Below are 115,343 nucleotides of genomic sequence, written 5' to 3' on the forward strand. Positions count from 1 at the left end.
CCCTGACTTTCACAGCCGGCGTGTTGTGGGGAAATCGGCGCAAATTGCCAGCAATAGCAGCGGATTCTGGAAACAATACCCGAAACAATAGTTTTTCCGCCTCTGCACCAGCGTTGGAGAATGAACTGCTGTTACACAATGACAACCATCACGTTAAAACTCAAGAGGGAGAAGTCAAGAGTTTGAAGTAAACAATTGCTTAAATATAGCAATTTAATGGGCAGAAGTATGTATCTATTAACTCAAAGCTAATAAAATGTTCAGCACAATTCTTAGATGGGTAATTAACCGCCGCTGGCTAGTCGTTCTCGCTACCATTATTATTAGTCTTTGGACATTTTCTATCATTCCCCAAATGTCGCTGGATGTCTTCCCTCCTTTTGCACCCCCGCAAGTCGAAATTCAGACGGAAGCACCGGGACTCGCGCCGGAAGAAATCGAGTCTTTAGTAACACTACCGATCGAAAGTGCAATTAACGGAACTCCTGGAGTAACAGCAGTGCGATCGTCTTCCGCTGTGGGTCTTTCTGCCGTTAAGGTAATCTTTGATTGGCAAACTGACATTTATCAAGCGCGCCAGTTGATAACAGAACGGTTACAGCAAGCTCAAAGCAAACTCCCGACTGGGGTAGAAACACCGCAAATCTCTCCGACAACTTCACCTGTCGGTCTGGTGATTACCTATGCTTTTACCTCGGAAACTACTCCTTTGATGGAAGTGCGCCGTCTGGTTGACTGGCAAGTCACAAACCGCCTTTTAGGCGTGACTGGCGTTGCCCAAGTCGTGGCTTATGGCGGCGATCAGAAGCAATATCAAGTATTAGTAGAACCTGCCAAGTTAAAAGCTTTTAATGTGTCGTTGCAGCAAGTTGCCGAAGCGACAGCGGCTGCGAATGTTAACGCGCCGGGGGGGTATTTAATTACACCGGATCGAGAAACTTTAATCCGGGGGGTGGGGCGAATTGAGTCTGTGGAAGATTTGCAGCAATCTGCGATCGCCTCTCGGCAAGGAACAGTCGTCAGAATTGCTGATGTCGCTGATGTCAAGGTTGGTGCTGCAATCAAGCGGGGCGACGGCAGCTTTAACGGCAAAAAAGCTGTGATTGTGATGGTAAACAGACAGCCAGTTGCTGATACTCCAGCGGTAACGAAAGCGGTTGAGGCAGCAATGGCTGAGGTGAAGGAAGCTCTGCCAAAAGATATTAAAGTTACTGTGACTTTCCGACAGGAAGAATATATTAATTCCTCGGTGGAAAATGTGCGATCGGCTTTAGTTGAAGGCAGTATTATCGTCACCCTTATTCTCATCCCATTTTTGATGAATTGGCGCACTCTGGCGGTTGTTTTGCTGGATTTCTTTCTGACTTGGCTGTTGGCGCTTCTGGCGATGAATTGGCTGGGGCTGGGATTAAATACGATGACTTTGGGGGGTTTGTCGGTGGCGATCGGCACTGCGATCGACGATGCGATCGTCTATGCCGAAAATACCTACCGCAATTTGAGAGAAAATACGTCTTCTCTTCATCCGCGTCCTGTGATGGATGTGATTTTTGATGGCAGTCAGGAGGTGCGCGATTCGTTAATTGGAGCGACTGTTATTGGGATTGTGGTGTTTTCTCCTATTTTTACTTTACCCGGTATAGAAGGTCGAGTTTTTACGCCGATGGGGATTACTTATTTGGTAGTTGTTGTGATTTCTAGTCTGGAATCGCTGTTAATATCTCCGGCCCTTTGCGCTATTTTATTGCCCAACAAACGTATGAGTGGTAAAGAACCTTGGTTGCCGAGATTTTGCAAGCATATTTATCATTCTTGTATCAGGATATCAATGCGTTATTCGGCGATTATTTTAGCTTTTGCTGCTGCTAGTATGGTGGCGGCATTAATTATTTTGCCATCCTTTGGACGGGTGTTTTTGCCGGAGTTTCAGGAGCAAACTTTGGTAAATACTATTCAGCTTTATCCGGGTGTATCTTTGGAGACAACAGATAGCGCGGCTTTTGCTATTGAAGATGCACTTAAGGATGATAGCAGGTTTGAATACGTGCAAGTGCGATCGGGCAGAGCTCCGGGAGATGCTGATGCTGCGGGAGTCAATTTAGCTCACATCGATATCGGTTTGAGCGAGGAGGGCATGAAAAATAGACCGAAAACTTTGGAGGCGCTGCGGCAGGAATTTGCTAAATTGCCGGGAGTTGCACCAAATATCGGCGGTTTTATTTCTCACCGGATGGATGAGGTTTTATCTGGTGTCAGAAGTCAGATTGCTGTCAAAATCTTTGGCCCGGATTTGGATCAGCTTCGCAGCCTCGGTGCCCAAGTTGGAGAGCAAATGAAAACTGTTGAAGGAATTGTGGATTTGCAACTCGAACCCCAGGTGCCAGTGCAACAAATTCAAATTAAGTTTGACCGCCAAGCTGCGGGTAGATACGGTTTGAAAATCGGAGAGCTTTCTGAAATAATTGAGACAGCTTTAAACGGCAAAGTTGTTTCTCAAGTTTTGGAGGCGCAGCAAACTTTTGACTTAGTTGTTTGGTTGCAGCCTGAAGCCCGAAATAACTTAGAAACTATTCAGAATTTGTTGGTTGATACTCCAAGCGGTAATAAAATTCCCCTAGCCCAAGTTGCTACTGTAAAATACGGTACGGGGCCAAATACGATTAACCGCGAGAATGTTTCTCGCTTAATTGTAGCAGCGGCTAATGCTAAAGGTAGGGATTTGCGAGCAGTTGTGAATGAAATTCAAGCTAAAGTCAAACGAGAGGTAGAGTTGCCTTTTGGCTATTTTATCCAGTACGGCGGTCAATTTGAAGCCGAACAAAGAGCTTCGCAAAATATTATGATATTTAGTGCGATCTCTTTTCTTGTAATTACAGTATTGATGTACATTTCGGTCAAGTCAATTCCTTCAACTGCTATGATTATGATTAATTTGCCACTCGGATTAGTGGGAGGAGTAATCGCGGTAGCTTTGACTGGTGGCATCATCTCTGTAGCTTCTTTAGTTGGCTTTGTGACTTTATTTGGCGTTGCCACCCGCAACGGCTTGCTTTTAGTAGATAACTACAACACTAAATTGGCAGAGGGAATGCCTTTTAAGGAAGCAATTATTAAAGGCTCGATGGAACGGCTGAATGCTATTTTGATGACCGCTTCAACTTCAGCTTTAGGTTTAGCACCTTTAGCATTAGAAGGCGGGGCGGGAAAAGAAATCCTGCAACCTTTGTCAGTAGTAGTTTTAGGCGGATTGTTTACTTCTACAGCATTAACGCTGTTAGTGTTACCCGCGTTGTACGCCAAGTTTGGCAGATTCTTAGTGCCTAAACAAACACCGCCCGTTTCTGACAACGGAAAGGTAGTTCAAGCCGTTTTTGAGAACTGATTTTCGCGGTATATTGTTCAGATTTTCTCATTCGTTTATGTCCAAAAAAATTAAGATGAAGAAAATACTAATTAAGGCAGTTGCATTGACTTTAGCTAGTACAGTTTTAATGGCTCCTAGCTATGCAAGTTTCGAGACAGATGAGAGTAGGCTTTTCAATGTTGACGGAGACGTGTACTCTTCCCCCACTCGCTGGCGGCTTGTCAAACAAACTTTCGTATTACACTTTCCTGAAAACAGCAACCCTGTTACCCAGATAATTATTGCCACTCCACCCAATGTCGCTGTGAGTAATGATATTGAGGTGCTGGAACACAAGGGTAAGAAAATTAGCATTAATGTTTCTGTCAAGGGCAAAAATATTATATTAGACTTCCTTGAACCCGTCGCCCCTGGCAGCAGGATTAATATTAATTTTAACAAAGTTAAACAACCCATTCTTGATTCTACTTCTATGTACCGATTTTCAGCTAAAGCCGTTGGTAGTGACACAGAGATTCCCATAGGTGTAGCTGAGTTTCGCACAGATTAATTAATCTAAAGATTGGCATTAATTTTTAGTGGAGTATGGAAGATAAATATGATGTAAAGTTTGTTAGAATTACTAATCATTGAATGCAAGGAGTAAAGCACATGAATGTTTTTAAATCAGGCTTGATTGTTCTAGGAAGTGTGGGTCTGCTTTTCTTGGGAGCTTGTGGGAACAGCAACCCAAGCGCCACTTCAGATACCCAGTCCGCTGAGTCCAAGTCGTCCGATGGAGCAGCAAAAAAAGAGATATCTAACCATACCGATGCGTCTCACAAAGGCGCTCAAGTTGTCGAGTCAGCTCCCTATCACTTAGAGTTTGTCTCGGAAAATGAAGATAATGGAACTCGTTTAGATTTCCATATTCTAAAAGAAGACAATAAGGAAGAAATCTCTAATGCTAAAGTAACGGCTCAAATTCAGCTACCTGATGGTAGTCAAAAGACACTTCCCATGGCCTATGAAGCTAAAGAAAAACACTACACGGCTTTGCTTCCTGGAAAGGCAGCGGGTCAGTACCAGGTGAAAATTACTTCGGACATTGGCGGGAAAAAAGTAGACGGTCGCTTTAGTTTTAAGCAGTAAATTTTTCCTGTTGGGTAGGGCAAGAAAAACAAGCTTTAAGGGTAGTGATCATGTCTCACAATCACAGTCACGGAGGACACCGACACGACCACGGTGGTGGTAATTACAACCGTGCCTTTGCCATCAGCATCGCACTCAACACGGGGTTTGTCATCATTGAGGCATTTTATGGCATTCTTGCCAATGCCCTTGCCCTACTTGCCGATGCAGGTCACAATTTGAGTGATGTTTTAGGTCTGCTACTGGCTGGGGGAGCAACCATTCTTGCCCGTCGGCGACCGACAGCACGCCGTACCTATGGACAGCACGCCGTACCTATGGGCTGCGTCGTTCTTCCATTTTGGCAGCTCTGTTGAACGCTATTCTCCTGCTGGTAGTTTCAGGGGCGATCGCTTGGGAAGCTATTCAACGTTTTTCAGAACCAAGCTCAATATCAGGCGATACAATTATTGGCGTTGCAGCCGTAGGAATCGCTATTAATCGGGAAGTGCCTTAATGTTTATGGCCGATCGTCATAATGCCTTGAACATCAGAGGTGCGTTCCTCCACCTGATTGCTGATGCAGCAGTATCTTTGGGTGCGGTGCTGGCTAACATCGCTATTGTGGCAACTGGCTGGCTTTGGTTTGACCCTATTATAAGCTTGATTATTGTTGTTGTTATTGTTTTAGGGACTTGGCAATGGTTCCAAGAATCCCTCAACTTAACCCTCTTCTGTCACTCTGGGAAAATAAAAATAAGAGCCAAATTTTTAACTGTAGATATAGCGAGCATTTGAGCGTTTATTTTCTAACAGAATGGCTGAAATCAAGATTTTTGGTAAAAGTCTTATGCTATAAGCCTTCCAGATTATTTTTTGCCGAAAGTGACAGAAAAGGGTTAATAACAGATGCCGTACCAGCAAGCATTGAACCCCTTGCAGTCCGCACTTATTTAGCTGGACTCTCTGGCGTAACTGGTGTTCACGACCTTCATATTTGGGAAATGAGTACAACTGAGACAGCCCTCACAGCTCACTTGGTGATGCCTAAAGCTTATACCGGTGATGCTTTTTTAGTGCAGGTAAATCAAGAGCTGCACGACCTTTTTGGTATTGAGTACACTACGCTCCAAGTAGAAACTGGCAATCCGAGTTATCCTGATCCTCTTGCTCAAGAAAATGTTGTGTTGTGAGTATAAAAAATATCTTGATACACATTATTCTCGATCTTATCCTATCGCACCCTCGGCAGTAGCAACTTACCACAACAAGAATGAATAGTTTCTTTAAAAAATCTGATTTCTGGATAAATGTGCTTAAAAGGTCAAAAATTTCATCCTGATTTCATTTTAATATGTCAATTTAGATACTAACAGAGTCTTTTACTAAGGAGTCTGAGGCTTGATTAACGAAATCAATCGGTTGTCATACAGGAGTGAAATAATGAAAAGACTAATCTGTTTGTCTGCTGTAGCTTTGGCTCTCACAGTTCCCATTGCTGCTGACTATGCCAGTGCCAACATAGGATCTACTCCTCATATCCATGGAGCTGTACAATTTCCTCAAACTCGGGCAAGGATTGTTCGGCATACGATTAGGTTGCATATTCCTCAAAGCCGTAGTCCTGTTTCTCATCTGATTATTGATGTTCCACAGGGGTTAATAGCCAGTAACAATATCACTTTAACAGACGACGTGAAAGGAAAAGTTAATGCTGATTTTTCTATGGGAGACAATCAAATTATAATAAAAATTTCTCAACCTCTTACGTCAGAATCCAAGCTTAAACTTGTTTTGAACAATGTAAAAATAAGAGGTGTTTCTAACGCTTGGCTATACCGAATTTCTGCTAAATCTGTTGGGGTTAATGGAGAATTTCCAATGGGTCTAGCTCGAATTCCTGTCTATTAAGAGGAATATTTTTGTGGCAGACACACTATCATACTGTCCTTGATTATGAAAGTTCTGCTAGTTGAATATGAGCTAGTTTGAGGTGGAGCGATTAAGCCAACATTGAACCCGGAAAATATATTGTTGATTGGGTTTTAGATAGCACCCAGGTTGAGAATTATCTAGAGAACCAAAACAACCATATACACTGGCAATCTTCGACTGGTTACTGCCTGGAAAATCGGGTTTAGAACTGCTGCGTAAATTGCGGACTTGCAATAGTAATTTGCCTGTGTTGATGCTAACGGCAAAAGACCTCGTAGAAAACAAAGTAGCTGGACTGGATGCGGGAGCTGATAATTATTTAGTGAAGCTGTTCGGAATGGCAGAACTGTTAACCAAATTTGGGGCTTTGCAAAGGCGATCGCCCCAAATTCACTCGTACAAGCTACAGGTAGAAAATCTGGTTGTGAACTGCGGAAATCGAACTGTATGTCATTTCGCCATAAGTAGCAAAAGCCAGATAATTGCTCTAATAAACAAAGAGTTTCTACTGAGCGAATACTTTATAAAACATCCGAACCAAATTGTCAACACTGACCTAATTTGGAATCAGCTATTGAAGGTTAGTGCAAATACCTTTAGCAATGTGGTAGCAGCTCAAGTGCGCTTGCTGCGGCGCAAACTTGAGTCGGTTGGCGGCGCGAATTTAATTGAAACTTTACAGGGCGTAATATACCGGATGAGAAATTAAAGTAGGGTGGGTATTGTTCAGAACCCCTGTTATTTACCAATAGTCCTACAGGAAGCTATTGTGTCTGTCATGAGTCAAAGGCAAGGCAGTGTAGGAAGAACTTGTGAGATTCTTCGCTAGACTTAAAATGACAGAATTACGTTGAAATATCTAAGGTCTGACCAATTACCTATTATTAAGTTATGAAAAATGAATCAAAATAAACTATTTAACCGGACTCGCTGGAAATTAGCCATTTCCTATGCAGCAGTAATAGGTTTGATTTTAAGCTTGTTGGGATTTGGCGTATATAGGGCGATCGCCCACGCTTACTGGGTAGCCCTAGACCGCGAATTAAAATCGGTCGCGGGGACGCTACACGACAGCCTAGACCTCGAATTGCAGCAGGCTGGACGTTTAGAGCCAATAGTAAACGAACTTTTGCCCAACCTCCGCCTAATTGGAGTTAACAGCATTAAAAAACAGTTGCCACCCCACAATATTGTAAGCGGTATTAACCAAGGCTACTACTATATTCGTTTATTTGATTATTCCGGAAAATTAATTGCTACAGCAGGCGCTTATCCAGCCGAATTATCACCATTATTTAGCTCCAAACACTGCCAAACAATAACTGATACTAAAGGCAACGTTTATCACCAAATTTCTGTAGAACTGCACACTAAAAGCCAGCAAACTTGGGGATATTTTCAAGTGGGGCGAAGCCTACAAGACTTTAATGATTATCTCCGTACAGTAAAATGGGTTTTGAAATTAGGATTGCCTACAGCATTGATTTGTGTCGGCTTTTCTAGTTGGTTAATGGCAGGATTGGCAATGAAACCGATTTATGCTTCCTACCGACGAATTCAACAGTTTACAGCGGATGCCGCTCACGAATTACGAACGCCTTTAGCTGCTTCGCAGGCTACAGTAGAATCAGCGCTGTTGACGCCTCAATTGGATGAAAAAGAGGCGCGGGAAACTTTGCGGACGATCGATCGCCAAAACCGACGACTGACTCAGTTAGTTGCTGATTTGCTGCTGCTGGCTCGCATGGATAATCAACCGATAGCCTATCGCCCTCAATTGTGTTGTTTGAATGACCTGGTTAGCGATTTAGTAGAGGAATTAGCAGCAATGGCGATCGCAAGAGAGGTAGCGCTAACATCGGAGTTGCGGGTGCATCAGCCATTGAGTGTTATTGGTGATTCTAACCAGCTTTATCGCTTAGTTTCTAATTTAATTGTCAATGCGATTCAATACACTTCACCTAGTGGCAACGTAAATGTTATTTTAGAGAAAAGTGACCATTTAGTTGTGATTCATGTTCAAGATACAGGGTGTGGGATTGCAGCAGAAGATCAAAGGCAAATTTTTGACCGTTTCTATCGAGTTAACAGTTCACGCGATCGCGTTACTGGCGGCTCGGGATTGGGATTAGCGATAGCGCAAGCTATAGCCTTAGCACATGGCGGTAGCCTGACTGTGCAGAGCAAATTAGGTACAGGTAGCATTTTCACATTGCGATTTCGAGAAAGAAATGTGCCGTTGGTGAATGATGCCATGAATCATTGAGGAATCGGCACATCTCATGAGCGATCGCTTCTCGGATGTAGTGTTGCAACGCGCGCAACCCCATCCCATTCGTCGGCCACGCCGCAAATATATCATTGCTGCGGAATGTAGCAGTCAGCGACAGTTCACCATCCACGACGCGCGCCCAGATGTGATTGAGACATGGGCTACCAACTGTGCTGATGGTCGGAGGAACCATCAGCGCGTCTGCTGAAGTTGCCGCCACAATCCCAGAGGTTGATAACAGCGCTGGCAGTGTCAATCTCGTTAATCAGTTTGGCGATAACTTCTTCGATCTGGTCACGCCCAAACCATGACCGCACCCGTTGACCGTAAATGTACTTGATTCCCTCGTGGTATGGGGCATCTTCCAGAATCTGCGGGATGTAGTCTTCCAGGGGGCGATCCATCGGCAAATAGTTGGGCTCCGGGAAAAAGAACTCCGGCGGTTCCTCTGTGACCACAGCCATCAAATCGATCAGCTCTTGCCACTGTCCGTCGTAGCCTGTCGGTCGCAGCACACCCGTCGTCTTGATGCGGTGGATGATTTTTATCCAAGTTTCGGCGATCGTTTTGCCTTCTCTCCGGTGGCCGTACCGCTGACCTGGGAACACCGTGGGCAAGTTCTCCACCAGCGGGAATATTGTCGGCGTTGCCCACTCCGCCTTCTGGGCAAGGTTGGCTAATTTTTTGGCTAGAGTGACTGCTTCAGAAATGCTGTGGACTTCATAACATTCGATTGATTCCCGTAGCAATTGCAGATTCTCAAACGGAATTTCGATGTCGATGTATCCAATCACGTCTGATGATACTTTCCAACTGTAAAAATTATCCTCATTTTTCTCAGATTCAAATCCTTCTCTAAAGAAATCTAATAAACACTACACTCCACCAGAATTCTTATCTTCCTTCGTTGCATTCAGCACTATCAGAAATCTGACATGAGGATTCCAAAGTAAGTTTCGCACCAAGAAATTGATACCGCGTGTTGGAGAGTAGAGTTGTCCGATCGCCCCATACTCATGCTCTTCCAGTTTCTTTTAAGGATGGCGGCGGGTGCCTTGAAGCAGGAAGTAACAGTCGTGAGGCTGTAAAAACTCGGAAGCGATCCAAAAGTTCCGAGGAATCCCCACCCTCAAAGACCTTGGCACGCAGTGCTAAGTATACGGGTGGGGAGGATGTCAAGGGTGAAATGACAGTAATGTCCGATTAATTTTTGATTTACTTTTATCTCCGCGCCTACCGTCGCGGAGTGGAAGACAGCTGAACTAACAATTCCCGCACCCGGCCTACTTTCAAAGCGAGCTACTGAAACCACTCTCCGCAGAAAGTGCTAATTGTGGCGACTGAACGCTCACCCGCCACTGTCCCCTCGCATTGGCGCCCGTCACGCGCGAGGCGATCGCGAAGAAAGAAAACACAACTTTTCGCTTTCCTGAAACCGCTTAGATCCTCGTACAGCAGGTCGGAGCCTTTGAATTAATTATCAGAGGAGGTGGATTTCTCCTCAGTTAATCATCCAAAAGGATGAAGTTAATTATCCGGTTCTTCAGCCCGTGTAGCCATGCTGCACCATGTTGTCAACTGTTGCAATCTAAAAAAGGTTAGCAATGCTTACCGCGAAAAATTTGATTGGGAGTTTTTTGTTCAGATGACTATCCAAACTATCAACGATGTACTATTTCCCCCTTTCCTTTTTACCACTCTCTTTTGCTTAGCCTCAGTATTCCTGCACAAACCTGAAGCAGCCCAAGAAGAACTCACAGACAATCGAACCCAAGTAAATGTGTCAACAGTCGCAACACCATCCGATGGTATTGGCAGTGCCGTAAATGGAGCAACAATTGAAATTGAGAAACCAGCCAGCTCCCATCACACTCGCCATCAGACCACAGGCAAAAAAACACCAAACAAACCAGCAAAACCAATTGATTTTGCCGCACATTCAGGCGCAAGCACAACCTCAGTTCCTGCCGTTAATACTTCACTAATTTCACTTAGGCAAGCTCGCAAAATTGCTAGCGCCATCAAAGCTGCTGCGCCAGAACTGGGGTTCAAGCAAAAAGTTAACGGCTCTGATTCCTCTATTGAATGGTTGCAGGCTCAAATCAAAAATCGGCTGGAAAATTCTCCCCTAATTGTGATGCCTATCATCCTCAAGCTTGCTCCCAAAGCGGTGATTGCAAATACTCTAGCATCTGCTACTTCCGAACTAGGTGAAAGTGCGCGTTCAGTGTCCTAGCAGCGAACGAAAAGTTTCTCAACCAACCAGCGTACTCGTTTACCCTCCGAAACTTATAACAATGCCCAAGCCTTCGTAAGGCTTGGGCAGTTCTTTTGACCAGAATAAGCGATTTTCCAATAAAATCCTAATTTTTTATTAAAGGGGAACAAAACTAGCAAAACAACTTGCAAAGTGAATCAAAAAATAGTATAATCAAATTATTACAAGCGCCACTTCTATTTGAGCGTACTGTTATGGCGGCAATTAAACCTGTTACCTTCCTAGACCTCATAGATGCGATCGCCACCTTGCCAATTATCAACTTTCCTGATAATTTAAGTCAGTTGAGTAGCAATAAAAGCCAATCTAACTGCAATAAAGGACGCGGGCGGAGGCATCCTCGGCGCAGCGCCCCGCAAGTGGCCCATCAAGCGATAAAAGCTTTTCGGCAGACTTGACGAAAAGACACTTTCGTCCAATAATAAGGGAGCTTCCATTTTGGAGGGCTGCGCCGTGAAGGTTCAAGGCAACGGGCGTGCTAAGATTTTGACGCCCGCCGAAATATCTAGGCTGTTCGACCGGGGTTTTGTTACAGCAAGGGATAGGCTTTTGTTTGCTGTGACTTTTTATTGTGCCTGTCGTATTTCAGAGGCGTTAGCTTTAACAACTCAGGACATTGTTGGCGGTGTGGTGACGCTGCGGAAAGCGACAACTAAGGGCAAGTCAGCAACGCGAACGCTGCCACTACATCCCATGTTGGCTAAGTTTTTATTGGCTTACAATCCAGATGCGGGTTTTTTGTTTCCTGGGCGAGAGGGTACGAAGCCTTTGACACGCTCTCAGGCAGACTTGATTTTTAAAGAAGCTTGCAAACGGGTAAGAATTAAGGGAGCTTCCACACATTCGATGAGGCGGACAGCACTGACGAACTTGAGCAATGCTGGGGTGCCACTGCGGGTAATTATGGAGATATCAGGTCACAAAAATTTGTCAAGCCTCCAGCGCTATTTAGAAGTGCAGCCGGAACAGCTTGTCAAGGCACTCGGGATTCTGAAGTGAAGCTATCGCGACTTTGGTTCGCCAGATTGTTTCAACAGTTGAAGGGCTCTCCCGTAAGTCTTCTTTGAATTCAGGCGATATTTGGACGCAAGGCTCGCGATGGCTACCCATTTCTTCCCGGATGTATTTGAGCTAAAACAAAGGCAACTGCTATCCGCGACAATCCTGACTGGTTTGAGCCGCCTGCTCAAGAGTGAGGTGTGAATAAGCTTTCCTGACTCTTGAGCTGTAATTGACGTAATCCCCATAACTCCATAAAAACTATCTTACGGAACCAGTAAAAGGGCAGATATATACTTACTGCTGCAAATGCTAGGAAATGCCCAAATCATTAAAAATGACTCCACCAATCAAGAAGCCGAAGGTACTTATCAGTGCGACACCAGCAGTAAATACACCGGAATCCTGATTGTCATTACACCCACAAACCGCCAATATTTACCCCTTAAAAGTTAGATATTTGGGGTAATTTTGGTTGGTAGCGACTACTATATCACTAAAAAAAAGCTCAAATAATTAAGTTATTTTCGGGCGAAAAGCCCTTGTGAAAATTTAGGGATATTCATTGATAGTCAGAAGATTGAACTGACAAATTTGTCAGTACAAGACAGGTTTGGCCTTGTCAAAGAGCGGCAGCCCTGTCACGCGCGCGTGAAGAAGGCTCTCAAACACCTTCCATTTGGTTGACGACGTTAGCGCAGCTCTCGAAGAGGATCGCTCGATCTGATTTTTTTCAACCGCGATCGACAATAAATCTTGTTGATTATCGATCGCGAGCACCTAGGATGACGTAAATACGTCGTTAGCGCAGCTCTCGAAGAGGATCGCACTCAGCCAGCGGGCTGGTCAAAGAGCGGCTATCGCCGCTATTGGGAGTGACCTGCTCATTTAAGTTTCATCCATTTTTAACAATAGCGAACGCATTCACCTAGGAAAGCCTTCATCACGGGCGATCGCCCTCAAAAAAGCCAGTTAGCTGTTAAGAATTAGGATTGACTTCTATTTCAGTTAACTGGCTCCCTTTCAATTAACCACACAAAATTCAAAGAGGGATGCTATCTCGCCTTGACATCCTCACCGGGAATTGAGCCACGGTGATTCCAAGAATCACTTCTTAGACCTTTCTGCTTCATCGCAACTGCCATCAGACTGATGCCTATCCGGTCTTACGTTCGCTCCACAGACTTTCACCGCAAGCCCTGCGGCAAGAATATTTTTTGCTGCATTGATATCTCGGTCGTGGTGCGCCCCGCAGATTGGGCAATCCCATTCCCGAACATTCAATAGCATTTTTTCCACGATGTGACCGCAATTGCCACACCGCTTAGAACTCGGAAACCATCGGTCAATCTTGATTAAAGTACGACCGTACCAGTCACACTTGTATTCAAGCTGTCTTACCAACTCGCCCCAACTCGCATCACTGATGGAGAGGGCAAGTTTGGGGTTCTTCACCATATTCTTCACGGCCAAATCCTCGACGGCGATCGTTTGGTTTTCGCGCACCAATCGAGTGGTCAGCTTGTGAAGAAAATCCTTTCTCGCGTCAGCGATGGACTGATGCACCTTTGCCACTTTGAGTCGTGCCTTGTGGCGATTGTTCGATCCATGAAGCTTGCGACTCAACGCCTTCTGAGCTTTCCTGAGCTTGCGGCGTTTCGCATTGAAGCCTTTGGGGTTGGCAATCTTCTCGCCATCGCTCAAGGCAACCAGGCTGGTCACACCCAAATCTACCCCAATTTCACTGGAGCATTTTGGCAATGGCTCAATCTCGACATCCACCAGCAAGGAAACTGTCCAGCGTCCAGCAGGCGAGAGCTTCACCGTAATGGTCGATGGAGTTGCACCTGGTGGCAATTCTCGACTCCAGCGAATCGACAGGGGTTCAGAACACTTGGCAAGAAAGACTTGCCCGTCTCTGAACTTGAAGGCAGACTTGGTAAACTCTGCGCTGCCGCCGTTGCGTTTCTTCTTGAAGGTGGGGTATTTCGCCCGCCCGTCGAAGAAGTTCGAGAATGCTTTCTGAAGGTGTCTCAATCCTTGCTGCAATGGGACACAGCTAACCTCGTTGAGGAATTGCAGATCTTCCTGCTTTTTCCATTCGGTCAACATTGCCGAAGTATCGCTGTAACCGACTCGCTTCTTCTGTTCGTACCAAGCCTGTGTTCTCACAGCAAGGGCGCGATTGTAGACCAAACGAGTACAGCCCATCGTGCGTCTCAACAAGGTTTCTTGTTCAGGCGTGGGATAGAAGCGGTACTTAAAGGCTTTTTGCGTTATGTCTCACATTATAGCAATTATCCTGTGAGATGCGTAAGTTCTAATGTAAAGCCGTGCTAGAAGCACGGGGTTTCTAACCCATTTTAGCAGGAGCTAGTGGAATTAACGCATTGGCTTGACCAACAACTAACTGAAGATTCGATCCGGCGATATCTCGAAGCTGCTAATAAAGGTAATTGGACAGCGATTTCTGTACTGCAAAGATTTTTGCAACGCATCCATAAAAATTTTTGACAACAGAATCATTACCATTAAGCGAACGCAATCTTTCCTTGTAACTATGAGAGAGATTGGTATTAGTGCCAATTCCTAGCAACACTAATTAATGGCCAAAAACTCTGCCTATTTCCCTAACAAAACTAAAACACAGAATCAAGTAGTAGCCATTGGAGAAAGAGCGCTTGTACAATGCGTTAAAAGCTGGTGTCCTCCCAGTTTGGAATCAAGATTTCCAGGGAAAATCCTCCCTTTCTGGATTCCTATACTTCCTGAGCGACCGCACTCTGATGCAGAAATTCTCAAGTTTGAACCGCTCCACTATCACTTTGACTTTCGCTTTTGGCATGACCGACTTATCAACTTATTCTTCACAGATGGGGAAACTGCTGAAGATTGGCAAGCACGAGTTCAATTAGCTTGTGAAGTTATCGAATTGACACTCCCCGGTCTAAAGACACGGGGATTCTTAAGACATTTCGATCTTAATATCCCTATTACTAGGGTTCCCAAACTCACCACAAAAGCTATTTGAGTGTGGTGATACATTTTGGGCGTTTAGGTGTTCTTGCACCAGGTTTCGTGGAGTCCCCACGTACCGCGAGCAATGCTCGGTCTCTAATCGTTTTTGCAGCTCCGATATCAGCGTGCTCGTAATAGCCGCATTCCACACAGATGAACTTTTCTCCATCTCTACTCGAGCGCTCTATATGACCGCAATTTCTGCATTCTGTGCTGGAGTGTTTGGGATTGACTTTAATGGTGACTTTTCCTTGCTTTGCAGCCAGATACTCAATCTTTAAAATCAATTCACCCCAACTTGCGTCTGATATCGAACGATTTAAACCTTTCTTTCTCGATTGTCCGTTTTTGAGGAACCTCCCTGTCTTTTCGTCAATTTTTACGCGACAGCGACGCCTCATCCCTGAAATATTTAAGTTTTCTAGGGCGATCGCATCTACGTTGCGAGATACTATCTTGTTAGCTACTTTCCATTGATAAGCCTGACGCCGTTCACTAATCTTTTGATGCAGTCTACCTAATCTTTTAGCTGCTTTTTGGCGGTTTTTGCTACCTTTAACTTTACGGCTGACCCTTCTTTGTCTGATTTTTAGAGTGCGTTTAGTTTTTTTGTTAGTTGCAAATTTCGGGTTGTCTATGTGGCAGCCATCTGATAAATGAACTAATTTAGTAATTCCCATGTCGCAGCCAATTATTTTGACAATTTCTGACTTTTGTTTAGCTTTGTAGTCGGGAACTGACTTATCTTCAATTCTGATGGATGCGTACCAACCATTTTGCCGTTTTCTCACAGTACAGGCTTTGATTGTAAAACCGTCAGGGATGGGACGTGAGTTGTGGAATCGCATCCATCCTAATTTAGGGAGATAGATCTTGTTGCCTTGTACTTTTACACCCATGACAAAAGTGAAAGATGTAAAATTACTGCGATTTTTGAATTTAGGAAATCCTCGGCCTTCAAAGAAGTTTTTGTAGGCAGTGTCTAGCCGTTTAACATTCTGTTGTAAAACTGTTGAGTCGAGCTCTTTGTACCAAGGGCGAGCTTTTTTTAAATCTGGTAATGCCACGATCTGAATCTCGCCTGCACTACGACGAGGATTTTTGATTTGGGATTCTAGATCAGACTCACGTGAGTTTAACTTAGAATCTTTCCACGGGTTGCCCGTTGCACCATTTTTACTGACACAGCAGGTTAAGGGAGCAGCTTCACTGTGAGTTCTTATATCGCAGTAATTGCCGAGTATGAACTGTTGATTGTATTGGGCGATTCGATCGTTGAGACACCAATTATAGTGGTTGCGAAGCATATCGACCCAGTTCGACATTTTTGCATCTTGCGTTTGATTGGGGCGTAGCTTGTAAACGTAGTTGGAAAACATCGTTTAAATCACCTCCTAATTGGTTGAACTGTCTTTATTTTAAAATTTTTGACGGCAGCAAGTCAAGTAACCTATTATGTTACTTATTATCCGCTTTATCCGCTGCACTTCGTTGAAGTGTTTGTGTGCCTGCCTCGATAAAAGCCGTCGGAGAACGACGGGGTTTTCCACCCAAATTTTTGATAAAACAAGTGGTGCGCTTGTGCTACCGCAATATACCAATCCTTTCAGCAGACTACAACTTCTTGCCACGCTTGGAGGAAGCTTACTCGAATTGCTCCTTGCTGCCTGGTAATATTTGCCCCCACAAAGGTTATAAACTTTTGCCAAATACCAAGCACCCTAATTTAGGAACCTGCCCGGGTCACGGGTTAGCATTTAACTTCAAAACAGGGCAATTATGCCGGAGAAAGGAATTTACACAGCTTGATTTGAGTTGATTGATTTAGGGGAATATCGCGCTGCAATTTCTTTATCAAGAAATTTGCCGGAAAACCTGTCAAAAAAAGTCAGGTGCAATCGATTCACAGCTATGAACTTATGTCAATCTTAAAAGGAAGTCGAGATTTGATTTCGGCGCTGTTGCTAAGAGATTTGAAGGGGATGCCACCTTCAATCGAATTGCCTGCTAATTTTGCCAAAATTCACACGCCGCGCTTTGAGTGCGGCGAGATGGTGCGCTGGGCTGATGTTGGCGAAGAAGCCGATTGGGGAATAGTTATCGGCAAATTTTACAACTACGAACCGCGCCGTTGCTGCTGGATGTGGTGCTACATAATTTGGCTGGCTGCTAATTCCAAGAGCGCAGCTTGGTGTCAGTTTGATACGGCGCGGGAGGAAGATTTGGAGGGGTTTGAGGATGAAAAAGCCGCAGACTTTGACAGATAGAGAGCGCAATTTAATTGCAGCTTACAGCCAATGCCAATTGGGAATGACGCCGAAGCAGTTTTATGGCAAGTGGGCGGTGAGTTACGAGGAAATCGCTTTTATTTGTTCCCGTTCTAATTCTACAGTGCGGGGTTGGTTTAAAAAGGGAAAAAATCGAAGATTTCCTACTCCTGTCGATTTGCGTCATCTGGCAGTAATGGATTTTCTGCTGGAACATTTTGAGGAAATTCCCGAGGCACTGGCAACCTTGCTATGTCGGCTTTCTGAAGATAATAGCGTGCATTAGTAGTGGCGCGTCTGCTTGAAATTAGTGCATTCAACAATTGCCCGTGTTTTCTCAAATTGATAAACTTCAAAGCGTTTCACGGAGGCCCAGCACCCGTTATGAATCAAAGAAACTCTTTCTCCCCTGCTCCCCCTGCTCCCCCTCTCCCCTTCTCCCCTACTCCCCTGCGAGTTTCTGAGGAGATTTCTAATGCCTCATTCCCAAATAGACGCGCCACTATTGTTTTTGATTTTATATACATCAAGCCTTTTCAGCATCAAAAAATAATTTGAGCTGGTTTCAGCACAAATATAGTCAATTGTCAATATCACCGTGACCTGTCTTTGACAATATTGTTTCAATTAAGGTAATGGCAGGTAATCAAACACAAACACAATTTGTTACTGTTATCAGGAGGTTAAAATGACCTATTTTGAGAAGTTGCACCCGTGGTGCTTAATTCGCTTACTTCCTAATTGCCAGCGTATTGTTGTGGCGCGATTTCGCAAGAGAAACGATGCAGATGAGCATCTGCGGGTTTTGCACCGGTTGGTTAAACATCGCACCTTTGTGATTATTTTTGATAGTCAAGAACAGCCTGTTTTGCCTCAAGATTGATGGGCAAAACTTATTTTGAAGTCGAATTAGTCAAAGTACCTGCATTAGATTAATAACTCCGCTTCTCCACAATTTCTCCTAGTTATCAATCCAACTGATAACTGGGAGAGTTTTTGATGGGTGCATAAGTCCTAACTATGGAAAATTTGAGTAGCAGTCAAATCAACAGAACAAATTATACAAGACTTACGCCCCAAGTGTTTAGATACACTATTGGTAGCGGTAAAGTGCTTATGGCTCACCCCTACATATAGAGGTTATGCGTAAGTCCTGTTAGAGTTATTATTATCGTCTCCATCAATTAATGATTGTGTAAATTTCAGCTACCGCTGATTAGTGTTTGAAAGATAGTAGAAGAAACCCACCCTATGATTCAAACACTGGTCAAACCGAATTTTCAATTAACTTCTCAACAAAACAACGCCCTCCAACTCCTCGAACAATTTGTAGCAAGTTCTAAACGGGTATTCGGGCTATTTGGATATGCAGGTACGGGAAAATCAACCCTTGTCAACCTGGTAGCAGAACAATTAGTCAGCGCCGGAAAGAGAGTCGCTTTCACCGCTCCCACCAATAAAGCTGTAGGCGTATTGCGACGGATGGCTGCTGAAAAAGGACTGAGAGGAGTAGACTTTATGACCATCCACCAGCTATTGGGGTTAGCTCCAGTCAAACAGGGGCAAAATAAAATCCTCAAACAAGTTTCTCCTTCTTTCCTTCACCTGTACGACACCATTTTTCTCGATGAGTGCAGTATGGTTACAGCAGAACTGTGGAATATTATTCAAGAAAGAATTGCTAGCGCTTTACTCATCGGCAGCAATCGGCAGCTTATTGTTATGGGCGACCCCGCACAATTGCCTCCTGTTAATAATGGCTTCATAGAAGAGAAAAAATCTCAATCCTTCAGCGTGCCTGAAAAAGCCGTTTTAACAGAGGTCGTCAGGCAAGGTGCGGGCAGCCCCCTGCTAGAATTCGTAACAGCTTGCCGCACGGCTGTCAAGAGCAAAGAAGCGTTCAAACCCTTCTCCAAATTCAGCCTTGATAAAAAAAACGGAGCCTTCTTAGTCAGAGAAAAAACGCTGCTGAAATACGCCTTAAAAAAGTTTTCTTCTACTTTCCCTCAAGACCCTGATTGCTTTCGCATCCTCTGCTACACTAACGAGCGCGTCGCCTACTGGAATAGCAAAATCAGAGCCAAAATCTACGGAAAAAATGCTCCCAGATTTATTATTGGAGAGAGGTTGATTGCTAAAGCTCCCGTTATTGCTCCCGACGGCAAAACCGTCATCCTGCCCACATCAGCAGAAGTGGAAATTGCCGAATTTCAAGAGGATAGGTACTCTGGCTATAAAGCCTGGAATCTCCAGGTTAAAACCGATGCAGGCGACCGACGCCAAATTTACATCCTCCACGAAAGTGACGCTTGCCGATTCCAACAGGACAATGCTAGGTTGCTGCAAAATGCTAAAAGCAATCCGAGCTTATGGAAGGCATGGTACGACCATTGTGAAATCTTTGCAGATCTGAGAAATTGTTGGGCAATTACTGTACACAATTCTCAAGGCTCTACTTTCACGGAGGTGGGAATTGATAGCAGTGATATCGGCAGAAAAGTCGCTAGTAAATTGCTGTATCTCGCTCAACTTTTTCCTAGTCAAAAAGCTCAATTTGTCAAAGAATACCGCGACAGTATTCGAGCGCACAATCAGCTTATGTACGTGAGTTGTAGTCGTGCGAAGCACCGGGTTTTTGTTACTAAGTGAACCCATTTTATATTTGGTGAATGGCACTTTTAGAGTTTAAGGGCGATGCCTGTGGCTGGCTACGCCTACTCGCTTGCGATCTGACAAGACGATCGCCCACCCCCGGCTGGGGGGTTGACTTGTACGGCGTTTTGGCGTAGAATTAAAACAGATATTTAGGTATTAACCTGTAAATTTATCGTTTTTAATTGCTTTTAATTGCCATATTATTTACCAAATTATTTACCAAATAGTTGATAATTGTAGCACAAATTCGGGTAAAATAGATTCGCCGCTGAGAGTAGCGGGGTTATCTAAACATTCTACTTCTGAGTTAGGACGATAAATGTAAACTTTACGGTTTTTCCGGTCAATTAACCAACCGAGAGAAACACCGTTATCGATATATTCTTGCAATTTGTCTTTCAAGGGTTGCAGGTTGTCGCTGGGAGAACGCAACTCGATGATAAAATCAGGACAAATAGGAGCGAATTTTTGCTGCTGTTCGGGAGTGAGACTGTGCCATTTTTCCAGTTTTATCCAAGCAGCATCAGAGGATTTCATCGCGCCGTTGGGGAGGGTGAAACCCGCAGAAGAATCAAAACCGATTCCTGTTCCGTTTTGTCTTGTCCAGATTCCCAGTTGTACAATTAAATCAAAGTTGCGATTTCCTGTTTCGGAACCTGTGGGTGGCATAATGGTAATTTCTCCGGTGGCGTTGCGTTCAATTCGATAATCCCGGTTTTGCTGGCAGAAGGCAAAAAATTGCTCGTCTGTCATGTCTATGGCAGGTGACATTTGCAGCTTCAGGGGGATGTTTTCTGTGAGTGAGATGGTTTGAGTCATTTTTTTAGCGAGATTTTAGTGTAACTTGTAGGGTGCGTCAGATTGAACGGTAAGGGGTTGAAATTTCTGGTTGATTATCTGACTCACCCTACTTTTTTTACTATGGCGGGAGACACTTGCAATATTTAGAGATTGCATTTGAATTCAGATTTTATCTAAAAATAGTCTCAATCTGGACTGCTAGCTGTACGGCTTTTGGCCACCCAACCTTCAAGTAAGATTCTAGTATTTGAATCAAGTCCGAACGTAGAACATTTTCGTCTAATAGAGACTTTTTGTGGTCGGCTAAAATTCTACTGAGTATTTCAATAGTGCGATCTGCTGCCAACGGTTCATTGACAAGTCCTGCCGATGCGCTAGCTAATGTTGCTTTTCTGAGCCAATAAAGGCTACGCTGAAGATCCAGGTCTATAAAATGCTCCAATCCCTCGATTAATTTAAACACGATACTTGGGTGAGGTATGGCAAGCAAGGCTTCAAGAATAGGCTCTACAGTCTGCCACCATGCGCTTATTTTTGCTTCTTTATCATCTGTTTGAGCGCTAGTCCATTGTTTAGCGTGTCCTTCGGCTGAAAAGTCAAATTCAGTTGCCACATCATCAAAAAAGTCAGAAACCTTTTTAACCCAGGGCGCTGGCTCGTTTGCTCCATCAGAAGGTGTTATATTTGTTACCTCTGCACGGTAGACTCGAAGTGCTTCGTTAGCTCCCTTTAACAGTTGCAAAAGGAAATCCTGAACTCGTTGGTGTTTTTCGACTGGAATAGGAGGTTCTTTTGGCGATCGCGGCAGAAGTTCGTGAACTGCATACTCTTGAGCACCCTTTAATTCGTCAGCGTTGTCTGTAATAGAGTCAAGAGCATTTCTGAGAGCTTCACCTACCCATGTTTCTCCTTCAGAGAACCACAAAGCAGTTAACAATGCACCGCAATGACTCCGAAGCTCCGCTGAATTACACAAGCGAGCAGCCGTTAGAAGTTTGTTAAAAAATTGCTCAGCACGAGCAGCATCACTGTTGCGGAGCCACCCATACCAAGATGGATGTAGAGTCTTACGGAGTACACCAATAGTTCCTGCACGGTTGGGAAGCTCGTTTAACCAACGATCCAAGGTTTCCCAGACGAATTCTGGCCACTTGTTGAGAAATTGCCAAATTTGTTGGCCCAGACAGGAACGTACTTGCGGATCTGGGTCATCCGCGAGACGGCGGAGTAAGTCTTTCCATTCAATCTGAAGCGAGTCTGTTTTAATCGCCAGGCATAAAAATCCGTCTACGGCAAATATAGGTGGTTGTTGCCAGACAGATGGATCGCGATCGAAGTCTTCTAAACTCTGTGGAGATGGAGGGGCTGAAGGGGTCTCTATAATTATTTTTAATTGTTCAAAAAGATCTGATTCTGCTTGGTTGTTTAAGGGAGTTGACTCGGAAGCACGTTGATATAAAATTTTTGCCTCTTCTAGTTCTTGCAAAAATACATTAGGATTACCAAATAAGTCAACTGGTAGCTGCTCGTTTGGGGTATATTCTGGATTACCTAATGAGTCAACTGGTAGCTGCTCAACAGGAGTATATGTAAGCTGATAGGTAGGTCTACTATATAAATTTTCATTCCCCAGATATTTGCTTAAAAATTCTTGGGTTTCTGAACTCCGCTTTTCTTCGGGGATGCTACTCAAAATCCGAGCTATTTTTGCTAATAAATAGTTATTGGGGTTTTCTGTTTGGCAATCAAGCGCTCTATTTAATAGCAGCGATTCAATTTGGGAAAAGTTTTCATCAGTTAATTCGGAAGCAAAAGCTTCGAGACAATTTTGGGCTAATTCTTGAGTTTCTAAACTCAGAAGTATTCCTGGGTTTAGTAATAGCGTCCAAATCCGCTGGGCGTAAAAATCAGGAGCAGAAATAGCAGCAATTAACAACCTCCTCCAAACTGCTGCTAGATCATTTTCAGCAATAACAACATCCAAAATAGGCTGCCATTTTTCATCTGGTTGGTCGGTTTTTGGTAAGTCTGTCAGATATTTTGACCAACAACGTAACATTTCTACTTCATCATCTACCAACAAGCTGTTTTCTGCATCCCAAATATGGCTCCAGTCGGTTTGCAAGCGTCCCTCCTGACCATTCAGAGTAATTTTCTCAATTTGTAGGTTATTTTCTTTCGGTTGCATTTTCTTGTATCTCAACTTGCTCATTATATTGTTAGCTATCTTCATCCATTAAATTTTGCTCTTCTAACCTTTTAAGAGCTTTTGCTACAAGAGGGTATTTACCAAGCTGAAGATCCTCCTTTTCTTTTCGATTATAAAAATGTTTGATAATTCGGATGAGCGCACGGGTTGCTTCTGTGGGGTGGTTTGACAAAAATTGAGGGAATTTTTCAGTAAGGATATGACGGGCTAAGCCATAGTCTTGTTGGCGAGTGCTTGTTAATGAAAATATCTGACTAGGAGTTACCGCAGTTGAAGACTCGCTAGTTTCATTATAACCAAAAACAGCATCATATACCTCGCGTGCTAAAACCGGATCTGCTTTCCAAATATCTTCGATGTGGCTCACTATCTCATAAATTTGAATATAGCCCGCCCGTTGAAGCTCATCATAACTAATAATTTTACGAATTATATTAGATGAGGCAGAAATATCAGAAGAGATAGTTCGACATATGCACTCTATAGGAAGTCTAAGAAAAGGGCTGGGTGGAACACCTTGACTCCAAGAAAATTGTAAAAGGACAGTAGCTGCTTGATTGAGCAGTAGTTTAGCCGGTTCGGACAGAGTTTCTAAAGCATTAGATGCAGAAAATAAAATTGGTTGATTGACGTAGACCAATTGGGAATTACCTGTTTTGATAAGATCGCGAGCCAACTCAATCCACCAGTCACCTAATGTTGATTTAAAGAGTCTAGGTAAAGAGGAATATTGGGCAGCAGTAATAACGCCCTGTATTATCTGCTTCCAGTGCTTGTTATCCTTATCATTCCGAATAGTACCATCTAGTAAGGGTTGCAAATCCTCACGGTTGATAGCCTCTTCAGCTATTACTAAATATCCAGGTAGTTTTTGAAGAACTGAAACTGAGTTCCGTTCCAAATCGAGTAGCGTATCCCAAAAATTAAGTCTTCCTTGGTTCCAAGCATAACGATGAAATAGCACGAGGCTTGGTCGCAGAAATAAGCCCCAAGTATCGGGTCGAGTGAGTTCATTAGCTAAATTTTTGTGTCGCGATCGCACAAAAAGTCGTTCGGCCAGATAATCGAAAAGAAGGTGATGATTAAATTCAATAAGTTCTGGTTCAGGTAAACGACCAGGTAGTGAATGGGGGTGACGAATAAACTCTGTACTAAAGAGATATTCCTTTAGATCCGTTGTCCATGTTTGCTCGGGAACAACTTGTAGAGTTTGTTGCTTTACCATTTGCTCAATTAGAAGTTTTAAAGCTTTTGTTATTTCCTCGCGATGCTTGGATTTAACTCGTTTCTCCCAATAACGATCGAATAGTTCTGCTTGAGTAGAAATCCCAGAAAGTTGAACTGCTGATTCACCTTCTGCAATCAGTTTACATAAAAGATCGAGGCTAAACAAATTGCGGATAATTTCGCGAAGCTGAGGAATTACCGCTAAAACGGTTTGAATCTCTGGAAAATAATTGACTACTTCGTTTAACTCATTGTTATCTAAATCGGCAATAAAAAAATGATTTACTTTATTTAAATCTTTATTGCGAAACTCTAAGAATAGAGGTGCTGGCACAGCAGGGAAAATTTCCGTTAGGTTTGTGGAATATTTTAGGTCAAAATAACGAACTGATGCAATTACTTTTATACCCCTTTGAATAGCTAGTGAAAATAATTTTTGGTATGCGTTAGCACGAGTGTCACGCAAACCATCAAGCCCATCTACGATTAGAGTAGCTCCTATGCCTGACGCTGCCTCAGCGAACAATCCCATCCAAGAATGTTGTAAGTTTAGATAAGTTTGTATTTCTTGGGGAGAATGATATGGCAAAGAGTCTGCCGCCCAATACCAAACTCGTTCGCCAGAATCTCGGAGTCGATTAGCCAGAGTTAACAAACAACCTGTCTTACCTGTTCCCGCTCCTCCTACAACCAAAAATGATTGTGTCTTTGCTGCTTCAAGCATTACCTCAACTACTGGTCGAGTAATAGGAAGTTGTTTTCCACCAATAATCAGTTTTGATCTCCCCTGGCTTTCTTGATATTTTATTTCTGTAGCAGACCATTCCTGTAACTGCTCGAAATCAAGACGATAGTTGTGACTGTCTTGCAGAGTGACTCCTTCACCTTGTAACCTTTGTCGCAGTGCTAATCTGTCTTGTGAACCTCGTTCAGCCAGCAAATCATCAGCTAATGTATGTAAGGAATTTAGCACTTGAACTATTTGAGCAGAGTTAGTTAATAAACCATGATGAAGTGCATCCACAACTCCCAAATAATCTGATTCGTTCTTTCCCAAACGAAGTTGCTTGATATAAGTATGACGTAATAGGACTTCTTTGTAATTAACTAAGTTTTGAAGCTGAGGATTGTTTTTTTTAGCATCCTCTGAATGTAAAGTTTGTAGTAAAGTATCTAAGTTGTTAGCTAATTTTTTTTCATCCTTGTTATGAGCTGCATCGATTAAGGCACTTCCCGTAGGCAGTTGGCGATATCTTTTTAGAAAACTGTTTAATTCCTCTAGCTTGCCATTAGTTTTTTCATAAAAGAGAACAAAACGCCGTTCTACTCCTGCAATCGGTGTTTTTTCCAATTCTTTATAGAATTGAATTAAAACAGGTGCCCATTGACTGTTAGTCTTCGTAGACAAGCTCATGCTGGTTTTACATTGTCCATAAATTTTACCGTTACCAGTAAGTTCAACACGGAGATCGTCGATACTATCTTTTGTTTCACAGTAAATTCGCTCTGCTATTGAGGTAGCAGGAAGGTCAAAGTCTTGTCCAATAGCTGGAGTTTGAAGAAGGATGCGAGCACAGTACCAAGCACTAACCCTGGCTTGGAAGCGTGCTCCGCCAGCCATTGCTGCTCCACCAGCGTTAGATTTTTTACTCGTCATTGGTTATTTCCTCGTTTTGCGGGGTTTTTCTTCGAGAACATTGCTTAAAAAATAGATATCTAAGGCATTGCCTAATAAATCAGTGGTGGGTTGATATTTGGGTCACTTGCCAATAATTCTGGATTAGGCGATCGCCTGCTCGATGTTACAGGTGGCGAAGCGAATATGCCCAGCATTTGCTATTTACCAAATAATTGATAAGTCTAACACAAAACTGGGTAAAATAGATTCACGGCTCAAAGTTACGGGGTTATCTAAACATTCTACTTCTGAGTTAGGATGAGAAATATAGGCTTGGCGATTTTTCCTATCAATTAACCATTAATGTCTTGTAAATCAATAAATCGACGCTGAAAAGCCGCATCAAAGACTTCCCGTCTCGATCCTAATTTTTCATGAATTATATCGACTTTACTGATAACGTGCGCTAAAAATTTCAAATTAGCATCATTTTCACTGGTAAAGTGAAAAAAAAATCACATTCCGCGCCTGTCCGTGCCACTCTCAACTTCGTTTTTTTGGTCAAGGTGGGCGGGATTCCTTGGAATATCGTAATCAAATCTTATATCTAAAGTTGAGTGACAAGCTGAATCGTGCAAGCTATTCTCCGGGCAGCTAGCGCTGCCCCCGCTTAGCAGCTATTTTAACGCACAAAGATGCAAACCAAATCCCGCACCGCGACAGCTAAAAGCCGAAAAAAAGAAAGCGGATTTTCCAAAATAAAACCCAAGGCAAGTGTTCCCTTAGAACAAACCGAACCTTTGGTCGAAGATGAACCAAAACTTGAAGAAAAATCCGAGCGCAATTCCTCCAATAGCGCAGGCGATTCTCCCCAGCTTTTGCCAGCAGAAATTAAGCTCGTCTGCACGCAAGACAATTTAGCCAACCATCTCGAACTTGTCAGCAAAGCTGTCCCAGCCAAACCCACCCACCCCGTGTTAGGAAATGTCCTCTTGGTCGCTTGCAAAAAAACGCAGCGAGTCCAACTCAGCGTTTTCGACATGAGATTGGCTATTCAAACCTCCTTTGAGGCCAACGTTCAATCTCCCGGCGACATGACCATTCCTGTCGGGCTACTTAGCGATATTGTCGGGAAATTCTCGCCCGGAGATATCACTTTGGTCAGTCGCGAAGCCTTGAATCGCGAAGGTGAAGATAGCGAAGACAGCGGGAATAGCGCTACCTTGCCAGAGGCTGTTAGCAACAGTCCAGTTGCTACCCTAATTGCTGCTTGCGGTCGCTATCAAGTTCGAGGGCTTTCGAGTGAAGAATTCCCGGCCATTCCTGAAGTAAAAACAGCGCAAACAATTTGCATCCCCGCTGAAACGTTGAAAGAAGGGCTGAAAGGGTCACTGTTTGCCACCGCTACCGATGAAGGCAAGCACATCCTGACAGGTGTTTACTTCAAAATCGGCCAAGATAGCCTCGAATTTGCTGCCACAGACGGCCACCGTTTGGTTGTCCTCAATACTTCAATTCAAGGTTTTTCTAAGAAGAAACAAGCGGAAATTGCACAGCCTCTAGAGCTTACAGTCCCAGCTAAATCGCTCGCCGAACTGGAGCGAATTTTATCGAGCAGGACATCCGCTGACCCAGTAGAGCTTTCTTACAGCACTCTCGACGCTTTGGTAGAATTCCGGTGGGGAGCGCAGCGCTTAGTAACGCGCTGTTTAGAAGGCGCATACCCAGCTTATCACGAGTTCTTGCAGCAGGATTTCCAACATCAGGTAACGCTGGAAAAAGCACCTTTCATCAAAGCTATAGAGAGAATTGCTGTGCTGGCAGACAAGAAAGAAAAAACGCTCAGCATCCGCATTAATAGCGAAACACAACAAGTGTCACTGTCGCTTTTCAGAGAATTTGGAAACGGCTTGGAACAGATGGCAGCGCACGTTAATTCAGACGGCAATTGGTCAATTTCATTCAATATAAAATACCTGTTGGAAGGTGCAAAAGCGATCGCTAGTTCCCAACTCCAAATGCACCTCACTCAGCGCGACGGCCCCGCCATCTTAGTTCCTGCTGGCAACCGCTCCAAGCCCAACATCCTAATGGACGCCAAATACTTGTTAATGCCGATTTTCAAAGAATGAAGGGGAAGAAAGGAGAAATTTTGGCTTTTCTTTATTCAATAAAAGCTAACAATAATCTTGATTAAGACTTACGCAACTGTCACACTCAAATTGACTTATAGGGTGCGTCAGACAAAGTTTTACAAGGACTATCGATGGTTTCAGCTTCTGACGCACCCTACGATATGTGCCAGTTGCATAAATAAAGCCTGTGAATTTTTCCTTTCCCTTCCCCTTCTTCTCAGTCCAAAATTACACCTAACCATTCAATCATGTACTCCGCATTGCCTCAAAAATACCGCCCTCGTAGCTTGTCTGAACTGGCCGGACAGGAGTACATCCAAAGGACACTTTCCAATGCGGTCAAAACTCATAAAATTGCTCCGGCTTACTTGTTCGCCGGCGAACGGGGAACGGGCAAAACTTCAACGGCCCGCATTTTAGCTAAATCTCTCAACTGCACCAGTGCAGACAAACCCACAGTAAAGCCGTGTGGCAAGTGCCAATCCTGCCGCTCGATTGAAAAAGGCAGCAGCTTAGACGTTGCTGAAATTGACGCGGCTTCCCACAACGGTGTGGATGACGCTCGCGCCCTGATTGAGCGATCGCACTTCGCACCAGTTATCAGCCGCTACCGAGTGTTTATTTTAGATGAAGTTCACTGCCTAAGTTCCCAAGCTTTTAACGCTCTTCTAAAATGTTTGGAAGAACCTCCGCATCATGTAGTGTTCATCTTGTGTACGACAGAGCAACACAAAGTGCTGCCAACAATTAACAGCCGCTGCCAAACGTTTCTGTTTCGATCGCTGCCAATCCCAGCCATTGTCAAACAGCTAACAATGGTAGCCCAGAAAGAGTCAATTGCAATTGCCGAAGCAGCTAAAATTGCGATCGCCCGCGCCGCGAATGGCGGGATGAGGGACGCCTTGCAGTTGCTCGACCAGTTGAGCTTATTAGGAGAGGAAATTACTAGCTCTCACGTATTGGAACTGTCGGGGCGGATACCGGAACCCGATTTAGTTGCAATTTTGAAATCGACCCGCGCCGGCGACGCGCTGAAGCTGCTGCAACTGTCCCGCGAACTCATTGACAGCGGGAAAAGCCCTAAAATGCTGCTGGCGTCGCTGCTAGCCTGCTACCGGGACTTGTTGCTTGCAACGAGCGTGCCGGACTGTTCGCTGATGCTAGTTAGCGGCATTTCGCACTCGGCCCTGCTGGAAATTGCCTCTGCTTGGGACTGCAATGCGATCGCTGCTGGCCTCGAACAGTTGCAGGCTTCGGAATGGCAGCTCAGCAAGAGCGCTCACCCAACGCTGTGGCTGGAACTCTGCTTGCTGGGATTGGCTCATGTGCCACAATTAAAACCCCACGCCGCAGAGAACGCGAGTGGCAACTCTTGGCAGCCCGATCGCACCCAGAAGCTGCCCACCTCCTCCAAGTTGCGCCCGCCTCGTTCCAAAGAGCGAGCCATTTGGGAAAAAGTGCTCTCAGCAACTTCTGAGAAGAACCGCGCTTTACTCTGTGCTGCTTCCCTGGTAGCACTGACGGAAAAGAAAGCGGTGCTGGCCGTGCCCGCCCAATACCTGGACAAGTTCAACCGGAACGCGGCTAAGGTGCAGAAGATATTTCTGGCTGCAACGGGCGTCCGCTATCTTGTGTCGTTCGAGGAGAAGAACCCATGATTAGCTTGCTGATAGGGGATGACCTCCACGCGATTCACAAAAAGCTTTCTGCCTTTAAAAAGAACCTCGACCCCGCTTGGATTGGCTTCAATTATCACCGTTTTGATGCTTCGGCATTGAATGAGGCGGTTGACTGCGCTCTGACTCCCGCCTTGGCAACGGAAAAAGCAAAGTTAGTGGTGATAGAAGGGTGTAATTTCAAACAGTTTACTGAAGAGACGCTGGAGGTTCTCCAGTTGCTCCCGCAGATACCGCAAAAGACGCACCTGGTTTTTGTAGCGCCTTCTATTGACAAACGCCTGAAGGTGGCAAAATTCCTGCTTTCTCAAGCTAAGCTGTTCGAGTTCGACCTTATTCCCCCCTGGCGGACGGATCTCATTGCCCGATCGATCCGAACTCAAGCTTTGGCAATAGGGCTGTCGCTGAACTCAAATGCTATTGATTACTTGGCGGTTGCGATCGGCAACAATCCTGCTCGCGCCGAATCAGAACTGCACAAGTTGGCGACTTACAGCAGTGGCGCTTCCCTCACTTTAAACTCTGTGCGATCGCTGGTTCCTTCAAGCACTCAAAATAGCCTCCAGCTTGCCGAAGCACTGAGGGAAAATAACTCTAACAGAGCAGTCTGTTTGCTGCTTGAACTTTTGGCAATAGGAACTTTCCCGCTGGCGATTTGTGCGACGCTGATTGCTCAATTTAGAACTTGGTTGTGGGTAAAAGCGGCGATAGTTGGAGGAGTTAAGCAAGACGCTGAAATTGCCCGAATTTGCCAAATTGCCAACCCGAAGCGAGTGTACTTTCTGAGAAAAGAAGTAGCTGCTGTTTCTCTAACATCCCTTTTGTCTGCGGTGTCTCTGCTGCTTGACTTAGAGGGTTCGCTGAAGCTTGGGCGTAAAGGGGATTCCATGTTGCCTGCAATTCTGGCGATCGCCCAACTGTTTCCTTCTAAGAAAGCAAGGAAGCGCTCAGTAGAAGCTCAGTAGAAGTGATGTAGGGGCGATATAGGGGCGATGTAGGGGCGATATAGGGGCGAGCGCGAGTGTTCATTCCCCTTGTTTAACTAATGCAAGAAGTTAAACGGGGGAATCTTTTATTTTTTTACCCAAACACATTATAAAACTTATTAATTAAACTAAAGTCACTCCAATGTTAATGCTTGCTAGTCAAAAAATAAAACCCTCACAGAGATGCCAGAAATCTGGAAAGATTCGTAACAAATGGGCTAAAGTCTCCAACAGACATTATGTTTGTAGTAAGGGTAATTTTGAAATACAAGGTGATAAAGGATCTGTTATAATTAATTTTAATTACTTCTCCACATTTTATCATAAGCGCTATCATAATAATCAATAATCATTTAAAAATATTTCAAAGATAATAGTCTTTTCTTATACCATAATGTAGCGCATTGCTAGTTTAAGAAATATGCTATTCTAAGAATGTAAAAGCAGCGAACCTTTTGACAGTGAAGGCGACCTGCCGATACAGCCCGCGCCGCCCCGACAGAGAATAACCCCAGCTTTCTGTTAGGAAACCTTATTGGGTTTAGCAGGCCTTCGGTACAAAGCCCCAATCCCCAAATAAACAACCAGGGCTATCCAAATGAATAAAAATGAAACTGTGTCGCTCTCAGTCAGCGACGCGATTCAGCATATTGGTCTTGACCAACTCAAGCCTCACCCTCGCAATGAGGAAATTTACGGGTGCACCGCTCGTATTGCTGACCTGGTAGAGTTGATCCAACTCAAAGGCTACGTCCAACCGCTGACCGTCAAAACAGATGGCACGATCGTTAGCGGCCATCGGCGGTGGAGGGCGCTATCCGCGCTGGGCTGGAAGTTTGTCCCAGTTATTGTCCGCCCCTTCCAGACTGAAGATGACGAGCTCTTCGTCTTGGTGGCAGAAAACCGCCACCGCCACCAAAGTCCAGTACAGAGAATTCGGGAAGGAATTGTTGTGGAGCCTATAGCTAGAGAGCTGAGGAACAGACACGCTGCTAAGAAAGCTCGCCACCAAGCTGCTGGCTCAGCAGAGCTGCCGTCGGACAACCAGCAACCGCTGATGGAAAATTTTCCATTGAACCCGATCGACTTGGGCCTGAGTCCAAGGGAAATGGAACTGACGGAAAATATTGTGGCGGCTATAGTCGGCTTGGGGTGCGGCAGGAACTACAGGAAAGGGCGCATTGCCGTCAAAGCTGCCGACGAGCTCAAGAAAGCTCGCCCCGAATTGGCTGCAAAGTGGTTGGACATTATCAACGACCACAGCATAGATGTGGGGTATCAACTTGCGAAGATACAAGAGGACAAGCGAGTAGTGGCGTTGGCTGCGATCTCGTCGGGAGCAGCGAAAACCCCGAAACAAGCTAAAGCTCTGATTAAGGCTGCTTTGAGAAAATCTTCCGCCTCGAAGAAAACCGAGGGCAGCAGTAGTAGCGAGCCGGTTCAAGAAAGCGATTGCGGTGGAGGATGTAAAACTTGCACTCCTTGCGAACCAATTACGGGTGAGGGAGTCAAAACGCACTTTGGTCCAGACAGCGCGGGGGCATGGGTTATTGTCAAAATTCCTTTTATTCCTACTGAAAAAATAGCGGAAAGGAAGTGGAATGGATTTTGGGGCCGGATTGTGGAAGTTGGAGCGACTTTGAAAGTCGATATGGGTTCAGAGGTGGTGTCGCTCCTTCAATCGGATGTGGTGGCGATATTGAACCCAACGCCGAGTTTTTGCTCAATAGCTGAGCGAATTCTTAGGCTGCAAAGCTTCGGCACGGTGTACGAGTTTGGGAAAATCGTCTTGAACAGGATGCAGAGAAAAGTGGTTTGGGATGCAGCAGCGCTAGCTTATCTGGATGCTGTGGAACAGGTGGAATTGGCGCGGCGGGCGATCGAGCAGGCTTTGTAGTAAGGTTCGTTTTTACTGAAACTAACCGATGATCTGTTTGCCAATGAGTTTGAATGTGTGATCGCACAGTATTGAGTGCTGCTGCGTCGCAGTTTAACTCGTCGCTACCATAGCCGAGCAATGCAACCTATAACTGTTTGGCTCGTTTTTTCGCTTCCGGGTCTGACGCGGGTGACAACGCCTCTGAAACCTTGATAGGTCAATCGTTGAGGCTCCTTAACCTCGACAAGCATGATGACTGCTTGAGAGGGTTATTAACAATGTTCCTGGGCAGCAATGGCGTAGTCGCAGGCATTGAGACATCGCCCTTAAACTGAAGTTCCCTGTACTCGAAACCCTCTCAAGTGACGATCGCCCGTGAGCATTTTTCTTGAGGTCGCTCAAGTCTTATTTATAAATATTTGATAACCCAAATGTTCATTATCAATAAATAGCATGCAGGCGACTAGCGTCGCGCCCTCTGGGTAGGCTGTAACTGTCTTACCCACCTATGCAATTAATCACCCTCACTGATTTAAATTTTTTAGCCAATCCGACACAACTAACAGTTCCCATTGAATTGAAACAAGAGGAATTTCAACTAATAATGAAACAAACTTTCTTGAAACTCCCCACTGAACCCCTGCTACTTGCGAATCCCAAAGTGGATAAGTGGATTATGGAAGTTAGTTTGCTATTTCCAGAGGTATTTGAATGGGAACCTCCTACATTCTTAGTCGATACTCAGTTTAGCGCTAGGCTTAATAAAGATATATGCGTACAAATCAACGCCAATGCAGCTTTTCTTGAACGTCAATCCGTCCATTTAATTGAATGGGCAATCCGCCATCCTGGATTAAATTGGTCTGACCGAGTAAAATTGTGGACAGCAGCCGAATCTCTCTCGCTGTCGCCAGAAAATATCAAGCTAACCGTGTTAGCACTGCACCCCGCCCATCCGGGGACGAGGCATGAAATCAGTTGGGACAGCCGGCAACACACACAGACAAGAGATTGGCTCGCGTCCGCGCTGGCAGGAAAGGCGAGATCGCCTGTTGCTGCTCGAAGAACATCACCGCCTGCTTGCGCGTCCCTAACTCATTTCGACATCGAGGGAATTCCAGAGGTAGAGATTTAGAGACTATTGTCGCAGCCGCTCAGAATGCGATCGCGGCTGTTGCTATCCGAATTGATCCCAACTTCCAGGTCAATGCCAATGGAAAATTTTCCATTGGCTGCCACACGCCCGCTAGCGCTTGCCAATGCTGCCAGTGGCAAAAACCCGCTTGGAACGCCCAGTTTTACTGACAACTGAGTCTAGCGGGTCAGAGCCAAATTTCTTGCCTGAAGCTGGCGGCGTCGGCGATTGGGATGGAACGTTACCTCCGGCGTCTGGCAGAGGCAGCATCCGTTCTGCTTCCTCAATGCGATCGTACAAAGCGGCTGTAAGCTGGTCTTGGCTGGCAAGTTGCACCCGACTCTCCAGCCGGAACCTGACCTCTGTATCCCAGAGAGCCTCACTCTCGCTTTGCCGCTGCAAGTCTGCTTTGGGAATAGGTATAGTCAGCGCGTAAGGAATTGACCCCTCGCCGCCGGAACTGTAGCCGGGGTTCGTAATTACACACCGTCCCTGGGGGAACCGCAAAATTTCGTCCACCGAAAACAGCGGCATTTTTTGAAGCGACTCGTTCCAACTAATAGATTGATTGCTTTGAGATTGGCAGCCCATTGAACGGCTGGTGGACTTGCTTTTGAGCAAAACTTCTTTTTCTCCGTAGCGTTCGGAGTATTTTTTTGCAGTATCAGTGTTACCCGGATTGAATAAAATATGAGTGCTGCAAGCAGAGGCGATCGCCGCCCCCATTTTCTCTCCGTACCCTTCGTACAGTTGCTCCAAACTCTGAATTCCTAGAATGAAACAAGCTCCATTTGAGCGATATTCGTTAATCCACTGCGGCATCCGATCCAATCGAATGGAGGGAAATTCATCGAGTGAAATAACCAGTGGGTCTTTCCGAGGGCGACTTAAGTTGGACACAACGAGGAGGTGAATCGCGGCTGCTAGCAGAGGCCCCACGACGGAGCGCCGCTCGTCATCTAATTTGAAAATAATCATCTGTCGGCCTTCTATTTTCGTTGGGATGTCCGACTTTCCCAAAAATGCTCGCAACAGGTCAGCTTGGATAAAACTGCTGAACGTTCCGGCCGCTGTCGTCAGAATTCCTGAAATAGTTTTTTCTGCTTCCTTAGCGCTCAAAAATTGGTTGAAGCTGGTGGCAACCCACTCATCAATTTGACGAGATTGAACCGCATAGTCAATCCGTTTTACCAAATTTGGCAACCTCAAAATTGCATAGAGCATTGCCATGTCTGGATACCTAGAACCCTTGACTAATTGAAGGAGTGCTTTAGCCAATAAGTCTCCGGCTTTAGAGAAAAACTCATCACTTTTTCCATTGCCAGAACTCGCATTTCTATTAATAACCTGACCGATTTCCCCAGCCATGACCGAATCTTGAGGGGACTTCATAAAGTCGAGGGGATTAATGATGCCTGAATAAGGTTCTCCCGGTGCAAATACCGACACTTGGTAGCCATACCGCGCTGCCAGAGGTGCGTGGAGTTTGAGCTGATCGCCTTTCTTATCGTATAGAATAATCGGAAATCCTTGCACCATTGCACTTTCTAGCGCCCTATCAATTGTAGAAAAAGTTTTACCCGACCCAGGTGCTCCAATTACTAAAGTTGACCGTTCTGCATGAGGGAGCCAAACAGTGGGAGGAGAACCAAAAGCTGTCTGAATATTGGTAACAAAACCTCTAAGTTTTTTTCCTTTCCACCAATAGCGAGGGCTGCCACACCATAGCGTGACTTTATTATGCTTGCGCTCCTTAATTTGTTTCAAGGCAAGCTGAGTGGCTGCCATCTTTTCGGAAGTTCCGCACACTTTGCCAGTGGTAATTTTGCCCTTTCCATTTCCCAGAAACCGAGATAGTAAGAGGAGGAATATCAGCGCTCCTATTGTTAGATATCCATCCGGGTTATTGTATTGTTGGAAGAGACCGCCTAAGTCGATTGATGATAGGGGTGTAGGTTGCTGGGTTCTCCTCTGGGTTTGAGCGAGAACTGGAGTAGAGTTAGCCTGTGCTATCAAAAATTTAATCTCAAAATTCATAAGTATCTATCTGAATTCAATATTTTGTCTATCGCTCAATTAACTATGACCTCAGTTGTAGCTACAACTTAGTGTTTGCAGACAAGTAAGCTTAAATCAAAATTACTCAGTGTTAGTTCAGTCTTGGGAACGAGCAATTACAGCCAACAGTTCTAACTTTCGGTAGAAAACAACCAGCACTTGATATTATCCCTGCTAACGCAGTCAACAGGATAGGAAGCAAAATTATTGAAAGATATTTTTAGCGTGAACAAGAAACAAAAAGAGTGGCTGTCAGAGCTTTTGAAGAGACACCCGGACTATGAAATTTTAAAACGCAGTACCATCAAACTAGGAAGAGGCGACATTTCGCTAACTTTAGAACGTACAGAATGGCTCTACATGGGAGCCGTTGAAGTAAAATATTCAGGAGCCTATCTACCTGGATTAAAGTGGCATTATCTTAACGCCAGACTATCCAGAACGGGCAAATTGCTTTCCGACTTAACCTACAACTCTAAAGTCGTGTCTTACCCTCACTGTCCGCTGGCGCCTGACTGGTTGACAAAATCTAAATTAGAAGAGGTGAAAATTCAGGAAGGAGAACAGATGAATTTCCCCTTTCACGAAGCTGTACTGATGGTAAGCCAGCCCCCATTATTGAAAGGGAGTTTTTACCGAGCGAAGCGGTGGCATAGGCGCAAATCAGAACGATCGCCTGTAGCAAACAGTCGCCCCACTCCAAAACCTTTCCAGCGCGAACTGCCATTTTTGAAGCCAAAAGCCCTAGCTCCCGATACTAAATTTGTCCCCCTTGCTTGTATTGATGGCGCTCTCGTACAGGTTCCTGAATATCTAATAAAGTTGTTAGAAGAAGCCAATGCTAGTCTATCTGAACGAGCAGATGCAGCTTCTTTGTATGCGATCGCGGGTTTGAAAGGAGCCATCAATTTTGTTGAAGGGCTACCTCTACTGCGGACAATAGGAATAAACGCTTTACCGAGCGTCTATCGCGCCCAATATTGGCAGCAAGGAAATTAAAAGCATTGTGAGTGCTTGATTCTGATAATAGCGCAACTTCAGAAATTGCTGAAGCTGCGCGAGCGCTTTCACAAGCGTTCTTTTTTTTTGCACACTTAATTAGTCTTCCTCACCATTCGGTAGTTCTGTACTACCAGTTAATTTATTTATGAATTTTTAATTTTTTTGACCAAATTACTAGGCTTAACTGTGCTACCTCTTACCCTTTTTAAAGGTAAGGCTACCGCCTTGCAGGAACTGCAATGTCACAAACTTTTAGAATGGTTAAAACCAATAGTAAAGCTAAAGCAAAAAGCTCAAATAACGCAGGAATGACTGAAGGCACAATCCCACATCAGTCAGAAGACCTTGATTTTGAAATTGACCCCGAACTCCTAGAACCCGGTCACAATCAAGTAAGGCGACCAATTCTGCCCTATGGCATCGTCATCAACGAACAAGTGGCGGGAATATTAATTCCAGAGGATCAGCTAGAAAAAGCCAATTGGTTTGTCATGCCAACAGAAGAGGAAATGACTACAATTGGACTAACAGAAGATGTTACAGGCTTGCTGTTCTCTAAATGCCGCTTATGCGTGCTGGGATTCGTCCCTGAATACATTCGTTACAAGAATGACGTCCCCGATCTAGGCGGTAGTGTTGTCGGGCTGTACGAAGAGTATAAAGCTCAACTCGATAAAAAGATAATGGATGTTGTTAGCGAACACGCCATTGTCTTCTTGGATGAAAACAATCGTCCCAGACACAGCACGCCTATTGTCGTCAGATTTAAAAATGTTGCGCTTTGGAGCTTTAAAGCAGCCAGAGACGAATTCTACCGTCTGTTGGAAAAAGCATTTGCCGATTATTTCCAAATTCCTTTCAGCGGGAAAACCGATAAATGGCGGAGCCTCGGTATCCTAGAGGTGGAATTCAAAGGAGTTAAAGAAGGTGAAGGCTCTAATAAGAGCTACTGCTGTAAAACTGTCAGCTATACCAAGCCAACTGCTAATAATTTCCCCTTTCTATATCTGGGACGCCCGCAGCATAAAAATGCGATTTGGGGGCTGCACGATATCATTGCCGGATTCACTGAAACTCCTGCATTACCAGGTACAGCCGAACCGCAAATTCAAGTGCTGCCACCCGCTGCTCGTAAAATAGAAAATGGAAAAAAGCAGACCGCCAATCATAAATCCCCTCGTAAAATTGCCGCTGAAGTAATAGAAGAAGAGGATGATTTCGACTATTTAGATGAAGAAGAGGAGTTCGATGATGATTTTGATGCGGAAGCAGATGACTAACAGCCTCGGTTAGTTACTTTTGAAAAAGTGCCTCATATCCAGTTAGGGAGCGAGGCATTTTTTTATTGGTGCGGAACAGGCGATCGCTAACGAAGAGCCAAGCTCAAATACTTTAAAGTCGCTTATTCCATTTTATTGGGAAGATTAATCAAGGAACTGTTAGCTAACTGGTACTGGCGGCCGTTGAAGCAAAGAAACAACTGCCGAATACCATTTTGTGACGGTTGCTGTACTTGCAAGCAAGGCAAATCAGAGGTTTCTGAGGGGTCACTTACTACTTGAAGTAGCGGTTTATTAGGTGGCAAGTTTTCGTTTAAATAACTAGCAAATACACGACGATGAGGAGGAACATTCTTTCTGAATAAATACCCAGCATATAAGCAACCTCCCGCCCCACAAACTCCAGGGCTGTTAAAATTAAAAATAACTAACCTGCCTGCTTGTCCGTTTACAGCCCAAGCCAACACATTTGATGCTGAATTCTGGGGGTTCAGGTCAGAATTTTCGGCAACTATGCCTTGAACAGTTTCAACAGGGATGAGTCTAGTAGCAGGTGTCCAAGAAATCGTTGTAGCACTCGCGGTGCAACCAGCAGTTCCTAACAACACCGATAACAGCAAGAACAAGACCACTCCAAAGCGGAACCACCGCCCAATAAATAAAAACGATGATACTCTGGACTGAGAATTATTTAGGGAATTAGAAGCGGGGTTTGGGAGTTCCTTATGAGAAGGTTGAGAAAACAGTAATAAATTTTTCTTTGCAGCTATGATTTGTGGCTCCCCTATGTGTTCTGAACCTGAAGTTACTTGTTGCTTTTTGCTAAACATTGCTTTAACCTCCGTGAATTATTTCTATGTAGATGTCATACCAAATCCGGTGATGAAAGACACCCGGCAGATTTACTAAATCCGGTGATGAAAGACACCCGGCAGATTTACTAAATCCGGTGATGAAAGACACCCGGCAAATTTACTAAATCCGGTTTTAGCAAAAGTTAAACTTTTGCTTGTAGGAGTCTTATTAAAGCGAACATATCTCACTTATCTTTGCTGGTTTTACTAAGTGAAGGAACAGTAATCCCAACCTGCTTAAATGCCCAAAGCTCTTCTTCCGAAAATTGCCAAATGGGTTCTCCCAATTTGGGCTGCAAGGTAGAGCGGAACTTATCAATACTCCCTGCCTTGTTGATGGAGTAACGCAATTCTCCCAGAGCGATTTGCCTTGCTATCGGCAGCTTGACAGTGTGGCTGTAAGGATAAAAATCGTTTGTCGGGTTGGAATAAAGCAAGCTACACTGCTTCCCTTGGAGAGAAACCAATACAGAAAAAGGCACGGCATCTCCCTGCAAATAGGCATCGAACAAGCGATATTGAGTGCTGCCATCTGTTACTTCAGTTACAAACTCTGTCCTGAGAGTCCCTAGACCAACTGGAAGGCAAGCTGAAGGGAAATCAGCGTTCCGAGTCGGCTGGCTAAAAGCTGGGGGATGGGTGAATAAACTGCTCAACAAATAAACCAAAAAAGCTGTTAGCAAGCCCCAGGTAAATTTCAACATAATTGTCCGTTTTTTCAAGGAAATCATGGTGCAGAACATCTCCGTTTAATTCAAATTCCTTCTTGAGATGGGTTAACAGCCGTTCCATTAATGCGGATTTCAAAGTGCAAGCGAGGGTCTGCCGTTGTCCCAGTGCTGCCTAGTCCGCCTATGACCTGACCTTGAGAAACACGATCGCCAACTTTGAGTTTCACTGAACCCTCGTGCAGGTGAGCATACCGAGTTGTGCGACCGTTGCCGTGCTCGATTTCGATCCAGTTGCCGTAGCCACCGCCGCAGTTCTTTAACCCTTCCTGGCAGTTAGACACCGCTGTCTTGACAACGCCGCCGCCAACAGCTTTTACCGGACTTCCTATTGAGCCGGCAATTCCAATGCCGTTATAGATTTTCCGCACCCCGGAAACCGGACGAGTTCGCATCCCAAAGCGGCTGGTTACTGGCCCATTCGCAGGCTTGATATACTGACTCGTGGATTGACCGCCGCCGGGGGCAGCACTCGCAGAATTAGAGGATTGCGCCGCACTGGAAGTCGGAACGCAAGCAGCAGCATTCGACTCCGCGATCGCGCTACCTCTCTCTCGATACCGCCTCAAAACGTCCTGTCCGTAACTTGAGAGAGTTAAACGACCGAATGTATCGGTTGAAGAGCCGTCAACTTTGGAATAGTCGCCCCCGAAATGCTTTTGAGCTACTCGCTCAATCAGGCGATCGCCACTAAAAAAACTTCCAGTAGTAGGGTCTTTTTCTTGAGAGGTGGCATTCAGCTTAGAAGCGAGACTTTGAGCAAAAACAGCTTCTCGATCGGCAGGCGGAAAAAATTGAAAAAGTTCTGCTTGAGTGGGTTGATAACCGCCTCGCAGTTTGGCTAAAAATTGCGTACCCCCTGGTTTAGATGAAATTGAACTAGCAGCGTACTCGTCGTAGTTTATAAACTGGTACTTGCCCAACGGAACCCCGCAATTATTTCCGCCATCAACGCAAGCATTAACGCCGGTATTCTCGTAAGAACCGCTGCTTTCAATACTGGCGATCGCTTCCGACAAAGCGGGAACATTGACTCCTTGAACATTGCCAACTGACACTGGCGCTGCTGCAGTGCTACCCGGAGGACAAGGAACATTAATATTAGCTGCTGTAGCTACGCCTTTTGTAACAGGAGAAGATACTCCGCCGCGAACTGCCCCAGTTGGTACAGAGGAAGAGCCGCCAGAGGACGATTCCAGCGCCCCAACGAAAATGGGAGAATTAACCCGATAGGTGAAGAAAGGTACTGGGCCAATGAAATAAGGAGAGCAACCGCAAGGCGAACAAAATCGGAAGAATAGAGCCGTATCAACGGTATCGGTTTGCTCGTCCGGTTCCATGACCACTACCTTAAAAGCACTGCCAAAAGGCAATCTTCCCGTCGGTTCCTTGCCGCCGTTGACAACTTTAAGACAGCCCGATCCGCCCTCCACTTCCTGGTACTTACCGCTAATCCATTGCTTGCCTTCGAGCGAACCGCGAGCGTTCCGACCCGAATTCTCCAGATCGTCTAGTTCGATGTAAGCACAATCATTTTCTTGGCAGGTAACTGAGAATCCCTGAACGTCGGAGCCTGATATCGTCTTAGTTCGCCGTCGCTCGGCGGGGCCATAAATCGCATCAATTCTCATTACTAAATTGCCGAATTCTGCTATTGGATTGGGAAAGCTAGACAGAGGTAAAGCATTCAGCCCAGGTACGTCTTTAATTAAGGTCGTTTGCCAATCTGAAAACGCGCCAAGTTGAGCGCTGCTTAAGTTCGGAATCGAAGACATAGAATACTGAGACAGGTCAATTTCTCCCAGTTTCAACTGACCTAATTGTGGATTGGAACTGAGAACCCGATCTAGAGTGCGATCGGCTACATCAATGCCAGCAGCTTTTGTTGCTAGAAGTCCCGCCACCGGCGCAATCTCTGCGATTTTAAATTGACCGAGAAGAGGGATAGCCTGAACTAACTGATTTAAGGACTGCTTGGCAACTAAAGTAAATGCGCTTAAAGCTACGCTATCTAAATTCAGACCAGCTTGCTGCGCGACAAAACCGAACGATAGCAATTCTGGTTGCAAAGCTTGGCTGATATCGCCCAACATGATGTACTGGTCAGGAGTTTGGCCTGCTGTCCAACTTCGGCTCAAATCATACCCAACTGCCTGCTTGTACTCTCCCGCTGAAAGGCTTCCAGATTGACTAATGGGTGGCATTTGAGAAAAAGAAATTTGTGTCCAATCTGGCAAGAGGGCATTAACTGAAGTAGGATTTCCTTGCCTGTCCATCCCTGGTATTTCTAAAATTTTGGTTGGCATTTCAGTTGTATCAGCAGGAATTCGGACCGTAGCAAATATTGGTTGCTCAAACAAAATGGAAACTATTAAGACTAGAGAGAATAACCATATTGATAATTGCCAGGAGCTTGTTGATAATATTCTTCTCATGTTTGTGCAAAAAACTTTGGTTATTGGTTGAGGATACTGTACAAAAGTTAAGCAATTAAGTGGGAAAAAGGAACCCACCGAACTTAATGAGGCTGCAATTGCGCTTCTTAAAATAAATAAAGCACTCAACCGAGGCTTTACATGGAGCAGCCTCGGCGTAAAGCACTGCAGCTCTAAGTTATCGTCGCCGAAATGAGAAGTTTCATAGAGGCGATTTGTAGCCTGCCATCTGAAGCACTACAGCTCTAAGTCACCGCCGTAGAAATGAGAAGTAGCTGTTTGATTTTGATAGGAATTAGCGTCATTTACGCCTCTCTTAAAATAGGGGTTAGGGTTAGCAGCCGTCTCCGTCCACGGAGTATCTGCTAAATTCAAATCGCCTTCAAAAACGTTTTCTCGATAGCCATCAGCAAAGTAGTCTGGAACCCCGTATCCCTCTGTTTGCTGACTGCTATAACCGTTGCTTCGATATCCGTTAAGGGAAGATTCGCACGGGTTACTTTCACAGCCGCTAACAGCATAGCCATCAGCGCTGTAACCTGGTTCATTGCCATAGATATTGTTTGGCTCGTTCATAAATTATGTAGCTACAAAGTCGTAACAATCAACAATTCAGCGTAGCTAGGGATAACGAGTAAGGGTTTCATCCGATAGTCGTAATTAAACTACCGCCTATCGGCGGATAGACTACGGCGATCGACGTAGCCTATCTGCAAACAACCAAGACCTACTGCTATTGCACGAAACAAAATATAGTGCTGCCATTGCTCTTAATTTCGCCCGCCTTCCATCCAGCAAGGTGGGTAAAAATTACTCAGAAATATAGAGGCGCGTATCTCTGCCGAATTGTTTGCCCAACAGACGGCGCAAATCCCTGTAACTGAATTCGCTACGCGATTTTTCTGATCTTCATTCGTCACACAATTATCCTTCAAAAAGATATGACTCAGCTAAATCTGTTAACGCCCGAATTACTTGAATAAATTACCACTCACCCTGTAAAACCTCAGTCCGGCATTTTGGAAAAGCTGAAGCTATTAGCCCAGATGGGTATGCACCGCGACTTAATAGCCGTGCTACTGGAATTGACCGGAATTCCCCTTCCCCTTTTACGTTACTATGCAGGCCCATTAGTTTTACACAAAACTCCCTGGTCAGAAAGCATACCTGACTGGTTGAAAACGGCTTGCCTATCCGATAGGCTCGATTTGATTGTAGAGGAGTACAGCAACAGAATTGTAGGGAATTACTGCACTTCCACAGAAGTCGTGGCGTATATGATGGGAGCCACATTTGAAGCTCCTCTGCACCACAGTTATTACAACGTCTATATGTGGGCAGCACAAGACACCTTGACAAGACATAATCGGCTACCAAATGGTTACAACTTGTCCGAATTAGCTGAATTTTTTGTCGTGAACTTTGACAGCATCCAAAATGATTATCACCATCTAGCTAGAGCAATTAGGAAAAGCGTTGTCCGCCATGCAGCGTCCCAAGGCTGGGGCAAACGTAAATTGTCCCAAGATAAAAGCGATGATGCAGACGTACCGACAGAAATGGAAACAGCTAAGTCACCAAAAGATAAGTCAAAAGTTGAAGGGCAATTGACTTTATTTTAACACGGAAAAAAAGGCAATCTTCGCCAATTATAGCCCGAATAGCAGCAAAAATAAAATGAAAGATACTTCATCGCTTGCAGAAATGCTATATGAGCGAATCCGAGAAGCTCCACCTTATTCCTGGTTTCCGTCTCCCCCAGAGCTAATTGAGCTTATGGTTGAAGAAGCTCAAATTATTTCAGGAATCTACGCCTTAGAACCAACAGCAGGAGACGGCTTATTGGCGCAGGCTATGGTTAGAGCGGGTGCGATCGTTGATGTAATTGAAATAAACCCGCTGCTACAACAACTTCTGTTTCAAAAAGGGTTCAATCTAGTTGGGAGTGATTTTTTAACAACTGAACCGCAGAGGCGATATAACAGAATTTTGGCAAATCCCCCATTTTCTACGCCCCACATCAAAGGAGTTGATTTAGATATCATACAACGTGCCTATAACCTTTTTCTAGGCAATTCTGGACGCCTGGTAAGTGTTGTTAGCAATTCCATGAATGTCCGAGGCGATCCGCGATCGCAAGCATTTCGAGCCTTTCTTAAGCGCACGTCAGCCAAGTTAATCGAACTTCCCTTAGAAATCTTTTGGGGGAGCGATCGCCCGGTTACTGTTGAGAGCTACCTAGTCGTAATAGATAAAAAGTAGACGATTGCTTCCCCACTATACCGTTTTATTAGTGGGGACAGCACAACTTACCTTTCAACAAATCACTATTACTTTCGGTAGAAATAAATATTAAGAATGTAACTTAGCCTTCTCTACCGAATATCTGCCCCAATATCTCCGCTAGTTCTATCAATTTTACGACTAAAACTATTACATTAAAACCCCTCTACTCCCATGAATAATTCCCCACACTACGCCCCAAATTCTATTGTGGAATACGAGCTGATTACAAACTTTTCCAGACTAAATGATGTCCTCTTGCCTTTAATAAAAGCTCGTGTTATAGCCATAGACACAGAAACCACCGGCCTAGATCTACTTACAGAACGCATCCGACTCATCCAAATAGCTGTTCCCCAACGCCCAGTGATAATTGTCGATCTAGCTGCTTTTGCCGATCGCGAATTATCGCCTTTAAAAGCCCTTCTAAACAGCCGTGCGCTCAAAATATTTCAAAATGGTAAGTTCGACTGGCAGGTACTAGAAATAGCTGGACTTAGACCGTCTGGCCCATTTTTTGATGTCATGCTAGCGAGTCAGGTGTTGCGATCTGGACTCAAGAAAGACCACGATCTACAATCCCTCGCTCTTGAATTTTTAGGAATCAAACTTGACAAAAGCCTACAGTCGAGCAATTTCGGAGGTAAGTTATCAGCTTCTCAGTTAGAATACGCCGCTTTAGATGCTGCTGTCCTGCTGAAACTTAGAGCGCGACTCATCTCAAAACTTCAGAATGCTGGGTTACTCGAAACCGCCGAAATTGAATTTGAAGCGATGCCTGCTGTAGCCCAAATGGAACTAAATGGAATGTTACTGGATGCAAAACACTGGCATTTGGTGGGCGAGCAACTGGAAGCTCAAAAGCAGACTACGCTGGTGGAATTAGTGAAAGCCGGTCTTAAACCAGCCCCTAGCGCACAACTTTCGCTATTTCCAGAGATGGTGGAAACCATAAACCCCCGTTCGTCTGTACAAGTTTTAAGTGCTCTCCATGCTCTAAACATTCCAATTAAGTCAACAAGTAAGAGCGAACTTATTCCTCTAGCTCGTCAATACCCGATTATCCAGTTGCTACTGAATTATCGGAAATTAGCATCTTTGTGTTCCAACTTTGCTGAGGCATTGCCCAAACACATTCACCCGATAACGGGGAGAATTCACCCCAGCTATCGGCAATGTGGTGCGCGTTCTGGACGCTTTAGTTGCAATAAGCCAAACTTGCAAAACGTTCCCAGGAATTGTACGGCAAAGGGGATGCGTGCGTGCTTCATTGCTGCTCCCGGATATCAAATTATTAAAGCAGATTACAGCCAAATCGAGCTAAGGATTGTCGCTGAAATATCTGGCGATCGCCGAATGCTGAATGCCTACGCTAAACGCGAAGATTTGCATACTTTAACGGCATCTTTGATTACAGGTAAGGCATTAGAGGAGGTAACGGCAGAGGATAGACAGATAGCTAAATCAGTTAATTTCGGATTAATTTATGGCATGGGTGCTGCCAAACTCCAAGCTTATGCTGAGGAAAAGTATGATGTTTTTTTAACCTTGGATGAAGCTAAAGAATTCAGAAGACGATTTTTCCAAGCTTATTCTGGAGTCAGAAGATGGCACGACAGCATCAGGAAAACGGTGTACGTCAAAGACATCAAGCAAATCCGTACAATTGGCGGACGTAGAAGACGGTGGGCAAAGAAACCCAGGCTTTCTGAGTTGCTAAATCACCCCGTTCAAGGAACTTCTGCTGATATGTTGAAAGTGGCGATCGCTCGTCTGTTTAAGCTCTTACCCAAGACGGGAGCGAAGTTGATTGGTGTGGTACATGACGAAATTTTGTTAGAGTGTCCAAAGGCAACTTTAAAAAGAACTACACATCTGCTCAAAAAAGTGATGATAGCTGCCGGAAAACTATATCTACAGCAAGTTCCTGTTGAAGTGGAAGTAATAATTTCTTCTTCTTGGAGTTGAATACAGTCATTAGCGATCACACTCAGTCAACAGATTCTCAACTTCTTGCTTTTCCCAATTAACATACATTGAGGGATTCTGCCAAAACTTTTGCCATGCCTGATTTAACAAATTATGGATAGGATCTTGAGTCATAGGGGTTGCGATTCGAGCTTGAATCTCTTGTACAGCATCCCAAGCCTTATTTGCGACTGTCTCAATGAGAGTAGTAGGATAGCAGCGATGGTATTCAGGTTCTGGTTGGGCTACAATTTGCTCGAGAAACTTACTCCATTTCTGCTGAATCTGTTCAGCCATTTCTGGGAATCCTGATAAGTGCAGTGCATACAGCATAGCAGTCATCCTTGCATGGTCACACGGATGGGAGGTACGTCGCATAAATACCTCATAAGGATCGCCTCCGCGTTTAATCACTAGATGAAGATGCGACCAAACAAATGCAGGCCCCAAGGTATACACACCATACAAGTCACAAAAGAACTCCTCTATCCAAAACTGAACCCACGATCTTTGCCAAACATGAAGCAAATCGTACAAATGCTTTGGACCGCGACGATACTCCGCTTTATTTTTCTCCTCGTTAAAGTGATTAATAACCTCAACTATTGCATCTTCAAATCGATGCTGAAATGGTTCTATGAGGGGATCATTTCTCTCGGTAAAAAAAGGATGTGCCAACTCATGATACAAATCTGGTAAATGTAATAAAAACTTGCCTTCTATTAAGGGAATACAAAGCAGATTGAATGTAGGATAGATACAAAAATAACTTTGTGACAGAGTTGTAATTACTGGAGTTAGACGAGGATATTTAATCTCCCGCGTAATTTTACTAATTAATGAATTTATTTTGTGATCTTCATTGGAAGCTCGACTCAATGCAGCAATTCCTACTGTTTCAAGCGCATCCATTTCTGACACGATGCGCTTAAATGCTCGTAAGTGTTCTGAGCCAAAGGCAGTATTTATAGATGACTGCAATGTTTGTAGCAACCGAATTGATTCATCAACTCGTTGTTTGCACGTCGTTCTCAAGGCATCATAATCCCTAGGAAGATCGCGCGGGATGCTAGCTGTTAATACCCGCCCGCGCTCAATCATTTGTGGAATTGTACCTGCCAGATAGTGATTAAGCATTGCCACCTCGCATCCGAGCAAATGCGTTTGCCCTTTCATACTCTAGCATTTTTGCTAGTTTTTCTAGTTTTGCCATATCGAGCGGCGTAATTTGATTTGACAAAAGTGCCTGACCAAGTTGATTCCATTCAGAAAGACTTTTTCTTGGGGTATCTTCCAACAAAACGGCTAATAATTGAGCATCCAAACTCCTTGGTGATTGCGTCAAGCTAATTAGAAGTTGCCCCAACTGTCTCTGCTGGTCAGAGATTGCTGTCTGCTGTTGTTGTTTGAGTTGAATCAAGGTTTGATCCAGTAGTTCAGCGCATTCTGCAAGCCGATTATAAAGAGTGGAATATAAACCGATCGTACTCATGCTATTGCCTCCTCGCTGTCTTGCCCACTATCAGTGAATTCATCGGAGATAGCTTCGGAATCTATATCTTCCGATAAATCAAATCGAAGTGCATCTTCATCATATTCACTAGCGTCTTCACTCAGCCTCCGATCGTTGAGCTTTGTAGTGATTGGATAACGGCTACAATCATCAGGTTTTGTCCAGGTTAAAGCCGTTAAATAGTAAATATCTTCTAAACATAACTTAAAAGACAGATTGCCTTCGATATATTTGATATGCAGCGGCTTAACTGTTCCTTGCCTTAAAAAGGGTCGTCCCGTTGAGCAGAGATATCCATCATTGTTGATGATACGGTAACAGCCGATTTTAGGATTTTGCACAAATTGTGGCTGCCCCCCTTGATCGATGACATCAAATAACCGCAGGGATACTGGGGCTGATTTCGAGATTTCTAAAATTGTCAAAGTACCACCTTCAGGTAAAGTTCCTTGTACCTTAAGTGTTGCGATCGCTTGTTTTGCACCTTCAATTTCACAATCATAGATCCGCCCGTCACGATGAATAACAATGTTTAGAAGCAGCTCTGTTGTTTGCTGTGCTTCTTTTGTCAAAATCTCAATTAAACAAGCTTTAACCCGCTCGCTAGATAACTGTTCTTTCTGTTTGGATGTAATTGGCGGCAGCGTCCAAATTCGACTTCCGTCCTTATTGACAACAATGTAGCCTGCTGTGTGATGTTTAACATCAATGCCAATAGTAATATCCGCGTGCAAAGGGGTATCCAAGACAAACGGCCATCGCTCATTGGTGAGTAGTACCTTATTCAAGGCAACAGCGCGAAGATAGCCTTGCAATTTTCCCTGCTGTTGGCTTCGGGCAGCATAGAAAGGTTGTCCACGTTCGTTGTAACGTAATTCGTAGCACTCTTGCCCCATTGCTGAGTGAATTGTAGCTGCGTATAAATCATAGTCTTTCAGTTCCCTGACAACTAGAGCTGCAAGGGGATCGTGCAGGTGCGGTAAACGGTTAAAAGTATGCGGCAGCATCACAACGCCGTAACCTGGTTGAAGTTGAAGATCGTCAACCGTTTTCAGAATGGCTCTACCCTGCTCAATGTAGGTTCGGAAACCACGATCGGGGTAGTAGATTACTTGAGGTTTGTAGCCTCCTCCTGCTGGATAGAGTTGATCGACAGCCTTTTTTATATCCTGAACAAACTTAGATCCAAAACTATCTCCGACGGTTTGAGGAAGCAAGAGATACTGACGATCGAATTGTTCTCGCACATACACTCCAGCATTTGAGCTGCGAAGTAGTTCTAATCTCGTCCGCCCAACTCGATCTAGAGTTACTTGGGTCGTTCCTTCGGTGCCGCGAACCGACAACCGATGGTTATTTCCAAAACGGTAATCCGGCAGTGTGAACATTTCCTCTGAAACCTGTTCAGGGATATCGGCAACTTTGAGCGTAATATTGCCAAATTTTATCTCTCGCAGGTACTTCTCAACTAACTGACAAATCGCTGAATGTCGAATATGGGGTTTCAAAATGGTGTGCGAATGATACCTCTGAATAGTAGGATCTGTAGTGTCATACACTAAGTGACATAACGCTGCGATCGCTGCCCGATCTTTATCCTGATTATTGAAATAATGAACCACTGCCGCGTCTTGAGCTATAGATGCTAAATCTTGTGGAATTGGCTTGCGCGAATGTTTAATGCTGTAGTCAAGCAAAGGAAGCAAATTATTATTTTCTGGAATCATTTCTTCCATTGCATTTAAGTCGGAAAGCTCGCTCAGTTGAATTTCATACCACTGATGTCCGTAATGATAAATGCAATGCTTGGCTTTATATTGCTGAAATCCTTGTTCGGTTAAATAAGTCGGTAAAGGGTCTCGACTGATAAACTTATGTTGCACATCAACGCATAATCCAATCCCCCCTTTCTCAGTGAACGCTGGACGAACAGAAAATCCGCGAAATAGTAAGATTGAATCAAATTCTTGATAAGGAGTCTTCTCAAAAAAAGGTTTTCCAGCAGATGGTTGCCACAACTGTGCATTGTCAAATAGAGCAGACTGCACCATGAAACGAAGGAATCGCTGGCAAATTTCATCATTTTGTGGAGTACGCAGTGAGTAATCCAGGGTTAAGGTATCGCCTGTTGATTTGAAATACACAGCCCCTCGGACAATCTGACAACGCTCAGGTGGCTCTGGTGCATTAGCAGAAACGACAAGGTAGGGTTTTTCGTCACGTTCGATAATAGTAACTGGATGTTTTAGCTGATAACTTAACCGATGAATCAAACTCTGCCGATTCTGGTAGTAATCAGAATGCCGCTTAAGACCCTTTATTTCATACAGTCGATATCGCGTCGCAAGTTCAGCAAGGTTTAAAAATAGAAAAACGTTACTTTGTATGCCCATTACGCGGACTCCCAACAAATTGATTGATAGTTACAAAACTGGCAGGTTTCAGGGGAAAAAGCTGTCAAAAAGTCCATTGGATCAAGTGTTGATTTTTTTGAATCTCCTACGATTAGTTGCATTGCGCTGATGCTTTCAGCCATGAAGTTATCAATTTCAGAAATGCGCGCTTCGTCTAATTGATAAGGTCGGATCTGATTTGTCAGTAATTGAACTTCCCAAAGTTGAAGGTCACTAACTTCCCACTGTGACAATTTGGGAAAATCTCTGTGCGGTTTTCCTCGGGTTAGAGCGAGTGCATAGATCCCAAGTTGCTTCCAAGCTCTGTAAATTCCGGAGAAGTGTACCTTCCAATCAATAATCAATGGAGGCTGGTTGGAATAGAAAGCAATAATATCTGGTACAGCTCGAACTGTTTCACCAGTATGTGAAAATGACAATGGGCGTTGAGCTACAAGATACTGAGCTTTTCTCAGTTCTGCCCAAACTTCAGGCATGGCAAATAAATTTGTTAAGGCTTGCTCAATTTCTGCTTTTGCCTTTTTTATCTCTATCTCAGGAATTTCACCGCCATATTCCATGCAATGAAATACAGCAAAGTCAGATTCCAATTGGGAAGGTGAAAGTCCTGGTTGATGCAGAGGGTGTTGTCGAGCAAACTTGAGTTGTCGGTCAAATAGCTCTTTCGCCTTCTCTTGAGCAACTATGAATGAAGGAGTTCGTTTTGCTTTTAACGTCGGAACAATAACCTCACTAATCACAGAATCTACAATCTTGCCACGCCAAGAACTGATACTATCCAGTTTACTTAGCAAATAGGCTTTACGACGGACAGGATCTTTTGCCTTCCAATTTCCTAGACAGTTTTTGTAGTACCACTGCCGTTGACATTTTTTGAACGTTTTTGCCGCAGATAAAGACCACATAATCAACGTTTCCGTTTGTTTTGTTTTGAGCGCAGATACTTGAGATAATCGGCTAATTCATCGGCTTCGTCAGGGCTAACTGGTCCTAACCTGGCAGCGATATCTGTGAGCGATGTATCTAGCTTTCCGCTTTGCGGGACTGGATAACCGGCTAGTTCCAAGAGGGTTGTATATGGAATGTTATACAGATCGCTAAGCTTACGCAGGATGACTGGAGAAGGTGAACGAATTTTGCCCCTCTCTAATTGGCTGATATAGGCATTAGAGATACCTGTTTCTGTTTCCACTGCACGCAGCGTCAATTTTTGATACTGACGAGCAGAAGCGAGAAATGAACCTAAATTGTTTGATTCTGGACTCATGTGCTAATTATATCAAGCTTGCTAAGTCTGTCAAGCAGATTTTTCTTTATTGTCAGTCAAGCAAGCTCATGCTGGTTCGACAGAACTCGTTTTAACCCAAAACCTAGAAGCTCTCGCTACCACAGATAGCCAGCTCGACAGATTCCTTCAATAACTGCGGCGCAATCGCAGGCATTTCAAAAAACTCAACCGGAAGCGATTGCACAATTCAACTAACCAAACAATTCCTGTAGCGGAATAGAAAATCGCGATCGATCCTGCCCAATAGCCGATCTAGCATAAGTGGCTTGATTGCGAATCGCTAGAATTTGCTCCTCATCCCGCAGCATCGACGGCGTAAACTGGTAACGCTGTTGCCGGAGGTCGTTCAAAGTCACTTTCAATTCATCCGGCTGTTTACCTTGTACCCGATCGCGATAATATATCTCCTCAGCACATTTTCTCACGGCATTGCCTATTTCTGCTGGCGTACAAAGCCTGTAATCCCTCAATAAAATCCGCCACTCATCATCCGTCCAAGGCGAAATACAAGCATTGCGGAACTCAGGAAAATATTTTTTGAGATGAAGATTGAAAATCTCATACATCGCCCCTTCATGAGGCAAATCCACAAAGAAAATATCATCAAAGCGACGAATTAATTCCGGCGGTAACATCCCCAAACGGTTAACTGTCGCCACGATATAAATTGGGTATTGATGCTCTTGCATCCACGTTAAAAGCTTCCCCGATAAGCGCCTAGAAACTCCGCCATCTGAATTGGAATCCCATCCTGCAAACCCTTTATCAAAATCATCCCAATAGAGAATTGTAGGACTTAAAGCCTGAGTCAGTTCCAGCAATTCGCGCAAAGCTAAATCTGGTCTGGAAGAACCAACAATCGAACCCCAATCAGCCGCCAACAGCGGTACTCCCATCTTCTTAGCCGCAAGTTTAGCACTCAGACTTTTGCCCGTACCCGGCGGCCCCCAGAGAATCATTCCCTTGGGAAATTTGAGTCCGTATTTCTCTGCTTCTGGACTCAACAGAGAAGCCACCTTTGACAGCGATTCGTCTAGCAAGTCTAAACCACCTGCATCCGGCACATCTGCCTCGGCAATAAACTCTAAGCCTCGCCCCCGCAGCTTGTTAACCTTGTGGTCGAGCACCAACTGCGCTATTTCCTCTACAGTCGAAGCAAAAGCTAGCGATCGCTCCAAAATCAACTCGATCTCACCTTGGGGCAACCCCTGGCAAGCTCGAACCAAAGCAGTTTGCAACACCTCGTCGCCTTTGTCGCCAAGCCAAGGATTGCGATCGCAAAACAACTCCACCACCTTTTGCGCTGCAACTCGCGACGGTAATGGAGTCGTCAGTACGGGAATCAACGGCTGCAAGTTCACCGGCAATTGTATGTAGTTTTCCAGCATCACCCAAAACTGAGGAACCGCAGACCAAGATGAGTGATAGTAAGCATTTGCCAGTTGAAACCCCAGACGCGAACTCACCTGACCGGATTCGTCAAAATCTAGCACTCCCTCAAGAATGTAAATTCCCTCTCTCTTACTCTCTAATAGAAACTCAAGCACGTCAGAATCTGGGTGCAAGTCAGTATTTTGCAAGATACACTGACCGTCCCCACTCACAATTTCCTGCAAGCAACTGTACCCTGAGTTCCAAAAGAAAACAGGCAAATGCAGTTCCTGCCCCCAATTGTGAAACTGTGTTAAAACTCTGATTCTGTCAGGCGTGTAATACTCCAGGCCGACAATCTTAATGCCTTTTTGGGCCAAAGCGAGCCAGTCATTGATGGTACGCATAAATTCAACGGTAAGAAATATTCAAAGGTACTCTTCTCATTGATAGGCTACGGTCTAGCGTTGCCATCAGCCAACAGTTCTACAGCAGCCAAACCTCCGCTTAATTCTTAGGAATTATTTACCTAATTTCTTAAATATACATAATTATGTATTTCGGCTGCTCTCAAAAAAACACACCGAATTATTACATAAATTTATTTTAAAGTAACAATTTTATAAATAATTATTAATAACAATAAAAAAAACTAATTATAAATTTGATGAAATTTGAGAGCGCCTAACGGCGCTGTTAGCCGTGAAGTAGTTTAATTAAATCAAACTTCATGGCTACAACAACAGCTAAAAACCATAACTCTCGCCCATCCAATGGAGCGGTGGCTTTGAATGGCAAAAGCAATGGTGCTGCTAAGTCAAAAAGCCCAGCGACAGCTACCCAATCGCAGGTCAGTCGCCGTTCGACACTCACTGTAGAAGAGCAAGCAGACGCACTTCTAGACCGCGTGCGAACTACCATCCTGAAAAAGTTTGGAGTCAAAATTCAACTGCGCGAAAAACGCCTCCAAACTAAGGTAGGTCACGCTACCAAGGAAAAACTAGGTTTGGATATTGCTGCACAGTTGAAAAAACGCGGCAAAACGATGAACTGGCAGCGTTGGAATAACGAAGTGTTTCCAGCTCTATTTGGTCAACCCGATGCACTGCGCCACGATATGGAAGTCATTGCGCTTGTGATGGCAAAACTATACGACGTTTTCGAGCTTGACCCGCAAGAAGCAATTAAAGGTCTTGTCAAATTCAATCAAGAATCGCTTGCTAAGCGCAATAGCTATAACAAGCAGGATGAATCCGATGATGAAGATGATGATGATGTGGATGACTTAGAAGATGAACTTGATGCTGATGAAGATGATGAAACAGATGAATCCGAAGAAGACTTGGATGAGGACAGCGAGGAAGACTTCGATACCGAAGACGAAGAAGATGAGGACGAAGATGAGGACGAAGATGAAGATTTAGAATAGTCTTTCACCGTCGCTCAAATTTTACAGCTTCCTTCACCGTCGCTCTTGTTGAATATGTAAAACTCTGCTCTACCTAAAAACGGTAGAGTAGAGTTTTTTATTTTATTCATCTTATTAGTATTTTAATAGTTTTCAACTTTCAGGGAAATGTTTAAAGTATTAATTGCTTTCAATTTAATTATTTTTAAACACAGTTATTAATATTTTATGTGAAAGTTAAGCCCAATAGTTAAACTTAAAGACGCAGCGATTGCTGCTGTGTATATGAACAAACTTGAATTCAGGAATATTGAGAAATGAGAGTCACTGAAAAAGTTCAAAAAACTAATGCAACCCATACCGCTAAAGCTCATAAGACTCAGATAAAAGCCCTAGACAAGTGCATTAGTTACAACGATAAACTTCGCCTAATGGTACTAGAAGTTTTGAGAGAAGAATCAGGTCGGGAACTGGCAAGTGTTGCTCGCTTTAACGGTGGCGAATTTGATTGGGAGACACATAATGCCCAATTTCGCGCTGACTACAGCGAGACACCTTTAAAAGAGTTGATGCGTGCTAGTCGCATACTATACGGATTGACCGATATGGATGCAATCCGCGATCGCCGCGCCAAGCATCGGGGCATTCGCAATCAACGGCTCGCCCGTCAGAGCAGCCCAGTTGCTTCCAGCTCGCAAAGTGTGTATGAAGAAGTGGATGTTGCTGACGACGACATCGATGATTTGGATTAAGTCGCTTGAGCAACTAAAAATGTCAAAAATAGCCTGTTAAGGGCGGCTTCCCCACTCCTAGAATGAATGAGGAGTGGGGAAGCTTATTGCCACCCACCCTTTAATTCAGAGCTATTTTACTTTGTAAAAACCGTATTTGACCTGGATGCGGATTTTAGAAGGCTAAAAAAGGAGGAAAAAAGAGGAGACAACAGCACAGTTTTTCCTTTTTATACCTCCTTTTTCCTACTTTTTTGCTCGCAATCAGTATAAATGCTTATTGGTTTTTGTAAAGAATTGTTGCTTTTGGCGTGATTTTTTGTATTTTAGACCCTTGTAAATCCTCCTCAATCCTCGTAATTAGTACGGTAGTCGCATAGCAAGCCATGTCAAATGTACGTACAAAAGTCGAATTTGAGCACTTTTTGCCAATTTAGGGTTTTTGCAAGACTGCAATAGGAATTGTTGGTAGCTGCGAGTTGCGCTCACGCTCACTCTGGAAGCCTTGGCAAGAAAGTTTGATGGGGCAGTTTGGACTTTGACGCTCGCTGTATCCTCACTCGCGTGAGTCGATATTGAAGCCAGGAGCGAGCCAGTTGGTGTACAGGACAGCCGCCTTTACGATGGAGCCTCGCCGGGTACGACACAAGCCCGAGGGTGCAGTTCGGCATTAGCGGCGGATGCCCGACGCGATCGCGCCTTGCCCTCCTGTTTGCGATTTTGCAGCCGGCTGATGTCAATGATGGCGAGGGAATCGTTCGTCCGATAGCCAGCAAGAGCGCGATCGCCTTGCACTTAGGATTACCGCATTCATGAGGTGCATTGTTTTTATTTAAAAGTAATAAATAAAGCTTTGTACGGACAAAACCATTGCTTGCTACTAACAAAGAACAGCCATAACCTGTTGGGATTGGTTATGGCACGAACAGCACAAAAAAGCAGCAATTTGGCAGGAAAGTGCAGGCGGAAAGCAGGATATTTTCGGATAAAAGCAGGTAGAGTGCAGTCCCTGCAAATACCTGTATCTCACTGATTTTGTACTGCTTTCCGCCTGACTTCATACTGCAAATGCCTGACTTTAGGGCATACGAAAATTAGCTAATTTTTTTGGTGGCGGCTTCGATCGACAGTGCGAGTCGCTCACAGATAAGTCTGCTGGAATTCGACAAATGTTTTCATGGGAGTAACTCAAATTTTTTGGGGTGAATTTGCGGATACGGAGGCCATCCGCGCGCGGTATGTGGTTTGCGGGCGATGGTGTAAGTTCGTTCCAGATTGCAGCGCGATGAGCGTACCCGGGCTGGCAAACATCGGCTAGCACATTCTGAAGGTCGATCGCTGGAAGTCGATCGACCGCAGCGATTGCCAATCGCACGAACGCGAAACACTCGCCTTGGGTAGCCTGGTCTATGCTTATGCTTCCTCCGTCAAGCCCAATTTTCAGAATCAGGCGCGAATCTGTTTTCGGAATTTGAAGGTGGCTCAAAATCTGGTAGCAAATTAAGCTGATGGGATTGAGCGTCTACTGTTTCGGTTGGCGACGGAGGTTCCGGCGCTAACTCCGATGGGGCGATCGGCACAAATGACTAATGCTCTAAGGCGAAACGAAATCAGTCAGTTGAACGTTCAAGATTTTGACCCAGCCAGTAAGACGCAAGCGGATTCTTGGCAAGGGACGCGGTACGCAAGCTGAGACGATCGATTTGGGTTTTGCGACTTGTGGTCGAGCGCCATGACGGCTTTTTGGGCTGATGGCAATAAGCAATCAAGCCGCCGAGAATATTGACAAAGCCATTGACTGGAGAACGATGGCGTGAATGCTCGATTTGCGAGATGTTCTTTAATAACTGGTCGATGATCGTTTCGATAATACTGCGAGGTCGGTTCCGAAGCTGAAGTCCACTGCCTAAAAGTTGCTGTTTCCATTGTGGCTCAAAGCCTCGACAGAAATTATCGACGGAGCAGAACAGTTCTTCTAGACTAAACATGAGGGCAAACTGGGCTGGAGGTTTTAGCATTTTCAGCCTATCGGGTTTGCCCCCTTCTTGTCTCCATCCTTATCCCGAACTCAGGTTAGCTTATTTGAATCTCTAGCTTATTTGAATGTTGAGGCAGAATAGGAAAAGAAGCTGTGAGGGTTTGAACAATGAACTGGCTCCATAAATCTACTGTCATCAGTGGCATCCTGCTCTTAATCACCACGACAACCTTTTTACTCTCTAAAAAGACAATCGCTGCCGAGGTTCCAGAAACTAGAGCGATTGAATTACTGAATCAAGGACAAACCCGTGCAAGACAAGGTGACTTATCGGGGGCGATCGCTGCCTATACCCAAGCCATTGCGGCTAATCCAAGATACACCGAAGCTTATATTGATCGAGGACTGGCACACCATGACTTAGGAGACTTTAGACGAGCAATCGCAGATTTTGAACAGGCGGTTCAACTTAATCCTGACAGCGCTAGAGCCATTTACAATCGCGGGGAAGCCAAAGCCGATACAGGGGATTTGTCCAGTGCCTTGAAAGATATGACACAGGCGATCCGTCTCAACCCTAACTATGCAGAGGCATATAATAATCGAGGTGTTATTCAAGTGCAGATGGGCAATTTACAGGCTGCCGTTCGTGATTTAGATCAGGCGGTTCAAGCAAAGCCAAACTACGCTGATGCTTACTATAACCGAGGAAAAGCGAAAACGACTTTAGGAGATGCAACAGGTGCCATCTCTGATTTTACTCGCGCCATTCAGCTTAACCCTAAGCTCCCAGATGCTTATGGTAATAGGGGCATTCTTTATGCTGAAACTGGAGATCAGCAAGCGGCACTACAAGATTTACAAACGGCTGCCCGATTATTCCAGCAAGCAGGCGACCAAGATAGCTACAATCTAACGCTGGGGTATATTCAGCAAATCCAGCAGGCTCCCAATCGTTCTCAATGATAGAGAGATTGGGTAGCTTTAGACAACTCGATCAGGAGCTAAAGCACAGGAACGCTGAGAATTTCCGACTTCAATTTGAATCGTAGGGTGTTCAACTCCAAAATGCTCATGAAGTTCATGACACAGATCCAGTAGAAAATCATCACCAGGATGACCGTCTGGCATCACTAGATGAACCGTAAGAGCAGTCTGAGTGGTACTCATTGCCCAGATATGGAGATCGTGAATTTCAGCGACACCGGGACGCTCTGTTAGAAAAGTACGAACGGCTAAGGGTTCAATCCCTTCTGGAACAGCATCTAAGGCTAAATTTACTGAGTCTTTCAGCAATTGCCAGGTGCCAACTACAACCACAGCAACAATCATCAGGCTGACCACTGGATCGACCCATTGCCAGCCTGTTAAAACAATTGCGACTCCTGCCACGACAACTCCAGCCGACACGCCTGCGTCGGCTGCCATGTGTAAAAAAGCTCCACGAATATTCAAATCTCCATGCCGTCCTGACATAAATAGCAGAGCGGTGATAGTGTTGATGGCAATTCCAACTATCGCGACCCAAATGACGGTTCCACCTGTGATCGGCTCAGGATGACCAAACCGTTGAATCGCTTCCCAAGCGATCGCTCCCATTGCCAGCAGCAGGAGAATCGCATTGAGTAGAGAAACTAGAATAGAGGAACCCCGGAGTCCATAGGTGTAGCGATGAGTGGGCTGCTTGCGACCCAGAAAACTCGCTCCCCAAGCCAGCACTAAACTTAAAACATCGCTAGAGTTATGCCCAGCATCAGCCAGCAAAGCGATGGAGTGTGACAAGACACCATAAACTGCTTCAACAATGACAAAAATGATGTTGAGTGCAATGCCGATCGCGAAGGCTCGGTTGTAATTGTTGATTCCATGTTCATGTCCATGATGATGACTATGTATCATTGCTTACCCCTACATACCTAGTTCTAAATAGTCAAGATCAAAATTCTCAAGAACACTGGATATCAATTTCTTTACCAAAAGGGTTCTTTAATTACAATCAGGAGCAAGAATTCCACATTGATCGCTTCTGCAAGTCATTCCCATAGCCTTAAACTGGACTTCCCCCGTACAAATGCAATAAAATATCTAAAACATTTACCAATTATAGGTTTCAATTGTTGAGTGAAAAAACTGTACCCAAGTTAAAGGAATAGCCGTTTTGGCGATCGCGCAGAACGCAATAGATTCAATATAATTGGTGTAAGCTTGCAGGCGTGAATAACCTACATGGCTACAGAAATTTTACTCAACAATTGAAACTTTTGCAATCATAGGCTTTTGAGCCTATGTAAGTATATTTGCAGGGGGAAGTCCAGTTTGAACGAGCCTATGCCGCTTATGGTGGAATTTTCATCATCCTGTCCATTATTTGGGGATGGAAAGTAGATCAGATGATGCCCGAGCGCATGGACTGGCTTGGAGCCACAATTGCTTTGGTTGGTGTCTTGGTCATCATGTACGCCCCTAGAACTTAATTCCATTCATTAATTCTGATTTAAGCTTGAGAAGTTGTCCTTCTCAGGCTCAGTTCCCATTGAATCGCTTCCTGGAAGCATGAACTTTTCTAAAGGCTTTCTGAGCGTAGAAGGTGGTACGGTTAATTATGAAATAATTATGAAAATACTCTAACAATGGCGATCCCAGATCATCCTCCTAGTTTGCCAGAAGTTCACCGCAGTATCTCGATTCCTGCTGCTAAAGGCTTTTGGCGTAAGATGTTGGCATTTGCAGGACCGGGCTACCTCGTTTCTGTAGGGTATATGGACCCTGGAAACTGGGCAACTGATATTGCTGGGGGTTCACGGTTTGGCTACACCCTGTTGAGCGTGATTCTGCTCTCAAACCTGATGGCAATTTTGCTGCAATCGCTTTGTGTGCGACTGGGGGTTGCTACAGGAAAAGATTTAGCGCAGGCTTGTCGAGACTACTTCAGTCCGCGTATCAGCTTCGTGTTGTGGGTATTGTGTGAGATTGCCATTGCTGCCTGTGATTTAGCAGAATTATTGGGAAGTGCGATCGCCCTGCAACTGCTGTTTGGCATTCCGTTACTGTGGGGCGTGTGCATCACGGCGCTGGATGTGTTGGTATTGCTATTCCTGCAAGGCAAAGGCTTTCGCTATGTGGAAGCGCTCGTTATTACGCTGGTAGCAACCGTTGGCGTGTGTTTTGGTGCAGAAATTTTATTCTCTCGTCCTGATGTGGGCGGAATTTTACAGGGCTACTTGCCGAATCGGGAAATTTTGCGAAACCCAGAAAAGCTTTACATTGCGATCGGGATTTTGGGCGCAACCGTGATGCCGCACAACCTGTATCTGCATTCGTCGATCATTCAAACTCGTGCTTGGCAACCTACACCCGAAAAGAAATGGGAAGCGATTAAGTTTGGCACGATTGATTCGACGGTTGCTTTGTCTTTTGCCCTGTTCATCAACTCTGCCATTCTAATTGTTGCTGCTGCGACCTTTCATTTCTCTGGTTATCACGAAGTCGCTGAGATTCAGGATGCTTATAAGCTGCTATCTCCTCTGCTGGGTGTGAGTGCTGCCAGTGCCATTTTTGGATTGGCTCTGCTGGCTTCTGGTCAAAGCTCGACACTGACAGCAACTTTGGCAGGACAGATTGTGATGGAAGGCTTTTTGAGATTTCGCCTTCCAGCCTGGTTGCGGCGGTTAGTCACTCGCTTGCTGGCAATTATTCCGGCTTTGATTGCGATCGTGTTTTTTGGCGAGCAAAGTACTGGGCAACTGCTGGTTTTCAGCCAGGTGATATTGAGTTTACAGCTTTCATTTGCAGTGATTCCATTGGTGATGTTTACCAGCGATCGCCGCTTGATGGGTGAGTTTGTCAATCCAAAGTGGTTGAAAGTTTTGGCTTGGGCAGTTGCGACCATCATTGTTGCGCTAAACGTTTGGCTACTTGTACAAACGGTTATTGGTTGGCTTAACTTTTAGAGCACTGCTCCATTGACTCCATTGAATTACTTGATGAAGATAAACCTTTCCATAGGGTAGCGATTGCTTCGGAAACGGCGGATTCTGTATGGGCTGATTGATGTAATTCGATCGTCTCCGACAACGCTAAATTATGTAAATGAGAAAGTAAGATCGTTGCTACTCCAACGCTATCTTTTTGGACTCGTCCTAAAATGGGAGTACATTTTATCAGCTTTGGCTACTGTTGCATAACTTTGGAGAACTGGTATTATCTTAGTCTTTAATTTTAGAGGGTTGGGCGGGGTACACTCTTCTTAGAAGCCGTTGAGCCGATTTCTTCAAGCTGCTGTTTCCATCTATAAAGTGTTGGGCGACTAATTTTCAGGAGTCGGCTTACTTGACTGATTAATACTCCATTCCCAATCAGGTCAAGCGCACGTACTCGTAAATCTTCACGCTCTGGCGATCGCCATAAAATATTACATTTTATCTTTCTCCTTGTTTTCTCTATTTTAACCTATAACTAGACCAGCGCGAAGCGCTATAAGCTCAATCTTTGTTTCATCAGGCTAATGATTAAGAGGCTGGCAGCTTCTCCTTAGAGATGTCAAATGGGTTCTATAGATAGGTTACTCTACTTTCACTATGCCAGACAAACTCCTTACCTGTCAAAACTATTGCTAAGCACATTGCCAAGATTGTGCTTAACCTGTAGAGAGCGATTTTTTTTTGGGAGAGATCGCTCTCAATATCTTTGGTCTTAAATCTCTATTCTCGCGCTTGACTAATTAGATCATAATTTTATATGTGACGTGTCAGCGCTGAAAACCACTTGCACTATCTGGTTCCGATCGCTTATAATCCCTACTCCTTGCCTCTATCCAATCTAGCTGCTCTGCAACCACTGCCCAAAAATCAATATCTTCAGAGGAAATATCCTGAGCTGAAATCAAATCTTCTCCGCGAACCTTGATTAACTCCCCTCGGACAGAAACAGTCAGAGAAGACACCGAAACCCCTTCCGACTCTCTCACGATAAGATCGTACAAATCTCCTACCCGAACGCGGGTGTACTCATCAGTCTCTTCCACGCGATCGGGAGCATGATTAAGTAAATACTCAAAAGCTCTTTGAGCTGTTGGCAGGATATACTCAGCCATTTTTACCTGCTGAATATCCATTGTCGGTGCTGGCGGTACTGAATCAGGATTCAAATCGCCTGCTGGCGGGTTCGGAATTATCGGCTCTAACCAATTAGAGAATATAGCCAAATCCTCTGATTTTTCTTTTACAATTGCACCCAATACCTCTGCATCGCCATAAGATAGAGCGCTTTGCACTTCACCCTCTAAAGTAATCCGCAGGACGATGTGGCTGTCTCGATCTGAAATCACCCTGATTGTTTCACCCTCCCCTAAAAATGCTGTCCAATCTTCTATAACTTTGCGTTTCCCTAGCTTCAACTGTTGGCAGCCATCTAATAAAGTCCTACATAGCAGATTCTCTAGCTCTAAACGCTCTTCTTCTGGCAGCTTTACTACCTCTTCTGTAAACTGTTCTCGTACTCCCTCTTGACTTTCATTCTGGTATTTCAAAATAGCCGGATTGCTTAAAGCAAGAGGTACGATTAGTTCGCTAGAATCAGAGCGATCGCTCTTCAACTCTTGCTCCTGTATATCAGCTTCTAAAGTTCCTGTTTCTGTCGATCGCGCATCAGCTTCATCGCTCTCTCCTTCACTGCCCAACGTCCCAACTTGATTGTCGCCATCGACTTGTGACAGCCCAACCAGCAAATTTTGTTTTGGTTGCTTATCTTGCCTCAAAGAGGAGGATAAGCCTTTAAGCTCAAGAACTCGGCGTTCGCAATCTTTGTTTAATTCGATGAAGTTGGCGGCATTAGTTTTTACCAGACTGATTTGAGCATAGGCATATTTCTCACCTGCTAAGGACAGAGCAAAATCAATAGCAGCGAGGCAGCCGTGATAGAAATCTTGAGTCTCGCCGATGCAGACACAATCTTCTATATCTGGTTCGCAATCGGTTTCTCTTCCAATTTGTCTAAGTTGAGAAATGGATCTAACAGGCAACCTAGAAATGGATAGCTTAAAGTCGCCTTCTACTGAACTTGAACTTAAACTTTGTGGGGATGAATTATCTTCTTCATCATTGATAAAAGTTGCTATTTTAGCTTCTAAAAGGCTAAGCGTTTGTACTCCGCTTTCTTCGTCTATTAATTTAACTGCCCCATCCAATCCCGCCAGCAATCCCTGGTAAAAATCTTGAGTTTCTCCAGCTATTGCTCGGTCTGTTGCTATCTTCTCAAAAAAAGCCAGCCCTATTTGTTTTAGCCTGAAGATATAGTCAGGGGGAAATCTCTGTATGGTGTTTAAAAGCATAAGTGTTCTGCCATCTAAAAGCGCGTCGATCTTTTAGCAACCAACCTATCATGCGCTCTTGTCGCTCTCAGTACGCCTTCAGTTGTAACTAACTTTAGTTCTCAAGGCATAGAACATTGAACCAGTAATTGTTTTATCAAAAAGTATTGTCCGGAAATAAGCCATTGAACAAATGCCTTTTCCCTATTGCTATAACTAGCTGGAATTACAAGAAACAACAGCCACTCGGACGATAGTTTTGCCTCTCGATCGCGTTTTAATAGTCCGCAAGATTAATTTTGCCGATGACTTTTAAGGTGGGAAATTAGGAGGGACGGCGGATTGAGTTTACAGCCTTTAGCTTTTAGCTTTAAGCAATAACTTTACTGTTAATAGGAGAACGGCGTTTCCATGCATTTTGACCATCAACACAGCTCTCGACAGCCTGCACCCGCCGCCGATCCGCTGCGGCACAGCAGGAGGCACATACTCGCATCCGTCCTATTGCTACTGGACAGCGATCGCGCTCTTGCCGACTGGTCTCTCCCCCAACTGCCCCACGTATCAGGGTTTACCTACAAAGGAAATCGCTTTTTGGTAGCAACTGAGAAAGAGGCTGAGCAGATAGTTTGGGGGTGGATCGAGAATAATTTATGGGCAGTAACCAATACTGATAAAGATATTGAGTTGCTACTTCAGCACTTGCAAATTTCCCCATCTCTAGTTGAAGCATTTAATGGACAAGCTGCTATCCATTACCTTCGGACAGTTGATCCTAAAAAATTTTGCAAGCTTCTGTCTCCTGCTATAGCCAATCCCACGCAGTTTGTGCAAGCTCTGTTTGAGAACCGCAGCAGATCGCGACTCATTAAACGCGCCATTTGTGAATCAGCCCTGTTCTCGCCTCTGGCTTGGACAGAAGTGGAACGGGCTGGATATCTCATTTACTGCATTATTAATCAACCAGAGGTACTTCCTGGCTCGCTCAAAGTAACAATCAACTATCCTTATCCTTACAAGTCAATGAAAGAGCGAGCTTAGAAGTATTTAGCGGCACCTGCTAGCATTCATGCACCCGACCGCATTGCCGTTGTCTTTCACAGCAACGGTATGGTCACTGTTGGCAATTACCTTTCCGAATGGGAAAAAATAAAAAAATTCCTAATGCGCCTTCAGAGACATCACCTTGATATGAGAGTATAACTATAGTTTTTCTACAAAACGGTCTGGGGATAGTGAGGGTTCATGCCTAAAATGCAGACATTCCCAAACTTCAACAAAAGTGTAAATATGCTTACAGTTTTAACCGCCGCCTCCTTTTGCACTCCGTATTGGAACTATGGTGGCACGCTACCGGAGGGCAATTCATGACAAAGATAATTTCACTGTTCAACCAAGCCGGGGGTGTGGGCAAAACCACGATCGCGCTCAATCTCGGCTACCACCTCTCCTTACGAGGCCGCAAGGTTCTTCTCATCGATATCGATCCTCAAGGTTCTCTGACGCTCTTCATGGGAGTTGACTCTCAGAATTTGGATAAAACTGTGTTTGATGCCATTGTCAATGAGGAACCTCTTTCCATCCACACGGGCATTCACGGTATGGATTTGGCTCCTACCAACATCAACCTCAGCGCGGCTGAAATTCAACTGGTTAACATGGATTTTCGGGAAGTTCGCCTCAAAGATGCGATCGCCCCTATTCAAGACAACTACGATTTCATCCTCATAGATTGCCCTCCCAGTTTAGGGTTGCTCAGCTACATCAGCCTGGTAGCGGCTACTCACGTTTTAGTCCCCGTTGAGACTCACTACAAAGCCTTTGAGGGCACCAACCTCCTGTTGCAAACAGTAGCGAGAATCAGAAAGAAAGGAAACCGCTCTTTGCAGATAGCTGGTTTTGTTCCCTCCCGCTATGCTGCTACCAACTCTCAGGACAAGCGGACTCTCAAGGCTATGAGCGAGCAGTTTACGACCTTCGGTCCCGTTTACACTCCCATCCCGCGCATAACTGCTTTCGCAGATGCTTCCGAGAAACAAGTCCCGCTTGCTGTTTACGAACCTAAAAATCCCGTCGTCAAAATATTAGACCAGCTAGCCGCCAAGATGGAGAAACTCAATGTCAAGTAAGAATGACCAGCCCTATAAAGGTAAGGCCTCTTTGAGCATTTTGTTTGGAGATGATGAAGTAGCAGAACCGACGGCCGAAAAACTGCTCTCGATTGAGTTGATAAAGCTTCCATCCTCTCAACCTCGCCGATACTTCGACTCCCAAGCTATGCAGGCTTTGGTTCAGTCAGTAAAAACTGATGGAATTCTTCAACCTCTATTAGTCCGCCCTTTAGGGGAAAAAGAATACGAGCTGGTAGCAGGCGAAAGGCGGTATAGAGCTGCAAAAGAAGTGGGATTGGTCGAAGTCCCTGTTATCATTCGGGACTTGACACAACAGCAAGCTCTGCGCGTTGCATTAGTTGAGAACCTCCAGCGGGAAGATCTCAACCCAGTCGAAGAAACCGAGGGTATCTTGCAACTGCTCTCCCATCACCTTGAATACGATATAGAAGAGGTGGTGCGACTACTCTACCGGATGCAAAATGACTTACAGAGAATGAATGATAACGTTATCATTCATCATGAAATGCAAATAGTCGTCAAGGTTTTTAGCGAATTGGGGCGGATGTCATGGGAGTCTTTCGTCAGCAATAGACTGGGACTGCTGAAGCTGCCGTCAGACATCCAAGAAGCCCTCCGCCGAGGTCAGATAGAGTATACCAAGGCGCGAGCGATCGCCAAAGTAAAAGACGAGCAGGCAAGAAAGTCGCTTCTAGAGGCGGCGATCGCTGAAGGTCTATCTTTAACTCAGATTAAAGAACGCATCGCGGAGTTAAAGGCAGGTACTTCGGAAGAAGAACCGGAAGAAAATCTGAAAACAAAAATCAAGGGAGCTTTAACAAAAGCGAACAAGTCCAAAGCTTGGAGCGATCCCAAGAAGCAGAAGCGCCTCCAAAAAATTCTAAGAGAGCTAGAATCCCTCTTAGTAGATTAGAAAAAACAAAGGCAATGCCGCATTCTGCCTAATCCATGCAACCGGATTCTAGAGAAGAAGTTCCGGCATTGAAGGGATGGTCGTACCCATTCAAAGACAGAAACGTTCGGACACTTCTGAGGAATTAAATATGCGACTTCTAGCGGACGCTTTCATACAGCAAACGACAAGGCGGTTAGGATATTCCAAGTTCCTGAAACCATTGGTTCTAGTTCGTTTTTTCCCTACTCCCTAGTAAGAGCTCCCCTAGTCCCTAGCTATACTTTGGGCGAGCGGCGCGATTGCGCGGAGTACAGGGCTTGATATTATTTCTACCCTGGCTGTTGAGAGACAAAGTTTAAGTTTTTGTGAAGGATACTGTGTTAATCGAGAGAATATTTTTTTTTGCGATCGGTGTGATACAGGCGATCGCGAACGGGACGGCACAACTATTTATGTAAAAAGAAAAGTCGAGCTAACAATTCTAACCAAGAGTGGCAGTGAAAGAAAAATTATTAGCTTTGCAACAGTGAATGAAAAATCAGCTTTTAGGTAGAATTCGATCTAGCTTGGCAGTTGATAGGTTAGAGACATAGAGATGAAACCGAAAAAAGCAAACTCAAACCCTGTTTGGCTTATGTTGACAGTTATGCCACAAAGTCACACTCTCTCAAACTACAGCCGACTTTCACCGCCGGCAAAGTATCAAAACCTGTTAGACTGTTTTTTGGCAGATTTTCAAAAGTCGCTAAATGCTTTAGCGCGCGCTTGGAACAAGTATCAGCCTAACGATTCACTCTCAAACGACAGAAAACAAGACTTAGATTGGCTTGAAACGACGCTGCAAGAGTACAAGATTTCCATCCATACTTCAACTAGCAGCCAAGAGTTTTGGAAAGGTTGCAGGGATGGAAAAAAAAGCAGGAGAACAATTTCTGACGAAGGCTCGCCAAACGTCGCACAAACCTTACTCAACGCGACCGCGAATCCGAAAATCCCTCAAATCTACGATCTGGGGTTCCATGTTGGATGGCGGTACGCTCGCCTCAAAGACTACTTGCTGCGAATCAGAAAGCAGCGAAAGTTGGAAGAATCCAAGCAGCTTCAAGATTATCAACAGTTTTTAAGTTTTATCCGCCAAAAGGCTGACTCAGAAGATATGGACTCGTTCGTAAGCTTTGGATGGAGGCGGGAGAGAAATCCAGGGCAATGAGAGATAAACGCAGTAAAATCTTGGCGGTTGATGATACAACTGACAACTTATTTATTATGCAGGCTATTCTCTCTGAAGAAGGCTACTGCGTCAGCACGAGTTCCAGCGGGCTTGATGCTTTAGCTAAGGTCAAGGAGTCGCCACCTGATTTACTCCTGTTGGATGTAATCATGCCAGAAGTAGACGGTTACGAAGTAACTTACAGAATTCGCTCAAATCCTCAACTTCCCTTTATCCCCATCCTGTTAATGGCGGCTGACAACTCAACAACCATAGCAGATGGACTAGACTTGGGCGCTGACGATTTCGTTTGCAAGCCCATCCAGGTAAATGAGTTGCTGGCTCGCGTCCGCAGCCTCCTCCGGCTCAAACACAGTATAGATGCGATGCAGGAAGTGACAAAGGCGCGAGAGGATTTTGTGGCTCGTCTTACCCACGACTTGCGGATTCCCCTAGTTGCCGCTGATAGAATGCTGACCCTACTCAAACGAGGGAAATTCGGTGAACTGCCGGTTCAAGCGGTAGAGGCGATCGCAACCATCGGCAACAGTAACCAAAATTTGCTTTCGTTAGTCAATACTTTACTAGAGGTTCACCGGTTTGAATCTGGTTGCAAAAATCTGGCGATCGCACCCTTTGACCTCAAAAAACTGGTCAAAGAAGTCGTTAAGGAACAGGAGGCTGTGGCTATTGATAAAGGACTTGTCCTAACTTTCGACGACTCTGACCCGCAACCACTACGGATTGAAGGCGATCGCCTCGAACTCCGCCGAGTCATCACCAACTTAGTCGGAAATGCCATTAAATTCACCGATTTTGGTTGTGTGAAAATCGTTGTTCGTCCAGATGCCAAGTGGGTAAATATTACCGTAGAAGACACCGGCCCCGGCATCAGAGCCTCAGAACAAGTTTCGTTGTTTGAACGATTCCGCCCCGGAAACCATGCTAGAGCAGGTTGCGGCCTGGGGCTGCACTTGTCAAGCCGGATTGTAGAAGCCCACTCTGGCAGCATTGACGTGATATCAGCGGTGGGCCAAGGCAGCACATTTACTGTACGGCTTCCCATCTCGCTCTAAAAGTTTTGTTTGGATACAAAAGAACGCATACGTTCTACCTTGGACACACCCCTGTCCATGAAGTACAATTGTCCCTTTTTTAAACAAACCAACCATGAATAAAATTAGCGTTGCCTTAATTGAAGACCACCACCTGACAAGGGCTGGAATCAAAGCAGCTTTAGAAGACTGCGAAGAACTCGAATTTATCGGAGAAGCAGCTAACGGTCTACAAGGGATAACTTTACTGGAGAAAACCCGGCCTGATGTAGCGATAGTTGATATCGGACTACCGGGGTTGGTAGATGGGATTGAATTGACAAAAAGATTCAAAGAATACGTACAAACTTCCAAAGCTCCAAGCGTAGATAACCAACCGAAAGTGTTGATTTTGACGATGCAGGATAACGAGGAATCAGTGCTGGCAGCTTTTGCAGCGGGAGCCGACTCTTACTGCATGAAAGATGTAAGTTTTGAAAAGTTAGTGGAAGCTGTTGTTGAGACAAATGCTGGCGAAAACTGGATCGATTCTTCAATTGCTAGAATCGTTTTGGCTCGCATGAATAACCCCTTCAAGGAAGCTGTTAACAAAGCCCCCACTTCCACTGTGTCAATCAATGGAGTTGAGCCAGAGTACAGTCAGTTGTTAATGGCAAACCCTTTAACAGAACGAGAAAAAGAGGTTATAGCGCTGATTGTCGAAGGTTGCAGCAATGAGGAAATCTGCAAGCAGCTATACATTTCCCTTGGTACTGTGAAAACTCATGTACGTAACATCCTCAACAAATTGTCTTGTGACGATCGCACTCAAGCTGCTGTCAGAGCCCTTCGCGCAGGTTTAGTTAACTAAATCCGCTTCAAGAGCAACCGCTTGGTGGATAATACAACAGAGACGTTCCAGCAATCTAAGCTATTTAGGCGAGGGTCGCTATTAGAGGAGGTGCAGTGCCAGTTAATGCCGACAAACCACACTTGTGGAAACCCGATATTGCCCTGTCGGTAGACTTCTATAACAATTGGTTCATGCAGTTCGCTCCAAAAGCCTACCGCGACACTCGCATTGCTACAACTCAACAAGTTGAATCCGCCTTAGCAGAGACAGCCAATCTGACCAACATCACGTCCGCATTACTGCGACAGCATCCAGAGGTTTTGCCCATTTTACGCATGGCGGCAGCGCCGCCAATTGCGCGCGATCGCCTGATCGGTTTAGCAGGAGTCTCGCAAAACCTGGTCAAAAATATGGAAGAGAAACAACGAATTCCGCCGCGGGCAGACATTGCAACTCTGGATGCTGAACTAACAAAAATCAGTCAAATTATTGCACGGCTACTTGACAAAGATATTTTTCCTTGGCTAGAAAGCGGACAGCAGCCAACGGAGGCTGAAGTTCAAAGAGCAGCGACAATTGTTGCCGATCGCCTTTGCGGTGCTATTTCTGACCCGATTGTTCGTAACGCTCAAGAACGAAGGCAGCTTGCTATGATTAAGCAATGGTTGGAACAGCGCGATTATTCCTATGTTAGAGGAGGAGCCGGATTAAGTTTTGAAACCATGCAGCCTGGGACTTTCTCGTTTCGGCTCAATATCCCGGTACTTTTACAGTCCGGCAGCAAACAAATTAATATCCCTATTGACGTTGCGATCGCGCCAATTAATTCGAGTCCTGGTGAATTCCCGTTACTGATTGAAGCGAAATCTGCCGGTGACTATACTAATCCCAATAAGCGACGCAAGGAAGAAGCTATTAAAATGACTCAATTGAGGAGTAGCTACGGCAATAACGTGCGTTTTATTTTGTTTCTTTGCGGTTACTTTGACAGTGGCTATTTGGGTTACGAAGCGGCCGAAGGAATTGATTGGGTTTGGGAACATCGGATTGAGGATTTGGGGCTGTTCGGGATATGAATGTAACTGCGAAAACTGAATTGGCACGAATGTTGCGGCAATCGCAACTGGATGGAGCTAGAACTCAGGCTCAGCGAAATAAGCTAGGTCAGTTTGCTACGCCTCCTGTATTGGCAGCAGATATCCTCAAATATGCTTCAATGCTGTTGCCGTCAGACATTAAGATTCGTTTTCTCGACCCGGCTTTTGGTACAGGTTCTTTTTACTCGGCATTATTGCAGCAATTTCCGCGATCGCAGATTGTTAAAGCAGTCGGCTATGAAATTGACCCCCATTACGGGAACGAAGCGATTAAGCTTTGGAGTGACACTTCGCTACATCTAAATATCGCTGACTTTACCCAGGCAACACCCCCTGACTCTGACGACGCAAAAGCTAACTTAGTAATTTGCAATCCCCCCTATGTCCGGCACCATCATTTGAACCGAATTGAAAAGCTGCGGCTGCAACAGCTAGCACAGCAAATAGCGGGAGTCAAACTCAGTCAGTTGGCTAGTCTTTACTGCCATTTCTTGTGCATTGCGGATGCGAGTATGGCTGTTGGCGGCTTAGCGGGGTGGCTGATTCCCAGTGGATTTATGGATGTGAATTACGGACAGCAAATTAAAGATTACTTGCTAAATCGCGTTACCCTGCTGCGAATTCACTGTTTCGATGCTGCTGACGCGCAGTTTGAAGATGCACTCTGTACGTCAGCAGTGGTTTGGTTTAAGAAAGCTTTGCCACCTGCTAATCATGCTGTTGAGTTTACCTATGGAGGGAGTTTGACAGCATCTAAAATGTCGCTGATCGTGTCGGTGGAGTCGCTACGCAGTGCAGCTAAGTGGACTAAGTTTGGACTGATGTCTGGTAGTGTGAATTCTCAAGAACAGCCCTTGAAACTTAAGGACTTATTCACTATCAAACGGGGGCTGGCGACGGGAGCAAACAATTTTTTTGTGTTGACACCAGAGCAAGTTTCTGCTTACCAATTGCCTCTTGAATTTCTCAAGCCAGTTTTGCCTAGTCCCCGGCTGTTATCAGTTGATGAGATTGAGGGCGATCGCTTGGGAAATCCGATTCTCGATTGTCGGTTATTCTTACTATCGTGCGATTCGCCCCCTTTGGAGGTGAAAGCTAAGTATCCGTCGCTTTGGGAATATTTGCAGATGGGAGTAAGGCAGGGAATTTGCGATCGCTACCTGTGCAAGCATCGCTCTCCCTGGTATTCGCAAGAAAAGCGTCCTCCTTCGCCCTTCCTCTGTACTTATATGGGTCGTCAGGATACTGGTAGAGGTAAACCTTTTCGATTTATTCTGAATCATTCAATGGCTACGGCTACCAATGTATATTTGATGTTGTATCCTAAACCTGCTCTTGCCAAAGTGCTTTTGAATAAGCCAGAATTGCTCAAAAAGGTGTGGCAGGCGCTCGATCGCATTTCTGATGAGGCGCTAATGGGCGAGGGGCGCGTGTATGGGGGCGGGCTGCATAAGCTGGAACCGAGAGAATTGGGTAATGCTTTAGCAGTAAACATTCTCGAATTTTTACCCAAAAGAAGCGTACCTGAGTTATAAGTAAGAACTGAGACAAATCGTGACGTAAAGCTATGTACGCAAAAGATATCTTTCATGCGGCTCGCGATCGCTATCTGATGTTTCATGTCGGGTGGCGTGGAGAAAGACGAATGTTTGGATATTTATTAATATTGAAATGAGGATCATTGAGTTATCAAATTGAATATGCTGACGCTGCTATTGAGCATCTAAAATTTTTAACAACTCGGCAGCAACGAACTGTATTAGATACTGTAGACGAACAGCTAAAATATGAACCCCTAGTTGAGACAAGAAATCGCAAACCGATGGAACCTAACAGTTTGGCGACCTGGGAATTGCGGATCGGAAATTTACGAGTGTACTATGATGTAGAAGAAAACACAGTTTCTGTAGTTTACATTCAAGCAGTTGGAGTCAAGAATCGCAACCGAGTTCGGATCGGTCAGGAGGAAATTGAACTATGAAATCAGTAGAACTCGCACAAGCAACTGAATCGTTGGGTAAACATATTCAAGTTTTGGGAAAAGAGCCATTGCTTGTTACCATCAAGGGAACTCCTGTAGCTGTCCTAACACCAATCGCGGAATTAGAAAATTTACCCTTAGCAACAAATCCAGATTCGCTAATATTAATCAAAAAATCTTTGCAGCAACAACCATCAGATTGTGCAGCATCATTAGCCGATTATGTCCGTAGTTTGGGAAGAGAACCGATGATCGCAGCATTTGAAAGTAAACCTGTAGCTGTTTTAGTAGCTATAGCTGATATTGAAAGGGTTTCTTTAAGTAGCAATCCTCGGTTTTTGGAGATTATCGATCGCTCTAAACAACAGCAAAAAGCAGGTAAAGTTGTTAGTAGTGAGGAGGTGCGAAAGAAGTTAGGGTTAGAGTGAAGAAAGGAGGGCGATCGCTACCTGTGCAAGCAATGCTCTCTACTGGCTGACTTAAACCTGTTTACATAATAATTTTTAAAATCGTTTAGTGCGTATTTTCTCGCTCTTTTAGCGTCTATCACTAAACCTACGCTTCTCCACAGGCTCCACCCAAATCGTACAAAATCCTTCTCTAGCTGGCCTACCCGCAACTTCCAGAGTCACCCCCAAACGCTTGACATCTTTTTTACATTCTAAATTAGTCAGACTATCCGAATTCCACTTCATCAAATTCCGAGCCAACTTTCCCTCAGCGCTAGTCGCCCATCGCAAAGTCTCCGCCTGCTCCTGAGTTAAAGAAACTGCTTCCCCCGGTGCCAACCCTCCTTGCGACCAAAGTAAACCCATCCATCCCATCACAGCACCAGCACCTAACGCTACCAAAAGGATACCCGCAGCCGGTATCAAAGCAAGAGCCGATGTCCTCCACCGAGTCAATTCCGTCTGATGCACCAGAGAATTGACTGCTTCAGCAATTTTTCCCTCTTGCTTCTCAACCGCCACCCGTTCGTAACTCGCCAAAGTCTTGTTAATCCGCCCCACCCACCGATCGAACGCTAACTCAAAATCCTCCGGTTTCGGACTCTCTTGAATCAGCACCTCCAATCGGCCAGCAGCCAACAAAATCAGAAAAATCGGGTCAGTTGGCTCAATTTTCCCCTTAAAAGCCAACTCCAAAACTTTGCGCCTGTACTCCTCAGATTGCCCCTCTAAAGCAATATCCAGCAAAGATTTAGTATCAACAGCACCATAACTCACGGCAACATCCCCGTAGTTTCAAACGCCTCATAAGCTGACAACATAAACGACTTAATCCGCTGTCGGCCCAGCACTCCGAGTTCCTGGCTATTCCTTGCCAAATCAAAAGTTATCCCCCGAGCATCTATCGCATTCCTTTCCCGCGAATAAAACTTAGGAAAATCAATCACCTTCACCTCATACTTTTTAATCGCATTCTGCACCTCCTCCATCTCTTCCACAGAACTCCAATCATCCTCCAATCCCAAATTGCGGACGAGGACGTGAGCAATCTTATTGTCAAAATGCTTAACTGACTTCAAAAAGAGCTGCACACTATCGTAGCCCCCCGTGCAAATAAACCACTTGCAAAAACTAATGCGAGACTGCTTCCCCAACTCAATTAAATTGTTTCTTCCCATCCACTTAGTTACCAAAGGATAAACCTGAGCTGGTAAATTGACAATTACGCTTTTCTCAAACGCCAATTCAAAAATTCGATCCGCTTCGTAAAACTTCTTCTCATCCTCGCTAAACAGAGCTTCACGGCATACGCTCTCATAGATTCGAGATACATCAGGATTAGAGCGATCGGTATCTACGGCAAAAAATGGGAAATTCTTGTCCAAGAAATACTGAATCAGAACCCTAGCAAATAAGCTCTTGCCAACCCCGCCTTTCTCTCCATCAATCAGATGAATTTTAGTAGCCTGTTTTTCAACCTTCTCTAACCCGCACTCTTTGAAACCATTCGAGTTTTCTATCGCTGTATCCATACCTGAATCTCCTCCTTCCTCTACCTGTTTAACCACAGAATCTGTTAGTTGCACTTGATATTTCGAGTTTCTACTTCTACTTGCCATGTCGAACTGTCCTATTTCAGGTTGATTTCCTAACACAAATACAGTTATTTCTGCTTTTTATGGAGAGCTAATAACTGCCCAACCAGCAAAAAAATTTGCCTAACATCTAAATTCGCAAATCCAATACAATGGTTAGCATACCTGTATTTGCAGAGGTAATTAGGGTAAAAAGTCGCTCAATAATTGAAATTCATTCATGCGAATCCTGAATCATCGAAATCCTCGCCACCCTCTAATTCAAAGAAGTCATCCGCAGTCAATCCGCTACGAGTGGAAGGGTTAGGAGGCGTCAAGCTTTCCACACCGTAAAGCAGAGAACGGTCTGCCTCCTCAATGCCAGCAGGTACTTCTTGCGAAGATGGTATTTGAGAAATAGGCATTCCTCCTATATTAGTAGGAGGATATTCAATCCCGCCTCGCTCGCGCAAATAGAGAGCGTGCTTTTCCAGAGCATAGACGGCATTTCTAAATAACCGCCCTAAAATAACTGGATCGATATTCTCTTTTTCCAGATATGCTAGCGGCAGCCAGTAAGGTCGCAGAGATTGGAGAATCATTTCTCTCGAAGGCAGCAATAAATTGCCTTTAATATAGGACATCAAAACTCCATCATCAGTAGATTTTAAAGGCTGATAGCGCCACAAAAAATCAACCCTTTCTTTTTCCTTAGCCACGACTAACTATCTCCTGTAAAACGGAACCTTTTGACCCACAAACAGCGGATTCTGTGACCTGAGAATTGAACTGCTTTTTCAAATTTGCCTTGAAATACGAAAACATCCCATAGACATCATTGAGCCGATTTTCAAACCCTTTCTTTTCCAAAATAGGTGGCATAGCAATTTCGGCATTCCAAATAATTGGGAAGCGATCGTAATGTTCGTTTAACTCTTTGCGGAGATAATCAGCCGTCCCACCGCAGAACACCAACTCATCGCAATCCGGCGGCAAATTCTCATCCAACCAACTGGTGAGACTCCGCACATATTCAGGCCGCGCCTCTTTAATTGCTGCTATCATCTGTTGCACTTCTTCCGCTCGCCCTTGCTTAGTCGTGCTGCGAGCCAACCGCATTAAAGGGGCTGCCTTGAACTCAGCCCCCGCTGCTACAATCGCCGGAGTCAATCGCTCAGCAGTTTGCCCTGAAGTCCTAGCTACCACCCTCTCCACCATGCGGATGAAGCCCAAATCACTCGTTTTTCCCGGTCTAACATCCCCCCGTTGCACCACCAGCAGACTGGCATTACGGTAGCCAATCATGGCGATAGCGCACACCCATTCTTTCAAAACAGAGCCGACTTTCTTGTTGTGCATCAGGTAAATGCCACCGCCCTCTGGCTTGCAGTTAAACGCCAACAATTCCACGCTCATCTGACCCGTAGGAGTTTGGTAATCCGCTAAAGCCTCCCGCAGCACCCGCTCAAACCTCCCCCGGTCTTCATATTCGCCTGGGGGTAGCAGCGCGGCGATCGCCGCCGTAAAATTAGGAGGCAAATTCAGCTTTTCCTTAATCGCCCACATCGCCGCCAGAGTTTTGTGCAGCGCCCTCTCGTATTTGAGCTCCGAAAGGCCGGCATTGGCGTGAAACCTCTCTTTTGCCAAATACCCTACTGCCCTGTAATCGTTCCTAAAGGCAACCCAAGCCGTATTCTCAGGCTCGGCTGACCCCAACTGGTCTCTGCCATAAGCCAAAATTGATTCGTGCGGTACAGATACGACCTCCGGTTCCATGCACAGCAGTCGAATTTGATTCTTTGGCCCTGCGTAAAGAATTTTGGTAGCTGACCCTCCGTAATCGCAGGCCGCGATCGCTTGAGGCCAGATGGTTTCGATAGTAGTTTCGCTCATATCGCAGGTCTTCCTAATTGAAGTTTCAAGAGTGGTAAACAACAGCCCTGTACGTTTGGACGTGCAGAAATAACCCTTACGCTTCAGCCAAGTGCACCTCAAAAGAACGCTGCAAAACAACAGCTATTAAGGGTTTAAAACGCACTTACTACTTATTAAGCCCTCCTAAAACCTCCCCTCCCTCAGCCAGTTGTCTGAATCCCAGCATCTACAAAAATCGGACTCACGGCTTAGGCTGGGACAAAGCTTTTGGTAGCAAGCTGTGTCAGAGGTGCGTGCAAACTGCTTTCTCTAACGGGGTAGCACCCCTATGAGGAGAGCGCTGCTGTCAGCCTTTCGCTGTTCAATGGAAAATTTTCCATCAGACAGACCTCTCGAAAAAAGATGTAGAGGCAAGGGCGATCACGTATGCAAGCAAAAGTGGAAGAGCACGCATCATTGATTTTCGGAGATGCCTATTGGAAATTCCCACGCCTGTTAAGTTCAGCCAAATCTGGCTCTGGGCCACAGTGACAATGGAAAATTTTCCATTGGAAATTTCCACGGCTGTTGAATTCAGCCAAACCTGAGTCTGAGGCCCAGTGGCAATGGAAAATTTTCCGTTGGAAAGACTGACATCGAGTTGCCATGCCTTAAAGCCCCTCCAGGCAACAAGCGATCTGCACGTGGCTGAGGCGCGATTGCCCTCCGTGCACGCTACCCGATCGCAGGCGAAGGATAAAGTTCGTTACCTCAACATCGAATCGCGAGCAAACTAGCCATGTCGAGATCCAAACGAATCAAAAGAATAGAGATACGCCTGACGCCAGAAGAACTTCAGCTTGCTGAGACAATGGCTAAAAATCTGCAGGTGAGCGTCAGCAGTCTGTTCCGATACCACACTTTTAAACAACAACATCAACCAGCTTTGTGCCAAAAATTAGCCGAACTTAACCTCCGCCTCAAACCGATTGCCCTTGCTACAGAACAAGCATTATGGATGGGGGAAAGAATTACACAGCCAGCCAACTTTGAGGATCTGATTGAGCAAACTTTGGCACTGCTCAAGCAAGTACAGCAACAGCAAATGAACGTCCCAGTTCTAATGAATTTAAGCGATATTGAGTAAGATTTAGAAGCTGCTAGCGAAAAGTTTTTATAAAAACATCCAAAAATCATCACTTTTTTACTACACAACTTTTAAGTTTAGTAAATAATGATTGGCAAGCAGAAAATCGGTAAAAATTTTACCCCATTGCTCAATTACCTCTTCTCCAAAGAAGGAGCTTCATTGATTGGAGGAAATATGGTAGGAGAAAATGCCCAGGAATTAGCTGCTGAGTTTCTGTTCTCCAAACAACTCAACCCTAGAGTTAAAAAACCAGTTTATCATGCGACCTTAAGCGTGCCGGATGGCGAGTATATCCCCGATGCCAAATGGCGGGCGATCGCTCTTGATTATCTAGAAGGAATGGGACTGGATAAAAACCTATTTGCTATCATCCGCCATACCGACCGCGAACACGACCACATTCATATTGCAGCCAGCCGCATCAAATGGGATGAACGAGGAACTTGCGTATCAGATAGCTGGAACTATCTACGCAGCGAAAAATTGATTCAAGAATTGGAAAAAAAGTACGACTTGACACCAGCTTCCCGCAGTTTTGATAAAGAACGCCGTTCTCCCACGACTGGCGAACACCGACGGTTAGCAAGAACGGGGGAAATCAGCACGCGGGAACAACTGCAAACCGCACTAGATAGAGCAACCACTGACAGTCCCGCGATCGCTCTTTTGATTGACCGACTCGTTGAACAAGGCATTAGTGTAAAAATAGCACCTACCCCCGCAGGCGAATTAGGCATTAGCTACAAATTAGGCAATATTGCTTTTAGCGGCACTCATTTAGGCAAAGCTTACACCTTCAAGGGGCTGCAAAAATACAGAGGAGTCACTTACTCTGCTAATACTGACAGAAATGTGGAAGCCATTCCCCCATTGCAAGAACGAGAATTGAACGAAATTTTGGAAACAGAAAACTCTAAACCAAATAGCGACGCGAACAATGATAGTGATGCTGATGACTGTGGCGAAATGAGGAACAGCAGCATCGAGAGCAATTCTTCACCAATATACTGGCAAAGCTACTCTAACATTGACAGGCCAGAGCGAGAAGGAAGCAGCACAGGGACTTCCTCAGAAACCGACAAAGATTCTCTAATCGCTGAGTCAGAAGATGTAGGCAAACCCGACTCGCCCAACGATCGCGAAACATCGGGGTTCGACTCACTTAACTGGGAGTCTGTACGAAGCAATTTAATAGAAAATGCTTGTCTGCCAGTCGAATTAATCGACCTCCTACACGACAGGGGATGGATAGACGCAGACAGCCTGAACCGCCCTGTATTCCAACTCCGCACTCTTGCAGGAGAGTACAGAGGAACCTGCACCTTAGACGCCAATGGAAAATTTTCCATTGACAGTCATGGGGAAGGCTCATATCAAGGAGGCGACAACAGTGAAAAGGGAGTTTTCTGGATAGCGGTTCAAAACAATATTGAAAGAGCTATTATTGCCAGCAACCCGGTAGAAATCCTGTCTGTAATTGCCTTAGATCCAGATTTCAATAAGAGGCCCACTTTATACTTAAGCATTGATGCGGTTTCTTCGCTGCCAACCGACTTTCTTAAGGAAGTAGAAACTATAGTAGTCGGCTTCAAAGGAGATCGAGACGGCGAGCAACTATCAAAAGAAATTATTGAAACATTCCCTCAATCAAAGCGAATCAATCCAGGATTTGCCGGCTGGAACGCAATCTTAGCATCTCAAGAGCCAGAAAACGAAAATGGTTTTAACGCTCGTGATGAAGCAATCGAGCGCAATTTTGGCGTAATTTTGGATTAATCAAAGCTCGTTATTAGTATTTTACGCAGCTTTCATCGGACTAGGAAATGATGACTGAAGTTTGGCGATAAACAAATTGCTTATTTTTACGACTTTTTCGACTTGTTTGAGCAGTAAAGCCGTGGCTGCAACCCACCTAAAAACCAAACAATATGCTATTTAGAAAAGAGCTTTTTGCAAACCGGCTTGTCCAAGCCGTGACTCAGACTCTATTATCAGTAGTGTGAAAGAGTGGAAGCGCCACCTTAAAATTATGAATCTACGTCACTTACTTCTCTCGACTGCGCCCTAAATCTTCGTGCAACCAGCGAGAATGGAACTCTGCTTTGTTAGAAGTAATGGAAGGACTAAAAGCAGTGTATCTCCCAATTAAATTCAGCGATTTGCCATTGGTGAAGTGGCTGCTAGCGCAGCATTATGAATGGCTTGCTAAAAAAAATTTGAATTTGATAAATTTCCAACTATCATCATGAAACTGCATTCACCCATTTGCGATCTGCCAGGGTTAAATCCAAGCAATTACAAAATGCTAGAAAGGCTGGGTCTTACAACTGTACGAGACTTACTGCTCTACTTTCCCCGTGATTACATTAAGTATCGGCGAGTAAAAATTTATCAGTTGAAAGTAGGCGATTCAGTCACGGTTGTAGGTAAAATTCAATATCAGGAAGTAGTCAGTCCGCCTAAAAATTATCGGCTAACAATTCAGACTATTATTGTCAAGGACAAAACCGGTAAAATAGCCTGCAAGCGTTTCTTCAACCACCCGTACTACCAATCTAAAAAGTGGAGGAACGAGCAAGCCGCCACCTATGTTGCTGGAGGCATTGTTGCTATATCTGGGATAGTCAAGACCGATCGCTATTGCGGAATGACATTAACTTCCCCTGAAATCCGATTAATCGGTCTAGACGAAGCCAAGGATACGAAAAATTCAATTATCCCAATTTATCCTTTGACAAAGGGAGTTAGCAACGAAATTGTCCAAAATGCAGTAACCTCAGTTTTGGAATCTGCCAAGCTGCTAAATGACCCCCTGCCGCAGGAGTTCAGACGACAACACGGTTTGATGGAATTACAGAAGGCGATCGCAAACATCCACCAGCCCCCAGACGAAACCCAACTAGAAGCTGCCCGCCGTCGCCTTGTATTTGATGAGTTTTTCTATCTCCAGCTATCGTTTCTCGTGCGTCGCCATCGGCTTTTGGCGCGATCGGCTCTTACAAAAATAACTCCTGCTGGCCCTCTAATCCAACAGTTTTACTCTCAACTTCCCTTCTCGCTTACCTCAGCTCAACGTAGGGTCATTAACGACCTTCTCAATGACATGACTTCCAAAACGCCGATGAACCGACTGGTACAGGGGGATGTCGGTTCTGGTAAAACAGTTGTTGCTGTCGTTGCTATCCTCGCTGCCATCCAGTCTGGCTACCAAGTGGCACTTATGGCACCTACAGAAGTGCTAGCCCAACAGCATCACAGGAAGATTGCGACGTGGTTTGAACGCCTTGGCGTTTCTGTTCAATTGCTGACAGGTTCTACCAAAACCGCCAAGCGCAGAGAAATCCACACCCAATTAGAGACGGGTGAACTTTTACTATTGGTAGGAACTCATGCGCTTCTGCAAGAGAAGGTCAACTTCAACAAACTCGGTCTGGTAGTCATCGATGAACAGCACAGATTCGGGGTGCAACAGCGGCAGGATTTACTGAACAAGGGAAATAGGCCTCATGTACTAACGATGACCGCGACTCCTATTCCGCGTACTTTAGCACTGACCTTGCACGGGGATTTGGATGTCAGTCAGATTGACGAGTTACCGCCCGGTCGTCAGAAAATTCACACGAAAGTGCTTAATAAAAGCGCTTCAGCATACGATTTAATCCGCCTTGAGGTACTTCGAGGTCGTCAAGCGTACATCATCCTTCCCCTGATCGAAGAATCGGAAAAGCTAGATTTAAGAGCAGCGGTAGCAGAATACGATCGACTGTCAACTGAAATCTTTCCCGAATTTAGAGTTGGTTTGCTGCACGGTCGGATGACATCAGCAGAAAAAGATGAAGCCCTCAACTCATTCCGCGATAACAAAACCAAAATACTGGTTTCCACGACTGTTGTGGAAGTGGGCGTGGATGTTCCAAACGCTACTGTCATGCTGATTGACCATGCCGAGCGCTTTGGTTTAGCTCAACTGCACCAGTTAAGAGGTCGCGTCGGTCGCGGGTCTTACCGTTCTTACTGTCTGCTGCTCAATACCAGTAAAACAGCAGAAGCCAAGGCACGTCTTGAGGTGTTGGAAAAATCCACTGACGGGTTCTTTATTTCGGAGATGGATTTGCGGTTGCGGGGGCCGGGAGTTGTCATGGGCTACCGTCAGTCAGGAATTTCGGAATTTGCTTTGGCGAATATACTCGATGATGAGAATTTGCTGAATTTAGCTCGTTATATGGCAGTAGCGATCGTCAAAAGTAACCCAAATTTAGAGCAACATCCTTTGATGGTTGCAGAACTCAAAAGACGGGGGCTGACGAGTTGGAATGGCTCTTTCAATTAAGAACGAAAAAGCATCCGATTAGCGAGAGGCTGGATTAATCTAGTCAGCTCTACTTTTAAAGATCAGTAGATGTGAGCATTCTCATGTGTTTAACTTTACCTTATACATAATTTGCTCCTCTTGCTAAATTACGGTAACTCATGCGCCAACCTTTTGCAAAGTTCAATAGCAGATAAGCAAAAGGCAACAGCCGTTTCTAGAGAAACTTTTTGCCCTTCACTATGTTGGCCGAAGTCTCCTATAGCTTTGATGTGTTCTACAAGGAGAGCTGTTGGTTTTGAAATGAAATGAGCTTTTGAGCTTCTGGTTTTGATAGTGCCGCCAGTCATGATTATAAGAAGTCTACACTGACCACCTAAACTGCTTGGAACGTTTGGTAAATTCTCCTCCTCGGGTATTCGTTCACCTTTGACGCGCCAAAAATCGATCCAATCTTGCGGAACTTGGTGACTAGGAGTAAGCTCTGCACTCCAGATTAATTTAAGTGCTATATCAGTAATAGTGCGAAACCGCATTATAGCATCATTTGGTTCTGGATTTAGGTCTCTAATGGCACATTTGATCAAACGTTTCAAGTCTTCATCTACGGATACTTGTGCTAACCTCAATTCAAGTAAATTGCGAATGTTTCTTTCATAATTATTAATATCGCCAAATAAGCGTTGCAAATCAGTAACAGGAGCTTCTCGTTTTTTAGCGTACTTCTGCATTAAACGGCAATTAGCTGTTAATTTGCTGCCTGATGCCTTAGCATAGCCACGAGCTTCCAAAAAGTTGCGGCGATGCTCAGAAATTTTAGATAAAAGAATGTCATTTTTCGCAAGTTCGATTAAATCGCTTTGAATTTCTACCCCACATTCATCCCAAAGTTCGTCCAAAATAATTTCCGACTGGTTAAATACTTCTGTAGCTGCCTTGTCAATTTGCGTTTTAGAAATGGTTGTTCCCAGTTCAATTTGTTCCCAAAGGTAAGAGCAGAGGGTAGCAGCTAAAATTGGTACTCCTCCACTCCAATTACTCAGTTCTTTTTGAGCGCTCCTGTCAAATAAGATATTTCTATCAGTAAAAGGTGTTAATATTTCAGACCAGGTATTATCCTGAAAACAGTCTATTTTAAAGGGATTGGGGTTGAAGATATTCCAAAAATCTGATGTTTGTGATGCCTCAGTTTTACAAAGTTCACGAAGTGGACGGCAGCTTCCTGTAACAAATCGCAAACTTTCTTGCTCAGCAAGATATCTAAGCCTATCCCAGAGGTTGCGGGTTAGACTCGTAATCCCCAGCACTCTATCAAATCCGTCTAGCACTACTAAAAGTCGCTGATTTTCCTCATGCAAAAGTGCTAGCACTTCAGGGAGAATATCCCATAAATCCTCAGAGTTTGGCTCTATTTCATCAGCCAATTCCTTTTTTACTAGCAGGAGAGCAGACTTAATTTCTTCAGCAAAACGGCGCATAAACTCCCTATCAGAACTTGGAGTTTGATGACCGAGATCCAAGTATAGTGCTGAAATATAGGGTGCTTTACCAGCTTTGAAAGTAAGAGCAACCTCTTGAAGAAAAACTGTTTTACCAATAAACTTGTGTCCCACAATCTGCACATGGTCAGGAGATGGTTTGGTAAGCTGACGGTTTAGTTGCTCAAATAGGCTTTGCCGGCCACGACAAATTACTGGCGCTGTCCCCAATACTTGATACGGATTAATGGCCATTAAAATTTCTCCTCTCCTTCCTGCACTGCTTTTTTGCGCTGGTCTTCATGATCAACATTCCTTTTAATCCAGTCTCCCATAAGTGGAATCGCCAGTTTGTAGATATCTAAACCTCCGGTAGAGTCTAGTTCCAAAAGTTCAAGCTCTCGCAGAAACTCGATATCCTCTCCGAGGCGCTCCCCAGACGGTATAAGAACTTCTGCTTCTTCTAACTTAATCTCCAACAGAGCCAACGTTACTGGGTCTGGCTCTGGTTCAAGCTTATGACATAGTGACAGAATAAACCGTCGGCGCTCTGTGCCTGCGTAGTCCCATAATGTGCGGAAATGCTCATTGTCACGCACCATCTCATCAGCAGCAGTTTGCACAGCATCTAGGGTTATGGTTTGTTGATTAGTCTGAACGGCACGTTCAAAAATGCGGTTGCATAGAGACTGAATTAAGAAAGGTTGGCGGGCGCACAGCTCAACAGCGAGGTCTCGCGCTTGCTGAACGTAAACAAGACGACTTTCCACAGGCTCGGTAACAAGTTGGCGGGCGTAGTCTAATTCAAGGGGGTCAAGTCCTATACGGTAGCCCAAACCAAATAGTACAGACCAATATTCCTCACGCAAGCGCTTCAGACGGCGGGAACCCGTGATAATGCCGGACAATTGAGAATAGGTTTGGAACAAATAGCGGATGTTTTCTGGAACTTGGGGGTTAGTGACACCTGAATCGATGCCTTCTTGGAGTTTGTCAAATTCATCAAGCATGAACAAAATCCGCCGAGGATGTGCGACATCAAGAAGCAATTGCAGGAAAATTTCAAAGTCTTCAAAAGGATACTCGTTCGATAGATATTGGCGGAGCGAGCGTACAAACTGTAATTGAAAAGGACGGTTGGGGTCATAGGGTGGAGCATCAGGAAGCTGCACAGTAAGTCCTGCCTTGTGCGCTGCTATCCCAAGTTGCTTTGCCATCAGGCGAAACACCGCTGCGGTTGTCAGCCCCACTTTATCTGTATCGGCTTCTCCTCCCTGAAAAGAGCAGTTGACAACAATCCATCCGGGGAGTTTCTCGTCTCGCTCGAAGTGCTTCAAAATTGATGTTTTTCCAGTTCGTCGGTTTCCTTCCAAGAGAATCACATTTGCTTGGTATGGCGTTGCCAGTTGCCGTTTGATAGCCTCAATAACTTTGCTGCGGCCAAAAAACATTTCTTCGCGGTCAACAGGATTTCCCACAATGTATGGGCTTGCTCCCAAATCTACTTTTCTGGCAGATGACTCAAAAGCCTTGATACTAAGGGTTAGTGGACTTTCATGTTCTATTCTTTCACCAGTTAAAAGTTTGCCTGACCATAAAACTACAAAGTTAAGCATTCCCTCAACCTCTTGAGGTGGAATCACCAAACGCACATTTATTCTTTGCCCTTCACAAAGGTAGGGTATTTTTGCGATGCCCAATTCTGGGTGAGTCGAAACGTGGAATTGCCGAATTGGAATAACTCCTATGTTGTGCAGCGTCAAAATGACTTCAACCTGAGTTGCTGTAGGGATAACTGATGGATTTAAAGAAGCTTCAACACGGACATCTGTAACTTGTTCCTGTATTTGTCTATCCACAAGTTCGAGCAATCCCCTAGTCAATTCTCTAGCACGCTTAACTAATAGAATGTCGGATCTGGTTAATATCTGGAGCGTTTTAGTAAGGGAAAGTTTTGTATTAGTTAATACAGTTAATCGTGCCGTACCCGGAGGAATGTCCTCGAATCCTCCCATTTCTCGCAGTCCAGATGCTAACTCTAACAGCCAAGATGTAAGAATCGGGTCAGTTGACGATGAAGAATGAGCAATTTTATTTCGCAGCGACTCAACTACCTCACTGATTCTCAATAGCAAGGCAAGATTCGCTTCTTTATTAGCTGACAGTGAGCTATTTAGAACATCTTGAATGATCGGATCTGCTTCAAGCCAATCTGCAACTTGATCTAAATCTTCTTGGGTTAGACAAGCAATAAGTAACCTTGTAGCATTAAGCGCACCCTCCCAATTTCGTTTAGCAACACTTTCCTGAACTAGCAATGATGGAACAGGAACAGCAAGTTGTTGAAGTTCTTGGACAGGTAATCTGACAGAACCCTGAAGCATAGATGCATAATTTTTAATCCAGTTCTGGTAAATAGGCGCTCCAAGTAAAACTGACAAATAAGTAGCCAAGACTGGGATATCCGGTCGAATCCGAATAACTACTAAACTATTTGCTGCTACAGTACCGACAAGCTTTTGAGTAACTATTCCTACCTTGATTGGACTTTTAAAACTCTGTATCCTTGGGATGAGCAGGTCATTAGCTTGAAGTTGGTAACATTGTTGTTTTTGCGTTAACTGCTCGATATCTATAAATACTGAAGGTAAAAGGATTTTTCCGTCAGAAGTGATGTCAGATCCTCGAATCACTCTTGCTAAATTTTTAGATTGAGCTTCTTCAGGGGTGGAAGTAATAGAAGACGGATTTATAGGAATTCCAGTAAAAACTTCGGCAACTTCTTTTAGTTGGTTAATCGGAATATTTGGAGCAACAGAGCGAACTGTTTGGAGAAAATTTTCAAATTCATTATTTCCTTCCTCTTGGCTCACTAGCTGCCACTTTTGTTCAGACAGCTTTTTTACCTCTGTTTCCCAGAGATACTCGCTCAATTCTCCTTTGCGGAATTCCTGTGCTACTTCGTGCGATAACAATAATTCTGATTCTAATCTATTCTCCGTTAGGAAGGTTCCAAAATTAGAAGATTGACTCAAACGTATTGGTAACAACTTTGAAAATTGATGAACCTGGAAAAACCGCACTTTTCCCTGCGGTTTTATGCGAGAAAAAATGAGAATACTTGTTTTAATACCTGTATAGGGCAAAAAAGATTTTGAGGGAAGCGATAAGACTCCTTCAACGTTGTACTGCTCAAGAATTTCCTGACGAACCCGTTCTTCTGAGGTATTAAACAAAATACTCTCAGGTAATGCAACTATAGCACGCCCTCCAGGCCGAAGAACTCTCATAATATGTTGTAAAAAAAGTGCTGTATAAGAGGAGCCTTTAATAGGAAAATGGCTTGATACTTCTCGATTAACCATTCTGCTGAATGGTGGTACAGCTAAAATGCAGTCAAATCCTTCACCTAAAAAATTAAGTGAATGTTGGCTAATTGCTGTGTTTATGTGTCGAGAACCTTGAGGGCGTTGAAGTGCTTTAGAAATACTACCAGAAGCTCTTTGCTTCTGTATTTCCTGGGATGCTAAGTTAATGCCTGAACTAATATGCTTGATAGCATATTCAAGGGTGTCCCCTAACTCAAGCGCTGGATTATCTATACCAGCTAGCATCAATCGAACCATACCAATTACATATAGGAAAGGGTTAATCTCAATACCATAGATACTCTTATTTTGTAACTCCCACCAATTCCCTAATGATTGATTCTTAATCCTATCCTGTAAATAGTTTACACAACTAACCAAAAGACCTCCTGTTCCAAAACAAGGATCGTAGATGCGCTCTCCCGGCTGAGGTGAAGCTAACTCCACCATAAGCTCAACAACACTTGGTGGTGTGAAAAATTGTCCAGAATATTTCTGATTTTTTATCAAATTTTGTAGAATTCGCGTAAAAATCTCCCCAATAATCTGCCTATCTTGCAAAGTTTCTAAAGGAAGTCGATCTATTTGTTCAACTAAAGTATTAATACTTCTATCTGTTAAGTAATTGATTTGGATGTGGTTGCCCATAGTATGCAGAAAAGATCCCCAACCAGCTTTTGGAAGAGCTCTCAATTTTGGACTAAGTTCCTCTTGTATAAAATTCCGTAAATCCCTTCCTTGAAGTTGACTCCAGCTTTTCCAATTGAATTTACCGGGCAAGAAACGCCCGTAGTCCGAACCTCCCAGAGACTCCTGCTGAGATTCATAGAGGGATGCCCAACGTAGAAAAATGAGCGAAGCAAGCGGTGCAAGTAAATCACGAATTGGGTCAACCAGCTTTCCAGACCGACGAACCTCATTACTTGCTTGCCAAAGTGCTGTTTCAAGTTCTTTTAAATGCTCAAATCTATCTAGTTGCAAAATGTTGTTCCTATCGTTACATATAAAGCTTTTATCCAAGATACCCTTCAAACTAACCTAATTTTCGGTAATATCTGTAGTATAACTCAAGTTTGGACTATCGCACCTGCGGTGCGATAGTCCAAACTCGAGTAGTATAATCGCTCTACACCGAATTATGCTAGTTCATGGGGAGCGCACAAAATCATCGCTATTTAAAATTTTTCCATCTAGAACAGCTTCTTTTTTTTAATATATTAAAATTAAGTATTTAAATAAGATTTACGGAATTTAGTTTTAGCCATATAAATAGCTTGCTTAGTTGTCCATTGCTTATGTGGAATTAAATTCACAACTTTTTTTAATTTAACTAATCCTCTATAATCACCGGTGATTTGAAAAACGACTCTAGCGATCGCATTACAGCAAGCATCAGGATATTTGACAACTTGCAACTCAGAAAACCGAATCACCACCCAATTTCTTTCTAAAAAAAACCGATTGCGCTGACTGTCTTTATTCCTATCCACGCAATGATGAGGTTTTCCTGTCCGCCCATCATAAGGTTCATCAATCTCGATATCTATAGCTAAACCAGTCGGTTTATGAACCAAAATAAAGTCAGCGGTATAACGAAAAGATGTACCGGGTATAGGAAACTCACAACCCATACAGAAGTCATAAAAACTAGAGAAATAACGACATAAGTAAATAAAAAATTGCTTTTCACTTACCCCTTGCTGTACTCCTCCCTTACCCTGAGTTGCTGGCGGTTGAACAATCTTTTTCAACAAATTCTTAAGCAGCTTATATCGCTCCTGCAAAAGAGAATTATATTGCTCAGTTTCCTTGCCTTTTGACTGCCAATGACGCAATTGATAACTCTCGTATTCAGATAACTGTTGTTGATACTCAGCCAGTCGTTGCTTGTAGCGATCGCGCACTTGAAAATCAACAAACCGCAGATAGGAAAAAGTCGCCACTACACTCACTGACGAACACGTCAGCGATGACCAGAAAGCCATAACATTCATGCCAAACAGCCAGTTAACCAACATTACTACCGCAACACTAGCTATCCAAAGTTGAATTACCAGAAAATAACGAGAATTATTGGAAACTGGCTGTCGCGGCGGAAAAGGCATTTTTTTTGTAGAAGAAGCACTTTCTTCCAAAATAGGTATCGGGTTATCCGCGCAGAACTGACGAATGGAATCCGGGATAAGAATAACTGGGTAGAAGCCTCTTATTTGGCTCATGGCAATGCTTTTTGTAGGCTATCTATAAGCTCAAGATATGTGTATTTTCAGCCTTTAACCTATTAAATATGTGCGTCGGATCACATCATGCCAAGGAATTACAAACTTCTCTACCTAATTTCCGATGTCATCCACTTATAAATGGGCTAACGCCCAGACATTGGGGTGAAAATAATAATTTGGTGCGCCACTACTTATGCCTACAAATCAGCCAAATAATACACAAAAAATTGCCACAGACCGTCTCAAATCCACGCGGGACAAACTGACAAGAAAAATCAAATTGGCATTGAAGACTGCAACGCCTGAAGAAACTCTGGAAGTGTGGATGTTGATGAAACGGCAGGAACTCAAAAGAACGACTCCTGGGTTATCGGAACAGCAGATGGAAAGCGTCGTGCGATCGCTAATCCTAGAACTCGGCTATGACATCATCGCTACCTCAACTGCCTCACCTGCTGCTGCATCGCCAGAACCAGAAGTTCAGACAGATGAAAGCGAAGTGAATGACGCGGATGAGGATAACGATGCTGATTTCACTAACGACGATCTTGAAGGCGACGAAGATAACTTTTCAGAAGAATTATCAGATGTATCTGAAGAAAAACTTCCTTCTCGCAAGCAGCGGGTTCCTGCTTTGAAAAAAGTTGAAAGCTTAAGGGCTTCTACGCGAAATGGAAAGCACTATTAAGGTTTGTTGACTTTGAAATTCTAGATGAGGTTTTACACAACCGTGCCCATACAACAATGTGAAGCTGACGACACAACAAATACACTCATTTCGTACACTAATACTTCTTTGCTGGGAAGAGTGAATTTCAAATCCGACTCCCTAGAACTTATCCCAAAAACGGAAATTTTGGAAGTAGGCGATGATGATATTGACTCTAAGAGTTTGGAACACGAACTCACGCCAGAAACGCTAGCCATACTCGCTAGCATTGAAACTTTTGATGAGTATTTTCATTGTTGCGGAAGGTGGTAACTAATGTATTTAGCCAAAGATTCGTTAGCCAGATATTCGATACAAGCAGTCGAACTCTGGAATCAATTGGAAACTGCTGAAACTCCCGAAAAAGAGGAAACTATCCTCAAACAACTCTGGGAAATTCAGACAGACCAGGAAATTGTTGTTGACACTCAAGCCGAACTAGCAGACCAACTAGATGCTGAAATTTGTGCCGTCAAAGCACGCTTAAAACACTTAGTAGAACTGCATAATAAGGCAATTGAACGACTGGAACGGTGGCGCAACAGTCTAGATAAAACCCTACTACAATTTCATTCAATGGGAGTAATTCCCACAGAGATTGTGGGGATCTCGCGTCACATCCGACTCAAGGAAAATCCGCCGAGTTGCGAAGTATTAATCAATCCTTGTGAATTGCCAACAGAGTACCGCACGGAAAAGCTAGTTATTACACCCAACAAACGCAAAATCGTAGCTGATTGGAAACAAGGCATTCCCGTTGATGGCACTCGAATTGAGCGTAAACTCAGAGTTGAATACGGAATAGTACCATCAAATCTGACCTCTGCAACTGAGGTAATTTCAAATCGTGCTGCTGCACCAAATACTCAGGAGAATCATTCAACTATAACACAAAATAGTAGGCGAAAAGAAAAGGCGATCGCTAAAAGCGTTGATGGTTCTAACAAGAAGATGAAAGCACGAGCCGGCTAGGGGTAAATCTTCAAACAAGCGTGGGAGGTTTAACTAACAGCAGATAGTTGTTATCTCGCTATCTGCTAAACCTTTTTTTTGAAGTAATTTAGGACAGCTTAATCCATGAATAAACAAAACAACCATTCCTTTGACATTTCAACATTTGACACAATTACCTACCGGATTTATCGAGGAAAACTTGCCATCTTAATTGAGGATGGAGACAATCGCCTCGACATATCGTTTCCCATAAAAGATGGGAGATTATTCGTCCTCCTTGGTTCTATAAGAGCCGCTGTAGCTGAAGCAATGACCGATTACTTGGAAGTAGAAGCCTACGGGGATGAGCCGCTACTATTATTAAGTGGATCTTTGAATAAAAATAAGTTTAATTAATACCAATAAGGGGGGCTAACGCCCATAAGTAGTATGACAAGCTATTAAATAGCATAGCAAAAATGAAATGGTTGACACCAGAAGAGGCTGTCGCGGCTGCTAATTTATCGGTAACGAGCGAAGAGTTAATTGAGTATACAATTCAAGCCGAAGATGAAGAAACAATAGAGGAAAAATTCCAAAAAATTGGACTGATATTTGACCGCGATCGCTGGCAAGCCAAAAAACATTATCTAGGTCTCCTCTCGCCAGCTAAAGTTAAAAAACCAGTCGCTACTGAATCATCAACCTCTGCAAGCGATTTAGAATCAATAGATGATGATAATTTGGCAGAGGAAGATGAAGAAAATACTGTCTCTGAAACTGAAGAATCCCACAATTTACAATCCGAACATCAAGAAGAACCTTATATCTTAGAGAAATGTACTGTCGAACTGCACCTGACATTTAAACCAGATGACGGCCATCCAGACGGACGAATTGTAATTATTTCCGCAAGTAGTCACAGGGACTTTCCAGTTAGCGAAAAGATAAGAGAGTCATCATTGGGAGAATTACCGCCACCTCTCAAAGAACTGCTGAAGGAACTTGTAGCAGATTTTCCTAATTGCCAAGTGCGGCGACAGATTGCTAATGCTCGCAACCAAAAGAAAAGAAGCACTAACCAAAAGCAACCTGGAAGCGAAGCAAGTAGCACCACTACGTCTACAACTTCTACAGAGTCTAAAACTACTGGCACGCAACTGACCTTATTTGGGATTTGAACAACATACCTACTTGTGGAATAAAAAAATGACTTCAAAAAAGAAAGTGCTAATTTCCTTCGAGGGACAACAACATCCTGTTGATGAGGAAATAGCAAATGATGATAACGAGCTCCGCAAATTGCTCACAACTTATTACCCCGATTGCGCCAACGCCGACATCATTAGAAAACCTGGAGAATTGATTACAGTAGCCAAACGCAACGGCTCTAAAGGAGTAAAATACCCATGAAAATGACTCCTTTAGAATTCCTCATCAATGCACCAGAAGAAGTCAATCCTGCACTATCTATGTGCCGGAAACTACAACGGTTAGAGCTTTCTGGCGAACTCGATAGCGCGACAATGAAAGAAATGGTAAAAGCTATTGAGTTCGCTATTTCAAAAGGGACAGACGACGTGAGAGCAGTTGAGCAAACCAAGAAACGACTGTTAAATAGTCGCTCTGTAGCTGGTGCAGTTCCAATGGGGTTTTAATATGGCTGCAATTTGGAATGCTAAATCCGCTCTGCAAATATTACAGCAATGCCAACCAATCATCGACTTTAAATCAGCAACCGATTATTTGTTAGATAAACTGAACACCTGTAGTTTAGACTAAATAAAGATGAGAACGGTGGCTTTCAGAAGAACTAAAGCCACCGCGCCGGGAGAGAATAAGGGTGAAAAAGAAAACCTATCCACTCCCTAAATGAACAGTGAACGATTAAAGGACTTTCGTCAAGCAGCATACGAGTTATTGGTCAAAGCCAAGGATGCCACATTCGAGCTCATGGATGCAGTGATGACGACCAGGAATGCAGCCTGTTTGGCGGAATTTTCGCTCAATCCATTATTCCATCGTCAATGGCCAAGCGTCTACGAGGCATTGCAAGACTGTAGACCAGACCGGAAAAAACTGATGCTGCTGTATCTCCAGCAATTACAGGAGGAAGCACCCTCAACGGAACACGTTTTAGTGGCAATCGATCATACTGGATGGGGCCGACCAGATGCCAAAACATTACAAGACAGAACCCATGAATATCACCAAGGCGTAATTCTTGGGCAGGGGTACAGTACCATTGCGTGGATACCCGAAGCGCAAGGAAGTTGGGCATTACCCCTGCTCCATGAAAGAATTAGTAGTGGGTCTTCACCCATACTTCAAGCAGCTTCCCAACTCAAACTTGTCTGTCAACAGAGCATCAATCCAGTCTTAGCAGTTTTAGATAGAGAATATGGGAATGCAAATTGGGTACTGGCGCAAGCAGATATTCAAGCTGATTGCTTAATGCGAGTCCGAAAGAATGCCTGCTTGTGGTCGGCACCACCAGCCTATAGTGGTCGCGGTAGACCACGGAAACATGGGCCCAAAATGAGGCTCTCTGACCCAACCACATGGCTCGAAGCGGATACTGTGATTGAAATTGACGAACACCCTGATTTGGGACAAGTCCGAGTCAGTCAATGGCCAGACTTACATTTTTATCGTGCGGCCGAACAAAGAGTCAATTTAATCCTCGTCCAAAGAATGAAGCCCATGTCAAATGGTCAGCCGTTTCCACCCTTGTGGTTGGCTTGGGTGGGAGAACGAACTCTACCCTTAGAAACAGTCTGGTTTAAGTATTTACGACGTTTTGGGGTGGATCATTGGTATAGGTTTGCTAAGCAAAGATTGCATTGGACATTGCCTAACTTGAGAACTCCCGAACAATCAGAGCGGTGGAGTGATTTAATGCCATTGATAAGTTGGCAACTCTGGCTAGCTAGGGATTTAGTGGTCGAGAATGTATTACCTTGGCAATCGGCTACAAGCAATTTAACTCCTGGACGTGTTGCCCAATCAATGTTGTCGGTTTTAATTGACATTGGTACTCCCACGAAAATGCCTCAACAGAGGGGAAAATCCCCTGGCTGGGAAAAAGGAAGGGTACGGACCAAGGCACCGTGCTATCCCACTGTGAAAAAACGGGTTTCTCGACGCAAAAATTCTTAAAGATTAGTTATTTAATCTTCTTCCTCTTGAGTTTTTGAGTAACAGCTTGCCGGATATTTAAAGACGGCTACTTTTGGCTGCAATCATTTTTTAGTCTAAACTACAGTGAACACCTATCAGCTACTCAGTCTTTATCAACAATTGTTTCCTTTGGAATGGGAAAAAAGCCAATCGGAACTCTACTCGGAAGATGAAAATCACAGTCCGAAGGAATTGGAGTTTATTTCGCTAGTTAACGAACATTTATTTCCCATTGACGACATAATTTTAGAGGGCGCTTATGAAGAGCGCCTCTATCAAATTCCTGTCTCACCCAAAGGAATAGATTGGCAAGACCATGAAGAAGGAATTGACGCATTGCGAAGCGGATGGCAGATATTACTGCCACTTTCGCAGTCAGGTCGGTGGTGGTTGGAATCGGTAGCAGGCGATGAAGGAGAATCGTGGTACGAATGTACGTTTGGATACAGCTTGAAAGACATTGCACATCCCGAAAAAACTAACTTCAAACTTCTCAAGAGATTAGCCCGTCGCGTTGCACCTCCTATCAGCGATTTGCCTACAGCCTTAACACTCCTTGACTTAGAAACAGGAAATATTTGGCTAGACCAAAGTGTTTGCTGTGAAAGTTACTGGCATCGCAATTTTAAATCAAGACCCTGGACGATTCAAGAGATTAAGTTCCTAGCAAGTGAATGGAAGAAAGCCACTCAGCTACTAGATAAAGCCGGCGACTTGATTGACTGGATTGAATCTGAGCCTAACACCAATTTCTCACACCTCTTAGCATTATGGAATCTGACATTACATCTGAAATAATTCGAGAGGTACTGGAAATAGCCCCCCGAAAATTGTCCACAATTCAAGCCGAACTTCTCTTTATTGAGGGCGGTACTTACATTTTTCACTATCAATCGGGGGACAGTTCCAAGTACAAATGCCTGTCTCCAGCAACTCTGCGAGCAGCTTTTGCCAATACACCCATTGATTCGGGTTGGATAAACCCTGAATCGGGGATAGTACGTTGGGGAACTGGCAGCGCCGGGGAATGGACAATCAAATTCGTGCTACCTCAGAAACACGAAATAAATTTGTTGGAATCAAAGCACTTAGTTTCTTTACCAGCATTGGTCTTCTTGGGGTTGAAATCTGATTACTGGGTTTGGGCAATTAAAGGCTCTAAATTTGACCCGGAAGCAGATGCTTTTCACGTTCCGCTGCCCAACGTCTATTTGCATTCCTATCAACCCTGTGGACGCATCTGCTGGGGAGATAATAAACCGCCTGTAGCTTCGCCCAATACTATTAAAAAAGCTTGGGAATTGTTCATCTCTAGTCCCTTCAACGGACATTTGAGTGACGGCAAATCTAGGGCGCAACCCAGTGACGTGCGCTTGCAGCTCGAAAAAGCAGTTAAACGTTCATCTTACCCAGTTAAAGATTTAGTCAGCACGAACCAAATAATTGCCAAATTAGTTTCAGCAATAACTGATGATTGAACCACCTAAAGTGAATCACTACAACTTAGAATTTGTCGCTTATAAGATTGTCAAACTCGGAGACAATCTGCCGTTTCACTCTAGCAGTATGTTCGAGTATCTGATTGGCAGCAATGGCATCTTTGTTAGAGCGGTTAGACTGGGGTTAGAAGTGATAATTCCGGTGGAAAATTTTACCGCGTCAATCAGAGGATTAGAACCGATTGAGCCTTTAGTCCGATTAACTCCCGGACGAATCCCTCAGCAGATACTCATCCAAATGTGGAAAGAAAGTTGTATCGCCGCGCTTGCAGAACCACCGTTAGAAATCACTTTCCACATTCATCAGGAACAAGGACAATGGCGGCTCGTAATTCCAGAGCAAACGCAAAGTTCTGCTAAATGTAGAGCAATTGAATACGGTTTAGATTCTTCGTACATTAACGCCACTGTAGAGGTACATTCGCACAATCGGATGGCGGCTTTCTTCTCGGGTGCAGATGATGCCGATGAAGGGGGTTTCCGCATTTTCGTAGTTTTAGGGAGAGTGACTGAATCGAGCGCTGAAATTATTTGCCGCGTGGGAGTTTATCGGCAATTCTGGCACATTCCTGCTGACTGGATATTTGAATTGCCGAGTTTCATTGCAGATGTTACTACAGGCGACAGGAAAAAAGACGATTCGATTTCTAAATTTTACTCCAGTTCTGTCGCGCCATCTTTGTTAGATGACCCCATCGAATTGTAAACAACATTTGGAGATTTACCTCATGTTTAATTAGGATTATTTGTCAGCTTCGCCTTTGATTGTCAGACAAGCTGATTCGATTGATTTTTGGCTAATTGGGGCGGGAGGAACGGGTTCTTGGCTGTCTTACCATATTGCACGGCTGGCACGGAGTTTGGGTAAGTCGGGGAAAAAGGTGCAATTTGCGATCGCAGATCCCGATCGAGTTGAATTCGCCAACATCAGCAGGCAAGCTTTCTGCGATAAGGAAATCGGACTGCCCAAGGCGCAAGCTCTAGCGTTGAGATACTCTATCGCTTGGGGAGTTGACACGACGGCTTTCGTGCAGGAATTTGACCCCAAGCTAATCCGCTACGCCTACGACAAACTGACCATCCTGGTGGGGTGCGTGGATACAGCAGCCGGGAGAGCGGCAATTAATCAGGCTCTGGAGTTAAACCAATTTTACAGCCGTTCTGAAATTCCCCGCGTGTGGTATCTGGATTGCGGAAATCATGCAGCAGCCGGACAAATTTTGCTGGGCAGTTCTTTGGAAACTGACCCGGAGTTCTATAATTTTGGGGGGCTGGGATGTGCTAGGCTGCCATCTCCGGTGCTCCAGGCTCCTGACCTTTTGAAACCGAAACCTGAAGAGTTGACAAATAATCTATCTTGTGCTGAGATGGCAGTGCTGAATGTGCAGAGCGAGAGCGTGAATGTTCGAGTGGCGGCTGAGGCGGCGGATTATTTGTACCGGATGGCTGCGGGCAATCTCAAGCGGTTTGCGACCTATTTTGATTTGGAGAGTGGGACGGCGCGATCGCTCTACATTACCCAGCAGTCGGTATGTGCTGTGTTGAAATCTAAAGCTTGATATCAAGACTTTGGAAAAGATAGAGGGAATACTAGAGTTGGTTCCTATTTATGATTTATTTATGTTTACAAAGCCATTTTCAGAGATTTTCTCAAATAGCGAAGAGGCCAAGAAAGCATTTAAATTCTTAAAAAACACTCTAAACCTCTTAGGTGTTAATGATGCTAAAGACTCAGAGTTCCGTTTGAGCATAAAACTGGGTCTCTCTCACCCAGATCATCTTCTGGAACTATTGAAGGTAATAGGGGTCGAGAGCTTTGAAGATTTTCGCTATCAAGAGATAGTGGCATTAGTAGATCCTGTGACATTAGTCAACTACTTTTGTTTCAGTAAGTGGATTTTGACTCTTGACTTCAAGGGGTGGCGAGTATGCACATTTTCACGTCCGCCTGAATGGAAACTCATTGTTCCATTCGTTGGAAACCCGAAGATAACTACAAAAAAAGCACCAGAACATCAAAGAATACCCGAGCAACTAAAAGGATCTAATTATCGAGTGTTGAATACATACTTAATGAAGTTTCCTTGGACTGGAACTGCAAAAGAAACGTATGAAAAGGCGCTGGAGACCTATAGAAATTCAGAGGAGAATCGTTCGCCGATGGAAGAGAGTCCTTATCACCACACGCTTGCAGAAGCGGTATTTGACTCCCAGAAACTAGAAGACCTGTTATGTAAAAAGTTGCCAGGGTGGACAGAGGATGAGGATGAGGATGAGGATAAGCCAGCAGCCCAGGTGCTGGCGTTAGTGAACCAAAAACCGTCTGGGCTAGATTTAACTACTCCATCTTTGAAGGACATTCAACAGCAAGTTGTTAAACAGGGATTGCGAATAGATGAGCGTTCGCTACGACTTTATCACCTGGCACTACAGCAAGTTGTTAAACAGGGATTGCGAATAGATGAGCGTTCGCTACGACGTTATCACCTGGCACTACAGACTCGAAAGTTCGTCATCTTGTCCGGGGTTAGCGGGATAGGAAAAACCTGGTTGACCCGGGCATATGCAGAAGCCATAAGTGCAGAGTACCTGTTAATGCCAGTAGCTCCAAACTGGACAACTAATGAAGACTTATTAGGATATTTCAACCCGATCGCTCAGAAATATCATGATACGGAGTTCAGCAGCTTTTTGAGAAAAGCAGCGGCAGAATACAACCAGGCAGAATCGAAAAAGCAACAGGCAAAGCCTTATCACTTTGTTTTGGATGAAATGAATTTAGCGAGGGTCGAGTACTACTTTGCAAAGTTTCTGTCTGCAATGGAAGTGCGAATGCGAGAGGGAACCGCACGGATTGAGTTAGGGTCAGGCGAAGAAATACCACAGAGCGAGCTATTATTGACACCAAACCTTTATTTTATTGGTACGGTCAACGTGGATGAGACAACTCATGGATTTGCTGATAAGGTTTACGACCGCGCCCAACTAATTGAATTGACTATTAATGAGCAGCAGTTGAGGGATTATCTGGTAAAAACAGCTTGTAATAGTGACTGTGCTAAGGTACTAATGGAAGTCTGGAAGGATGTTCACCCTGTTGCGCCGTTTGCATTCCGGGTCATGGATGAGATAGTAACATACGTAAAAGAAGCTGAAAAACTGAGCGTGCCGTGGAATGAAGCCTTAGATGAACAGTTGCTCCAAAAAGTATTGCCTAAGTTTAAAGGAGTAGATAGTCGTGTTGGAGAAGCATTAAAAAAGTTTTTAAAGATTGCAAATAACAATAACTTAGAACTGAGCCTTAAAAAAACCGAAGATATGCTGAATAAATTTAATGAACATGGATTTACCTCATACTTCTAGTAAGTTAGGGTTTTGCACCGACAAAGGCGAGAGTTTGGATAGGCCAAAGGAGTGGCAACGAGCGCTGATCGAGGTGCGTTTGCCATTTGACCAGTGGTCACAGGTAAAGTTGTTTCGGCAAGGTCGTCAGCTAGATGTGCAACGGCGCATTATCCACGGTCAGGATTGCATAGTTGCAGAGTGGGAACGGTCAGACCCTGGCTATTATCAGTTGCGCTTAGAGTGTGGAAGTACAGTTGAAGAGCGGATCGTCACGGTTCTACCGGAGAAGATTACACTGGATGCCTTTACTCAATTACTAACCGATTTATCAATGGAGTTGCCAGCAGCAGTGGCAGTGGCACTACAACGGGTTGGAGCATTTGGCAATTTAGTGTTCCGAATGCCACAGGAAACGACGGTAGCAGAGGAACTTAACCGCCTACGACGAACGATTTTGGGTACAAAGGAACGACCCGGATTGCAAAGTCTTTTACCAAAGTTAGCACTTGACCCGCATCAAGTCCTGCGATCGCAGGAGGTATGGGTTCCGCAGGCTCAGGCACGGCGGCTTTCCATCAGCGGATTACCCCAGGCAATGCGGGGTCACAATCTGGACAAATTTGGTAAACCAGTGCGTGTCCTCGACTGTCGGGTGGAGCATACGTTGGATGTGTATGAAAACCGTCTGGTGAAGTTGTACGTGCATCAAGTTGAGCGGCGATTGCTGCGACTAGAGCGGTGGCTGAATGAGCTAATGTTGCTGCCATCCCGCAATGATTACAGCGACTGTATCCAAGAGCTACAGAGGTTGGTAAAGAGTCTAAGCGATGCTAAGAGACAGGCACATTTTCTCTCGGAAGTCAGCTTACCGCAGTCTTTGAGCAACCAGTTGACAATGGTGTTCCTAAAGCGTCCTGCTTACCGGGCAGCCCTAGAGGGCTTTTTGGAGTTTTGCAGACAGATGGAAGTCCGATTGGAGCAATCGGCGCTGGATGTGCCGTTGCAAAATCTACCATACCTGTATCAACTATGGGGAACACTTCAAGTAATCCAGGTATTGCTGAAAGTTGCAGCAGAGCAAGGATATCGGTTAAAGCACAATCGGTTGACATACCCGATTGAAAACGAGTTGGTGGTGGTGCTACCAAACGGAGAAATAGCCGTAGAACTGGTGCATCCACAGACCGAAGTATCGGTGACGCTTACCCCGGAGCGTACCTTTGCAACCGACCCAAGTGCAGCCACCTACAGCATTAGCTTTGACCAGCGCCCAGATATTGTCGTCGAGGTAAGACATCCGTCTAGCCAAGTTCCTAGAATTTATCTATTCGATCCGAAGTACAAGGTAGATTCGCGAGGAGGTTGTAAAGTTCCTCTCAAACAGGACATTGACAAGATGCACAGCTATCGAGATGCCATTCGTGGAGTCGGTGGGGTGCAAGTAGTTCAATATGCAGCTATCTTGTACCCTGGGAATTATGTGCAATATGATGAGGGGTTACAAGCACTACCCACAGACCCTTTGTTAGTTGGGGAACTGCACAAACATCTCCGCCGAGTCTTTGAATCAGCGATGAATTCCTAATTAAGGAAATAGTGCTGTAATTAGGAAAGTAAAAAACTCCTACCCTATTAAGCCAATACCTACCTAATCGAACTGCTTCATATTTCCTACGCCTACAACGCGAATTTGTTGTAAAAATTCACGATGAGCAGGAACCTAAACAATCAAACCTGCATGAAAACTCTCCAAAGAACGTTTTGTCGCAAACTGTCCCACCGCAATTGCTTACTCAATGGAAAATTTTCCATTGAATAAGCCAAGCTCAAAGATCGTATAAGGGCGACTACCGCCGCCCCCTCGAAGCAAACACCCCATGCCTCTGCTATGTGTCCCCCTACGCCTAAACCCTATCTATATATGTAGGGTCAGCCTGAACTCGCTCATCAAAGTCCATATTCTCCCATTCTGTAATAACTCTCCCCGGTCTGTCCATCAAATCCGCAGGAGCGCTGCTGGGACGCACGAAGGGATATTTATCCTCATCTTCAGGAGCGATCGCCAATTCCACCAGCTCAGTATCTTCATCTTCAAACAGAGCCGGATTAACAATTGTATCAACCTTTAGTTCCATTTCAATCACCTCAAAAACACTTCCAACGGTCAACACTTGACTGAGTTTCAACCTGTTAAGGCTTAGATAGACTTTTCTTACCTGCCTTACCAACTGTTTCAACAATTCCTATTCTAACACCTCAATTCTAGGGAGAAATCAACTCATGGTCGCCACAGTTGTTACCGAACAAGGACTCAAGATTCCCGTTTTTGATGCTGCTTACACTGATGCCAAAGGTCGAAATGCAGGCAAATTTTTCAACAACCCAGAAATCCTGCGCCACTCAATTTTGCAAGCAATGTTTCAACCAGAGGAACTGAAGACATTAATGATTGTCAAACTTGACAAATCCAATCCAGATCCTCGCCAATTACGCGCCAGCATCCACGACCCAGAAGATGGCATCAAGCGACGCATGATATTTCAATCTGGAAATAGCTATTACTTTGGTGACGAAACCCTAGCCAAAAAGATAGGAGACTTATTCGTAACCGAAAAAGACACTGCTTGTCGCTACGGTTCCCTTCTCGTCAGCACTTGTATGTCCGGCGTATCAGAATGCGACAACCTGCGAGTAAAAATTGTTGATTTCACCGACCCGCAATATTCTAAATATCGAACCGGAGACTGTCACGGTGCCATCAGTTCCGAATTACTCAAAAGCATCGGCGGCGAGAAAAATCGAGCCAGCCAATTCCGTTTCGCTTGGCTACGCAGTTGGAATTCAGAAAATACAGAATCCACACCCCAAGTCAGCTTTCTGGCTAAAGGAACCCTCCGTCCCGATGACAATTTACTCGACTCCGACGCCGACTCTAAAGGGAACAAACCTCAACTTATTTTAGACCGTTCCAGCATCAAAGGCATCAATAAAAAACAACTCAAAGAACTCATTCCTTGTGGGGATTACGAATTACCTAAAGCCATCCTTGGAAACCGCAAAAACAGTCAAATCGGCATCACCCAAACAAGCTGGCAGTCTACTGGAGTTTGGTTCGACGAAGAAGCCCAAAGGCAAGACTTAGTACCAACAACTAAAGCCGAAGCCCAAAGACTGGCAGCACTGCAACGCGACCCCATGAAATTGCGCCAAGCGATGATTGAAGATTATGACAAGCGCGAAGCATTTTTAGCGCGTTTGAACGAAAGAAAACTTAAAGAACAGCCGGAAAAGTTATCAACTACAAGTGACGACGAAATTAACGGTGATAGCGAGGAAAGTACCGAGGATAAAAAGCGGGAAAGACAGGACATCCAGATGCTCAAAGCCGATAAATTCGGACTGATGATAGGCAGTCCCGAATTCACCAATATGGCAGAAAGGTGGCTGGCATCCAAATGGCGAAATCTGGCAACCAGGGGAGCTTTATCAATGACTTCGGGAATGGCTCTACCCTGCGAAGATTTACCCAAAGGCACGGTTTGCGCTAACCATTTAGAAGAAGGAGAATGCGTTCAAGGTCGATTCCCAATTCTCAACAAAGATGGTCTGAGGATATATCAAAATGTACACGCAAAAACCCTGGAAAATATTCCAGAGGAAACCCGTGCTGTCATGTCGAAAATCAAAGGGGTAATTTGGTTCAATCCCAAAGACTTAGAAAAGTTCCATCAAGGAGACTTTGACGGTGACGAACCGTTTGGCATCGAATCTCGAAAAATCCCTCAAATTGCCCAACAAATCTTACCAGCACAAGACGGATTATTTGACTTCGGAGAAGTGGTACAAGCGGAGAAAGTTCCCTATACTAAAGCTCGGTATCGAGAAGACGACCCCGAAGTCAGAGAAGGTAAAGTTAAAGCAGGTCAACGCAAATTTACCACCCTAGAACAAATTGGAGTTGCCAGCTCTCAAAATGAAGTCGGAATCGTCGCCTTAGCCATTGGCAAAGTAGCAGCAGCACTCCCCAACCCCGGGGAAGATGAAAAGCTATTTCTCAAGCAGCAAAAGCGATTTATCGCTGCTCTCAGCATCATGGAACAGTACGAAGTTGACTACCAGAAAAACTCGCTGCGGGGTAAAGATGCCAAAGAAGTGAAAGAGAAAACAGGTTTAAATCCCGACACTTTACTAGAAAAAGTAGATGAATGGTGCGAGAAACACAAAAGCTGCACTTACTTTTTCCAGTACAAAGGAGACGATCGACTGTACAAACAATTTCCCATGCCTGCTGACTTCCCCAATCCTGTTTACGTCCTAGCCAAAGAAGCCGTTAACCCTTATTGGGAACTGACGCGGCTCATCCACCGGAACCGAGATGAATTTCAGCACATTCTTCCCCCGATTCCGGCTCATCTAATCGTGTCGAAAGACAATCGCAAGCAACTGGATGCAGCAGGCATTGAGTATGAAAAAGAAGGGAAGGAATTGCACGTTCCCTATGAGTACAAAAATGCCTTGGTAGAGAGAGGAATCGAGTACCGACACAGCAAAGAAAATGACCTACCTTGGGAAGAAAACGAGTTACAATGGGCGAAAGACCTGGTGCAGCGCTTTCAAGAGGACAAAAGCATTATCTACGATCGCACTGGCAGCGATATCAAAGCTCGAAAAGAGGAAATGGGCAAACTTTATGACAGTTATCGAGCGGAGATTGACGAAATTTGGGATACTCCTGAAAGAAAAACCAGGGCTGCTCATGCCTTATTCCAAGCTACCCACACTTCCGATAACCTGAGCAAACACCGGACAATCTGCCAGAAGGTGGCAGAGAAATTGGAAATTACCTTTTCCCTCCAAGAAGACTACGAATTGCTCCACGAAGCCTTACCGCGAGATGTCTACGTCCTGCAAGTTCCTTTCCAGAAAGTGAAAACTAAAGACGGCAGAACCATTGACCTTCCTAACCAATGGAAAGACGCACTCGATAGCAAAGGTATTGAATACGAAGCCACTGCTCATCCCGAATTGCCGTTAGTTGAATTCGCCTTCAAAAACTTACCCCAGAGCATGGTGGCGAAACTAGATGGCAAATATGGAGATAATTCCAACGACCATATCGACACCGACTCTTTGAAAGTAACCAACTACTCCGGTAATGAAACCAGACTCCTCATCGTCCCTCCCGTCGATTGTCGGTGGATTGAGTCTCAAGATAAAGCAGGTAGAGGCGCACTTGTCTACAAATTATTCATGGATGAAATCTCCGATGCTTTGTCAAATTATCGGGTAAATCAAATAGAAGTAGTCAATGTCAAACATCCCGATAACGATTACTCAGAGGAAGATTTCTCCAAGTCAAAATGGAAGGATCGGAAAGTAACTCTGCAAGTGGGAACGATAGACTTACCTCCCACTCACGAGAAATATTACCGATTTCAAGGCACTCCCATTATCCAGTTGGACGGGAAAAACTTGGGTACATTTTCCCCCGAAAGTCCTAAGTTGCCCCCTGGAACCACTTTTGAGGCGACGCTTTCCCCCGACAAAGGCGGCAGGTCAGTTATGCTGAAAGTCGATCGCGAATCAATTCGGTTGCCTGAAATTCAATTGCCCGCGATCGATTCACCTGAAGTAGCTCAGAGTTCTGAGTTGGCGAAGCCTGCAGGAAACGCGATTCGCTCAGCGATCCGCCCAAACGGAATCGCTCAAAACAGTAGCACGTACCAACCGCCAAAATTCCAACAAGAACCTGCTTCAAAACCAGAAACGGCAGTTAATAACGGAAAGGGCGACACCACTAACGCTAAAGCTGACAACTGGCGGCTTTCTCTGCAAGACACGCTCTTTAGCGTCGTGTCGGAAACATACAAGCAACGGCGATGCCCACAGGCGGCGACGGAGCGATCGCACCTTCCTTCCGATAGCACTCAGCACTTTAAGTTTGGCGACAACCAATGGACAGCTTACGTGCAGCCTAATGGGGATTGCTTTGTCAGAAACGAGTCCAAGCGCACCGTGTTTAAAGCCAACGTTAACACCGGGGAGGTTCAAATTCCCCTGACAGAGCAAGCAGCGGCTTGTTTTCAAGAGATGATTGTAGAACGGGAAAAAGCTTTGTCCCAGTCCCGAATTACTTTCACGCCTGCACCTGAATCGAAACCGAGGGAATTGGAAATGGTTTAGTCGAGAGGGGTGGTTGGGTTTTAGGGGGCGATCGCATAGAAGTTCAGTGGGAAATTTTCCATTGCCTTTTGTCACTCGCTTGCTACACATTAGCCTACATTTAGTCCCCCCTGGCTGCTTGTACCGACACGAGACTGAAAAAACGGGTTGAAAAAGAAGGATAAGGCAATCGCCAGAGTGGATGTGATAACTGAGGAGCGCATCGGGGTTGACTGCATCACATTCCTTCCAAACGCAGAAAATGCACTCTTCCTGATTCTTCACCCGCAAAAATCGTCACTCCATCTGGTGTGACAGCGCAAGCATCAAGCGGACTATCGCCAACAAAACTAGCGATAATATCACCGCTTTCCAGATTCCACAGTTTTAAAGTACCATCCCATGAGGTTGAGATAGCGCCTAGACCGTTTGGTAGTACCGCTACTGAACTGACAACGTGAGTATGACCAAACAGAGTCCGCAAGGTCTTACCAGTATTGAGATCCCAAAGTTTCAAGGTTTTGTCAGCCCCGGCAGAGATGGTCTGCCGCTTTCTAGGAATCAATGCTACTCCAAAAACTGGGCCATTGTGACCGGATAAGGTACGCAATGGCTTGCCGCTGCTAAGGCTCCACAGTGTTAGAATGCCGTCCCATGAAGCAGAAACTGCTTGCCGTCCATCTGGCAATACTGCGACTGCCATGACTGCGCTAGCATAACCAGTAAGGGTGCGTAATACCTTGCCGTTGTTGAGATTCCAGAGTTTCAGGGTGGCGTCGATTGAAGCTGAAAGTGCCTGTTGACCATCTGGCAACGCAGCTACTCCGGTGATTCCGCTGACGTGGCCAGACAGGGTACGCAATACCAAACCATTGTCTAAATTCCATAGTTTCAGCGTGAAGTCATCGGAAGTAGAAACTGCTCGCCGCGCATCTGCCAAGACCGCCACCGCACAGACTCCGTTAGTATGACCCAACAAGGTGCGAATTTCTGCCCCTCTGTCCAAATCCCACAGCTTTAAAGTCTTGTCCTCTGAAGCAGAAATCGCTCGTTTTCCGTCGGGCAGGACTGTTACTGCTTTGACCTTTTTAGTATGGCCAGACAAGTTTAGCCATGCTGTGTCAATCTTTAGATTCCACAATTTCAGGGTGCCGTCATCTGAAGCTGAGATGACCATTTTCCCATCGGGCAGCACTGCCACTGTTCTGATTCCTTGGGCATTATTCGATAGGGTAGACACTTCTGCTGCACTATCTAAATCCCAGACTTTTATGCTGTTGTCCCAAGAGGCTGAGATGACTCGTTTCCCATCGGGCAGTACCGCCACAGCTCTGACTCCGGCAATATGACTAGATATGGTGCGTAATGCTGTACCACTGTTTAGCTCCCATAATTTCATAATGCCGTCCCCGGCACCAGAAACCGCACGCTGACCGTCCGGTAGTAACGCAACTGTCGCAACCCCTCTGTTGTGACCTAATAGAGTGTGTAATGTTTTACCACTACTAAGCTCCCACAATTTCAAAGTGCCGTCATTTGCGGCTGAAACCACCTGCTGACCCTTTGGTAACGCTGCTACTGCCATCACCCCATATTCTGGGTTATGCCCGGACAGGGTACGCAACAACTCACCGCTGTTGAGATTCCACAATTTCAGAGTCCCGTCTTTTGAAGCTGAGACTGCCTGACGTTTTTCTGGCAATACCGCTACTGCCATCACCCCACAAGCATGACCCGACAGAGTGAGCAATTCCTTCCCAGTGTTGAGATTCCACAATTTCAAAGTGCCATCGTCTGACGCTGAGACTGCCTGCAACTCATCTGGCAGCACTGCTACAGACATAACTGGTTCAGTATGTCCCGACAGGGTACGCACTACTTCTCCAGTTTTGAGATTCCACAATTTCAAAGTGCCATCATCTGATGCTGAAACTGCTTGCAGCCCGTCTGGAAACACTGCCACTGCGTTGACCCCGCCAGTATGTCCTACCAGGGTACGCAGCAATCGTTCGCTCGGTTGCGTTAGGCTGGGCGTTAATGGGCGGAACCAGGGGGCTGCTTTCCACTGTTTCGCTTGCTCCAGCAGCACCTGGATTTCTGGTGCTTTGTATGAAAGCAAGCGACCCAGCAGTTGTCCAACTAGTTGCGTTTTATCTTGCTCCAGGATGTGCGCTGACAGCCGGAGTGCGCCTTGAATTAATCTCAGATTGTCTGCATTGCGGTTCACCTGTTCCCCAGAGGTTGAGAGGTCGAGTGTGAAGGCAAGGTCGTAATCTTCAATTAGTGGCTGCGGCTCCAAAGCTGAAACCTTGGCTTCTATAGAACCCATTTGACATCTAGCTATGCGCTAAACGCTTGAGCATTAGTCGAATGAAACAAAGGTTAAGCTTGGCAGTGGCATGGCTGAGCGTCCTCTCAAAGTTCTTGACTAAACTTTTACAACGTTCCATCCAAGCATTTGAGCGCTCAATGACCCATCGAGTTGCGACTACGACAAATCCCGTTTTTCCAAGTGCTGCTTTTTCGGCTTTTGTCGGTTTGGGTGCCAGTTCAAATCGGATCTTGGTCATGATTTGGGGGTAGAGGTCTTGCAAAGCTGCCGTTATCATCTCTGGATGATAGCCATTGTCCAGCAGAATGGTGATCTTCGGGATATTGACTGGTTTGGCGCGAAAGTAGTCGAGATGCTGGCTCAACATCTCGATTAAGCCTTGATCATCGGAGACATTGGCTTTCGTGCAGTGAGTAAAAAACGGAAAGCCGAGTGTATCGACGGCGAGATGTCGTTTGATGCCGTTGGTACATTTGTAAAAGCAAAAGCCTTTGGACTCAACACTGGCATTGCAGGTATTCTTCACCGCTTGCGAGTCAATCATCAGCAACGTTGTCCACTTGGCTTTTTTTTGACTTGTTCACGCACTTGTCCATGTAAGATGGTCATCAGTGCCAGGAAAGCTCCTGCATCCCGCCACTGCTTGTAGTGCCAATATACGGTTGAGTAGGGTGGCAGATCTTTGGGTAAATCTTGCCAATTACAGCCATTCTTAAGTTGGTAGAACATGCCATCCAACAGTTCTCGTTTCGTCCAATCACAGGGTCTTGTCTGCTTCTTCAGCGGCAAGATCTGGGGCAGGAGGGGTTCAAGAATTTCCCATTCTTCGTCGGTGAGACTGCTGGAGTACGTCATGGTGAGTAGGATATGGCTTTTGCGCTACTTTAAGTCAACGGAATCAGAGATGTCAAATGGGTTCTATAAAATCGAAGTCGAGCAGCAAAGTGTGCAGACGGTCTAGTTGAGAAGACTCTACCAAGAGCTTTGGTAGATCCCGCAATCTATAAATCCGCGTTCCCTGTGGTAGTTGCTTTAAACGTTCTGCTAACTTACCCATCGTCAAACATCCCTTGCCACAGCCTATTTATTTCAAAATCTGCTTGTTATTTTGGATGCCAGGTGAACTGAAAGGATAAGGTGATCGCTTTCGTAAATGTGGGATCTAACGAGTGTATCCTTGTTGACTACATCACATCCCTTCCAAACGCAGGAAATGCACCCGCCCTGATAGCTCGCCTACAGCAATAATTCTCCCATCTGATGTCATGGCGCAGGACCATAGCGGAGCATCACCAATGAAATAATCGATAACTCTCCCACTTTTCACCTCCCAGACTTTGAGAACATCTTCTGAAACCGAGATAGCCCTCTGTCCATCCAGTGTTACTGCTACTGCCCTAACATCAGTATGACCCTGTAGAGTATGCAGTTTGACTCCAATTTTTAAATTCCAGACTTCAATAATGGCTTGCGAAGCACAGATCGCCCATTCCCCATCTGGTGTTACTGCAACCGCTCTAACCCAGTCCGTAGACCCTTTGAAAGTAGATGGGTTACCTTCACCGTTCAGTGTCCAAACTTCAAGAGTATTGTCGGATGAAGCAAAGATAACTTGCTTTTTATCCGTCGTAGTTACTGTTACGGACAAAACGTTAGTATTATCCCTATTAAAGGTGTGATGTACTTCTCCAGTTTCTAAATCCCAGATTTTTAGGGCATCTCGCGAAGTTGAGAATACCTGCCGATTATCCCGTGTCACTGTTGCTGAAAAGACGGTATCGGTATGATCTGTGAAGGTGCGACATATTTTTACACTCTTCAGATCCCACACTTCCAAAATATTTTTTTCAGCATAGATTGCCTGTTGATTATCTGGTGTTACTGCTAAGACGGTACCAGTATGACCCTTACAAGCGTGCTGTACCTTTCCAGTTTCTAACGCCCAAATTCTAAAAGTGCTGTCAGTTGAAGTCGAGATGGCTTGCTTCCCATCCGGTGTCGCTATCACCGCAGTAATTTCTCCAGGATGACTTATTGGAGGGAATCGTTCAGTTCCAGTTTCCAGATCCCAAACTTTAAGTGTATTATCGAGTGATGTTGAGATAGCTTGCTTTCCATCCGGCGTTATCACTATGTCCTTAACCCAGGCAGTGTGCCCTTGTGAAGTCAGTTGTTCTGCTTCATAAGCTAAGTTCCACACCTTGAGCGTTTTATCCGTTGAAGCTGAGATCATCTGTTTTCCATCCAGCGTTACAGCTATCGCTGTAACTCGGTTGGTCAGATCTTTAAAGCTACACAGTTCGGTTCCACACTCTACATCCCAGACTTTGAAAACTGTATCGGCTATTATCCCAGATGAATCTGAAGCAGAAATCACCTGCTTACCATTCGGTGTCACTGCTACTGCTGTAACTTCTCCTGTATGACCTTTGAGAGTGCGTAGTATTCTCCCAGTCTGCAAGCCCCAAATTTTAAGAGTACAATCAGCCGAAGCAGAAATTACTTTTTCCCCATCCGGCGTCACTGCTACTGCTGTGACTTCTCCCGTATGACCTTCGAGAGTGTGTAATATTTTCCCAGTCTGCAAGTCCCAAATTTTAAGAGTACAATCAGCCGAAGTGGAAATCACCTTTTGCCCATCTGGTGTTAATACTATTCGTCTGATCCAGAGAGTATGACCTTGCAGGATACAAAATACTTCTCCAGTTTCGCAATTCCAAATTTTGAGAGCATAGGCACCAAAAGCCGAGATAACCAACTGCCCATCTGGGGTAATTGCTACTGACCAGCCATTACTTGTTAGGTCTTTGAAGGTTCGCTCTTTGGTCGTATTTTTTAAGTTCCAGACACTGACAGTATCAGCCGAGGCAGAAATAGCGCGACATCCCTTTGGCGTTATTGCAATTGCCATTGCAGATTTAGCTACTATTGCCGTCATCTCTCTTGTATGGTCTTCAAGAGTTTGTAACATTTCCCCAGTCTTCAGATTCCAGATTCTAAGAGTTCGATCGACTGAAGCGGATATAGCGTGTTGTCCGTCTGGTGTTACTACTACATCTGTAACGGTTCTGGTATGACCTACCAGAGTTCGTACCAATCGGTTGCTAGGTTGCGTTAGGCTGGGGGTCAAGGGGCGCAACTTGGTATCTAATTGACACTGCTTTGCTGCCTGTTCCAATAGTAGTTTAATCTCAGATGCCTCCAATGGCGACAAGCGTCCCAGCAGTTGTGCCGTTAATCGCGTCTTATCCTGCTCCAGGATATGCGCGGACAACCGCAGCGCACTTTGAATTATTCTCAGATTCTCATCCTTACTCTTAACCCACTCTTCAGAATTTAAGATGTCAGGAATGAAAGCCAAATCATAATCTTCAATCAACGGTTGTGGCCCTAATTCAGAAACCTTGGCTTCAATGAAATCAAAATCTGTTAGCAGGATTTGCAGCCGATCTATTTGAGAAGACTCGGCCAGAAGTGTTGGTAGCTCCTTCAATTTATAAATTCGGCTGCCTTGTGGTAGTTGCTTTAAACGTTCTGCTAACTTACCCATCGCCGTACAAATCCTGCCATAAACTATCTGCCATCATAGTTTTTATCCCCTTAATTGTTATCCCCGCTTTCTCTACAATGTCCTTGCGGTTGAGAAAACGGCGGTAACTATCGTGATAAAGCCTGTAAAAGATTTGCTCGTATCGATCTAGTTTGTGTAAAAATTGTTTCCATTTATTCAGTACATATTGCACGGTAAATTCAGCTTCTTGTTCTCCCGTATGCTTGATGATTTCAACAATATCCTCATAGGGAATAGGGCTAAGTGTTTCCGACAGGATGTAGACAATTCTAAGCTTAGTGAGCGGCGGCGGGTCAGTGGTCATGCCCATGAGTTGCCAGTGATTCTCGTAATATGCTTCTAAACCCTGCGGTAAGCTTTCAATGCTTGCATCTTGGTAAATTCCATCCTCAATTTCTACTAGCACGCAGCGTAGATACATAAAGTTGTTTTCGCTCTTGTCGGCTAGTTGGGTGATGAAATCTTCGACTGTCAAGCCGCTACCCTCAATCCACTGGCGCAGTCGCTCATGCTCATTAACGTGCTGCCGAATATAGGCCCGGACATCTTGTAAGCTAAGGTCAGCGTATTCCTCTGCCATCAGGTCAAACAGGTGCTTCGGGGGGTCAACCACAAACAGAAGATCGACTCCCCGCCGCCGTGACATCACGAAGTAAACATTTTTAGGCAAGTAGCGGGGCAGGTAGAGGATGTTTGCGCTCTTTTCCTGGCTGTCTGGGTCAACTTCATCCAGCGCATCAATAACGATTACCAGTCGCTCTCCTGGCTTGAGTTGTTCGCTGACTTCAAACAGCAGTTTTCCCAAAAAAGTATTGTTTTGGTTCGCATCGGGCGGCAACTCCGAGTAGGGCAAGCGGTATTTGGCGATCAGTTGCGTGCAGACACTCTCTAGGAATTGGCTAGTACGATTGATACCTCCCAGGCGATCGTTGAAATGGGCTACGCATTCATGTCGTCGGACGTACTCGGCAAGTATTGTACTTTTTCCCATGCCGGGGTCGCCTTCGATGGTGAAATAACCCTTGGGCTTGTTGCTCAGGAAATCCTCAATCTTATCGAAAACGTATTTACGACCTACGAAACCTTCTGTCTTAATGTCAATCAGCGATCGGAACTGTCTGCGCCAGTCTGTAGCTGTTGCACCCACAACGGTTGCGGTGGAAGAATGGGAGTCTGATTCCTCTATCACTGGCTGCTCGTGGTACTTGCTTTCTAGCCATTCTCGTAATTTTTCTGCTTTGTGTGGGCCAGCGTTAATGAGTTCACGACAACCTTTTGGTTTTTGTTTGCCCCAAGTAAACTTGCCATAGATGCCTTTCCTTCGTTTTACATAAGCTGGCTTATCTAAGCCTCGATTTTCAAAAAGTTTTTCAATCTCCTTCTCAGCCTTTTGTTTATTTTTATCATCAAAGCGAATTAGAAAAACTTCTGTCTGCTCTGGAGATAAATCAAAATCATCAGCCATTTCTCTCAAAAAATTAATCCATGACATAAATAATCTCATTAACAGTAGGAAATATTTTTAGATTAGGATAAGTTTCCATTTCTAAGTGTAACTAACCTTACACTTAGTTTGCTTCTAAGTGTAAGCAATCGGTAACTGACTTTGAGAAAAATCAAGTTTATTGTGGATTTAAAGGTAAATTCAATAACCCCTCCCAGTGAATTTGAGGCATTCAAATTATGGAAACACGACAACTTTCTCTTTTTCCCGAAGAATCAGGACAAGGTTTCTCAAACACTTCCCCTCGAAAATCAAAGACCACTCACCAATCAACGTCTACCAAATTCCCCAAGGAAACCAAAATGACTCAACCCGCTGCTAAAAAACGTTCAAAACCTTATATCTGGGTGACTTGGCTTTCTGGCTTAATGGCTCAAGAAAAGCAGTGCCAGTTCACAGCATGGTCGTTGGCTCACTACCAGTTCCCCAAACTACCCAGTGATTTTGACTCCTCTGCACATGACAAGATGGTAATCCAACAGAAAATGCAATATCAAGCCCAAAAGTCTGCTGTCTATGTTGAGGATGACAATTCCTTCACAATTAACGGGAAGACTTGCGACATCGGTGGCAAGCCGGACATTGTAGTGAATGATTTTGGTCAGATCATCATAGAAGATTGTAAATCCGGCAAGCAGAAAATTGCACACAAGTATCAAGTGCTAATTTATATGCTGCTTTTTCCTCTCTCGCCTAAAGGCAAACTTCTCTGCCAAGGTCAGACTCCCGCAGGACGGCTGGTGTATCCCGATGAAATAGTAGAAATTTCTCCATTAGATGTTGATAGTGAATTCAAGGATTTCTTCCTCCAAACTGTTGCCATAATTAGTGGCTCAACTCCTCCACCTCAAGCGCCGAGTCACTGGGAATGTCGCTATTGCAACGTTCCCGCAACCTATTGTCCAGCACGCATTGAGTTAGGTGCGAACATAGGCGAACACGCCCTCTTTTAAGACTAGATAGTTGCGACCCTCTGCCTGCCCAGACAGTCGGAGGGTTTTTACCGTCGCGTTGCTGATTCAGGTACTAACCCCGCTGATGTTACGACTGCGACAAAGGTCAGGTTCTAAGAGGTAATACCCGCCAGCAATAAGCGGAAGCTGCATCCTCCACACAGAGGGTGCAACTTTTTGTGAGAAGGAACGCACCACGATAGTTAGTGAAAGCCACAAAAAGCTTGATATTTTAACCCTTCTATTTCCTCTTATTCCCTCTTATTTCCTAATATCTCCTACTTGTCCCTCAAAAATCTTAAATTTTTCTCCAATTTTTACAAAAATTAATTAAGTTAAATTAACTTTCGCTGCTTTTTAATTGATTTTTTGTACTCCGACACCTCTTAAATCCTCCTAGTTAGTGTGCTAGTCGCATAGCAAGCCATGTCAAATGTACGTACAAGAAGGGTAAAAACGAGTAAATCGCCCAAATTGTCCACTTGTCAGAATTTGTGCAAAAGGCAAGGACATATTTTCGCTTCGGCAAAAGTGGCTAACGAATACCTCTCCTCTGGCTACCGCCAGTCAGCAGAGCGATCGCTTACCCTTAAAATTGACCAAATGCCACAAAAACACTACGCGCCCCCTGAAATGGCGCATCCAACCCATGCAATCGGCCCTGAAGCGAATACGATCGCCCTGCCTGACCATTGGGTGCAACCGGATTTTAACTTTGGGGATACGGTGAAAACCAACGACGAATCTTATATCGTCATGGGCTTAGTAATGGACACAGACTTGGACATTTGGAAATACCTGTGTCGCAGCCGGGATAACACAGAGCGATTCTTCTGGGAATATCAACTCAGACTTGCTTAAACCCCCAGCACGAAATATTAAGACTTTGTTGAGCGACGGCGATCGCAAACTAATAACCGTCCTCAACAAATAAGCGCTATTGGCTGTAAACCATGCTCAACAATGATGTAATTTGCAGGCTTCCATACAACAATGTCCGACTTTGACAATTTCATTGGCTACAAGCAATCCAGGCAGCAGTATCCACCCTCGAATCAGCCATTTGGATGATAAAAAATACTCTGGTAGCTTCTCACTAATGCGACCTGTGACCGAACAAAACATAAACCGAAAGAAACAGCCTCATCTCCAACAGAATTGCTGAAAATTGAATCAATAAAAGCAATGGATGAATTACGGCGCAAGCCTTGCCATCAAGGTTCAGGAAATTGTAGCGAGCATCGGTTGCTCAGCATTAAGTTAACTTGTGATGCCAACAATCGCTCTGACCTAACCCATTGCTGTTTAACTTGGCCTTAATAAACCATTAGTTAGCCCGAGAAAATTGATGTGCTTACAACTGCAACTTTCCCCAAAAACAAACTTTCCCAACCCAACGGAAAGACTGAAGTAGTCCGAGTGCGCCTAACCACCTTTGAAAAGGCAGATTTAGTGAAGCGTGCCGCAGAATCAGGTGAAAAAAGCCTGTCTGACTACTTGCGTAAACGCGCTTTTAGCCTTGACCGCACAGTTCCCGCTATCAATGAAGGAACTTGTGCCCAACTGCGAATAATGAGTACGCACATTTGCCAAATGACCAGGGGTATAGAGACAGCAGTAAAAGCAGGAAACTTACCCAAACAAAGTCTAGAACTTCTGCAAAAATTCAGCAGAATGCTAGGCGAGTATCACCAAGAACTAAGAGGCAAAGTCAGGAGAGAACTTTTGAGCGAAACCTGCGAACAAAGACCCCCGCTTGGGGATTACCAATAAAGCGAGCGCTCAACTAGCCAATAGTCCTGTTTGACAATCTCAAGCGCTGCTGAAAATTCAAGCTCAAACCTAATGATAACCTCGATTTTTCTCGTAGGAGGTGAGAAAAAATGGCGGCAAAACTCTCAACTAAGCCCAACTCCAAAAGACAATTTTCTGCCCCAAAGCGTACTTGGTCTGTCCTAACAGCCACAGATCCCAAACACGTCAAAAAACTGGAACACATTCAGGAAACCCTCGATGCTGCCATAGAAACAATCCAAGAAGAAGGTGGCATTGAGGACTGGGAAGATTTCAAAAACTTCGTTGAATCCTTCAACAAACGACCCGACAGAATCAATGATTCTGGCAATCAGAAAGCTAGTGTCAGCATGGATTTAGTTACTGAAGGAAAAGGAGGCGAGGTATCTGGCTTTGTTTTCTATTTAACTAAAGACCCCAGCCAGAGAACCAGCGGTGTCTATTTAGTTAAAAATTTGAAACAGGCTGGCGTCGAAACGAAAGACAATAACAATTACTATACTCCATCCCAAATTATGGACTTAATCGGGCTGGATGCCAGTGATGAATTAGAGGAGGACGGCATTTCCGAAG

At 44.7% G+C, this 115,343-nt stretch carries 102 protein-coding genes and 1 pseudogene (1 of these 103 running past the window's edge); 67 read left to right on the forward strand and 36 right to left on the reverse strand.

Going from position 1 to position 115,343, the window contains the following annotated elements; genetic code table 11:
* The 11 genes from QUA23_RS08935 to rppB form a co-directional block, all read left to right on the forward strand.
* On the forward strand, positions 1-191 hold a 191-nt coding region (locus QUA23_RS08935; protein WP_333110347.1), incomplete at its 5' end, for a hypothetical protein.
* Between the two features lie 65 nt (positions 192-256).
* Positions 257-3,382, forward strand: a complete 3,126-nt coding sequence (locus QUA23_RS08940; protein ID WP_333075479.1) for an efflux RND transporter permease subunit — start codon at positions 257-259, stop codon at positions 3,380-3,382.
* A 55-nt stretch (positions 3,383-3,437) separates the two neighbouring features.
* Positions 3,438-3,914 carry a DUF2808 domain-containing protein gene (locus tag QUA23_RS08945; protein ID WP_333075481.1) on the forward strand — a complete coding sequence of 159 codons (477 nt, stop codon included), beginning with the start codon at positions 3,438-3,440 and terminating at the stop codon, positions 3,912-3,914.
* 101 nt (positions 3,915-4,015) lie between these two features.
* Complete coding sequence (locus QUA23_RS08950) at positions 4,016-4,495, forward strand: hypothetical protein (RefSeq protein ID WP_333075482.1); 480 nt, start codon at positions 4,016-4,018, stop codon at positions 4,493-4,495.
* A gap of 50 nt (positions 4,496-4,545) precedes the next feature.
* The gene (locus QUA23_RS08955) at positions 4,546-4,851 is read left to right on the forward strand and encodes a cation transporter (protein ID WP_333075483.1); all 306 of its coding nucleotides are present in this window, start codon (positions 4,546-4,548) and stop codon (positions 4,849-4,851) included.
* Positions 4,848-4,991, forward strand: coding sequence for a hypothetical protein (locus QUA23_RS08960; RefSeq protein WP_333075485.1), 144 nt, complete (start codon positions 4,848-4,850; stop codon positions 4,989-4,991). Before QUA23_RS08955 ends, QUA23_RS08960 begins: the two co-directional genes overlap by 4 nt.
* On the forward strand, positions 4,991-5,272 hold the full coding sequence (locus QUA23_RS08965; RefSeq protein ID WP_333075487.1) for a cation transporter: 282 nt from the start codon (positions 4,991-4,993) through the stop codon (positions 5,270-5,272). Before QUA23_RS08960 ends, QUA23_RS08965 begins: the two co-directional genes overlap by 1 nt.
* 38 nt (positions 5,273-5,310) lie before the next feature.
* Complete coding sequence (locus tag QUA23_RS08970; RefSeq protein ID WP_333093855.1) at positions 5,311-5,667, forward strand: cation transporter dimerization domain-containing protein; 357 nt, start codon at positions 5,311-5,313, stop codon at positions 5,665-5,667.
* A gap of 250 nt (positions 5,668-5,917) precedes the next feature.
* A complete protein-coding gene (locus tag QUA23_RS08975) occupies positions 5,918-6,385 on the forward strand; it encodes a hypothetical protein (protein ID WP_333075325.1) in 468 nt (155 codons plus the stop codon).
* Positions 6,386-6,617: 232 nt separating this feature from the next.
* Complete coding sequence (locus QUA23_RS08980) at positions 6,618-7,118, forward strand: response regulator transcription factor (protein WP_333075488.1); 501 nt, start codon at positions 6,618-6,620, stop codon at positions 7,116-7,118.
* 189 nt (positions 7,119-7,307) lie between these two features.
* On the forward strand, positions 7,308-8,675 hold the full coding sequence (rppB, locus tag QUA23_RS08985) for a two-component system sensor histidine kinase RppB (protein ID WP_333075326.1): 1,368 nt from the start codon (positions 7,308-7,310) through the stop codon (positions 8,673-8,675).
* A gap of 167 nt (positions 8,676-8,842) precedes the next feature.
* On the opposite strand, the gene QUA23_RS08990 is transcribed toward rppB, so the two are convergent.
* Positions 8,843-9,475 carry a hypothetical protein gene (locus tag QUA23_RS08990; protein WP_333075328.1) on the reverse strand — a complete coding sequence of 211 codons (633 nt, stop codon included), beginning with the start codon at positions 9,473-9,475 and terminating at the stop codon, positions 8,843-8,845.
* An 851-nt stretch (positions 9,476-10,326) separates the two neighbouring features.
* Between QUA23_RS08990 and QUA23_RS08995 the strand changes: the two genes are divergently transcribed.
* From QUA23_RS08995 to QUA23_RS09010, 4 genes are all read left to right on the forward strand, one after another.
* On the forward strand, positions 10,327-10,917 hold the full coding sequence (locus QUA23_RS08995; protein ID WP_333075329.1) for a hypothetical protein: 591 nt from the start codon (positions 10,327-10,329) through the stop codon (positions 10,915-10,917).
* A 236-nt stretch (positions 10,918-11,153) separates the two neighbouring features.
* On the forward strand, positions 11,154-11,357 hold the full coding sequence (locus QUA23_RS09000; protein ID WP_333075331.1) for a hypothetical protein: 204 nt from the start codon (positions 11,154-11,156) through the stop codon (positions 11,355-11,357).
* A 55-nt stretch (positions 11,358-11,412) separates the two neighbouring features.
* On the forward strand, positions 11,413-11,958 hold the full coding sequence (locus tag QUA23_RS09005) for a tyrosine-type recombinase/integrase (protein ID WP_015211723.1): 546 nt from the start codon (positions 11,413-11,415) through the stop codon (positions 11,956-11,958).
* A gap of 309 nt (positions 11,959-12,267) precedes the next feature.
* A complete protein-coding gene (locus tag QUA23_RS09010) occupies positions 12,268-12,414 on the forward strand; it encodes a hypothetical protein (protein ID WP_333110349.1) in 147 nt (48 codons plus the stop codon).
* A gap of 651 nt (positions 12,415-13,065) precedes the next feature.
* Here the strand turns inward: QUA23_RS09010 and QUA23_RS09015 are convergent.
* Positions 13,066-14,238 (reverse strand): RNA-guided endonuclease TnpB family protein, encoded by a 1,173-nt coding sequence (locus QUA23_RS09015; RefSeq protein WP_333075489.1) that lies wholly within the window; start codon positions 14,236-14,238, stop codon positions 13,066-13,068.
* Positions 14,239-14,981: 743 nt separating this feature from the next.
* Positions 14,982-16,301 (reverse strand): transposase, encoded by a 1,320-nt coding sequence (locus QUA23_RS09020; RefSeq protein ID WP_333075332.1) that lies wholly within the window; start codon positions 16,299-16,301, stop codon positions 14,982-14,984.
* A 248-nt stretch (positions 16,302-16,549) separates the two neighbouring features.
* Here QUA23_RS09020 and QUA23_RS09025 point away from each other — a divergent pair, with 248 nt between their 5' ends.
* From QUA23_RS09025 to QUA23_RS09045, 5 genes are all read left to right on the forward strand, one after another.
* A complete protein-coding gene (locus tag QUA23_RS09025; RefSeq protein WP_333075490.1) occupies positions 16,550-16,795 on the forward strand; it encodes a Rieske 2Fe-2S domain-containing protein in 246 nt (81 codons plus the stop codon).
* 100 nt (positions 16,796-16,895) lie between these two features.
* Positions 16,896-17,243, forward strand: a complete 348-nt coding sequence (locus QUA23_RS09030) for a hypothetical protein (RefSeq protein ID WP_333075333.1) — start codon at positions 16,896-16,898, stop codon at positions 17,241-17,243.
* Positions 17,215-17,529 (forward strand): hypothetical protein, encoded by a 315-nt coding sequence (locus QUA23_RS09035; RefSeq protein ID WP_015211720.1) that lies wholly within the window; start codon positions 17,215-17,217, stop codon positions 17,527-17,529. Before QUA23_RS09030 ends, QUA23_RS09035 begins: the two co-directional genes overlap by 29 nt.
* Before the next feature lie 402 nt (positions 17,530-17,931).
* A complete protein-coding gene (locus QUA23_RS09040; RefSeq protein WP_332955146.1) occupies positions 17,932-18,126 on the forward strand; it encodes a hypothetical protein in 195 nt (64 codons plus the stop codon).
* A 368-nt stretch (positions 18,127-18,494) separates the two neighbouring features.
* Positions 18,495-19,892 carry an AAA family ATPase gene (locus tag QUA23_RS09045; protein ID WP_333075335.1) on the forward strand — a complete coding sequence of 466 codons (1,398 nt, stop codon included), beginning with the start codon at positions 18,495-18,497 and terminating at the stop codon, positions 19,890-19,892.
* 222 nt (positions 19,893-20,114) lie between these two features.
* Here QUA23_RS09045 and QUA23_RS09050 read toward each other — a convergent pair whose 3' ends face one another.
* The 3 genes from QUA23_RS09050 to QUA23_RS09060 all read right to left on the reverse strand — a co-directional run bounded on the left by QUA23_RS09050 (position 20,115) and on the right by QUA23_RS09060 (position 25,792).
* Positions 20,115-20,717, reverse strand: coding sequence for a Uma2 family endonuclease (locus QUA23_RS09050; protein ID WP_333075337.1), 603 nt, complete (start codon positions 20,715-20,717; stop codon positions 20,115-20,117).
* Between the two features lie 151 nt (positions 20,718-20,868).
* The gene (locus QUA23_RS09055; RefSeq protein WP_333075339.1) at positions 20,869-22,887 is read right to left on the reverse strand and encodes a hypothetical protein; all 2,019 of its coding nucleotides are present in this window, start codon (positions 22,885-22,887) and stop codon (positions 20,869-20,871) included.
* A gap of 31 nt (positions 22,888-22,918) precedes the next feature.
* A complete protein-coding gene (locus tag QUA23_RS09060; RefSeq protein WP_333075341.1) occupies positions 22,919-25,792 on the reverse strand; it encodes a hypothetical protein in 2,874 nt (957 codons plus the stop codon).
* Positions 25,793-26,448: 656 nt separating this feature from the next.
* Here QUA23_RS09060 and dnaN point away from each other — a divergent pair.
* From dnaN to QUA23_RS09085, 5 genes are all read left to right on the forward strand, one after another.
* On the forward strand, positions 26,449-27,885 hold the full coding sequence (gene dnaN / locus QUA23_RS09065) for a DNA polymerase III subunit beta (protein WP_333075342.1): 1,437 nt from the start codon (positions 26,449-26,451) through the stop codon (positions 27,883-27,885).
* A gap of 251 nt (positions 27,886-28,136) precedes the next feature.
* On the forward strand, positions 28,137-29,546 hold the full coding sequence (gene dnaX, locus QUA23_RS09070; RefSeq protein WP_333075343.1) for a DNA polymerase III subunit gamma/tau: 1,410 nt from the start codon (positions 28,137-28,139) through the stop codon (positions 29,544-29,546).
* A complete protein-coding gene (gene holA / locus QUA23_RS09075) occupies positions 29,543-30,529 on the forward strand; it encodes a DNA polymerase III subunit delta (protein ID WP_333075344.1) in 987 nt (328 codons plus the stop codon). The genes dnaX and holA overlap by 4 nt, the downstream gene beginning before the upstream one ends.
* A gap of 619 nt (positions 30,530-31,148) precedes the next feature.
* A complete protein-coding gene (locus QUA23_RS09080) occupies positions 31,149-32,447 on the forward strand; it encodes a ParB N-terminal domain-containing protein (RefSeq protein ID WP_333075346.1) in 1,299 nt (432 codons plus the stop codon).
* Positions 32,448-32,937: 490 nt separating this feature from the next.
* Complete coding sequence (locus QUA23_RS09085) at positions 32,938-33,564, forward strand: hypothetical protein (protein ID WP_333075348.1); 627 nt, start codon at positions 32,938-32,940, stop codon at positions 33,562-33,564.
* A gap of 111 nt (positions 33,565-33,675) precedes the next feature.
* On the opposite strand, the gene QUA23_RS09090 is transcribed toward QUA23_RS09085, so the two are convergent.
* Entirely contained in the window at positions 33,676-35,601 is a 1,926-nt protein-coding gene (locus QUA23_RS09090) for a type IV secretion system DNA-binding domain-containing protein (RefSeq protein WP_333075349.1), read from the reverse strand.
* Positions 35,602-35,847: 246 nt separating this feature from the next.
* On the opposite strand from QUA23_RS09090, the gene QUA23_RS09095 reads away from it, so the two are divergent.
* On the forward strand, positions 35,848-36,621 hold the full coding sequence (locus QUA23_RS09095; RefSeq protein ID WP_333075351.1) for a hypothetical protein: 774 nt from the start codon (positions 35,848-35,850) through the stop codon (positions 36,619-36,621).
* A gap of 242 nt (positions 36,622-36,863) precedes the next feature.
* Positions 36,864-37,904, forward strand: a complete 1,041-nt coding sequence (locus QUA23_RS09100) for a DUF5895 domain-containing protein (protein WP_333075353.1) — start codon at positions 36,864-36,866, stop codon at positions 37,902-37,904.
* A gap of 122 nt (positions 37,905-38,026) precedes the next feature.
* Here QUA23_RS09100 and QUA23_RS09105 read toward each other — a convergent pair whose 3' ends face one another.
* From QUA23_RS09105 to QUA23_RS09120, 4 genes are all read right to left on the reverse strand, one after another.
* Complete coding sequence (locus QUA23_RS09105; protein ID WP_333075355.1) at positions 38,027-38,734, reverse strand: hypothetical protein; 708 nt, start codon at positions 38,732-38,734, stop codon at positions 38,027-38,029.
* A gap of 209 nt (positions 38,735-38,943) precedes the next feature.
* A complete protein-coding gene (locus QUA23_RS09110) occupies positions 38,944-39,462 on the reverse strand; it encodes a hypothetical protein (protein ID WP_333075356.1) in 519 nt (172 codons plus the stop codon).
* Between the two features lie 50 nt (positions 39,463-39,512).
* Positions 39,513-41,792: a M23 family metallopeptidase gene (locus QUA23_RS09115; RefSeq protein ID WP_333075357.1), complete on the reverse strand. Its 2,280-nt coding sequence runs from the start codon at positions 41,790-41,792 to the stop codon at positions 39,513-39,515.
* Positions 41,793-42,158: 366 nt separating this feature from the next.
* Positions 42,159-42,497: a hypothetical protein gene (locus QUA23_RS09120; RefSeq protein WP_333075358.1), complete on the reverse strand. Its 339-nt coding sequence runs from the start codon at positions 42,495-42,497 to the stop codon at positions 42,159-42,161.
* A 476-nt stretch (positions 42,498-42,973) separates the two neighbouring features.
* On the opposite strand from QUA23_RS09120, the gene QUA23_RS09125 reads away from it, so the two are divergent.
* From QUA23_RS09125 to QUA23_RS09135, 3 genes are all read left to right on the forward strand, one after another.
* Positions 42,974-43,543 carry a hypothetical protein gene (locus QUA23_RS09125; protein ID WP_333075359.1) on the forward strand — a complete coding sequence of 190 codons (570 nt, stop codon included), beginning with the start codon at positions 42,974-42,976 and terminating at the stop codon, positions 43,541-43,543.
* A gap of 55 nt (positions 43,544-43,598) precedes the next feature.
* Positions 43,599-44,183, forward strand: a complete 585-nt coding sequence (locus QUA23_RS09130) for a class I SAM-dependent methyltransferase (RefSeq protein WP_333075360.1) — start codon at positions 43,599-43,601, stop codon at positions 44,181-44,183.
* A 195-nt stretch (positions 44,184-44,378) separates the two neighbouring features.
* Entirely contained in the window at positions 44,379-46,172 is a 1,794-nt protein-coding gene (locus QUA23_RS09135) for a bifunctional 3'-5' exonuclease/DNA polymerase (protein WP_333075361.1), read from the forward strand.
* Between the two features lie 9 nt (positions 46,173-46,181).
* Here the strand turns inward: QUA23_RS09135 and QUA23_RS09140 are convergent, their stop codons facing one another.
* The 6 genes from QUA23_RS09140 to QUA23_RS09165 all read right to left on the reverse strand — a co-directional run bounded on the left by QUA23_RS09140 (position 46,182) and on the right by QUA23_RS09165 (position 53,165).
* Positions 46,182-47,348, reverse strand: coding sequence for a hypothetical protein (locus tag QUA23_RS09140; protein WP_333075363.1), 1,167 nt, complete (start codon positions 47,346-47,348; stop codon positions 46,182-46,184).
* Positions 47,302-47,664: a hypothetical protein gene (locus QUA23_RS09145; protein ID WP_333075364.1), complete on the reverse strand. Its 363-nt coding sequence runs from the start codon at positions 47,662-47,664 to the stop codon at positions 47,302-47,304. Before QUA23_RS09145 ends, QUA23_RS09140 begins: the two co-directional genes overlap by 47 nt.
* On the reverse strand, positions 47,661-50,078 hold the full coding sequence (locus tag QUA23_RS09150) for a Piwi domain-containing protein (protein WP_333075365.1): 2,418 nt from the start codon (positions 50,076-50,078) through the stop codon (positions 47,661-47,663). Before QUA23_RS09150 ends, QUA23_RS09145 begins: the two co-directional genes overlap by 4 nt.
* The gene (locus QUA23_RS09155; protein WP_333075366.1) at positions 50,078-51,004 is read right to left on the reverse strand and encodes a PD-(D/E)XK nuclease family protein; all 927 of its coding nucleotides are present in this window, start codon (positions 51,002-51,004) and stop codon (positions 50,078-50,080) included. Before QUA23_RS09155 ends, QUA23_RS09150 begins: the two co-directional genes overlap by 1 nt.
* A gap of 2 nt (positions 51,005-51,006) precedes the next feature.
* A complete protein-coding gene (locus QUA23_RS09160) occupies positions 51,007-51,366 on the reverse strand; it encodes a helix-turn-helix transcriptional regulator (protein WP_333075367.1) in 360 nt (119 codons plus the stop codon).
* Positions 51,367-51,578: 212 nt separating this feature from the next.
* Positions 51,579-53,165, reverse strand: a complete 1,587-nt coding sequence (locus QUA23_RS09165) for an AAA family ATPase (protein WP_333075368.1) — start codon at positions 53,163-53,165, stop codon at positions 51,579-51,581.
* Positions 53,166-53,488: 323 nt separating this feature from the next.
* Between QUA23_RS09165 and QUA23_RS09170 the strand changes: the two genes are divergently transcribed.
* Complete coding sequence (locus tag QUA23_RS09170) at positions 53,489-54,187, forward strand: hypothetical protein (protein ID WP_333075369.1); 699 nt, start codon at positions 53,489-53,491, stop codon at positions 54,185-54,187.
* 296 nt (positions 54,188-54,483) lie between these two features.
* Entirely contained in the window at positions 54,484-54,918 is a 435-nt protein-coding gene (locus tag QUA23_RS09175) for an aminoacyl-histidine dipeptidase (protein ID WP_333075371.1), read from the forward strand.
* Between the two features lie 597 nt (positions 54,919-55,515).
* On the opposite strand, the gene QUA23_RS09180 is transcribed toward QUA23_RS09175, so the two are convergent.
* The 3 genes and pseudogenes from QUA23_RS09180 to QUA23_RS09190 all read right to left on the reverse strand — a co-directional run.
* Positions 55,516-55,692: a hypothetical protein gene (locus tag QUA23_RS09180; RefSeq protein ID WP_333075372.1), complete on the reverse strand. Its 177-nt coding sequence runs from the start codon at positions 55,690-55,692 to the stop codon at positions 55,516-55,518.
* Between the two features lie 283 nt (positions 55,693-55,975).
* On the reverse strand, positions 55,976-56,383 hold the full coding sequence (locus tag QUA23_RS09185; protein ID WP_333075374.1) for a hypothetical protein: 408 nt from the start codon (positions 56,381-56,383) through the stop codon (positions 55,976-55,978).
* Between the two features lie 247 nt (positions 56,384-56,630).
* A pseudogene (locus QUA23_RS09190) lies at positions 56,631-56,774 on the reverse strand (transposase); the annotation flags it as partial.
* A 269-nt stretch (positions 56,775-57,043) separates the two neighbouring features.
* On the opposite strand from QUA23_RS09190, the gene QUA23_RS09195 reads away from it, so the two are divergent.
* On the forward strand, positions 57,044-57,841 hold the full coding sequence (locus QUA23_RS09195; protein WP_333075376.1) for a tetratricopeptide repeat protein: 798 nt from the start codon (positions 57,044-57,046) through the stop codon (positions 57,839-57,841).
* 18 nt (positions 57,842-57,859) lie between these two features.
* Here QUA23_RS09195 and QUA23_RS09200 read toward each other — a convergent pair whose 3' ends face one another.
* Positions 57,860-58,774 carry a cation diffusion facilitator family transporter gene (locus tag QUA23_RS09200; protein WP_333075377.1) on the reverse strand — a complete coding sequence of 305 codons (915 nt, stop codon included), beginning with the start codon at positions 58,772-58,774 and terminating at the stop codon, positions 57,860-57,862.
* A gap of 398 nt (positions 58,775-59,172) precedes the next feature.
* Between QUA23_RS09200 and QUA23_RS09205 the strand changes: the two genes are divergently transcribed.
* Positions 59,173-59,349, forward strand: a complete 177-nt coding sequence (locus QUA23_RS09205) for a YnfA family protein (RefSeq protein ID WP_333075378.1) — start codon at positions 59,173-59,175, stop codon at positions 59,347-59,349.
* Positions 59,350-59,505: 156 nt separating this feature from the next.
* Entirely contained in the window at positions 59,506-60,825 is a 1,320-nt protein-coding gene (locus QUA23_RS09210; RefSeq protein ID WP_333075379.1) for an Nramp family divalent metal transporter, read from the forward strand.
* A gap of 268 nt (positions 60,826-61,093) precedes the next feature.
* On the opposite strand, the gene QUA23_RS31020 is transcribed toward QUA23_RS09210, so the two are convergent.
* Positions 61,094-61,318: a helix-turn-helix domain-containing protein gene (locus tag QUA23_RS31020; RefSeq protein WP_445243484.1), complete on the reverse strand. Its 225-nt coding sequence runs from the start codon at positions 61,316-61,318 to the stop codon at positions 61,094-61,096.
* 304 nt (positions 61,319-61,622) lie between these two features.
* Positions 61,623-63,203 carry a hypothetical protein gene (locus QUA23_RS09215; RefSeq protein ID WP_333075380.1) on the reverse strand — a complete coding sequence of 527 codons (1,581 nt, stop codon included), beginning with the start codon at positions 63,201-63,203 and terminating at the stop codon, positions 61,623-61,625.
* A 390-nt stretch (positions 63,204-63,593) separates the two neighbouring features.
* On the opposite strand from QUA23_RS09215, the gene QUA23_RS09220 reads away from it, so the two are divergent.
* The 10 genes from QUA23_RS09220 to QUA23_RS09265 all read left to right on the forward strand — a co-directional run bounded on the left by QUA23_RS09220 (position 63,594) and on the right by QUA23_RS09265 (position 72,812).
* The gene (locus tag QUA23_RS09220) at positions 63,594-64,223 is read left to right on the forward strand and encodes a hypothetical protein (protein ID WP_333075382.1); all 630 of its coding nucleotides are present in this window, start codon (positions 63,594-63,596) and stop codon (positions 64,221-64,223) included.
* Between the two features lie 326 nt (positions 64,224-64,549).
* Positions 64,550-65,311, forward strand: a complete 762-nt coding sequence (locus QUA23_RS09225; RefSeq protein WP_333075383.1) for a ParA family protein — start codon at positions 64,550-64,552, stop codon at positions 65,309-65,311.
* The gene (locus QUA23_RS09230) at positions 65,301-66,227 is read left to right on the forward strand and encodes a ParB/RepB/Spo0J family partition protein (RefSeq protein WP_333075385.1); all 927 of its coding nucleotides are present in this window, start codon (positions 65,301-65,303) and stop codon (positions 66,225-66,227) included. Before QUA23_RS09225 ends, QUA23_RS09230 begins: the two co-directional genes overlap by 11 nt.
* 628 nt (positions 66,228-66,855) lie before the next feature.
* The gene (locus QUA23_RS09235; protein ID WP_333075387.1) at positions 66,856-67,419 is read left to right on the forward strand and encodes a hypothetical protein; all 564 of its coding nucleotides are present in this window, start codon (positions 66,856-66,858) and stop codon (positions 67,417-67,419) included.
* Positions 67,416-68,495, forward strand: coding sequence for a hybrid sensor histidine kinase/response regulator (locus tag QUA23_RS09240; protein ID WP_333075389.1), 1,080 nt, complete (start codon positions 67,416-67,418; stop codon positions 68,493-68,495). Before QUA23_RS09235 ends, QUA23_RS09240 begins: the two co-directional genes overlap by 4 nt.
* A gap of 94 nt (positions 68,496-68,589) precedes the next feature.
* Positions 68,590-69,324, forward strand: a complete 735-nt coding sequence (locus QUA23_RS09245) for a response regulator transcription factor (protein ID WP_333075390.1) — start codon at positions 68,590-68,592, stop codon at positions 69,322-69,324.
* 95 nt (positions 69,325-69,419) lie between these two features.
* The gene (locus QUA23_RS09250) at positions 69,420-70,382 is read left to right on the forward strand and encodes a XamI family restriction endonuclease (RefSeq protein WP_333075391.1); all 963 of its coding nucleotides are present in this window, start codon (positions 69,420-69,422) and stop codon (positions 70,380-70,382) included.
* Entirely contained in the window at positions 70,379-71,938 is a 1,560-nt protein-coding gene (locus QUA23_RS09255) for an Eco57I restriction-modification methylase domain-containing protein (RefSeq protein ID WP_333075392.1), read from the forward strand. The genes QUA23_RS09250 and QUA23_RS09255 overlap by 4 nt, the downstream gene beginning before the upstream one ends.
* Positions 71,939-72,084: 146 nt before the next feature.
* Positions 72,085-72,384 carry a type II toxin-antitoxin system RelE/ParE family toxin gene (locus QUA23_RS09260; protein ID WP_333075393.1) on the forward strand — a complete coding sequence of 100 codons (300 nt, stop codon included), beginning with the start codon at positions 72,085-72,087 and terminating at the stop codon, positions 72,382-72,384.
* The gene (locus QUA23_RS09265) at positions 72,381-72,812 is read left to right on the forward strand and encodes a hypothetical protein (protein WP_333075395.1); all 432 of its coding nucleotides are present in this window, start codon (positions 72,381-72,383) and stop codon (positions 72,810-72,812) included. Before QUA23_RS09260 ends, QUA23_RS09265 begins: the two co-directional genes overlap by 4 nt.
* Before the next feature lie 108 nt (positions 72,813-72,920).
* On the opposite strand, the gene QUA23_RS09270 is transcribed toward QUA23_RS09265, so the two are convergent.
* From QUA23_RS09270 to QUA23_RS09285, 4 genes are all read right to left on the reverse strand, one after another.
* Positions 72,921-73,610, reverse strand: coding sequence for a DUF6753 family protein (locus QUA23_RS09270; protein WP_333075397.1), 690 nt, complete (start codon positions 73,608-73,610; stop codon positions 72,921-72,923).
* Positions 73,607-74,488, reverse strand: a complete 882-nt coding sequence (locus tag QUA23_RS09275; protein ID WP_333075398.1) for a mobilization protein — start codon at positions 74,486-74,488, stop codon at positions 73,607-73,609. Before QUA23_RS09275 ends, QUA23_RS09270 begins: the two co-directional genes overlap by 4 nt.
* A 158-nt stretch (positions 74,489-74,646) precedes the next feature.
* The gene (locus QUA23_RS09280; RefSeq protein ID WP_333075399.1) at positions 74,647-75,126 is read right to left on the reverse strand and encodes a hypothetical protein; all 480 of its coding nucleotides are present in this window, start codon (positions 75,124-75,126) and stop codon (positions 74,647-74,649) included.
* The gene (locus tag QUA23_RS09285; RefSeq protein ID WP_333075400.1) at positions 75,119-76,300 is read right to left on the reverse strand and encodes a ParM/StbA family protein; all 1,182 of its coding nucleotides are present in this window, start codon (positions 76,298-76,300) and stop codon (positions 75,119-75,121) included. Before QUA23_RS09285 ends, QUA23_RS09280 begins: the two co-directional genes overlap by 8 nt.
* Positions 76,301-77,060: 760 nt before the next feature.
* On the opposite strand from QUA23_RS09285, the gene QUA23_RS09290 reads away from it, so the two are divergent.
* The 3 genes from QUA23_RS09290 (at position 77,061) to recG (ending at position 81,741) form a co-directional block, all read left to right on the forward strand.
* Positions 77,061-77,408 carry a plasmid mobilization protein gene (locus QUA23_RS09290; protein ID WP_333075402.1) on the forward strand — a complete coding sequence of 116 codons (348 nt, stop codon included), beginning with the start codon at positions 77,061-77,063 and terminating at the stop codon, positions 77,406-77,408.
* A 177-nt stretch (positions 77,409-77,585) separates the two neighbouring features.
* A complete protein-coding gene (locus QUA23_RS09295; protein WP_445243482.1) occupies positions 77,586-79,187 on the forward strand; it encodes a relaxase/mobilization nuclease domain-containing protein in 1,602 nt (533 codons plus the stop codon).
* Between the two features lie 469 nt (positions 79,188-79,656).
* Positions 79,657-81,741 carry an ATP-dependent DNA helicase RecG gene (recG, locus tag QUA23_RS09300; protein WP_333075404.1) on the forward strand — a complete coding sequence of 695 codons (2,085 nt, stop codon included), beginning with the start codon at positions 79,657-79,659 and terminating at the stop codon, positions 81,739-81,741.
* 128 nt (positions 81,742-81,869) lie between these two features.
* Here the strand turns inward: recG and QUA23_RS09305 are convergent, their stop codons facing one another.
* From QUA23_RS09305 to QUA23_RS09315, 3 genes are all read right to left on the reverse strand, one after another.
* The gene (locus QUA23_RS09305; protein WP_333075406.1) at positions 81,870-83,453 is read right to left on the reverse strand and encodes an ATP-binding protein; all 1,584 of its coding nucleotides are present in this window, start codon (positions 83,451-83,453) and stop codon (positions 81,870-81,872) included.
* Entirely contained in the window at positions 83,453-87,547 is a 4,095-nt protein-coding gene (locus tag QUA23_RS09310) for an N-6 DNA methylase (RefSeq protein WP_333075408.1), read from the reverse strand. The genes QUA23_RS09305 and QUA23_RS09310 overlap by 1 nt, the downstream gene beginning before the upstream one ends.
* 242 nt (positions 87,548-87,789) lie before the next feature.
* Positions 87,790-88,785: a hypothetical protein gene (locus QUA23_RS09315; protein WP_333075410.1), complete on the reverse strand. Its 996-nt coding sequence runs from the start codon at positions 88,783-88,785 to the stop codon at positions 87,790-87,792.
* 196 nt (positions 88,786-88,981) lie between these two features.
* Between QUA23_RS09315 and QUA23_RS09320 the strand changes: the two genes are divergently transcribed.
* The 14 genes from QUA23_RS09320 (at position 88,982) to QUA23_RS09385 (ending at position 100,039) form a co-directional block, all read left to right on the forward strand.
* A complete protein-coding gene (locus QUA23_RS09320; RefSeq protein ID WP_333075411.1) occupies positions 88,982-89,476 on the forward strand; it encodes a hypothetical protein in 495 nt (164 codons plus the stop codon).
* A 42-nt stretch (positions 89,477-89,518) separates the two neighbouring features.
* Complete coding sequence (locus tag QUA23_RS09325) at positions 89,519-89,770, forward strand: hypothetical protein (protein ID WP_333093857.1); 252 nt, start codon at positions 89,519-89,521, stop codon at positions 89,768-89,770.
* 3 nt (positions 89,771-89,773) lie between these two features.
* Positions 89,774-90,469: a siphovirus Gp157 family protein gene (locus tag QUA23_RS09330; RefSeq protein WP_333075415.1), complete on the forward strand. Its 696-nt coding sequence runs from the start codon at positions 89,774-89,776 to the stop codon at positions 90,467-90,469.
* Positions 90,470-90,574: 105 nt separating this feature from the next.
* Positions 90,575-90,847 (forward strand): hypothetical protein, encoded by a 273-nt coding sequence (locus QUA23_RS09335; RefSeq protein WP_333075417.1) that lies wholly within the window; start codon positions 90,575-90,577, stop codon positions 90,845-90,847.
* A 62-nt stretch (positions 90,848-90,909) separates the two neighbouring features.
* Positions 90,910-91,611: a hypothetical protein gene (locus tag QUA23_RS09340; RefSeq protein ID WP_333075419.1), complete on the forward strand. Its 702-nt coding sequence runs from the start codon at positions 90,910-90,912 to the stop codon at positions 91,609-91,611.
* Between the two features lie 28 nt (positions 91,612-91,639).
* On the forward strand, positions 91,640-91,843 hold the full coding sequence (locus QUA23_RS09345) for a hypothetical protein (protein ID WP_333075422.1): 204 nt from the start codon (positions 91,640-91,642) through the stop codon (positions 91,841-91,843).
* A complete protein-coding gene (locus QUA23_RS09350) occupies positions 91,840-92,088 on the forward strand; it encodes a hypothetical protein (RefSeq protein WP_333075424.1) in 249 nt (82 codons plus the stop codon). Before QUA23_RS09345 ends, QUA23_RS09350 begins: the two co-directional genes overlap by 4 nt.
* Before the next feature lie 214 nt (positions 92,089-92,302).
* Positions 92,303-93,589 carry an NF041680 family putative transposase gene (locus QUA23_RS09355; protein WP_333075425.1) on the forward strand — a complete coding sequence of 429 codons (1,287 nt, stop codon included), beginning with the start codon at positions 92,303-92,305 and terminating at the stop codon, positions 93,587-93,589.
* A 105-nt stretch (positions 93,590-93,694) separates the two neighbouring features.
* Positions 93,695-94,408 (forward strand): hypothetical protein, encoded by a 714-nt coding sequence (locus QUA23_RS09360; RefSeq protein ID WP_333075426.1) that lies wholly within the window; start codon positions 93,695-93,697, stop codon positions 94,406-94,408.
* On the forward strand, positions 94,381-95,088 hold the full coding sequence (locus tag QUA23_RS09365) for a hypothetical protein (RefSeq protein ID WP_333075427.1): 708 nt from the start codon (positions 94,381-94,383) through the stop codon (positions 95,086-95,088). The genes QUA23_RS09360 and QUA23_RS09365 overlap by 28 nt, the downstream gene beginning before the upstream one ends.
* The gene (locus tag QUA23_RS09370) at positions 95,081-95,815 is read left to right on the forward strand and encodes a hypothetical protein (protein WP_333075428.1); all 735 of its coding nucleotides are present in this window, start codon (positions 95,081-95,083) and stop codon (positions 95,813-95,815) included. Before QUA23_RS09365 ends, QUA23_RS09370 begins: the two co-directional genes overlap by 8 nt.
* A 40-nt stretch (positions 95,816-95,855) precedes the next feature.
* On the forward strand, positions 95,856-96,668 hold the full coding sequence (locus QUA23_RS09375) for a ThiF family adenylyltransferase (protein ID WP_333075429.1): 813 nt from the start codon (positions 95,856-95,858) through the stop codon (positions 96,666-96,668).
* Between the two features lie 10 nt (positions 96,669-96,678).
* Positions 96,679-98,472, forward strand: coding sequence for an AAA family ATPase (locus tag QUA23_RS09380; protein WP_333075430.1), 1,794 nt, complete (start codon positions 96,679-96,681; stop codon positions 98,470-98,472).
* Positions 98,444-100,039, forward strand: coding sequence for a DUF2357 domain-containing protein (locus tag QUA23_RS09385; RefSeq protein WP_333075432.1), 1,596 nt, complete (start codon positions 98,444-98,446; stop codon positions 100,037-100,039). The genes QUA23_RS09380 and QUA23_RS09385 overlap by 29 nt, the downstream gene beginning before the upstream one ends.
* 319 nt (positions 100,040-100,358) lie before the next feature.
* On the opposite strand, the gene QUA23_RS09390 is transcribed toward QUA23_RS09385, so the two are convergent.
* The gene (locus QUA23_RS09390) at positions 100,359-100,589 is read right to left on the reverse strand and encodes a hypothetical protein (protein ID WP_333075433.1); all 231 of its coding nucleotides are present in this window, start codon (positions 100,587-100,589) and stop codon (positions 100,359-100,361) included.
* Positions 100,590-100,734: 145 nt separating this feature from the next.
* Between QUA23_RS09390 and QUA23_RS09395 the strand changes: the two genes are divergently transcribed.
* On the forward strand, positions 100,735-104,637 hold the full coding sequence (locus QUA23_RS09395) for a hypothetical protein (RefSeq protein WP_333075435.1): 3,903 nt from the start codon (positions 100,735-100,737) through the stop codon (positions 104,635-104,637).
* A 217-nt stretch (positions 104,638-104,854) separates the two neighbouring features.
* On the opposite strand, the gene QUA23_RS09400 is transcribed toward QUA23_RS09395, so the two are convergent.
* The 5 genes from QUA23_RS09400 to QUA23_RS09415 form a co-directional block, all read right to left on the reverse strand.
* Positions 104,855-106,945, reverse strand: coding sequence for a WD40 repeat domain-containing protein (locus QUA23_RS09400; protein WP_333075436.1), 2,091 nt, complete (start codon positions 106,943-106,945; stop codon positions 104,855-104,857).
* 7 nt (positions 106,946-106,952) lie between these two features.
* Positions 106,953-107,492 (reverse strand): transposase, encoded by a 540-nt coding sequence (locus QUA23_RS09405; RefSeq protein WP_333075437.1) that lies wholly within the window; start codon positions 107,490-107,492, stop codon positions 106,953-106,955.
* Positions 107,492-107,803 carry a transposase gene (locus tag QUA23_RS31025; RefSeq protein WP_445243483.1) on the reverse strand — a complete coding sequence of 104 codons (312 nt, stop codon included), beginning with the start codon at positions 107,801-107,803 and terminating at the stop codon, positions 107,492-107,494. The genes QUA23_RS09405 and QUA23_RS31025 overlap by 1 nt, the downstream gene beginning before the upstream one ends.
* A 334-nt stretch (positions 107,804-108,137) precedes the next feature.
* Positions 108,138-110,498, reverse strand: a complete 2,361-nt coding sequence (locus QUA23_RS09410; RefSeq protein ID WP_333075438.1) for a beta-propeller domain-containing protein — start codon at positions 110,496-110,498, stop codon at positions 108,138-108,140.
* Positions 110,491-112,011 carry an ATP-binding protein gene (locus QUA23_RS09415; RefSeq protein ID WP_333075440.1) on the reverse strand — a complete coding sequence of 507 codons (1,521 nt, stop codon included), beginning with the start codon at positions 112,009-112,011 and terminating at the stop codon, positions 110,491-110,493. Before QUA23_RS09415 ends, QUA23_RS09410 begins: the two co-directional genes overlap by 8 nt.
* A 314-nt stretch (positions 112,012-112,325) precedes the next feature.
* On the opposite strand from QUA23_RS09415, the gene QUA23_RS09420 reads away from it, so the two are divergent.
* The 4 genes from QUA23_RS09420 to QUA23_RS09435 form a co-directional block, all read left to right on the forward strand.
* Complete coding sequence (locus QUA23_RS09420) at positions 112,326-112,976, forward strand: PD-(D/E)XK nuclease family protein (RefSeq protein ID WP_333075442.1); 651 nt, start codon at positions 112,326-112,328, stop codon at positions 112,974-112,976.
* 531 nt (positions 112,977-113,507) lie between these two features.
* Positions 113,508-113,837 (forward strand): hypothetical protein, encoded by a 330-nt coding sequence (locus tag QUA23_RS09425; protein WP_333075443.1) that lies wholly within the window; start codon positions 113,508-113,510, stop codon positions 113,835-113,837.
* Positions 113,838-114,326: 489 nt separating this feature from the next.
* Positions 114,327-114,749: a plasmid mobilization protein gene (locus QUA23_RS09430; protein WP_333075445.1), complete on the forward strand. Its 423-nt coding sequence runs from the start codon at positions 114,327-114,329 to the stop codon at positions 114,747-114,749.
* Positions 114,750-114,859: 110 nt separating this feature from the next.
* Positions 114,860-115,343: the start of a hypothetical protein gene (locus tag QUA23_RS09435; RefSeq protein ID WP_333075446.1), read on the forward strand. Its footprint extends 1,883 nt past the window's final position; 484 of the gene's 2,367 nt are visible here — the first part of the coding sequence; it begins with the start codon at positions 114,860-114,862; its stop codon lies off the right edge, out of view.

This window comes from Microcoleus sp. Pol1C5, from assembly GCF_036701115.1.
Lineage (GTDB): Bacteria > Cyanobacteriota > Cyanobacteriia > Cyanobacteriales > Microcoleaceae > Microcoleus.

Excerpts from the sequence above, each read along its gene's own strand:
- QUA23_RS09340 (WP_333075419.1), top strand. The coding sequence starts at position 90,910 with ATGAAATGGTTGACACCAGAAGAGGCTGTCGCGGCTGCTAATTTATCG.
- rppB (WP_333075326.1), top strand. The coding sequence starts at position 7,308 with ATGAATCAAAATAAACTATTTAACCGGACTCGCTGGAAATTAGCCATT.
- holA (WP_333075344.1), top strand. The coding sequence starts at position 29,543 with ATGATTAGCTTGCTGATAGGGGATGACCTCCACGCGATTCACAAAAAG.
- QUA23_RS09230 (WP_333075385.1), top strand. The coding sequence starts at position 65,301 with ATGTCAAGTAAGAATGACCAGCCCTATAAAGGTAAGGCCTCTTTGAGC.
- QUA23_RS09385 (WP_333075432.1), top strand. The coding sequence starts at position 98,444 with ATGAACATGGATTTACCTCATACTTCTAGTAAGTTAGGGTTTTGCACC.
- QUA23_RS08945 (WP_333075481.1), top strand. The coding sequence starts at position 3,438 with ATGAAGAAAATACTAATTAAGGCAGTTGCATTGACTTTAGCTAGTACA.
- QUA23_RS09350 (WP_333075424.1), top strand. The coding sequence starts at position 91,840 with ATGAAAATGACTCCTTTAGAATTCCTCATCAATGCACCAGAAGAAGTC.
- QUA23_RS09215 (WP_333075380.1), bottom strand. The coding sequence starts at position 63,203 with ATGCTTTTAAACACCATACAGAGATTTCCCCCTGACTATATCTTCAGG.
- QUA23_RS09140 (WP_333075363.1), bottom strand. The coding sequence starts at position 47,348 with ATGAAAGGGCAAACGCATTTGCTCGGATGCGAGGTGGCAATGCTTAAT.
- QUA23_RS09055 (WP_333075339.1), bottom strand. The coding sequence starts at position 22,887 with ATGCAACCGAAAGAAAATAACCTACAAATTGAGAAAATTACTCTGAAT.
- QUA23_RS09010 (WP_333110349.1), top strand. The coding sequence starts at position 12,268 with ATGCTAGGAAATGCCCAAATCATTAAAAATGACTCCACCAATCAAGAA.
- QUA23_RS09130 (WP_333075360.1), top strand. The coding sequence starts at position 43,599 with ATGAAAGATACTTCATCGCTTGCAGAAATGCTATATGAGCGAATCCGA.
- QUA23_RS09150 (WP_333075365.1), bottom strand. The coding sequence starts at position 50,078 with ATGGGCATACAAAGTAACGTTTTTCTATTTTTAAACCTTGCTGAACTT.
- recG (WP_333075404.1), top strand. The coding sequence starts at position 79,657 with ATGAAACTGCATTCACCCATTTGCGATCTGCCAGGGTTAAATCCAAGC.
- QUA23_RS09305 (WP_333075406.1), bottom strand. The coding sequence starts at position 83,453 with ATGGCCATTAATCCGTATCAAGTATTGGGGACAGCGCCAGTAATTTGT.
- QUA23_RS09080 (WP_333075346.1), top strand. The coding sequence starts at position 31,149 with ATGAATAAAAATGAAACTGTGTCGCTCTCAGTCAGCGACGCGATTCAG.
- QUA23_RS09315 (WP_333075410.1), bottom strand. The coding sequence starts at position 88,785 with ATGAGCCAAATAAGAGGCTTCTACCCAGTTATTCTTATCCCGGATTCC.
- QUA23_RS09240 (WP_333075389.1), top strand. The coding sequence starts at position 67,416 with ATGAGAGATAAACGCAGTAAAATCTTGGCGGTTGATGATACAACTGAC.
- QUA23_RS08995 (WP_333075329.1), top strand. The coding sequence starts at position 10,327 with ATGACTATCCAAACTATCAACGATGTACTATTTCCCCCTTTCCTTTTT.
- QUA23_RS09200 (WP_333075377.1), bottom strand. The coding sequence starts at position 58,774 with ATGATACATAGTCATCATCATGGACATGAACATGGAATCAACAATTAC.
- QUA23_RS09415 (WP_333075440.1), bottom strand. The coding sequence starts at position 112,011 with ATGTCATGGATTAATTTTTTGAGAGAAATGGCTGATGATTTTGATTTA.
- QUA23_RS09125 (WP_333075359.1), top strand. The coding sequence starts at position 42,974 with ATGCACCGCGACTTAATAGCCGTGCTACTGGAATTGACCGGAATTCCC.
- QUA23_RS09220 (WP_333075382.1), top strand. The coding sequence starts at position 63,594 with ATGCATTTTGACCATCAACACAGCTCTCGACAGCCTGCACCCGCCGCC.
- QUA23_RS09165 (WP_333075368.1), bottom strand. The coding sequence starts at position 53,165 with ATGCGTACCATCAATGACTGGCTCGCTTTGGCCCAAAAAGGCATTAAG.
- QUA23_RS09290 (WP_333075402.1), top strand. The coding sequence starts at position 77,061 with ATGTCGAGATCCAAACGAATCAAAAGAATAGAGATACGCCTGACGCCA.
- QUA23_RS09100 (WP_333075353.1), top strand. The coding sequence starts at position 36,864 with ATGTCACAAACTTTTAGAATGGTTAAAACCAATAGTAAAGCTAAAGCA.
- dnaN (WP_333075342.1), top strand. The coding sequence starts at position 26,449 with ATGCAAACCAAATCCCGCACCGCGACAGCTAAAAGCCGAAAAAAAGAA.
- QUA23_RS09050 (WP_333075337.1), bottom strand. The coding sequence starts at position 20,717 with ATGACTCAAACCATCTCACTCACAGAAAACATCCCCCTGAAGCTGCAA.
- QUA23_RS09020 (WP_333075332.1), bottom strand. The coding sequence starts at position 16,301 with ATGTCGAACTGGGTCGATATGCTTCGCAACCACTATAATTGGTGTCTC.
- QUA23_RS09370 (WP_333075428.1), top strand. The coding sequence starts at position 95,081 with ATGATTGAACCACCTAAAGTGAATCACTACAACTTAGAATTTGTCGCT.
- QUA23_RS08950 (WP_333075482.1), top strand. The coding sequence starts at position 4,016 with ATGAATGTTTTTAAATCAGGCTTGATTGTTCTAGGAAGTGTGGGTCTG.
- QUA23_RS09330 (WP_333075415.1), top strand. The coding sequence starts at position 89,774 with ATGTATTTAGCCAAAGATTCGTTAGCCAGATATTCGATACAAGCAGTC.
- QUA23_RS08940 (WP_333075479.1), top strand. The coding sequence starts at position 257 with ATGTTCAGCACAATTCTTAGATGGGTAATTAACCGCCGCTGGCTAGTC.
- QUA23_RS09345 (WP_333075422.1), top strand. The coding sequence starts at position 91,640 with ATGACTTCAAAAAAGAAAGTGCTAATTTCCTTCGAGGGACAACAACAT.
- QUA23_RS09295 (WP_445243482.1), top strand. The coding sequence starts at position 77,586 with ATGGTAGGAGAAAATGCCCAGGAATTAGCTGCTGAGTTTCTGTTCTCC.
- QUA23_RS09120 (WP_333075358.1), bottom strand. The coding sequence starts at position 42,497 with ATGAACGAGCCAAACAATATCTATGGCAATGAACCAGGTTACAGCGCT.
- QUA23_RS09105 (WP_333075355.1), bottom strand. The coding sequence starts at position 38,734 with ATGTTTAGCAAAAAGCAACAAGTAACTTCAGGTTCAGAACACATAGGG.
- QUA23_RS09090 (WP_333075349.1), bottom strand. The coding sequence starts at position 35,601 with ATGAATTTTGAGATTAAATTTTTGATAGCACAGGCTAACTCTACTCCA.
- QUA23_RS09000 (WP_333075331.1), top strand. The coding sequence starts at position 11,154 with ATGGCGGCAATTAAACCTGTTACCTTCCTAGACCTCATAGATGCGATC.
- QUA23_RS09060 (WP_333075341.1), bottom strand. The coding sequence starts at position 25,792 with ATGACGAGTAAAAAATCTAACGCTGGTGGAGCAGCAATGGCTGGCGGA.
- QUA23_RS09235 (WP_333075387.1), top strand. The coding sequence starts at position 66,856 with ATGCCACAAAGTCACACTCTCTCAAACTACAGCCGACTTTCACCGCCG.
- QUA23_RS09210 (WP_333075379.1), top strand. The coding sequence starts at position 59,506 with ATGGCGATCCCAGATCATCCTCCTAGTTTGCCAGAAGTTCACCGCAGT.
- QUA23_RS09400 (WP_333075436.1), bottom strand. The coding sequence starts at position 106,945 with ATGGGTTCTATAGAAGCCAAGGTTTCAGCTTTGGAGCCGCAGCCACTA.
- dnaX (WP_333075343.1), top strand. The coding sequence starts at position 28,137 with ATGTACTCCGCATTGCCTCAAAAATACCGCCCTCGTAGCTTGTCTGAA.
- QUA23_RS09420 (WP_333075442.1), top strand. The coding sequence starts at position 112,326 with ATGACTCAACCCGCTGCTAAAAAACGTTCAAAACCTTATATCTGGGTG.
- QUA23_RS09170 (WP_333075369.1), top strand. The coding sequence starts at position 53,489 with ATGGCTACAACAACAGCTAAAAACCATAACTCTCGCCCATCCAATGGA.
- QUA23_RS09335 (WP_333075417.1), top strand. The coding sequence starts at position 90,575 with ATGAATAAACAAAACAACCATTCCTTTGACATTTCAACATTTGACACA.
- QUA23_RS09320 (WP_333075411.1), top strand. The coding sequence starts at position 88,982 with ATGCCTACAAATCAGCCAAATAATACACAAAAAATTGCCACAGACCGT.
- QUA23_RS09390 (WP_333075433.1), bottom strand. The coding sequence starts at position 100,589 with ATGGAACTAAAGGTTGATACAATTGTTAATCCGGCTCTGTTTGAAGAT.
- QUA23_RS09405 (WP_333075437.1), bottom strand. The coding sequence starts at position 107,492 with ATGATTGACTCGCAAGCGGTGAAGAATACCTGCAATGCCAGTGTTGAG.
- QUA23_RS09135 (WP_333075361.1), top strand. The coding sequence starts at position 44,379 with ATGAATAATTCCCCACACTACGCCCCAAATTCTATTGTGGAATACGAG.
- QUA23_RS09225 (WP_333075383.1), top strand. The coding sequence starts at position 64,550 with ATGACAAAGATAATTTCACTGTTCAACCAAGCCGGGGGTGTGGGCAAA.
- QUA23_RS31025 (WP_445243483.1), bottom strand. The coding sequence starts at position 107,803 with ATGACGTACTCCAGCAGTCTCACCGACGAAGAATGGGAAATTCTTGAA.
- QUA23_RS09410 (WP_333075438.1), bottom strand. The coding sequence starts at position 110,498 with ATGGGTAAGTTAGCAGAACGTTTAAAGCAACTACCACAAGGCAGCCGA.
- QUA23_RS09040 (WP_332955146.1), top strand. The coding sequence starts at position 17,932 with ATGACCTATTTTGAGAAGTTGCACCCGTGGTGCTTAATTCGCTTACTT.
- QUA23_RS09035 (WP_015211720.1), top strand. The coding sequence starts at position 17,215 with ATGAAAAAGCCGCAGACTTTGACAGATAGAGAGCGCAATTTAATTGCA.
- QUA23_RS09395 (WP_333075435.1), top strand. The coding sequence starts at position 100,735 with ATGGTCGCCACAGTTGTTACCGAACAAGGACTCAAGATTCCCGTTTTT.
- QUA23_RS09145 (WP_333075364.1), bottom strand. The coding sequence starts at position 47,664 with ATGAGTACGATCGGTTTATATTCCACTCTTTATAATCGGCTTGCAGAA.
- QUA23_RS09265 (WP_333075395.1), top strand. The coding sequence starts at position 72,381 with ATGAAATCAGTAGAACTCGCACAAGCAACTGAATCGTTGGGTAAACAT.
- QUA23_RS09175 (WP_333075371.1), top strand. The coding sequence starts at position 54,484 with ATGAGAGTCACTGAAAAAGTTCAAAAAACTAATGCAACCCATACCGCT.
- QUA23_RS09115 (WP_333075357.1), bottom strand. The coding sequence starts at position 41,792 with ATGCCAACCAAAATTTTAGAAATACCAGGGATGGACAGGCAAGGAAAT.
- QUA23_RS08965 (WP_333075487.1), top strand. The coding sequence starts at position 4,991 with ATGTTTATGGCCGATCGTCATAATGCCTTGAACATCAGAGGTGCGTTC.
- QUA23_RS09160 (WP_333075367.1), bottom strand. The coding sequence starts at position 51,366 with ATGAGTCCAGAATCAAACAATTTAGGTTCATTTCTCGCTTCTGCTCGT.
- QUA23_RS09110 (WP_333075356.1), bottom strand. The coding sequence starts at position 39,462 with ATGTTGAAATTTACCTGGGGCTTGCTAACAGCTTTTTTGGTTTATTTG.
- QUA23_RS09285 (WP_333075400.1), bottom strand. The coding sequence starts at position 76,300 with ATGAGCGAAACTACTATCGAAACCATCTGGCCTCAAGCGATCGCGGCC.
- QUA23_RS08975 (WP_333075325.1), top strand. The coding sequence starts at position 5,918 with ATGAAAAGACTAATCTGTTTGTCTGCTGTAGCTTTGGCTCTCACAGTT.
- QUA23_RS09355 (WP_333075425.1), top strand. The coding sequence starts at position 92,303 with ATGAACAGTGAACGATTAAAGGACTTTCGTCAAGCAGCATACGAGTTA.
- QUA23_RS08955 (WP_333075483.1), top strand. The coding sequence starts at position 4,546 with ATGTCTCACAATCACAGTCACGGAGGACACCGACACGACCACGGTGGT.
- QUA23_RS09155 (WP_333075366.1), bottom strand. The coding sequence starts at position 51,004 with ATGTGGTCTTTATCTGCGGCAAAAACGTTCAAAAAATGTCAACGGCAG.
- QUA23_RS09245 (WP_333075390.1), top strand. The coding sequence starts at position 68,590 with ATGAATAAAATTAGCGTTGCCTTAATTGAAGACCACCACCTGACAAGG.
- QUA23_RS09195 (WP_333075376.1), top strand. The coding sequence starts at position 57,044 with ATGAACTGGCTCCATAAATCTACTGTCATCAGTGGCATCCTGCTCTTA.
- QUA23_RS09045 (WP_333075335.1), top strand. The coding sequence starts at position 18,495 with ATGATTCAAACACTGGTCAAACCGAATTTTCAATTAACTTCTCAACAA.
- QUA23_RS09365 (WP_333075427.1), top strand. The coding sequence starts at position 94,381 with ATGGAATCTGACATTACATCTGAAATAATTCGAGAGGTACTGGAAATA.
- QUA23_RS09030 (WP_333075333.1), top strand. The coding sequence starts at position 16,896 with ATGTCAATCTTAAAAGGAAGTCGAGATTTGATTTCGGCGCTGTTGCTA.
- QUA23_RS09085 (WP_333075348.1), top strand. The coding sequence starts at position 32,938 with ATGCAATTAATCACCCTCACTGATTTAAATTTTTTAGCCAATCCGACA.
- QUA23_RS09255 (WP_333075392.1), top strand. The coding sequence starts at position 70,379 with ATGAATGTAACTGCGAAAACTGAATTGGCACGAATGTTGCGGCAATCG.